Origin of the sequence: Micromonospora sp. NPDC000668 (assembly GCF_042897975.1) — a bacterium.
Lineage (GTDB): Bacteria > Actinomycetota > Actinomycetes > Mycobacteriales > Micromonosporaceae > Micromonospora.
The window spans coordinates 91782-205301 of sequence record NZ_JBIAYP010000002.1; the positions used below are offsets into that span (position 1 = coordinate 91782).

Here is a 113520-nt window from a genome sequence, read left to right on the forward strand (position 1 = left end):
GTCCCGGACCGGCGTGTCCTCGGCCCGTCGGTCCGGGACCGCCGGGTCCGGGACCGCCGGGTCCGGGACCGCCGGGTCCGGGACCGCCGGGTCCGGGACCGCCGGGTCCGGGACCGCGGCGATGCAGTCCCGGACCGCTTCAGTGCTCGCGGGGACCGGCAGTAGCGGTGCGGGGACCGGCTCGCGGGTGTCCGGGACCGCGGCGTCCGCGACCAGCGGCGGTCCTGGGGCGACCCGCGTGGGGCGGGCGGTGCGGTCGGGTGGGGCGGGGTCGGCGCGGCCGAGGGCGATCTTCACCATCGTCAGGAAGCCGAGCGCCGGCAGCGCGGCGGCGATCCAGCCGATCGCCGACGCTTCCGCCTCCACCACCTGGGCGGCGAGGGACAGGAACACCGCCACTGTCAGGACGGTCGCCGGGAAGGCGACGCTGGTACCAAGGCGCCGGTGGCGGCGCAGCTCCAGACCGGCAGCGATCGAGGCCAACTCCAGCACGACCGCGTCGGCCCAGGCGAGCCAGCCCGGCTGGCCGTGTGCCGCCGCGACGTCATGCACGTGCCGGAAGAGGCAGCGCCGGCAGCGCCGCCGATCAACAACATGATCAGCACCTGGACGCGGTTCTCCAGCCGCTCCCGCCCCGACCGCTGATCGGCGGCGACGTCGCGGGATCGCTGTTCAGTTGTCGCCAACGGCCCACCTCCCATGGTGAGGCAGCACGTGCGCAATCTTGACTACCGTCGTCGTACCGAGGCGGACCGACCTGGCAGTCGACTTCGTGTAATTGATGTTGGTTGATGCCATGTTCGTGCTCCAGTTGAATGATGTTCAAGGTGCTGGCGACATGGGGTGCAGTCCAGCCCGCTCGGATCAGGGATTGGGCAGACGCGACACTGCCGGCTGACGCCCGTCCGGACGGAACCCCTCCCGCCATGCGCAGGGGCAGGGACAGGGGCAGGGGCAGGGGCAGGGGCAGGGGCAGGGGCAGGCACCAGGGCAGCAGGCGTCGCCACAACCGGCACAGCAGGCTGCGGTCAACAGGCGGACACGGGGGCGGACGGCCAAGCCGAGCCACAAGGGGTCAGGACTCTCGCCACCGGCAGCGCTCGACAAGCGCCATGGTGGTGCGGCGGCTCAACTCGCCGACGAACGATCCTTCATGTGGGGCCTCCCTCTCTCGACGGTCCCAGCACCGTCGGCGCGAACAAGAGCAGGCAACCCGACTCTGGGAGTGCCTGCCCGCCTCTTTCTGGCCGACCGCGCCAGCCGGCAGTGCGGGAACGTGTATCCAGTACGCCCCGGGAACACCGTCGAGTCAACCCCAATTTCGCCCGGATCGGCCAAGGAGCCTTGACGTCAGTCCGGTGGAGTGTTATTCAGTCCGTTCCTGTTGCTCGCAGTCCGCCTGTGTCCGCCCAGTCATGGGCGAAAAACCTCCAGATCTGGCCACCTGGCAGGACGGGGATCTCATCGAATGGACGAGCGCCGCCGAGCGACCCGACCATCGACGGCGAACTCCTCGCCCGCCTGCTGTTCTACTCAGCCGCCGTCACCCGAACCGCCGAAGACAACCTCTGGTTCCGCGCCGCCCCCTCGGCCGGCAATCTCCACCCCCTCGAGATGTACGCGGTGGCCAGCGAGGTGGCCGGGCTCGACGCCGGGCTGTACCACTTCGCGCCGCAGGTGTTCGGCCTGGAGGCACTCGCGGCCGGGGACCACCGCCCGGCGCTGGCCGACGCCACCGCCGACCCGGACGTCGCGGCCAGCCCGCTCGCCCTCGTCGTCACCGGCCTACCGTGGCGAACCGCGTGGAAGTACGCCGAACGGGGCTGGCGGCACGTCTACTGGGACGCCGACAGGGTGAGGGCATGGACGGGTCAGGCGTACACGGGGCGTCGAGTGCCGCCGTGGTCGGCGCACGGCCCGCCTGGCACGCCGGTCATGCTGACCAGGCCGTCGTCGCACTGCACCACGTAGCCCTTGCCGTTCCAGAAGGTGGGCACGCAGTCGAACCAGTCGCAGACGTCCGCGGCCGGGTCGTTGATGTAGGAGCCGCCGCAGTAGTTGTAGCCGTACGGATTCTCCGGTGCGCCACAGAGGTCCACCGGGGTCGGGCTCGGCGAGCCGGTGGACGGGCTCGGGCTGCCGCCACCGGTGCTGCTGGCCGACGGCCACCCGGAGGGTCTGGTCGGTGAGGCACCATCGGTCGGGCCCGGTCCAGGCGAGGTGACCGGCCCGGAACCGGGCCCCGGCGCCGTAGCGGGGCCGGACGTGCCGGGCGCGGTGGTGGCGTCGCGCTGCGGACCAGCGGTGGGAGCGGTGGAGCTGAGCGGCGCGCCGACGGCGGTGGACGGCGAGGGGTCATCCGGGTCGGCCGAGGTCGCGCCGGGGCGGCCGTCGAAGTCCATTCCGACCACCGGGCGGTCCGTCGCGGACCAGCGGACCGCGCCCGCGACACCCGCCAGGGCGACCAGGACCGCGACGGCGGCGACCAGCGCCGGACGGGCGAGGCGGGCGGCGGCCGGGGCCTCGGCGGGCGTGGCCGGTGTCGGGGCCGCCGGCCGGGTACGCCAGTGCGCCACCACCGCCTCGTCGAGCCGGTCCAGGAGCGCGTCCCGCTCCCCGACGGCCTCGGCGTAGGCGACGGTGAGTCGCAGCCGGAAGGCGGACGCCGCCGTCGGCGGTACCCGTACTCCCCGGATCCTGCCCGGCCCGTGCTCGTGCAGCAGGGTGAACGGCTCCGCCGGGTGGTGTGCCACCCCGGTCAGCTGCCGGTACGGCCACTCCCGGACCCCGAGGCGCCCGATGAGGATCAGCCGCCGGTCGGTGACCACCGCCATGCCAGCGTCGACCACCGCGACGCCCTTCGTCAACCCGCGTACCCGGACCGAGTCCTCGAGGGGAACGGCGGCCAGCTCCGGTGCGGGCAGGCCGGCGGTGTGCCGAGCCGTCACCTCGAGGAGTTCCGCGCCGGACTGCACGGTGGCCACGACCTCGTCGTGGTCGAGGGCCACCGGCAACCCCACCGGCGTCTCCGCCCGCGGCTCCGGCTCCTCCGCCCGCGCGCAGAACTCCCGTAGCTCCATGTCGCGTCGTCGCCACGCCTCGACGGCGGTCTCGTACGCCGTGCGCCGCCGCTCGTTCTCTCGGTTAACCCACCGGGCCCGCCAGCCCACCGCCGTCCCGTCCGTCGCCACCGGGTCGCCTCTCATCGCGAAGGGGTTCCGCGTCCACCCGGTACAACCGCGCGCGGCGGCGCGGGACACGTCGTAGCCGTCGACCGGTTCGGCTGGTTCCGTGGATACCGTCGAGTACCCGTACCGGTTGGCCGGTGGGGCCGAACCGCCGATATCCACGGCTGTCCCCGACCGCCTCGCGGCGATACGGTGCACGCACCGCCTCGGGCCGCGCCCCGCCGACAGGTCGCGACGCCGCCTCACGCGTCCCCATCCGCACCACCGGATCGATCTCACGTCCGACGCCGGCGTAGTCGCCGGGAGAGAGGATCGAAGAGGATGCTCCCCACACCCACCACCTCCTGGCGAACGGCGAGAGTCACCCTCGCAGCCGCCATCGCCCTGGTCAGCCTCGGCATTTTCGGCGCACCCGTCCACGCCGAAGGAAAATCCAAGGTCACCGTGATGACCCGGAACCTCTATCTGGGCGGCGATCTGACGCCATCCATCGGCGCGCCGACACCAGGGGCGTTCCTGGCCGCGAACTCCGCGCTGTTAGGCCACGTCGACCTGGTCGACTTTCCCGCCCGGGCGAAGCTGCTCGCCCGGGAGATCACCGAGAACAAGCCGGACCTGGTCGGACTGCAGGAGGTCGCCCTGTGGCGCACCGGCACGTTCGGTGACCCCGCACCAGCCACCGAAATCCGGTACGACTACCTGGCACTGCTCATGGGCGAGCTGAGCCGCTCAGGTCACGCGTACGACGTCGCGGTCGTACAGGCCGAGGCCGATCTGGAGGCGCCGGCGGGCGCGCCGCACTTCCTCGACGTCCGGCTCACGATGCGCGACGTGATCCTGGTGCGCCACGGCGGCCGGATGAAGGTGACCGACTCCTCGTCCGGCACCTTCACCAACAACCTCACCTTCACGCTCGCGGCAACGAACGGGACCGTGACCAGCACCCGCGGTTGGACCGCGGTGGACGTGGTGCACGGGCAACGCCCGTTCCGGTTCGTGAACACCCACCTGGAGGCCTTCCACGCCGGTGTCCGGGTGCTGCAGGCTCGCGAACTGCTGGGCGGCCCCCTCGCCACGGCACCGGGTGACGTCATCCTCGCCGGGGACCTCAACACGGGCCCCGACCTGCCCGTCGCCGAGAACCGGCTCGCCTACGCGGCGCTGGTGGCCGGCGGGATGCGGGACACGTGGCAGATCCTGCATCCGGGTGAACCCGGCTACACCGCGGGTCTGGGCGACGACCTGAACCAACCCGCCGACGCCGTCGAACACCGCATCGACATGGTCCTGTTCCGGGGGGCGGTCGTTCCCGTCTCGAGCCTCATCTTCGGCACCAAGCGGCAAACCCCCGACGGCCGGTGGGCATCGGACCACCTCGGCTACCTGGCCGTGCTGGCCTTGAAGTAGCGCGAACGCTGCTCCGGGCTGGCGCCGACGCGCCAGCCCGGAGTTGCCACAGGCACAGAGGGCCATAGCGTGAGCGGCCCGCCGCGATGACCGCCGCCCCGACGCGTCCGGCCGGCCCGGCTGTCAGTAGGTCCCGCCCCGCGCCACCTGCGCGGCCACCCGCTCGTGCAGCGCGGCGAGGGCCGGGCTGACGGCGGCGGTGAGCGGCGCCGGGTCCACCAGCCGACGCGCCGGCTCCGGTAGCCAGGCGAGGTCCGCGTCGACCCGGCCGCGCGCGGCGCGTACCTCACCGGCCGGGTCGGCGACGGCCAGGCGACGGCCGCCGCGCATGACCGGCACGAGCAGCGGCTCGCGGTCGCCCGCTGGCGGTTCGTCGCGCAGCCCCACCACGTCGCCGTTGGCGCCAGTGGGATCGCGGAAGACCTGCTTGGGACCGGGCAGGGTGGCCTTGCCCGGCGACAGCTTGAGCACCGTCCGGTCGCCGACGGCCACCACCTTGTAGGCGCTGTCCAGGGACGGCGCGTCGAACGAGACGCCCATGCGGGTGCCGACGCCGTACGCGTCGATCGGTGCGCCCGCGGCGACGAGCGCCGCGATGACATCCTCGTCGAGGCTGCCGCTAGCCACGATCTGGGCCTGAGTCAGCCCGGCGTCGTCGAGGATCGCGCGGGCCTGCACGGCCAGCGCGGCGAGATCTCCGGAGTCGAGCCGCACGCCCATCGGACCGGTCAGTCCCAGCTCCGCGATGACCTCGACCGCGGCTCGCACTCCGGCGGGCGTGTCGTAGGTGTCGACGAGGAACACCGGGCTCGTCGGGAAGTCGGTCGCGAACGCGCGGAACGCGGCGCGCTCGTCCGGGAACGCCTCGACGTACGAGTGGGCCATGGTCCCGGACGGCGGCAGTCCGTACCGTCGAGCGGCCTCGACGTCGCTGGTCGCGGCGAAGCCGGCAATCGCGGACGCCCGCGCGACGCCCGCGCCGGCCTCGATGCCGTGCGTGCGGCGGAACGCGAAGTCGACCAGCTGCGCGTCGCCGGCCGCGAGGCGGCATCGGGCGGCCTTGCTGGTGACCGTGGTGTGGAAGGTGATCAGGTTCAGCACGCCGGTCTCCACCAGCTGCGCCTCGGCGATCGGCGCGGTGACCTCCAGCAGCGGTTCGTCGGCGAACACCACGCGGCCCTCCGGCACGGCCCAGACATCACCGGTGAACCGCAGCCCCGCGAGCGCCGCCAGCGTCGCTTCGTCGAGCCCGACGGTGTCGCGCAGGTAGCCGAGTTCGCCCTCGTCGAACGCGAAGCCTTCCAGGTACGCCAGCGCCTCGGCCAGCCCGGCGGCCACCAGGAAGCCACGCTGCGGCGGCAGGCGGCGGACGAACAGGCTGAACGTCGCGCGCTCCACCATGTCCCGGCGCAGGTAGCTGGCCGCCATCCGCAGCTCGTACAGGTCGGTGCGCAGCCCGGTCACGGTTCCTCCATCGGCACTGGGCACGGTCGGCGGGCCGGTGGCATCGTAGTGCGGCCACCCCGTCGGGTCCGGGGTGAAGGCCGGCTAGGGCGTCCGGCCCCCGGCTTCCGAGCCAGCACGCCACGAGCAGCAGTTGGGCGGGGATACCCCTTCCGGTCGCCGGTACACCTGACGGCGGTGAACACGCCGGCCGGCCGCCTCGCCGGAGTCGGGATGCCGCCGCCCGCCGCTTTGACGACCCGCGTTACCCCTTCGCCACGGTCGCCGGCTCGGGCGGGGCGTGCGGCCCGCCGGCCGGCCGCTCGTCGCCGTGGCCCGGCCACCACGCCTTGTGCCCGATCAGCGCGGTCAGCGCCGGAACGAAGAACATCGACATGACGAACGCCGACAGCACGATGCCGATCGCCACCGCGAAGCCCATCTGCTGCAGGAACGAGATCGGCGCAAGCAGCAGCACCGCAAACGTCCCGGCCAGGATCAGCCCTGCCGCCGCGACGGTCGGGCCCGCGTGTTCCACGCCGATGGCGGCAGCCTCGTGTGGCTCGTTGCCCTCCCGCGCCTCCTCGCGTAGTCGGGCGATCATCAGGATGTTGTAGTCCGTCCCGATCGCCACCACGAAGAGGTAGAGGATGATCGGCAGCTGGAAGGTGACACCGGGCTCGCCCTGCAGCCCTTGGAAGAGGTAGACCGTGGCACCCAGCGTGGCGGCGAAGTTGAGCAGCACCGCGATCACGAGGTAGATCGGCGCGACCAGACTGCGCAGCAGCAGCGCGAGGATGAGCGCGATCAGGCCGGCCGCGACCGGCAGGATCACCGACAGGTCGCGGTTGTTCGCCGAATTGATGTCCGCGAAGATCGCGGTGGTCCCGCCGACCAACGCCCGGGTGCCGGGCGGGGCCGCCGCGTGCACGGCACCGCGCAGGTCCTCGCGGACGAGGGTGATCGCCTCGTTGGAGACCGGGTTCTCGTTGAGCAGCAGGTTGACCCGGGCCACACTCGGGTCGGTGCTGCGCTCCGGGGGCTGCGCCTGGCCCACACCCGGGGCTTTCGCTACGGCCGCCGCGAAGTCGTTGACCTGCTGCTCGGTCAACGGCGACCCGTTACTGGTGGTCAGGTAGACCTCGGTAGGGGCGAGCGCACCGGCGGCGAACCCGCGCTGCAGGTCCTGCGCGGCCTTCGCCGACTCGGTGTCCTGCGGGAAGCCGGCGCTGAAGTCGTAGTCGGCCTTGTAGCCCAGTACGCCTGCGGCGAGCGCGACCAGGAGGACGCCAGAGGCCGCCGCGACGAGTGCCGGCCGGCGCCCGACGGCGGTGCCGAGCCGGTGCGAGATGGTGGCCTTGGGCGCACGCTGCCACGCCTTCGACGGCCAGAAGACGTACCGGCCGAGCAGCGAGACCACCGCCGGGACGAGAGTGAGCGAGGTGACCAGCATGACGCCGACCGCGATCGCGAGCGCCGGGCCGAGCGAGCCGAAGAAGCCCAGAGAGGCGAGGAGCAGCACGAGGAACGCGACGATGACCGCTCCGGCGGCCGACGTGATGACCTCACCGACCCGCTGGACGGAGACGATCATCGCGGTGCGCTTGTCGTCACCGGCGCGCAACCGCTCCCGGTAGCGGAAGAGCAGAAACAGGATGTAGTCGGTGCCGATGCCGAACAACACGATCAGCAGGATCGTCTGCAGATCCTGACTGACACTGAGATCGAATGCCTTGCCCGCGGCGGCGACGAGACCCGTCGTGATGCTCAGAACGACGCCGACGACCACCACGGGCAGCAGCGCGGCGATGGGGCTGCGGAAGATGATCAGGATCAGTCCGATGATCAGGATGATCGTCGCGACGCCGACCACGGCGAAGGCATTGTTGAAGGTGTCCTCGTTGTCGACGAAGCTCGCCACGTCGCCGGCCACGCCCGCGGTCAGCCCACTGTTCGCCAACTCCGGGCCGATGTCCGCGCGCAGATCGCGTACGGCGTCCAGCAGCGCCGGGTCGTCGGGGGTGGGGGCATCGAGCCCGACGTTGACGATCTGCACCGACTTGTCCGGCGCCACCGCAGGCGGTCCGGTCAGGTAGCCGGACGTGTGCGGGATGTTCTTGGCCTTGAGCGCCTGGGCGAGCTGGCCCACCTTCGCCTCGTCCGCCGGCGTGAGCTTCTGCCCGTCGGCGCGCTTGACCACGATGATCGCCGTCGCGGTGGCCTGCTGCGGAAACGCCTTCTGCCCGAGCTCGGTGGCCTGCACGGACTCGTACGAGCGGGGCAGGAAGCTTTCCTGATCGGCGGAGGTGATGTCGCTCAGCGATGGTGTGGTGAGGATGATGGCGGCTGCCGCGAGCACCCACCCGGCGATCACCCACCACGCCCTGCCCACCACGAATCTGCCCAGCCGCTCGAACATGGTTTCCCCCCATGTGTTCGGCACAACCGACGTCTGGTGGCCGCAGCGCCCGTGGCACCCGGCCGTCACCCTGCGCTACCGTTGTGCAGCGTACCGTCGCTTGGCAATCCTTTTCGGACGCTTGGGAGTGTCGACCGCGTGCTTTTCAGCCGTTGAGGTGCGCGAGCACCGCGAGCACCCGCCGGTTGTCGTCATCCGACGGCGGCATCCCCAGCTTGCTGAAGATGTTGTCGATGTGCTTGCTGACCGCCTTCTCGGTGACGGAGAGCCGCCCGGCGATCGCCGCGTTCGACCGCCCCTCGGCCATCAGCCCCAGCACCTCCCGCTCCCGGGCGGTGAGTTCCCCCAGCCGCTGCGCGCCGGTGTTGCGGGCCAGCAACTGCGAGACCACCTCGGGATCCATCACCATGCCACCGTCGGCCACCCGGCGCACCGCGTCGATGAACTGGCCGACGTTCGACACCCGGTCCTTGAGCAGGTAGCCCACTCCCCCAGCCCGGTCGGCGAGCAGTTCCCGGGCGTACAACTGCTCGACGTGCTGGGACAGCACGAGGATCGGCAGCCCGGGAAGCCGCGTCCGGGCCTCGAGCGCCGCCTGCAGGCCCTCATCGGTGAAGGTCGGCGGCAGGCGTACGTCGAGGACCGCGACGTCGGGACGGTGCCGGGTGAGCGCCGGCAGCACGGACGGCCCGTCGGCGACGGCCTCGACGACCTGATGTCCGTACGCGTCGAGGATGCGCGTCAGCCCGTCCCGGAGGAGGGCGAGGTCTTCCGCGATGACAACTCGCACGGCAGCTCCATGGTCACGACGGTGGGTCCGCCCGGCGGGCTCGTCACGGTCATCGTGCCATCGAAGGCTGCCAGACGGCGTCGCACACCCGCCAGACCGGTCCCTGCGTCGAAGGTCGCGCCGCCGCGACCGTCGTCGCCGACCACCATGCGCAGCAGGCCGTTGTCAAAGGACAGCCGAACCCACGCGCAGCGAGCGCCACTGTGTTTGCTGACGTTGGTCAACACCTCCGGCGAAGTAGGCGGCGGATTCGACCGCCGCCGGCGGGCTCCCGGGCAGCCGCACGTCGACGTCCACGGGCAACGGCACGGCCAGGGCGAGGGCTTGCACCGCCTCCGTCCAGGCCGCGTTCGGCGAGCACCGGCGGGTAGATGCCGCGGACGAGGTGGCGCAGCTCGGCGAGGGCGTGGCCGCTGGCCTCCTGCGCCTCGGTCAGCAGCCGCTGCGCCGCCGCCGGGTCGTCGGCCAGGAGCTGCTCGGCCAGGCCGATGCTCATCCGCAGCGCGACGAGCCGGGCCTGCGCCCCGTCGTGCAGGTCGCGTTCGATCCGGTGGCGAGCCGCTGCGAACACGGACCACGCGTCGTACCCCGCCGCTAGCGTGGCGTCAGCCTCGCCCGGAGACGCTTGGAGGAGCCCGCGATGATCGACCACCTGTCAGTCCAGGTCCGCGACGTGCCGAGCAGCGCCGCCTTCTACGACGCCGTGCTCGCCCCGCTCGGCGGCCGCCGGCTGCTGGAGTTCCCGAACGTCGTCGGTTACGGCCGGGACCGGCCCGACTTCTGGCTGGGCCCGACCGAAACCCGCGGCGAGGCCCGCGAGCTGCACCTGGCTTTCACCGCCGACGACCGCGCCACGGTCGAGGCGTTCCACGCTGCCGCCATCAAGGCCGGCGCAGAGGTCCTGCACGCACCCCGCGTATGGCCGGAGTACCACCCGACCTACTTCGCGGCGTTCGTCCGCGACCCGGACGGCAACAACATCGAAGCCGTCTGCCACGCCCCGGAGTGATTGGATCTACCGACATGGAACAGCGAATCAGCCTGATCACCCTCGGAGTCACAGACGTGGCGCGCGCAAAGGCGTTCTACGAACAACTCGGCTGGCACGGCCAGGAGGTCGAGGAGACGGTCTTCCTTCAGGCCGGTGGGTCGGCGTTGGTGCTGTGGGGGCGGGACAAGCTGGCCGAAGACGCGGGCGTCGCCGATCCGGGTGACGGCGGCTTCGGCGGGATGACCCTGGCGCAGAACGTCCGCTCTCGGGCTGAGGTCGACGAGGTGTTCGCGGCGGCGGTGGCCGCCGGTGCCGAGGTGACCAAACCGGCTCGGGAGACGTTCTACGGCGGCTACGCCGGCTACTTCACCGACCCCGACGGTCACGTGTGGGAGATCGCCTGGAACCCCGGCTTCCCCCTCGCCGAGGACGGCACCATCACCATCCCCGACTTCGGCGCGACGGGCTGAGTCAGGAAGGGTTCACGGCTCGGTTGGCGGGCAGAGCAGCCGGTCCACCAGTGGTAGCTGTAGGGGATCCAGGCAGAGCGTGATCAGGGCGGGGTCCGGCGACGGCGCGGCAGTAGTCGGGGCCGGCGCGGTGGGCGTGGCCGATGCGGTGGGCAGAGCCGGTCGGCCAGCCGGGGGCGGGTCCGTGGTCGGAACTGGGCCGGGCGTCGGCACCGAGCTGGCGGACGGGGCCGAAGCGGTGGACGGCGCCGAAGGCGACGCCGAAACCGCCAGCGGGACGGGCGTGCCGGTCGTCGACGGCCCGTGCGGCGTGGCGCCTGTGGTGGGGGCCCGCGTCGCACGGCCAACCGGCCCGGTCCTACTCCGCTCCGGTGCCACCGGTCCGATGGGGAGGACGGGGACGACAGCGTCGCCGTCCGCCGGAGCGTCCGTGGCGACAATGACGGCCGCTTCCGTCCGCTGCACAGGGTCGGCCCGCTCTGGCCCGAGAGCGCCCGGGCCCAATGTCGAGAACACCACGACCCCGACGGCGGCGACGGCGAGCGCCCGGCGATCGGGGCGCAGCGCTGTCAGCGGGGCCTCGTCCGGCTCGACAAGCGGCGGCGGCGTCGGTCGCGCGCCCTGGTGGGCGTCCAGCAGGGCGTCGAGTTGTGTGGCGACGGCGGCGCGTTCTCCGGCAAACGCAGCAATGGCGAGGGCCATGTAGAAGCGGGCGTTCACCGCTGCGCTGGCTGGCACCAGCAGCCCGGCGAGCGGGCCGCGGTCGGTGGTGTGCAGCAGGGTGAGGGGGACGTCGGGGTGGTGCGCGGGGGCCGACAGGTCCGCGTACCTCCACTCGCGCCGGTGGTCACGCCCGGCGAAGGCCACCCGGTGGTTGGTCACGACGGCCATGCCGGCGTCAAGGGCCCGCAGGCCCGCCGGCAGGTCGTCGCCGGGTGTGTCGGCGCAGGTGAGGGGCCCCGGCGTCGGCAGTCCGACGACGTGCCGTGCCTCGGCCTCGACCAGCTCCGCGTTGGGAAGTACCCGGAAGACGAGTTCGTCGTCGGCGAGGTCCACCGGCAGGCCGGTACGCGGCTGCGTAGACCCGAGGAACCCGACGGCCTCGATCCGCAGCCGGGTCAGGTGATCCTTGCGTCGGAGCCAGGCGTCGGCGGCGCTGCGGTACGCGTGTCGCCGCCGCCGGTTCTCGCGCTCGGCCCAGGCGATCCGCCAGTGCGGCTCCAAGGTGGTGGGGCGTGAGGTCACGGTCACACGCGGTACAACCGCTCACGTGCGTGACAGGGAACGCGGGTGGGATCGATGCTTCCCTTTGTTCCCGAAAGGAGAGAATTGGCTACCCGCGAGGGCTACCGACCTCGGACAGCTCGGCCCGGTCGCTCGCGGGGACGATCGCGAAGTGCACCGTCCGGCCGGTCCTGCGCCGCCCGAGGCGGTGCAGCAGCGGCACGAGCACGCCGTGCAGCAGCGGGTACTTGCGGCGCAGCGTGCGGGCAGCCATGTCGTACTCCGCGCCTTCCAGCCGCTGGGCGGTGGCCTGGACGGCCGAGCCGGTCGGCACGCCGCGCGCGGTAGACGCCGCCACCGTGACCATCGGGTTGTTGCCGATCCGCCGGGTCTTCCAGGCCCGTTCGAAGCTGCGCACGTACGCCCGGCCGCCGGCCACCGCGATGCTCACCGGCGTCCCGACCGGTCGGCCGTCCCGGCGGTACGTAGTCAGTACGACCGTCTTCTGCGGGCCGAACAGTGCCAACGCCGGCACACCGGTCGGTGAAACCACGCCGAGCACCCAACCCCGCTCGCGCCACCGGTACGCGAACGCCGCGCCGGCTACCACCACGGCACCGCCGATCGCGAGGGTCTGCCCGGTGGTGCCGCCGAGATTGCGGTCGGCGACGTGCACCACCGTGTGAGCGGTCCCGCCGACCATGTAGCCGGCGAAGGCCACAGTGAGCGCGTCGGCCCAGATGGTGGCGAGCAGCAGGGTCACGCCGATGCCGAGCTGGAAGGCACCGATGTCGTGCACGAAGTGCCGGTGCGGCGGGAAGTCGGCCCAGGTGCTGAACGAGGCCGGGGCGAGCATCGCCCACACCCCGACGACCACGCCGGCCAGCCCGAGCAGGGCGGCGGCGGTTCGCACGATTGTTCTCATACGCCCATGACGAGACCACGCACCTCGGCGTGACACCCGAACGACCCGGCTCCGCCAGTGGTCACTACGGGCGCAGCGAGGCGAAGAACTGCGGCGCCCGCTTCCACGGCAGCGCGGCAGGCGACCAGTCGCACGTTGCCGGCCTCGCGCCGCGGTTGAAAGACGCTCACCGGCGCCTGCCTGGACGCCGGGGCTATCGCGGTAATGCGGGCGTTCCCCTCGCGAGCGTGGACTAAAAATAGGGTGTTCTAAATATAGATCATGATGACAGACTGTGCCCCGTCATTGATCAATCACGGGGACGAGCGGCATGGCCGACAACAGACGTACTCGATATTTCAGTAGGTCCTTGCGCGCGACGGCACTCGCCGTCGCGCTCGTCCTACCGATCACCCTGATCAGCCCGCCGGCTGCCCAGGCGGCTACCGAGGCGGTGACCGAGGAGCAACTTCCGGCCTGCACCGACCCGTCCGTACCGGAGGACATCAACCACGCCTCCATCCGGCTCGAAGGAACCGATAGCCGGGTCGGAGGTCGCGGTCGACGCGAATGGCAAGATCGCCATCAACGGCTACCTGCACAAGCAGGCCACGATGGTGGACGTCTCAATCGAGGACACGACCTCGTCCAGCTTCACCTTCGGTCCGCCGCCGCCCGGCGTCACGAACTGGTCCGCCTCGTGGACCACCAGCATGCGCCCGCCGCACCTGGGCCCGGTCCAGGTCTGCTCCCGCGCCGAGCGTGAACCCGGCCGGTACGCGAAGATTCTGCGCGACATCACCGTGGTGGACCTGATCCCGCCGAGCAACGTCCCGAACCTAGCGGTCGGCACGATCACGGCGACCAGCGCCAAGGTGAGCTGGGGCGCGGCGACCGACAACGACGGCCTCGCGGGATACGAGGTAACCGTCGACGGCGGCACGACGCAGCGGACCACCATCGGTACCCGCTCGTACTCGATCACGGGGCTGCAACCGTTGAGCAACCACACCGTCTCCGTGGTCGCCATCGACCTGGCCGGCAATCGGTCGGCGACGCCCGCCACGACGTCCTTCACGACGGACGCGTTGCCGCCGCCGCCGGACGTTGACGCCGGTCTGATCCTGGACCCGGATGGGGGGCGCCACGGCCAGCTGGCACCCGCAGCCCGCCAACGAGGCGAGCTACCGCGCCTACCTGGACGGCGAGATCTACGACCAGTTCGCGCTGGAGCAGCTCTGCGTGGACGGCAACGGCCAAGTGGCCAACCCGTGCACGGCGGACAGCGTCATTAAGCTCCCGATCGAGCCGCTCGAGGAGTTCACGCCGTACGCGTTCCGGGTCGAGGCGCTGCGCGCCGACGGCACGGTGGCACGGCAGCTCGCCGGTGACTTCACCACGATGATCCATGTGGACGAGGTGTCGGCGGCGACCACGCAGACGACCGCCAGCGAAACGTCGCAGTGCGCCGGCGCCGGTGGTGACTTCTACATCGCGGCCAGCTCACGCGCCACGGTGCCGGTGCCCGCCGGCAGCACGCAGATCTTCCTCGGCTGCTACCGGGCGGCGAACAGCAGCTGTCTCGACGCCTTCCTGCCGCCGTCGGGCGAGAAACTGCTCGACTGCGCGGACAACATCACCGACATGCTCTTCGCGGTGGCCCCGTCCGGCCGCGGACCGGTGATCTCCTCGGTGGACGCCGCGCAGGCCCGCCTGCTGGTGCCGGGCCCGATGGCGCCGATCGCCTGGTGTGCGAGCGGAGCGTCTCTGGTTTCCTATGTGATCCTCAGCGAGGCGGACATCGTGCCGGTACCGCCGTCCCGGTTGGTGATGGGGGTGGCGTGTACGTGGCGGTGGAAGCCGCGGCCGAGGGTTGCCCTGCGGACCCGGTGTGGGTGTCGCGGGGCGGTGGTGGTGGAAGCCGTGTGCGGCACCTGGCGGACCGGCCCTGGCGGGTTGGTCTCCTGGGGTGTCCGTCCCGCCGGACGCTTGCCGCCAGTTCCCGGTGGGGGTTCTGTCGGGGCGGGAACCTGCCGTCGCGAGGGCAGCAGGCGTGAGGTTTTCGCAGTTGCAGGTCGGGTCTGCTTCGGGGTGGGTGCTGTTTTGCGTCGGTTCCGCACCGGCCTGGTTGTCACGGCTGGGGTTGGTCGACGCGCCCGGCGCCGCACGGGTGTGTCGGTGGCTGTGCGGATCGCGGCCTGGCCGCTACGGTCGCGGCGGGTTTTGGTCTGGTTGGCCAGGCCTCGGGCGGCGATGCGTTGCGCGGCGGCGTGGTCGCGGTCCAGTGACAGGCCACACGAGCAGGTGGCCCACCGGTACCCGGCCACGCACCGGTCCGGTGCCTTGACATGCGTGACCGCAGCGCCGCAGCGGGGACAGCCCGACGACGTACCACGCGCCGGCACAGTCACGACGGCGATACCGGCTTTCGCGGCGAGGTGGGCGACGGCGGTGAACACGGCTCCGCGTACCGCACCGGACAGTCGCCGGTTGAGGCTGCGTGACCGGCCACCGGCCTCGAGGGTGGCGAGGTTCTCGACGTAGACGACGGTGGCGCCGGCCGCGGTCGCGTGGTCGACGAGCCACCGCGCCGCCGACCAGGCAACCGCGTGGTTGAGGTGCCGGATCCGGGCGCACACCGCCGCATGTTCAGCCTCCAAGCAGGCAAGCTTGCCAGCCAGGGCCGAGTCGGCGGGGGCGTCGGCGGGCCGGCCGTCCCGCAGCCGAGTCAGGTGGTCGGCTTTGGTGCGCAGGCGTTCGCGGTGGCGGCGTAGTCGCACCAGTTTCGCCGACACGCCGGTCGCGTCGAACCGCAACGGACGCCCGTCCACGACGACGGAGCCGCCCTCGAGGTCGGCCACGGTGGCGGTCAGCAGGGTGTTCACCCCCCAGTCGACACCCAGCCCCCGCGTGTGCCCGTCTACCGGCGGCGGCGTGTGCGGGGCCCGCCACGGCAGGTCGACACGAACTCTGCCATCGCGGGGCCGCACCGTCGGAGTACACACCTTCACCCCGGCGGGCACGATCACCGGCAGCACCACGTCGAAGGCATGCCACACCCAGTCACGGTACGAGACCGGCCCCGCACATGTCGGAAGCTGCGAGCACACCCGCACCATGCGGTCGTCGACCCGGTCGACGACGACCTGTTGCCGGTCGGCCGCGGCCAGGCTCACCTGCCGCGCCACAACCGGCGGACCCTCCAACTCACACACGTCCGCGGGCAGCCGCCCATGCACGCCAAGGTATCCGGCGATCTGCCGGGTGCGGTTGCGGATCGTCGCGGTATCGCATCCTTCGGGTAGCGCCGCCCGCAACGCCGACCATTCGCCATCGGTCCGGGCGAATGGATCGGCCGGCCACGTCGCCAGCAGCGCGGCAACGACCGCGTGACGGTGACATCCCAGACGCAGAGCCCGGGCGGCTTCCTCCTCGGCGATGCGACGAACCCGGTCCGACACCACCACACCCGCCGCCGCCACCGCACCCCAGCCGAGCCGGCGCAACGCCATCCACCCACTGGCCGGCAGACGCCGCCCATCAACGCCGACCCCAGCCGCAAGCAACGCAAGATCCGCATCCGACCAATGCGCGGCGATCACCTGATCGGCCATGCCCCGCACCAGGTCCGCCAGCCACCCCACCCGCTCGGCAAACACCCGCCCCGCCACCGGCACCCGCACACCCGGCGCGTCGGGCGTACCGCCGCACACCGCCCGGTACGCCGTGCACGTCGCGGTCGACGTCAGCCAGGAGCCAGCCACTACCCCACGCCCTCACCCGCGGCTGCCAGCAGCCGGCGCTTGGCCTCACGCGACCGAATCCCGTACATCCGGCCAGCGAACGTTGCCACCAGGGACATAAAGTCGTCTAACAGTTCCTCGATCCCACCGGCCGAACCCTTCGAATACAGCACCTCGACGCTCACCCCGTCACGGGCAAGCAGAGCGCTCAACCAGGCGGTGCCGAACCGGGCCAGACGGTCGCTGTGGGTCACTCTCACCACCGTGAACTCGCCCGCCGCCGCTGCCTTCAACAGCCGCGTCAGACCCGGCCGGTTCTCCCGCAGCCCAGACGCCCTGTCCCTGAACATCGCCACCACCTCGCCGGCAGCCGTAGCCCTCAGCTCCGCCTCCTGGGCCACCAGCGACGACTCCTGACCCGTCGTACCCGACACCCGCACATACAACGCCTCACGCCGCGGCCGTTCCGCCTCACCACGACCCACGAACACGTCCAGCAACGCAGAGTCGAACCGACGTTCCCGACCCACCCACGTCACCGCCACACGACCCTCATCCGCCCACCGACGCAAAGTCACAGGATGCACACCGATGTACTCCGCAGCCGGACCCAGACGCAGCAACGACATGACCGAGAAAGTAACACATAGGATCGCTTAGCCAATCAACCATCAGCGGCACACCCTCTGCATGACCCCCGTGGCCCCCGTAGCCGAGGAGCTTCCTGATGCTCGACGACATGCGTGTGCTGGGCGACGCGGTGCGGGAGTACCGCGTCGCGGCGACGGCTGCCGGCCTCGACTGGCCCGACCAGGGCGAGTCGCCGGCCGGGCAGCCGCCGGACGTGGTCTACCGGATCTTCGGGGTGGATCACGTGGCGGAGCAGCTGACCTGGTTGCAGTCGCAGCGATGGCCCGACCGGCGGTTGCTGCCCAATGCCGGATGGCGGATGCCATGGCCGGAGGGCGGGGACGCGCTGGACTATCTGGGGCTGTCGATCGGCACGCCGTTCCCCTGGCGGCAGCAACTGCCCCTGTTCCACTTCGATTTCCTCCTCTACACGTTCGTCCTCGCGGGCGAGCACGAGGGTGAGATCTGGCGTTACGTGATCTCGGAAGACGCCTGGGAGTCCGTCCGTGCCGCCACCAGCCTGGCCGGGCTCTTCGACCAGTGGGCCAGGGGAATCGCCGCCGGGGTGGTCGGCTACGACGAGCACAACAAGTGGCTCCTGGTCGACGACGACGTGGCCGGGGCTCCCGGCCTCGACCCGCTGGCCTTCCCGGTGGCTCCGGTGGAGGAGACGCTGCTGCGGGCGCGGCAGCGCGAATGCGGAGTGAACATGGCCGTCGTCGAGGAGGGCTTCGAGTACCAGGAGGAGTTGCTCGACGCCATCGACGCCGCCAAGGCGTCGCTCGGCGCGTAGCCCGGGTGCCGGCGGCTGTTCCGGTGACAACCGAAACAGCCGCCGGCCACGCCGGGCGCTAGTCAGCCAGGGCGCCGGCCGGCCCGGCTCCCCTGCCGGTCAGTACGGGCGCAGCGAGGTGAAGAACTGCCTCATCTCACCGGCGAGCAGGTCCGGCTCCTCCAGCGGCATGAAGTGCCCGCCCCGGCCCGGTTCGCTCCAGTGCCGGATGTCGGTGCAGGCCCGCTCGGCGATCTCTCTGGGGAGGTTGGCCTGCGAGGGTTCGGTGCTCACCGTGAAGGCGGCGGGCACGGTGATGTCGGGCCGTGGGGTGTTGTGGTCGAAGTCGAAGTACTGCCGGAACGAGGAGCCGATCGTGTCGGTGGCCCAGTACAGCGTGATGATGGTGAGCAGGGTGTCCCGGTCGAAGCTGTTCGCCAGGTCACCGTGGTTGTCGCTCCAGTCCCGGTACTTGTCGACGAGCCAGGCGGCCAGCCCGGCCGGTGAGTCGGCGAGCGCCGCCGCGAGGGTGTCCGGCCGGGTGCCCATGATGGCGCTGTAGCCGCCGTCGGTCTCGTCGTACGCGGCTTCGGCGTCCAGGTACGCCTGCTCGGCCGGGGAGAGCGGACGGGCGTCGAAGCTGGCCGGGAACGGTGGGTGGATCATGTGGATGCCGGCGACCTGTTCCGGGTACAGGGCACCCAGCCAGCCGGTGACCACCCCGCCGACGTCGCCGCCGAAGGCGCCGTAACGCTCGTAGCCGAGCACGTCGGTCATCAACTCGTGCAGCGTCCGAGCGAGGACGGCCCGGGTCACCGGCTCGTCAGGCACCTCCGAGAAGCCGAAGCCGGGCAGCGAGGGCACCACTACGTCGAACGCGTCAGCGGGGTCGCCGCCGTACCGGGCGGGGTCGGTCAGCCGGTCGACCAGGGGCAGCATCTCGACGAAGCTGCTGGGCCAGCCGTGGCTGAGGATCAGGGGCAACGGCGCGGGCGTACCGGCCGGACGGGCCGCGCGGACGTGCAGGAAGTGCAGCTTCCGGCCGCCGACGAGGGCCAGGTGGTGTGGGTAGGCGTTGAGTTCAGCCTCGCGGGCCCGCCAGTCGAACCCGTCGCGCCAGTAGGACACCAGGTCCCGCAGGTAGTCGGGGTCGACGCCGCCCTGCCACGGCTGCTTGCCGCTGCGTTCGGTGAAGCGGGTACGGGCCAGTCGTGCCCGCAGGTCGTCGAGGACCGCATCGGATACGTCGATGCGGAACGGGGAGATAGACATTGGTCCTCCGATAAGGAGGGCGCTCCCCGACGCGAATGGTCAGCTGAGGGGGACGGCCGAGTGGAGCGCCCAGACGTGACAGTGGGTGTTCACCGGGCTCACCTCCTCTCGTGGCTGACGGACGTCACCCTACCCGTGGTCGTTGCCGGCCGCGCCATCCGGGTTGGCCGCCGATTCGAGCGGCTCGGTGAGGAAGTCGATGATGAGGCGGTTGCACAGGTCGGGCTTGTCGGCGAGCAGGCCGTGGCTGGTGCCCGGCACCACGGCGAGCTGCGACCGCGGCAGCCCGTCGCGCAGCGCCAGGGTGTGCTCGACGCGGACCTCGTCGTCGTCGGCGACCATCACCAGCGCCGGGCCGGGGTAGCCGGCCAGGTCGGCGACGGTCACCGTCGGCTCCTCGTGGTGCATCCGGTCCAGCTTGGCCTTGACGATCGGGAAGTGCTGCGGCCCGTCCGGTGACACCTCGCCGTGGTACCGCACGAAGAACGCGACGGTCTCCTCGTCGAGGTCGACGGCGCCGTCGATCCAGCCGTCGTGGTGGAACACCCCGGCGGCGAGCACCAGCCGGCGGACCAGGTCGGGGCGGCGCAGCGCCACCAGCAGCGCGACCGGGGTGCCGTCGCTGTGCCCGACCAGGTGCGCCGGCCCGCCGACCACCTTTTCCAGGAACGCGATGGTGTCCTCGGCCATCAGTTGGTAGCTGATCGGGCCGCCCACATCGGGGGTACGACCGTGCCCGCGCCGGTCCGGTCGGTAGACGGTGAACCGTTTCGCCAGCCCCGGCACGTTCTGCCCGAGGGCCCGGGAGTCGGCGAAGCCGGGGTGCAGCAGCACCAGCGGCTCCCCCGCGCCATCGCGCTCGTAGAACGTGTTGACCTCGCCGAGCTGCACGTAGCCGGGCATCCCGGGCTCCCTTCCGGGCGGAGGTGCCGCCCGAGCGTGATGACTCTGGAGTATCGATAAACCGCAGAGGTATCACGACCGTCCGACACTGTCGCGCGCCGAGCCGGGCAAAGCCGCCGCCGAGCCGCACGGGCGGCACGGCGGCGGCACGGCGTGGCCGGATCAGGTCGTATGGCCGGCCTCCGGCGCCTCGTAGACCCGGCGAATGTCCACCTCGACCTCGCCGATCGTCTCGGCGAAGACGTCGGCGAACCGCCGCCCCCACTGCACCGCCTCCTCCTGGGAGCGCACGTCCACCAGCGCGAATCCGGCGATCAGCTCCTTGGTCTCCGTGAACGGCCCGTCGGTGACGGTGGTCTTGCCGCCGGTCACGGTGATCCGGGTGGCGCCCTTGGAGGTCTCGCACAGCCCTTCGGCGGCGAGCAGTATCCCGGACTGTGCCACCTCCTTCATGAAGGCCTCCATCCGGGCGATGAACTCCGGGCTCGGGTCGAACGCCCCCGGCAGGTTCTCGTTGAGCTTGTGCATCAGCATGTAGCGCATCGGTTCGGTCCTCTCGTGATCGATGAAACGACGGTCAGCGGGCGAGCTGCCGGCCGCAGAGCGCGGTCAGCCAGGCGAAGATGACGGCGCAGGCGAGCGCCATCCGGACGCTGACGGTGTCCTGGTCGGGCCAGGCCAGCACCACGACGACGGGCAACGCGCAGCCGAGGGAGAACGCCGCCCAGCCGCGCTGCCCGGCCCGCCACCAGCCGCGGCCGAAGACCAGGCAGGCGATGGTCAGCGATCCGAAGGCCAGCGCAGCGCCGACGCCGTGGCCGACGGCGTGCCAGCTCAGCGTCTCCGGCGCACCCTCCGGCGCGCCGGTCGGCCAACCCATGCTCGGGTCGGAGACCAGCACCCCGCCGATGATCAGCCCGACACCGTGCACGGCAACCAGCGCCGGCCCCCACGTTCCGGCGGGCTCGCCGCGCAGCGTCCGCCGTAGCCCGACCGCGCCGGCCAGGGCGAGCAGTCCGGTCACCACGAAGTTGGTGATCTGGATCCAGCCCAGGTCGCCGAGGGCGAGCAGGCTCAGCGGTTGCCGGCTCAGGTCGAACCCGTCGCGGGTGAGCACCTGGGCCGCGGCCACCACCCCGAACAGCGGACCGGCGGCGGCCCCGCCGGCCAGCAGCGCCCTTGTCGTCGTACGCCGGGAGCCGACGCCCGCCACCGCGGACCCTGCGCCCATCGCGTTTGCCGTCGTCGTCATGCCGATCTCCTCATCTGTCCCGACCGGCCGGTGGCCGGTCTCGTGCGCCGGTGCGAGCCGGCTTCCACTGACGCGTCGAGCGGTTCGGTCGGGATACGACATGGCGGCTGACATTTCTTCCGGCGATTTTTCAGCGGGTCGGCGCGACGCCCCGGGCGCAGTCAGCGGCGCGGACGAGCAGCAACGCACGCTCGCGTTCGTTGCTGGTGAGCTGAGCGGCCCGGGCGAACTCAAACCGCGCCTCGTCGTAGCGGCCCAGCTTCGCCAACAGGTCCCCGAGCACGCTGGGCAGCAGGTGGTAGCCGGCCAGCGCCGGCTCGTCGGCCAGCGCCCGGGCCAGGTCCAGGCCGGCGGCCGGGCCGTCGGCGAAGGAGACCGCGACGGCCCGGTTCAGCTCCACGACCGGCGACGGCACGACCCGGGCCAGCTCCGCGTAGCCGGCCGCGATCCGCGCCCAGTCCGTCTCCTGCGGGGTACGCGCCCGCGCGTGGCAGGCCGCGATCTCCGCCTGGAGGGTGAACGGGCCGGGCGGTCCGTCGGCGGCGCGGGCCCGGTCCAGCGCGGCCAGGCCCCGGCGGATCAGCATCATGTCCCAGCGTCCCCGGTCCTGCTCCATGAGCAGGACCGGCTCGCCGGTGGGGTCGACCCGGGCCGCAGTGCGCGACGCCTGGATCTCCAGCAGCGCGGCGAGCCCGTGCACCTCCGGTTCGTCGGGCATCAGTCCCTGGAGGACCCGGGCCAGGCGCAGCGCGTCCGCGCAGAGGGCCGGGCGCATCCAGTTGTCGCCGGCGGTCGCCGAGTAGCCCTCGTTGAAGATCAGGTAGATCACCTCCAGCACGGAGGCAAGCCGTTCGCCGCGCTCCGCGACGCCGGGCACCTCGAACGGCACCTTCGCGTCGGCCAGGGCTTTTTTGGCCCGGGTGATCCGCTGCGCGACGGTCGTCTCGGGCACCAGGAACGCCCGGGCGATCTCCTCGGTCTTCAGGCCGCCGAGCATCCGCAGGGTCAGCGCCGCCCGCGCCTGCGGCGACAGCACCGGGTGGCAGGCGGTGAAGACCAGGCGCAGCAGGTCGTCGTCGATCCGTTCCTCGAAGGCGGCGTCGAAGTCCGGGGTGAACTGCTCGTCGCCGAGGTCGTGCCCGAGCTCGGCGACCCGGCGTTCCAGCAGGCTCCGGCGGCGTAGCGCGTCGATCGCCCGCCGCTTGCCGACTGTGGTCAGCCAGGCGCCCGGGTTGGCCGGTACGCCGTCGCGTGGCCACTGTTCCAGGGCTGCGACCAGGGCGTCCTGCGCCAACTCCTCGGCCCAGCCGACGTCGCGCACCAGTCCGGCCAGGGCGGCGATCACCCGCCCGGCCTCGATCCGCCACACCGTCTCGATGGTGCGGTGCACCTGCTCATCCCCCATGACCGCCCATCAGAGCAGCCCGGTACCGCCGAGACAAGGAACGACATCGGCGGCGGGCCGTGCCGCGACTGCGGGGAGGCGCGGCTGGCCGGTCAGCCGGCGCGTCGGCGGTGCGTCATAGGCCCGGGCAGCGGGCCTCGGGCCGGGAACCGCGACGGCGCGCGCGGCGGGTACGCCTCGCAGTGCCCGGCCCACTGCTCGGCGGCTACCGCCAGCGCGTCCGCGGAGACGGTGAGGATCAGCGGGTAGATCGCGGTGGTCGGGCGGCGCATCCACGGTGGCAGCGACTCGGCGGAGAACTCGACGGTCAACTCCAGCCGGCGGCGGCGGATCACCCGCGTTCGCAGGGTCAGGTTGGGTTCGGTGAAGCTGACCACCGCCGAGGGCGGGTTCGGGCCGACGGCGGCCTCCGCCTGCCCCCGCAGCCAACTGCCGAGCGCGCGGGCCTCCTCCACCAGGAGACTCGGGTAGTGATGCGACCAGGTCTGACCGTCAGCGGTACGGGCGTCGACCTCGATGAGCAGCCAGTCGCGCCAACCGGGTGCGGACCGGTCGGGGTCGTCGGGCGGGTCGATGCCGGGCTGGTAGCCCACCGGGCGGATCCTCAGCCGGGCACCGTCGTCGGACCGGATCTCCATCCGGCCAATTCTGACCGACCGAAGTCGACGAGCGGGCGGAAACCGGCATTAAACGGTCACTTCCAGATGGTTCGCCGCACACCCCGGTGCTCGGTGCAGGCGTTCGACCGGCCACCGTTCAGGCTGACCGAACCGTCGCGGCACTGCACCAGGTAACCCCGACCGGACCAGAACTGCGGCACGCAGTCGAACCAGTCGCAGACCTCAGTGGCCGGCCGACGGATCCGGGTTCCGCCGCAGAAGTCGTACCCCAGCGGGTTTTCCGGCGCGCCGCAGCGCTGGTCCCGGCTCGCCGTGGGCGACGGGCGCGGCGACTTCGTCGGCTTCGGTGTCGTGCGGGGCGAGGGCGGCGGGGCCGCCGGGTAGAGCAGCGCGGGGACTGCGCTGGCACTGGACGCCGGGGTGGCCGCGACGGCGACCTCCGCGCCGCCGTTCGGGTCGGACGGGTCCGACTCGAACAGCGCGGCCGGCACCAGCAGCGCCACGGCCGCGGCAACCGCGACGGTTCGCCGGCCGCCCGGCACCAGCGCGGAGAGCCGGGCCTGCCCGGGAGTGGCCGCGGCCGGCCGGAACGGCTTGAGCTGGGCGTGCTCGGCGATCAGCTCGTCGAGCTGGGCGAGCACCGCCGGACGCTGCTCGATCGCGTCGGCGAAGGCCAGGGTGAGCTTGAACCGGAAGTCCGCCGCCGCGTCGGTGGGCAGCATCAACCCGGAGGTCCGCCGCCGGTCCAGCACCTGGATCAGGGTCACCGGCGCCGCCGGGTCGTGGCCCAGGCCGGTCATCCGGCCGTACGCCCAGTCGCGCCGGCCGCGCCCGCCGAGCAGCACCAGTCGACGGCTGGTGATCACCGCCATGCCGGCGTCGGCGACCCGGACGCCGTCCGGGCGACGCTGGCGCAACGGCCCGGCCGGCGGGGCGACCGTGAGGTCCGGCGCGGGCAGCACCGTGGTGTGCCGCACCTCGACGAGCTGCGCGGCGGGCAGCGCCCAGAGCACCACCTCGTCGCCGGCCAGCTCCAACGGTAGGCCGGCGCCGGCCGCCGCGGAGCCCTGGAAGTCGGCGGCCAGGGCACGCAGCCGCCGCAACTCGTCGTCGCGTCGCCGCCACGCCGCCTCGGCGCCGCGGAACGTGCTGACCCGCCGAACGTTCTGCCGGCGCGCCCACCGGTACCGCCATGTGGAACCCGTCGAATCAGTCTTTGCCACGCCGACTCCTCCGCCGCGCTGGCCACCAACCGGGGTGTCACACCTTTTAACAGCGGCGGCGCGCCGCCCGGACACGCCAAAAAAGGGCGAAGTATCCGATCGGCGGAGCAAATTGCACGATAGGGCGATACTGCTGCCGACACTCATTCGGTCCGGAGCGCCGTCTCGCTCGGTAACGTCAGCCGCAGCCGGGTGGCGATGCCGCCGTACGGAGGGGGTGAGGGTCGTGCCGCAGGAAACCCGGCCCGGGGTGGTGATCGGGGTCGACATCGGCACCACCAGCACCAAGGTCGTCGCGTACGGCACCACTGGCCGAGAGCTCGCCAGCCACACGGCCGGCTACCCGCTGGACGACCCGCAGCCCGGGTACGCCGAGCAGGACCCGCAGGTCATCCTCGACGCGGTGCTGATATCGATCCGCGCGGTGGTGGCCGAACTGTCCGAGCCGGTGGCCGGGCTGTCGTTCGGCTCCGCCATGCACAGCCTGATCGGTCTGGACGCGGACGGCGTTCCGCTCACTCGGTCCGTGACCTGGGCCGACGCGCGATCCAGCCGGCAAGCCGAACGGCTACGGGCGGTGCCGTCCGGGCTGGCCCTGCACCGACGCACCGGGACGCCGATGCACCCGATGGCGCCGCTGCCCAAGCTGCTCTGGTTCGCCGAGCAGGAGCCGAAACTCTTCGAACGGGTCGCGCACTGGGTCGGCATCAAGGACTGGGTGCTGCTGCGGCTCTGCGAGGTGCTGGTCACCGACCACTCCGTCGCCTCGGGCACCGGCCTGATGGACATCCACAAGCTGGAGTGGGACAGCGAGGCACTGGCCATCGCCGGCATCACCGAGGAGCAGTTGCCCCAACTGGTCTCCACCACCGCCGTACTGCCCGGGCTCACCCCGCAGGCCGCGGCGGCGACCGGCCTGCCGCAGCGCACCCCGGTGGTGGTCGGCGCCGGCGACGGGCCATTGGCGAACCTGGGCCTGGGCGCGGTACGCCCCGGCATGGTGGCCTGCTCGATCGGCACCAGCGGCGCGATGCGGGTGATGGTCGAGCGGCCCGGCGTGGACCCGCTCGGCGGAGTGTTCTGCTACGCGCTGACCGAGGATCGCTGGACGGTCGGCGGCGCGATCAACAACGGCGGCATCGTGCTCCGCTGGGCCTCCGAAGCGCTCGCCCCGGACCTGGGCCCGCACTCCGAGGTGGAGTTGGTCGCACTGGCGGCCCGGGCACCGGTCGGCTCGGGCGGGCTCATCATGCTGCCGTACCTGCACAGCGAGCGGGCGCCGCACTGGAGCGCGCTGCCCCGCGGCGCGTACGTGGGGCTGACCCACGGGCACCGCCGCGAGCACCTGGTGCGCGCCGCGTTGGAGGGGGTCTGTCAGCAGCTCGCGCTGGTGCTCAGCTCGGTGCGCGCGGCCGGCAACGAGGTCCGTGAGGTCCGGGCTGGCGGCGGCTTCGCCCGCAGCGGCCTGTGGCGGCAGATGCTCGCCGACGTGCTCGGCCTGCCGGTGAGCTTCCCGACCGGGCCCGAGGGGTCGAGCTTCGGCGCGGCCATGCTCGGCATGCAGGCGTTGGGGCTGATCCCCAGCATCGACGTGGCCTGCGACCTCGTGCGGATCGAGGAGACGGTCCGCCCCGACCCGGCCGCCGCCGCCACGTACGCGGCGCTTCTGCCGCTCTTCGCCGAGCTGTACGAGGCGCTCGTGCCCACCTTCACCTCGATGCGCCGGCTGGCACCCGGCCTGCCCACGGGCCTCATCCAGGGTTGAGCGCTTGTCAGGACATGGCCGCCCGGACGGGTGACGCCAGTCCCGATGACCCCAACCGAGGGCACGCTCGCGGTGACCCGGCGGCACCACCCGCCGACCGAGCGGACCGGCGTGGTGGTCACCAGCCCGCAGCCGCCCACCGACCCGGTGGCGGGAGCCCGACTGTTCCCGCTCAGCGGGCAACTCGCCCGGGTGGTCGCCGACGCGAGCCTCAACCCGGCAGGGGTCACCGTCCGCGACCTGTCCGGCCGGTACGGCGATCAGCAGATCGCGGTCAACGGGGCACTCCGCCCCAAGGCCGCCAGCGTGATCAAGCTGTGGATCCTGGTCGAGCTGCTCCGCCGCGTCGACTGTGGACAGGTCTCCCTCGACGACGGCGTGCTGGTCACCCCGGCGGACGTGGTCGGCGGCACCGGCCAGCTGCAGTTCGAGACGTTCCCACAGGTGGTCACCCTGCACCGGCTCGCCCAGTACCTGATCAAGTACAGCGACAACATCGCCGCGAACGTGCTGATCACCTACCTGGGAGGGTTCGCCCCGGTCAACGCGCTGATCGACTCGATGAACCAGCGCTCGACCATCCTGGCCCGCCGGATGCTCGACAGCGCAGCCGCGCTGCGCGGCGAGGAGAACTACACCAGCCCGGACGACGTGGTCTCGCTGCTCGGCGCGGTCTGGGACGGCGAGATCCTCACTCCCGCCTCCCGCGACCTGATGATCGGTTTCATGCGGGAGCAGACCCTGAACACCAAGATCCCGGCGGCGCTGCCGCCCGGCGTGCCGGTGGCGCACAAGACCGGTGACCTGCCGGATGCCTCACACGACGTCGGCTACTACCTGATCCCCGGCTCGGAGACCGCCGTCGCGTTCCTCACCGCCGGGCCGATGGACACCGGCGACGAGACGGTCCGCCGGATGGCCCGCACCGTCTACGACTTCCTGGTCACCCCGGCGGGCGGGGCGTACGAGGAGTGAGCCGGGCGTCAGGCGCCGGGGATGTTCTCCGGCGGGTCCTCGCCGACCAGGTCGGCCGCCGGCGGGTCGGCCGCCACCGACAGCCCGAAGTCCGAGTACGTCAGGTCCAGCTGCGCGGTCTGCGACTGCTCGCTGGCCAGCTCGATCCGGTAGCGGACCAGCCGCCCCTGCTCGTCGACGGTGGCGGTGAACGGCACCGCCCCGGCCCGCTCGCCGAGCACCGTTCCGACCCCGCTGCCCAGCACCTCGCCACTCTCGCGCAGGTCCAGCGTGCCGGCGTACTCCCGGACGCCGGTCTGCCGGACCTGCGCCGGCGCGGTCAGCGTGCCGGCCAGCCGGGTGTTGTCCAGGCCCTGCTTGCCGGCCGGGGCACCCGGCGCGCCGACGTGCCACCAGGTGCTGCCGTCCCAGACCGGGATCCGGCGGTCCGGGGCGGTGACCCGCACGTAGACGTCCGGCCCGGTGGTCAGGCGTTCGATCTTCACCTCGCCGGTGGGCACCTTGAGCGAGGTGGTCTCCAGACCACGCCGCGCCTTCGGGTCCCACAGCAGCACCGTGCCGTCCCCGCCCGATGCCCCGCCGGTGCTCACGGTCAGCTTGTACGTCTGCTGGTCGACCTTCCCGGCGGCGGCGACCAGCACGCTGACCGGATCGGTCGCGGCCGGGGCGGGTGACGCGTCGGCCGCCGGACGGCCCGCGTCCGGCTCGTCGCCGGTGGCGACCAGGGCCCACGCCCCGGCGGCTACCGCCACGGCGAGAATGGCGCCAGCGGCGACCAGCTTCGGCTTCTTCACGGTCATCTCCCCCCGGGCGGCACGCCCGCCGGCCGGTGGCCGATCGACGCTGACCGCGGTGCGGTCCGGCCAGAGTAGCCGGACCGCACCGGCCGCTGTTCCGGGTCTGCGCCCCGCCCGATCAGGCGCGGCTGATCGCGTTGGCGTGGATCGCCTCGTTCAGGTACGCGGCCAGGCCCGGTGCGATGTTCTCGTAGTGCCTGGTGAACCGCTCGTCGGCCAGGTACATGTCGGCCAGTCCGGTGTGCACCTCGTACGAGCACTCGTAGAACCAGCGGCTGATGATCTGCCGGTGTTCCTCGGCCAGCTCCATCGCCTCCAGGCTGTCCGCTGGCGCGCCCGAGGCCAGCGCCGCGACGATCCGCCGGCCCCAGTCCTCGTTCTCCGCCTTGATCCGCAGCCAGTCGTCCTTGCTGTAGCGGGAGGCCCGCCGGTTCGACTCCCGGTACGCCTCGCTGTCGCCCCAGCGCTGTTCCGCCTCGGCCTCGTGCTCCTCCGGGTTGAAGTCGCCGAAGACCTCGAACCGCTCCTCCGGGGTGAGTTGGATGTTCAACTTGCTCGCCTCCATCGCGAACTCGATCGCCGTGACCATCTCCTGCAACCGCTTGATCCGCACCGTCAGCAGGTCGTGCTGGCGACGCAGGTGCGCGGCCGGGTCGGCCGCCGGGTCGTCGATGATCGCGGCGATCTCCTCAAGCGGGAAACCCAGCTCCCGGTAGTACAGGACGAGTTGCAAACGTTCCAGGTCCGCGTCGTCGTAGCGGCGGTAGCCGGCCGTGGTCCGTCCGCTCGGCGAGAGCAACCCGATCTCGTCGTAGTGGTGCAGCGTCCGTACCGTCACGCCGGCCACCTTCGCCACCTGACCCACCGTGTACGCCATGGTTCCCCTCCCTTCCGGAAACCAGGCTCTCGCCTGCCGCTACGTGAGGGTCAAGCCCGATTCTGACCCACCATGGCGGGGCCGTCCGGTCGCCCGTACAGATAGCCCTGGCCGCGCGGGCAGCCGATCGCGGCGACCGCCTCGTGCTGGCGCTCGGTCTCCACGCCCTCGGCCACCACCGCCAGGTCGAACGCGCCGGCCAGCCGGGTGACCATCTCCACCGTGGCGTACGCCCGGTCGTCCGCCCCCAACCGGGCCACGAACGAGCGGTCGATCTTCAGCTCGGTGGCCGGGATGCGGTGCAGATAGCTCAGCGAGGAGTAACCGGTGCCGAAGTCGTCGATGGCGATCTGGATGCCCAGTTCCCGGAGCTGGCGCAGCCGCTCCAGCACCGCGTCGGTCCCCTCGATCAGCGCCGACTCGGTCAGCTCCAGGGTCAACGCGCGCGGCGCCAGCCCCGCGCTGGCGGTGGCCGCGGTGACCGTGGCGATCAGGTCCGGCCGGCGCAGGTGCGCCGCGGCGATGTTCACCGCCACGGTCGCGTCCGGCGCCCGGTCCCGCCAGGTCGCCGCAGCCCGGCACGCCTCGTGGATCACCCAGCGGTCGATCGGCAGGATCAGCCCGGTCTCCTCGGCCAGCGGCAGGAACCGGGCCGGCGGCAGCATCCCGAGCCGGGGGTGCCGCCAGCGCACCAGCGCCTCGGCGCTGCGCACCGCGCCGGTGGCCAGGTCGACGATGGGCTGAAACTCCAGGTGCAGCTGCTGCTCGTCGACCGCCCGGCGCAGGTCGGCGATCAGCTCGGCCCGGGAGACGGCCGACTCGCGCAGCGCCGGGGTGCACGTCCGGTAGGCGGACTTGCCGGCCGCTTTGGCCGCGTACATGGCGATGTCGGCGTCGCGCAGGAGGTCGGAGTGGGAGGCGTGCTGCGGGCCGTACTCGGCGATGCCGATGCTCGCCGACGGGTGCACGCCGACGTCGTCGTCGCCGTCGGAGGGTTGCAGGGCATCCAGCAGCCGTTGGGCCAGCCGCTCGGGGGGCACGGGCCGGTCGCCGTCGACCAGCACCGCGAACTCGTCCCCGCCGAGCCGGGCGATGGTGCCGTCGCCATCCACCGCGGCTCGCATCCGGGCCGCCAGCCCGGTCAGCAGGGTGTCGCCGGTGGCGTGCCCGAACCGGTCGTTGACCTGCTTGAACCCGTCCAGGTCGAGCAGCAGTACGGCCACCGGCCGGCCGTCACGCAGGGCCAGGCGCAGCCTCCGGTTGAACAGCAGCCGGTTGGGCAGCCCGGTGAGCTGGTCGCCGTACGCGAGCCGGCGCAGCCGGGCCACCAGACGCAGGTTCTCGTTGGCGGCCAGCCCCTGGCGCAGGGCGAGGGCGGCCAGCAGCACCATCATGGTCACGAAGACCAGTTGTGGGGTCTGCCCGGTTGGGCGGCGGGCCAGCACCACCGCGATGATGGCCCCTCCGACCGGCAGGTACGGCAGCGCCACCCGCCACCACGGCGGCGGAGGTGACTCGGGGGTGTCGTCGGTGCCGTCGCAGTCCAGCGGCGGCGGGTTCCGGGTCGCCAGGCCGATCAGCAGGTAGCTCAGCGGCCAGCACAGGTCGATCGGGTGACCGGCGGCGTAGTCGCCGCGCGCGACCAGCGAGACGTAGACGACGTCGGCGACCACCCGGATGGTGAGGCTCGCCGCGAGCACGCTCATCGGCCGCCACACCTGTCGGGCCGGGCCGGAGACCGCGACCAGGATCGTGAGCTGCATCAGGTCGAACATCGGGTAGAGCAGCCCCAGGGTGCGCGCCGGATCGGCCAGCTCGGCGGCGGCGATGCCCCGGAACACCAGCACCCAGCCGATCGGCACCAGGGCCAGCGCGACGATCACCCCGTCCAGCAGCGTCCGGGCCCGCCCGACGGCGGTCCGTGGCGCGGAGGGCGAGCAGAGCAGCGCGGCGGTGCCGGTGAGGATGCCGGCCGTGAAGACCGCCCCGACCAGCGGGGTGTGCGGCAGGTCGCCGCCGCCGAGCCGCTGCACCGTCCAGATCGCCCGGCCGAATGCCGCGAGCGCCATGGTGACCGCCAGCAGCGTCCAGAACCGGCGCAGCGGGGCCGGATGACGGCGGACCACCCGGGCGCAGGCGACGGTGGCCCAGCCGGCGACCAGCAGCCCACCCAGGTCGCTGACCAGCGCGGCGCCGGGCAGTGCGGCAACCAGCCAGAACGCCTCCAGGAGAACGACCGCAGCCACAGCGGTCAGCCCAGCGCGTCCCGGCCGGGCCGGCGCGACGGCAGTGGCCGGCCCGGCGGCCGGCACCCGTGGGCCCGGCGTCAGCAGGGTCGGTTCGGTGAGGGTCGGCGGCACGCCGTTCGGCTCGGCAGGGGTGGACTCCCCCGCAGCCTGCTTCACGTCCTGTCGCGACACGGTCGCTCCGGCTCTTCGTCGTGCGTGCACCCTCGGCGGACCTGACCACGGCAAACCCCGAAAGCCTAGCCAGCGCCCGGGGTGCCCGCCAAGGTCCGGACGGCCGCGCAAATCGAGCTGGTCCGGCCACACAGGAGCGGCCGTGCGCTGATCTCGTCCCGGAGCGCGGTGAGAGTGTCGCTGGCCCGGACCCTCTGCCCTGGTACGCGCTCCTGTCGAGCTGCCCCATAAATGGGGCAGGCCGAGTGCCGCCAGGGCGGCGATAACCGGTGTGTGTGGCGGCGGAATCCGCCATGCAAGATCATCGGCATGGTCGAGTGGCGTCAATGACCGCCCTATCGGCGGCAGAAAGATAATGGCGAAGTCGGACGGGCATCGCGAACCTGGATCGGCGTCGCGGTGTGCGACGTGCGTACGGCAAGTACCTGGGCCTTTACTTGTTCCGGCCGTACTATCTCCCGGTGATCCTCACCCGCCGACGGCTGGTCGCCGCGTCCATCCTCCTGGTGTTGGAGGCGGTGGCGTTCGCGCTGCTCGTCACCGAGTCCGTGACGGGTGCGATCGCCGCCGTTGCCTTCACCTGCGTGTCGTTGTGGGTGCACGTCGTCCTGCACGAGTGCGGGCACCTCGTCGCGGCGAAGCTGCTGCGTCTGCCGGTCATCGCGGTCCGGATCGCACCCTTCACCGGGTGGCAGAGCGAAGTGGCGGTCCGCCCGCCGTCGACGGCGACCGCGTTACCGCTGCGGATGGTGCTGTTCTACCTCGGTGGCCCGATGGCGAACCTGTGCACTGCGGCGGTGCTCGGTGCCGCAACGGCGTTGACGAGCACGGCATTGACCCGCGTCGCACTGCTCGGCGCAGCACTTGTTGCGGTGCTGCTCGGGGTGGTCAATCTCATTCCCGGGATATCGCCCCACAGTGACGGCCGCAACCTGCTCCGCTGGCTCCTGGCGCCAACGGCCAGCGGCGCCGCGCTACGGGCGGGCTACTACCAGGAGGAGGTATACCGGACGTTGCGGGCGATTGCCCAAGGGGACGTTGACGACGATCTTCTCGGAGATCCGGTTCGCGACGGCAACGACCCTCGACTCGCGCTCGCTGCCTTCCAACGGCGCTGGAGCACGGGGCACGCGCAGTCGGCGGCGGACTTCATCGCCGACGCCGAGCGGCTCGCGGCGCTGGCTCGCGCCGACAGCACCGATCCCATGGCCGCCGCCGCAATCGGGCAGGCGCTTACCGTCCAGTTCGGGTTGTGGTACCTGCACGCCGCAGTGGTGAACAGATCGCCGGTCGAACACCGAGAGGTGTTGGAGATCTCGGAACTGGCCCAGATCGGCCTCCACGTGCAGCCGCACAGGTTGTCCGCTCGGGTCGCTATGAGCCTGGCCCACCTGCTCAACCAGCAGCCGGAGCACGCGCGGTCGCTGCTGCTCGACATTCGGCCGGGTGTTGACCCGCCGGACCTGTGCAGCGTCGCGTTTCTCCTGCGAGCCATCGCCGAGTGCTACCTCGGCAACCACGCCGATGCGGCCACCCTCATCAGGGCGGCCAGCGGCGACTACCAACAACTGACACAGGTCGTTGCCGCGATCCAGGCGGCCGATCCGGTGCCGCCCTTGTTCGCCCCGGCACCGATGGCTGACACCTGACCGGTGTGCCCGCGCCAGCTGGGCGGCGGAGGTGGGTGTGCGACGGATGTGGTCAGCGGCCGGCGGAGCGGTTCCACGGCGAGCGGGGCAACCTGGTGCCGGCCAGGGGACGGCGGGCGCGGCGGTGCTTCCGCCGGCCGGGGGTGCAGGGCGCGCGCGGAGCGGTGTGCACCGGAGGGCCGGGGGACGGCGGCGGCCGGCGGATCAGCCAGCAGAGGAAGCGGGCCATCTGCGGCTCAGCCGACCGGGAGACGCTCGGCGTCGGACTTGGAGATCTCATATTGCGCCCCGCAGAACGTGCACTGCTGCGCGTACCGGGTGCGCACCGGGATGAGGGGGACGAAGAAGAGGGTGAACTTGGTCGATCGGCGGGTGATCACCTGCGCGGCGTGGTTGCCGCAGTGGCGACAGACCTGCTGCACGACCCCGGAACGGTCGACCTTGGTACGCAGACCAAAGATGAAGAACATCGCCAGCCAGTACCCACTCCAGCCCGATAAATCACCAGCACCGCCGCCGGACGCGCGGCGAGCGCCGGCCCGTGGTGCGGTGGGCCGGCGCTCGCCAGGGGTGTCACGGCGTCAGCTGGCCGCTCCGGTCGGCGCGGGCTCCAGGCCGGGGATTTCGGCGGGGAGCCAGATCGGCTGCCAGTCCGGCACCTCGTGGAAGCGCCGCAGCTCGGCCAACCCGGACACCGACCCGGTCCAGGCCCCGTACGGGGGGTTGCCCTCGTCGAAGCCGCTCTGCACGAAGGTCAGCGTGGTCCGCCCACCGGACTCGGCCAACTCCCAGCTCGTGATGCCCGTCGGCCCCCAGTCGACGCTCATCCTCCGCCCCGGCTCCAGATCGATGACCTTGGCCGCGTAGCCGGCGTCGAAGCCGCCCATGGCGTATCGGCCGCCAACCCAGGGCTCGATGCCGATCGGGTAGCCGAACCAGGCGCTGGCCTGCTCGGAGTCGGTCAGCGACTGCCACACCTTGTCGGCGGGGGCGGCGATGACCAGCTCACCGCGCAGGTCTGCGGAGGTGAAGTCGGTCCGCGGCAGCAGTGACCGGCCCTCCAGGTGGGCGGCCAGGTTGGCGATGGCCAGCGACCAGTAGGTCTGCAGCACGCCGCGGATGCTGGAGCCGCTCATCGCCTCGGCGAAGTCGAAGTGGCTCTGCGTCAGCGTCAGCACGGTGCTGTCCGGGCCCTCGGCGGTCAACTGGAACTCGCTGGTGGTCTCCACGCCGTCGAGCAGCCAGCTGAAGCGCAGCGTGTCGTCGTCGGCGTGCAGCAGTCGCTGGTGCGGGGCGTCGCCCTCGGGCGTGTACCGGCCCCAGAACTCGTACCGCTCGGGCAGCTCGACCTCGGCGTGCTCGGCCAGCCAGAGTCGCAGCTCGGCCGGGTCGGTCAGTGCCTGGCGGACGCGCGCGACGGGCGCGGAGAGGCGGGCCTGCACCTTCATCGGTTCACTCATGGTCGTTCCCTTTCGGATAGCAGGCCACGGCGAGCTTGAAGGCATCCCCTTCGCTGCCGCCGTAGCGGGTGAACAGGTCCTGAAGTGCGGTTTGCAGGTCGTGCAGGAACTGCTGGCGCTGCTCGGCCGGCACCCGGATCTCGCCGGAGACCCCGATCGAGGGCAGCTCGGGCGCTGCCCGGTCCAGGCCGGCGATGTCGGCCTGGACCTCCTCCATCAGGTCGAGCAGGTAGCCCAGGCTCAGCTCGTCGCGGGCCCGGCGCAGCCCGATCCGGCCGACCAGCCGGGGGGAGAGCCAGTAGGACCGGGCGGCGGCCTGGTAGATGCCCTCGGTGATGCCGCGGACCTTGCGCTCGTTGACCAGGTCGACCAGGCCGGCCGCGACGAGCTGCTTGACGTGGTAGTAGACGCGCTGCGGCGTCTGGTCGAGTCGGGCCGCGATCTCGGTGCAGGTGCGCGGCTCGGCCAGTTGCCGCAGCACCGCGACGCGCTGCGGCTTGAGCAGGGCTTCGGCCTGCTCGATCTGCTCCAGGTACAGGACGTCTCTCATGGCAAAATCAGTTTGTACGTACAAAACTTGTTTGTCAATCGGTTCGCCAAAAGCCGCGCCGACTTTTCGGCGCGGCTTCAGGCGGTGACGGTCAGGGCAGCCAGTCGGGCCGCAGCGGGTAGCTGCTCTGGCCCTCCGGGCCGTTGTGGGTGGCCAGCACCTGGTGCAGCTGGATGCCGTTGCGCTCGAACGCCATCCGCGACCCGGCCATGTACAGCCCCCACACGCGGGCGGTGCCCGCGCCCACCTCGGAGACGCAGAAGTCCCAGTGCTCGACCAGGTTGCGACACCAGGCGGCCAGCGTCAGCGCGTAGTGCTGGCGCAGGTTCTCCTCGTGGTGCACCTCCAGCCCGGCGTCGTGCACCTCGCTGATCAGCCGACCCGGCCCGGCCAGCTCACCGTCCGGGAAGACGTACCGGTCGATGAACGCTCCGGAGCGGTGCGGCGCCCGATTGTCCGCCCGGGTGATGCAGTGGTTGAGCAGCCGCCCGCCCTGCCGCAGCCGATCGCGCAGCGCCCCGAAGTAGGCGGGGTAGTTGCGCACCCCGATGTGCTCGGTCAGCCCGATCGAGGAGATGGCGTCGAACTGCTCCGCAGGCGCGTCCCGGTAGTCCAGGTGCCGCACCTCGGCCAGCTCGGTCAGCCCCTCCCGCTCGATCGCGGCCTGCGCCCACTGGGCCTGCGCCTTCGACAGGGTCACCCCGAGCGCCTTGACGCCGTACTCGCGCGCGGCGTGCCGGACCATGCCACCCCAGCCGCAGCCCACATCGAGCAGCCGCATCCCCTGCTTGAGCGCCAGCTTGCCGGCGACCAGGTCGTACTTCGCCGCCTGGGCCTGCTCCAGGGAGTCGTCCGGGGACCGGTACACCGCGCAGGTGTACGTCATCGACGGGCCGAGCACCTTCTCGTAGAACGCGTTGGAGACGTCGTAGTGGTGCGAGATGGCGGTGCTGTCCCGGACGCGCGAGTGCCGCAGCCCGTTCATCACCCGCTTCCAGCGCGGCTGCGCCTCCTGCGGCGGGGCCGGCGGCGGCAGCAGCCGCTCCCAGCCCAGCCTGCGGGCCAACGCCAGCCCCTCCGTCAGCGACGGTGGGCGCAGCCGCAGCTCGTCCTTGAGCACCCGCAGCGCCTCGTACGGGTCGCCCTCGTGCACTCCCTGCAACGCCAGGTCGCCACTGACGTAGGCCCGGGCCATGCCCAGGTCACCGGGAGCGGTGAGCAGGTACGACAGGCCCCGCTCGGAGCGGATCGCCAGGGTGATCCCGGCGTCGGCCGGGCCGATGGCGCTGCCGTCGTACCCGGTGATCCGCACCGGCAGCGGCCCGGCGGTGACGGCACGGACCACATCCGCCACAGTCGGAACCGGTTGCCGGCCCCCCGCCGGCGGGGTGGCGGGGACGCTCGCCGCCCCCTGATCTCGGTCGGTCAGGCTCATGCTCGTGCTACCGCCTTTTCGTACAGTCCCGTCAGCCGGTGGTCCGGGTCGTAGCGGTCCTTCACCGCGCGCCAGGTCTCGCCGCCGTAGAGGCGATCGAAGGCGTCCCGGTCGTAGTACGCATCGGAGTAGAGCGACTTGTGCCCGCCCGACTCCGACACCCTGCGTTCGATCGTGCGGTTGACGTCGCCGTCGGCGGCGCCCGGCGCGATCGGCACGCTCCCCCAGAACCCAATGTTGACGTAGTCCTGCCCCGGCCGGAGTGGATACAGCGGCCAGGACCGCGCGGAACCTGGACCCTCCGGCTCGCGTAGGCGCAACGGACAGAGCCACACCGGGTTCATCCCCACCGCGCCGGCGAACCAGCGCAGGAAGTCAGCCGTACGTTCCAGCGGGATCTCCACGTCCTGCACCACCCGCTCCCGGACCGGCTGGCCGCGCAGCCGGTCGATCCGGGCCGCCACCTGGTGCCGGTGCTCGAGCCGGACGAGGCGGTGATAGACGTCACTGCGCCGGTAGCGGGCCGGCCAGAGCCGGCGCACCACCGGGTGCTGCGCGCCGAAGGCCGCCGAGCACCAGAACCAGTCGGTGTCCCAGCGCCAGAGATAGTCGTACGCGGTGAGCACGTCGCGGGTGCGCTGGCGCAGCGACCGGTAGTAAATCGCCTGGCCGGTGTAGTCGCTGGGCGGCTCGGCCTCGTCGGTGAACGTGGCCAGCACCAGGTACGCCTCGCCGGGGCTGAACATCACCCCGTCCATCGCGTCGACCGGCTCGCCGGCCCAGGACCGGGTCGCGGTCACCTCGGCGATCGCGTCGGTGAGCGCCTCCAACTGGGTGAACCGGATGTTGCGCAACGCCACGTACCGGCCGACCGGCTGCAGCTCGATGCGCAGCCGGGTGGCGTAGCCGAGGCTGCCCAGCGAGTTGGGGAACGCGGTGAACAGATCGGCGTGCTCGCCGTCCCGCCGGGCGGTGATGATCTCGCCGGAGCCGGTGAGCACGTCCAGCTCTCGTACCGACTCGTGCGGCAGGCCGTTGTGGAACGAGGTCGACTCGATCCCAAGGCCGGTCACCGCCCCGCCCAGGGTGATGGTGCGTAGCTGCGGCACCACCAGCGGCATCAGCCCGTGCGGCAGCGTCGCGTCGACCAGATCCTCGTAGGTGCACATGCCCTGCACGTCGGCGGTACGCCCGGTCGGGTCGACCGAGAGCACCCGGCCGAGGCCGCTCACGTCGAGCCCCGGAGTTCGGGGAGCGGACCGGGGGCGGAACAGGTTGGAGGTCCGTTTGGCAAGCCGGACAGGCTCGCCAGTGGGCACCGCGGCGTACGACCGCCGCAACGTGGCCACCGCTTGATCATGGTCAATCGAGGGATCCACACGCTCAGCGCGCATGTGATCACCTTACGCCCGTACTCAGGATTCGGTGGGATGTCGACGAGGGCCGTTTCCCGTCCAGTGGCTGGCCGGGCGGTTACCGTGGCGGGCATGCCGTCGCCCGCGATCACCGCCCTGGACGCCGCCGGCCTGCCCTACCGGCTGGTCAGCCACGGCCCGGTCGGCAGCCTGGCGGAGGCCGCCGCCGCCCGGGGCGTGGCCGTCCCGGACGTGGTCAAGACGATCGTGGTCCGCCGGGGCGCGGACGACCACCTGTTCGTGCTCACCCCCGGCGACCGGGTCGTCTCCTGGCCCAAGCTGCGCGCTCTGCTCGGGGTGCACCGTCTCTCCATGCCGGACGCGGCCGGCGCCCTCGCCGCCACCGGCTACGAGCGCGGCACCATCACCCCGTTCGGCGCGAGCACCGCCTGGCCGGTGATCGCCGACGAGCGGCTGCGCGGCCGGGAGATCACCCTGGGCGCCGGCGAGCGCGGACTCGCCATCGCGGTCGACGCCGACGCCACGATCGCCGCTCTCGCGGCCACAGTGGCGGATGTCACCGACCCACAGCCGACCCGGTGAGCCTCCCCGCACCGACCACTGTCATCGTCGGTGGCACGGCCTAGTGTTGGTCTCATGCCAAAAGCCATGTGGAACGACCTGGTCGTCGCCGAGAGCGACGACACCGTGCTGGTGGAGGGCAACCACTACTTCCCCCGCTCCGCCCTGCGCGACGACCTGATCCAAGAGTCCGCGACGCACACCGTCTGCCCGTGGAAGGGCACCGCCTCCTACTACACCCTCGAGCACGAGGGCAGCACCAGCGAGGACGCGGTCTGGTACTACCCGGAGCCGAAGCCCGACGCCGAGATGGTGCGCGACCGGGTGGCGTTCTGGAAGGACGTCCGGGTCGTCGACTGAACCGGCGGCCGGCCGCCGGTGTCCGACTGGCCCCGGCCCGCCGCGGTGGGTGAGGATGGCCCGTATGTCCGCGCCCGAGGAACGCCCCGACCCCGCTGGCACCGTCTACGGCGGTCGCCGGGCGCCCCGTCCCGGCCTGCTGAGCGACCCGCTGCTGCGGGTGGCGCTGGCGGTCGGGCTGGTCGGCGTACTCCTGGGAGTGGTCTTCGCCACCGGGCTGTTCAACGGTGACGACGAGCCGGTGGTGCCGGCGACGGTCGGCGCCCCGACCAGCGCGGCCGAGCCCACGACCCCGACGGCCGAGCCGAGCCCGACCGCTGCGGCCGAGCCGTCACCGACCCCGGCGGCCACCACCCCGGCCGCCCCGGCCACCGGCCCCAAAGTGCTGCGGGCCGCCTCCGGGCTCTGCCTCGGGCTGGACGGCGACGGAGAGAAGGCCGAGGCCGAGTTGGCCGCGTGCACCGGCGGCCCGGAGCAGCAGTGGGTGGTCAACCCGGCCGGAGCGGACGTGGTGACGCTGACGAACGCCGCCTACGGGCAGTGCCTCGACGTCGAGGGCGGCAGTACGGACGACGGCGCCCGGATGCAGCAGTTCCCCTGCCACGGCCAGGCCAACCAGCAGTGGCGGCTGACCGCCACCGGCACCGGCCCGGTGCTGCTGGTCGCGGTGCACAGCGGCAAGTGCGGGCAGGCCGACGACGACGGCACCGAGGCCGGGGACGAGGTCCGGCAGCGGTCCTGCGACGGTCGGCCCGCCCAGCAATGGACCCTCGGCTGACCGCCCGGCCTCAGCCCCGGAAGCTCCACGCCCGGGGCGCGGTGGCGGCGACCAGCACAGCCTCCGGCACCGGCCGGCCCGGCCGCCTGCGCAGCAGCAGCGACAGACCGGCCGCACCGATCGACAGGGCGCCGGCCACGTACCAGGCCATCGCGTAGTCGCCGAGCCGGTCCCGGACCAGCCCCGCGCCGGTCGCCGCGAACGCCGCGCCGAACTGGTGGGCGGCGAACACCCAGCCGAACACCACAGCACCGGCGCTGCCGAAGTACTCCCGGCACAGCGCCACGGTGGGCGGCACGGTGGCCACCCAGTCCAGGCCGTAGAAAATGATGAACACCAGCATGCTCGGCTTGGCGGTGCCGGCGAACAGGCTCGGCAGCACCAGCAGGGACGCCCCGCGCAGTGCGTAGTAGGCGCCGAGCAGCAGGCGGCTGTCCACCCGGTCGGTCAACCAACCGGAGGCAATCGTGCCGACGATGTCGAAGAGCCCGACCAGGGCGAGCAGCCCGGCGGCGGTGGTCTCGGTCATGCCGTGGTCGTGCGCGGCCGGCACGAAGTGCGTACCGACGAGGCCGTTGGTGGTCGCGCCGCAGATCGCGAACCCCCCGGCCAGCAGCCAGAACGGCCGGGTCCGGGCCGCGGCGGCCAGCGCACCCAGCGCCCGGCTCGCCGCACCGCCGGTCGCCGCCGGCGCCGCGACGACCTCGGTCGCGCCGTAGGCGGGCAGGTCGAGATCCGCCGGGTGCTCGCGCAGCAGCCACACCACCAGGGGTACGACCGCCAGCGCGGCTCCAGCCACGACGAGCGCCGCCGTGCGCCAGCCGTGGTCGCGCACCAGCACCGCGATCAGCGGCAGAAAGACCAGTTGCCCAGCCGCCCCACCAGCGGTCAGCACCCCGGTGACCAGGCCCCGCCGGCGGACGAACCAACGCCCGGTGACGGTGGCCACAAAGGCCAGCGCCATCGAGCCGGTGCCCAACCCGACCAGCACGCCCCAGCAGAGCAGCAGCTGCCAACTGGCGGTCATGAAGACCGTCAGCCCACTGCCGGCGGCGACCAGCAGCAACGCCACCGAGACCACCCGGCGGATGCCGAACCGGTCCATCAGCGCGGCGGCGAACGGCGCGGTGAGCCCGTAGAGCAGCAGGTTCACCGAGACGGCCGCGGAGATGGTGGCCAGTGGCCAGCCGAACTCCTCATGCAGGGGGTGCAGCAACACCGAGGGGGTGGCGCGGAACCCGGCCGCGCCGACCAGCGCCACGAAGGCGACGGCGGCGACCAGCCAGGCGGGATGCAGGCGGCGGTTCTTGGACACGCGACCAGTCTGGGCGGCGCCGTTAGCACCGACGAGTGGCCGGAAAGCCATCATGCGCAATAATCGGGCCATGACCGCACGCCCGCACCGGATCGCCGTACTCGCCCTGGACCAGGTGGTCGGCCTCGACCTCGGCACCCCGTCCCAGGTCTTCAGCACCGCCCGGAGCGCCGACGAGACGCGCTTCTACGACGTGCGGATCTGCACCCCGGATGGCGGGCCGGTCCGCAGCACCGCCGGCTTCCAGGTGCTCCCGGACCACGGGCTGGAACTGCTCGACACCGCCGACACGGTGATCGTCCCGGGCATCCACGGCGGCAGCGCGCTGACCTTGGGCACCCTCGAACCGGAGGTGACCGAGGCGCTGCGGTCCGCGTACCGACGGGGCGCCCGGGTGATGTCGATCTGCACCGGGGCGTTCGTGCTGGCCGCCGCCGGGCTGCTCGACGGGCGTCGAGCCACCACCCACTGGGCGTACGCGGAGCAGTTCCGCCGACTGCACGACCGGGTCGACCTCGACCCGGGCGTGCTCTTCATCGGCGACGACCGGGTGCTCACCTCGGCCGGAGTGGCCGCCGGCATCGACCTCTGCCTGCACGTCATCCGCCTCGACCACGGCAGCGAGGTGGCCAACCGGGCGGCCCGCCGCTGTGTGATGCCGCCCTGGCGGGACGGCGGCCAGGCGCAGTACATCGAGCAGCCGGTGCCGAAGGCCACCGACACCAGCACCGCCGGCGCGCGGGAGTGGGCCCGGCAGCGGCTGCACGAGTCGATCGCCCTGCGCGACCTGGCCGAGCAGGCCCGGATGAGCGTGCGCACCTTCACCCGGCGCTTCCGCTCGGAGACCGGGCTGAGCCCGGCACAGTGGCTGCTCCAACAGCGCACCGACCACGCCCGGCTGCTGCTGGAGACCACCGACCTCACCGTCGACCAGATCGCCCACCACTGCGGGTTCGGCACCACCGCCGCCCTGCGCCAGCGACTACATCAACGCGTCGGCGTAGCCCCCTCCACCTACCGCCGCACCTTCCACCCCCGCCCGGCGTTGATCGACACCTGATCCGCCACGCGCGGCCAGCCCCGGGCCGAGCCCGTCGCGCAACCCACGCCACGCCCGAACGGCTGCGCAGGGACCACACGTCTCAGGGGCTGCGCAGCATGTGGAGCTGGGCCTGGTGTTTGGGGAGATGGACCCGGGTGTGCAGGTCGAGGGTGCGAGACCAGGGCAGCGGCTCCTCGACGATCAGGTCGAAGCCCTCGCGCAGGTGGGTCTCGACCGGCGTCTCCGCCGCCAGGCCCAGTTGGTCGACCAGCGCGCACAGCCGGTCGCTGGTGCCGTGCAACAGCGCGGTCAGGCCGCGCAGGCCACCATGCTCGGCGACCAGCGCGTCGAGCTGCGGGCGGTGCATGTCATCCAGGTCGTAGTAGGCGAACGTCGAACCGGCCAGCAACGCCTCGGTGGCCTGGATCATCAGCTCGTCGTTGGCGACCAGGTGCGCGACGATCTGCTCGGCGCTGAGCTGACCCTCCGGCGGCGGACCGAACCCCGCCGCGTCGATCTCCGCGAACACCGCGTCATACGCCCGCCGCAGCCCCCCGCTCTCCACACCCCCAGTCAACCCCGCCTCGCGGGTGTTAGCGGCGGGATTGGCGGGAGCGGAGGTAGTCGCTCACCACGTACTCGCCCAGATCGTCGGCGTCCGGGGTGAACATCCGACCACGGCTGCGCCGGGCCACCGCGTCGACGAACCGGCGCAGACCGGGATCGTCGCCGAGCATGAACAGGTTGAGCGTGGCGCCGTAGCGGCTGAGCCGGTCCACCTCTCGGACAGTCGCCTCGATCGTCTCCGGCAACGGCGGCCAGTGGAACAGCGCCTCCCCGTCGTCCGGGTCCAGGTGGGCGGTCGGCTCCCCGTCCGTAACCACCAGCACCACCGGCTCGGCGTCGGGGTGCCGCCGCAGGTGCCGACCGGCCAGCCGCAGCGCGTGCTGGAGATTCGTGCCCTGTTCCCCGTCCGGCTCCACGGCGGCCAACTCCTGCTGGCTGAGCATCATCGCCTCCCGACCGAAACCCACGATCTGCAGAGCGTCCTGCGGGAACCGGGTCTCCATCAGGTGCGCCAGCGCCAGCGCCGTCTGTTTCATCGGCCCCCAACGACCCTGGGAGATCATCGAGTACGAGAGGTCGACGCAGAGCACCACCGCCGCAGAAGCCCGCTTCTCGGTCTCCACCACCTCGAAGTCGTCCACCGCGAGCTGCACCGGCACACTCGGCCCGCCCCGGCTGACCGCCCGGGTCAGCGTGCGAACCACGTCCAACGGCTGCTCGTCCCCGTACTGCCACGGACGGGACGCACCGCTCACCTCGCCGGCGGCGCCCGCCGACCGCAGGTCGTGCTGGCCGCGTGGCCCGGCGGTCAGCTCGGCGAAGACCCGCCGCAGCGCGGTCCCACCGAGTCGGCGCAGCGCCTTCGGGCTGAGCGTGAGCCCGTCCGCATCCCGGCTCACCCAGCCCTGCCGGCGTAGCTCCCGCTCCAACTCGCGCAGCCGGCGGACCTCGTCGGCGGCGTCCCGGCCCAGCGTCCGGGCCACGGCGTCGACGTCCACGTCGTCGAGGGTGGCCCCGGGGTGTTCCTGGTCGAGCTGGTCCAGCAGGTCGTCCAGCTCGCCGATCTCACCCAACGCGCCGGCCGCGTCGGCGTAGCCCAGCGGCTGCTCGCCCCGGACCCGCTCGCCGCGCCCCCACCGCAGATCCGGCCGCAGCGCCCGCAGGTTCGCGTCCAGCGCGGACAACTCCCCGGCCAGCCGGTCGCCGAGCGACTGCTGCATCAGCCCGGACAGCTCGGCGCGCTGCCGATCGGAGAGCGAGTTCATCAGCCGCTCGCCGGCCGCCGAACGGCGGGCCAGCACGTCGATCAGCTCGTCAACGGTCTCCGGCCGTTCCGGGAAGAAGTCGCCGTGCCGGCGCATGAACTCGGCGAACGCGTCCGTGGTGTCCTCCGCGCGGCCGTGCCGGGCCAGCAGGTCGTTCAGGTCCCGCATCATCTCGGCGAGCCGCTGCTGGGTGGCCGGGTCGGCGGACGCGCGCACCGCGTCCCGCAGCCCGGCGAAACGCTGGCCGAGCACGTCGTCGCGAAGCTGGTCGAGGATCTGCTGGTACGACCGGCGGGCGTCCTCGCTGGCCCACTGGTAACCAGCCAGGTCCTCCACGGCACGCGCCGTGGAGCGGGGCAGGTTGTCCAGCACGGACTCGGCGAACCGCGCCGCGTCGTCGTCGCGCCCCCGCAGCTCGTCCCGCTCGGCGGCGAGGGCCTGGTCGAGGAGTGCCTGCGCCCGGGTCACCGCGCCGTCCAGATCGCCCCGCCGCAGCGCCTCCCGGCGCAGCCGCCGGGCTCGGGCGGCCAGGTCGTCCAGCCCGCCACGCCCCTGCGGGCCACGCCGCAGCAGGTTACGCAGCGCCTCGCGCAGGCTGCCGCCGGCCAGCACCTCGGCGCCGACCGCGTCCACCGCCTCTTGCACGTCGTACGGGGGCGCGAGCGGGTCAGGCCCGCCGCGCCACTGCCCGTACCGGAACCGGTTACCGGCCACGGTCAGCCCCGGCCGCCGTAGACGGTGCGACCGGAGTCGGTCACGTCCTTGCCGAGCCGGCGGGTCAGGTGCAGCCCCTCCAACACGAACTCGACACCGGCGGCGGCCTCCTCGGGGGTGGGAGCGTCGCCCAGGCCCAGCCGGTCCAGCACCTTGGCCAGCCCGGGCACGGTGCCCACCTGGCGCAGCAGCTCGGCGGCACCGACCAGCTCGCCGGTCTCGATCGCCGCGCCGTCCTCGACCAGCCCGGTGAAGCCGGACAGGTCCAGCCCGGCCAGGTGTGCCCGGAACGTCTCGGCGGTCGCGGTCCGCAGCAGGTGGGCGAGGATCTCGATCTCCCGACCCTCCTCGCCGCTCTCGAACTCCACCTTGCCGCGCAACGTGCTGGTCACCGACACCGCGTCGCCGACCCGGGCCACGGCGGCCTCCGGCCGTCCCCCCGGGGTGCCACCGGCGGCGAGCAGGCCGGCACGGCGCAGCGCGGCACCGGCGACCGTCTCGGCGGCGGCGATGGCGAACCGGGCGGAGACACCGGAGCGCGGGTCCACCGACGGCGACTCGCGCACCGCGCGGGCGAACCGGGCCAGGACCTCCAGCACGTGCTCCGGCACCTCGGCGACCAGGTCGGCCTCCTGCCGGATCAGGTCCAGCTCCAGCTCCAGGTCGAGCGGGTAGTGGGTACGGATCTCCGCGCCGAACCGGTCCTTGAGCGGGGTGATGATCCGACCCCGGTTGGTGTAGTCCTCCGGGTTGGCGCTGGCCACCAGGAGCAGGTCCAGCGGCAGCCGCAGCTGGTAGCCGCGGACCTGGATGTCCCGCTCCTCCAGCACGTTGAGCAGCGCCACCTGGATCCGCTCGGCCAGGTCGGGCAGCTCGTTGACGGCGAAGATGCCCCGGTTGGTGCGGGGCACCAGCCCGAAGTGAATGGTCTCCGGGTCGCCGAGGGTGCGCCCCTGGGCGATCCGGATCGGGTCGACGTCACCGATCAGGTCGCCGACGCTGGTGTCCGGGGTGGCCAACTTCTCGCCGTAGCGCATCGAGCGGTGCAGCCAGGCGACCGGCTGGTCGTCGCCGGCCTCGGCGACCTGGGCGCGGGAGGCCGGGGTGAGCGGGTGCAACGGGTGCTCGTTGAGCACCGAGCCGGGAATGACCGGCGTCCACTCGTCGAGCAGCCCGCCGAGCGCGCGGATCAGGCGGGTCTTGCCCTGGCCGCGCTCGCCGAGCAGCACCATGTCGTGCCCGGCGAGCAGCGCCCGCTCGACCTCGGGCAGCACGCTGTCGTCGTAGCCGACGATGCCGGGAAAGCGGGTCTCGCCGTTGCGCATCCGGGCGAGGAGGTTGTCGCGGAGTTCCTGCTTGACGGTGCGGTACTGGTGACCGGCCGCCCGTAGCGCGCCGAGCGTGCCGGGCAGGTCGGCCGGTGGAACCGGAATTACCGGGGAGGGCGCAGTCACCCGACCCACGCTAGCTCACACTCGCGGGGGTGCCCCGTGCATCGGGGGGGCACCCCCACTCCCACCTTCAGCTCCGGTCGCAGCGCCGGCAGGCACCGCGGCGGCGCAGGTGGTACGCGTAGGTGGCCGCGCCGAGCGCCAGCCCCCAGAACGGCCAGAGCAGCATCGGCGCCCCCGCCAGGCTGAACCCGTGGGTGAGCTGCCAGAACTCCGGGTTGCTCAGCAGTCCCAGGGTGGCCGCGGTCACCGCGACGGCGACCAGGGTGGCCGGCACCACGGCCAGCTTCACCGGCACCCGGCGGCCGGCCAGTCCGAGCATCCAGCGCGGGAACCGCTCGCCCCAGCGCTGCACCAGCCCGAGGGTGAGGATCGCGCCGACGGTGGCGAACGCGCCCAGCCCGAACCCGGCCCACACCAGCCCGGTCTCGCGCATCTCGGTCAGGAACTCCCGGGAGATGCCCAGCGGGATGCCGGCCGCCCAGGCGAACCGGGTCAGCGCGTACGCCAGCGGGATGGCCGCGGCGATGCCGGCGGCCCACCGACCCCAGCGCGCGGCGGCGGCCGGGGTGGTCCAGCCCCGGCCGGTGTCGCCGCGGCCGCAGCCGACGCAGGCTCCGGCGGTGCGACGCTGCCAGGCGAGCACCGCCCCGGCCAGCAGCAGACCGCCGACGAGCGCGGCGAACCGGGCGAACAGCGCCCAGGTGAAGATCTCGGCATAGTCGACCGGCGGCCAGCCGAACGGCGCCCCGACGATCAGCATCGGCAGATAGCCGAGGATGACCAGAACCCGGGCGTCCGGGACGACCACGGCGAGCACGAACGCCACCGTCCAGCCGTAGCCGGCCAGCAGCACCCGCAGCGGGCCGGACGGGCGGACCGCCGGACGACTCATGGCCAGCGCCGCCACCGCGGTGGTCAGCAGCAGGCCGGCGAAGAGCGGGGTGGCCAACTCCACCGGCACCAGGCGCAGCAGGTTGGCGTCGCCGCCGTGCGGGTCGTTCGCGCCGAACGGGTAGCCGGCGCCGGTGATCGTGCCGAGCAGGGCGAGGACGCCCCACAGGCCGAGCCAACCGGCGGCCAGCGGGGCCAGCCGGTCCGGCCAGCGGGAGTCGGAACGGGGTCTGGAAGCAGTGATCGTCGTCATGCTCCCAGCGTCGGCCGTCGGCCGGCAGAACCCCTCCCGGGCGGCGGTGAACCCACTCCCCCTCAGGTGGGACGCGTCAGCCGGACGGGGTGACGAAGCCCGACTCGTAGGCGGCGATCACCGCCTGGGTGCGGTCGCGTACGCCCAGTTTGGCCAGCACGTTGCCGACGTGCGTCTTGACCGTCTCCACCCCGACCACCAGGTGCGCGGCGATCTCCGGGTTGGACCGGCCGCTGGTCATCAGCCGCAGCACCTCGGCCTCCCGCTCGGTGAGCCGGGCGGCAACCAGCCGGTCGCCCCCGGCCGGCCCGTACGCCCCGACCAGTCGACGGATCGCGGCCGGGAAGAGCAGCGACTCCCCCGCCGCGACCACCCGGACGGCCTCCACCACCTCGGCCGGCCGGGCCCGTTTGAGCAGGAAGCCGGCCGCTCCGGCACGCAACGCCTCGTAGACGTACTCGTCGTTGGCGAAGGTGGTGACCACCAGCACCCGGGGCGGGTCGGCGGAGGTGGCCAGCAGGTGCCGGGTGGCCTGGATCCCGTCGATGCCGGGCATCCGCACGTCCATCAGCACCACGGCCGGCCGGTGTCGGGCGACCAGCGGCGGCACCTCGGCGCCGTCGGCGGCTTCGGCGAGCACCCGCAGGTCGGGCTGGGCGTCGATGATGGCCCGCAGCCCGATGCGGATCAGCTCGTCGTCGTCGACGATCAGCACCCCGGTGGTCATCGCGTCCCCTCGTACGGAAGGCGGGCCTGGATCCGCCACCGGTCGCCGTCCGGCCCGACGGTGAGCTGGCCGCCGAGCAGCAGCACCCGCTCGCGCATGCCGTCCAGGCCCCGGCCGCCGCGGCCCGGGTCGGCGCGATCGGGCCGGCCCACCGCGTTCACCAGCTCCAGGTCCAGCGCGTCCGGGTGCAGGTTCAGCCGCAGCGTCACCGGCCCCTGCCCGTATCGGGCGGCGTTCGTCAGCCCTTCCTGGACGATCCGGTAGCCCTCCCGGGAGACCACCGCGGGCACCCGCGCCGGGTCGCCGCTGCGCTGCGCGTGCACCGCCAGCCCGGTCGTGCGGGCGTCGGTGAACAGCCGCTCCAGGTCGGCGAGGGTACGCTGCGGCGCCACCGAGGGCCGGTCGCCACCGGTCTCCCGGAGCAGCCCGAGCACGTGGTCGAGTTCGTCCATCGCGGTGCGCCCGGCGTCCTCGATGGCGCTCAGCGCGCGCCGGACGAACTCCGGGTCGGTGTCGAGCATCTCGCGGGCAGCCCCGGCCTGAAGGGTGGCCACGGTCAACGCGTGGCCGACCGAGTCGTGCAACTCCCGAGCCAACCGGTTGCGTTCGGCGAGCCGGGTGGCCTGCGCTTCCAGGGCGGCGATCCGCTCCGCCGGGGCCGGGCCGAGCAGCACCGGCGCCATGGACCCGGCGAGCGCGCCGAGCCCGGCGACGGCGTAGCCGAGGCCGACCAGCACGGCCACTCCGGTCAGCGTCAGCCAGCCGGTGTCCCGCCCGTCCAGCGGCCCGAACCGTTCCCGGCTCATCAGCTCGGCGCCGATGCCGAACTGCTGGGCGATGAAGGCCAACGCCATCGGCACGGCGGTGATCAACGCGACCATCACCGCGGCGCCGATGGTGAGGTGGGTGCCGATCCAGAGTGCGCTGCGCAGCCGGGTTTCCCGGTCGCTGCGGTGCCCCGGCACGGGGTCGGGCAGGTCGACGCCCAGCAGCGCCCGCACGGCCGCGACCTCCAGTGCCCGGCTGCCATCCAGCAGCAGCGGCACCACGGCGATCACCACCGCGATCACCAGCAGGGCGAACACCAGCGGGCGGGGGACCTCCGAGCCGGCGAGCAACTGCGCGAAGGTCACCGCCAGCAGCCCGTACGGGAGCGCCAGCACCCCGCCCAGCAGCAGGAACACGCCACGCCGCCAGGTGCTGCCGGCGACCAGCGGGGCCAGCATCGCTCGGGGGGTCACCCCGTCATTCTGCTGCCGTGGCCGCCCTTTGCGACTCCCCCGTGCCGGGGAGATCGAGCCGCGCTCAGCGGTGGTCGGCCACGTACGACTGCGGGTCCTTGTCGCGGAACGGCAGGTTGCGCCCGTTCTTGTGCTCGCCATAGAAGGTCAGCCACCGCTGGCCCAGCTCGGCACGCAGCTCGGTGCCGGCGTGCCGGCGGAAGTCGGGCAGCGCCTCGTCCTCCTCCTCGGCCAGGTGCTCGCTGTTCTCCCGGCGGGCCGTGCCGACGGCCGCCCACCAGCGTTCCGAGCCGACCGGGTGCAGCTTGGACTCGGCGATGGCGTCCCGGATCTTGTTGTGGTCGCCGATCGCGTCGGCGGTCTCGTCCTCGCCATCGTCGCCGTGCTTGACCAGGTGCGGGTAGAGGATCGCCTCCTCCGCCTCGGCGTGGATGTCCAGGTGCAGGGCGAGGGCGTCCCAGATGGCCAGCAGCTCCTGCTCGTCGCGGGCGTCGTCCAGGCGGGCGAAGCCGCGCCGGAAGGCGGCGTGGTCGTCCAGGATCAGTGCGGTGATGTCGTCCACTGTGCTCACTTCTCCGTCGGGCTGGCGAACCGGGCGCGCAGCATTTGAGGCATCGCGGCGAGGCCGGTGACCGGGCGGAACCGTTTGGCGGCCTCGGCCAGCGCGGCGTACTCGTCGTCGGCGAGATCGATGTCGGCGGCGGCCGCGTTGCGTTCCATCTGCTCCACGCCGGACGCGCCGGGGATGGCCAGCACGTTCGGGTGGCGCAGCAGGTAGGCCAGCGCGATCTGGCTCGGGGTGGCGTCGTGCGCGTCGGCGACCTGGCGCAGCGTGTCGATCAGGGTGGCGCCCCGCTCCAGGTTCTCCGGCAGGAAGTACGGGTTGGCCCGCCGGACCGCGCCGCTCGGCGGATTCTTCGCGTCGTATCGGCCGGAGAGGAAGCCCTGGGCCAGCGGGCTGTACGCGATGACGACCCGGCCGGCCTGCCGCGCGTACGGCAGCAGGTCCTGCTCGGGTTCCCGGTCCAGCATGCTGTAGCGGACCTGGTTGCTGAGCACCCGCCGGCCAAGCGCCGCCTCGGCGACCTGCCAGCGGCGCAGCCCGTAGTTGCTCACGCCGACCTCGTTGACCAGCCCGACGTCCTGCAACGCCCGCATCCCGCGCATGGTGCTGTGGTCGGCGACCAGCGGGTGCGGCTGGTGCACCTGGTAGAGGTCGAGGGCGGTGACGCCGAGCCGGGCCGCCGAGGCGACGGCCCGCTGCTGTACGACGGCAGCCACCGGCAGCACCGGGAAGATCTTGGTGGCGACCACCACCTTGGGCCGGTCATCGCCGAGCGCCGCGCCGAGAATCCGCTCGCTGCGCCCGAAGCCGTAGATCTCCGCGCTGTCGAAGACGGTCACGCCCAACTCGACGGCCCGCCGGACGATCTGCGTCGCCTGCGCCTCGAAGGCCGGGCCGTAGCCCCACTCGCGGGACCCGAACTGCCAGGTGCCCAGCCCGATCTTGGACAGCGGTTTGGGAGTGTCGAGCGCGATGAAACGCATGGCGTCGAAGCTACCCCGATGTCCTGGTTCACACGCCTGATCCCGCTTAACCTGGGCCAGAGCTAGGCTCATGATCGTGACTTACCTCGCCGCGGACGACCGCTACGACACCATGACCTACCGGCGCAGCGGACGCAGTGGCCTGCGGCTGCCCGCCGTCTCCCTCGGCCTGTGGCACAACTTCGGCCCGGACCGCCCGTTCGAACGGCAGCGCGACATCGTCCGGCGCGCCTTCGACCTGGGTGTCACCCACTTCGACCTGGCCAACAACTACGGCCCGCCGCCCGGCGCGGCGGAGGAGAACTTCGGCCGGATGCTCGCCACCGACCTGAGGCCGTACCGGGACGAGCTGGTCATCTCCAGCAAGGCCGGCTACCTCATGTGGCCCGGCCCGTACGGCGAGTGGGGCTCGCGCAAGAACCTGATCTCCTCCCTGGACCAGTCGCTGAGCCGGATGGGGCTGGACTACGTCGACATCTTCTACTCGCACCGGTTCGACCCGGACACCCCGCTGGAGGAGACGATGGGCGCGCTGGACGCCATCGTCCGCTCCGGCAAGGCGCAGTACGTGGGCATCTCGAACTACAACTCCGAGCAGACCGCTCGCGCCGCCGCGATCCTGCGCGAGCTGGGCACGCCGCTGCTGATCAACCAGCCGTCGTACTCGATGCTCAACCGGTGGACCGAGGCCGACGGCCTGCTCGACACGCTGGAGGAGGTCGGCGCCGGCTGCATCGCGTACAGCCCGCTGGCCCAGGGCCTGCTGACCGACCGCTACCTGGGCGGCATCCCCGCCGACTCGCGGGTGCGCACCAGCGTCTTCCTCAACGAGAGCGACCTCAGCGAGGAGAAGATGACCACCATCCGAGGGCTCGGCGCGGTCGCCGAGGGCCGTGGCCAGTCGCTGGCCCAGCTCGCGCTGGCCTGGGCGCTGCGCGACCCGCGGATGACCAGCCTGATCATCGGGGCGAGCAGCGTCGAGCAATTGGAGACGAACATCGCCGCGCTGGACAACCTCGACTTCACCGCCGAGGAGCTGGCTGAGATCGACCGGCACCTGGGCTGAGCGCCGCCGCGCCGGCGGGCCGGGTCACCAGATCCGGCGCCGCCCGGCCCGGTGGTTGCGCACCTCGCACGGCCGGCCGACCGGCGGGCCGCCGCTCCGCCGCCGCCGGCTCGCGCCGATCAGCAGCGCCAGGACCAGCACGATGGCGGCGCCGGCCAGCACCGGCCACCGGTCGCCGAGGTCGGTCACCGACGCCACGGGCACGCCCGGATCGGCCGCCGCCACCACCGCCGGGTCGGTGGCGGCCGGCCGGCTCGCGGCGGTACGCGGTGCGCTCTTCGTCGCGGCGGCCGGCTTGGGCGTGCCCGTCGCCGTGCCGGCGCGCGCCGAGCGGAACACCACGTCGGAGCAGGAGTAGTAGGTGTCCGGAGTGTTGGAGTTCTGCCAGATCGTGTAGATCAGGTGCCGGCCGTCGCGACCCGCCGGTAGCCGGCCCGGCAGCTGGTACGCCCCGCCCCGCACCGGCGGGTCGGTCAGCGTCAGAAACGGGCGGGCTTCCAGATCCGCCCAGGTCAGTGGTTCCCGGGGGTTGTAGTCGGGCCGGGTGACGTAGAGCCGGAACGTGCCCCGGTGCTCGATGGTGGTCCGGTACCGGAAGGTGAACCGGGCACCGGCGGTCAGCTCGGTGGCCGGCCAGTCGGTCCGGGGCAGGTCCAGCCCCCGGTACGCGGAGAGCCCGCCGCTGCACAGCTCCCCGTCCGGGATCCGCTCCCGGTCCCGGCCGTTGATCGCGGCCACCCGGACGGTGTCCCACTCGCGGACCGCCGCACCCGCCTCGACGGCCGCCCGGCAGGCGCTGGTGGCCGCGTGCCGGCCCTCGGGTCCGCAGGCCGCCGCTCGGCTGATCGGGTCGGTCGGCGCGCCGTGCGCCCCGGCCGGCGCGGCGCTGACCGGCACGGTCGCCGCAGCGACCAGCACGGCGGCGAGCACTCGACGCACGGTCATGGCTTGACCTCCCGCGCAGTGGTACGGACGCGGGGCGGCAAAGGTTCGATGTCGGGGTGGCCGGGAATCGCGGCGACGGCCAGTGCGTGCCCACCATCGGCGGTGCCGACGGCCTCATCCTGGTCGTCTTCCGTGCGGAACGGGCAGCCAGGGCCGGAGCTTCTCGGGGTTCAGTACGGCCCAGAGGCGCGTGATCCGGTCACCGACGAAGTCGAACGCGTACACCGCCACGGTGACGCCGTCCTGCAGGGCCACCAGACCGGGCTGGCCGTTGACCGTGCGCTCCAGGATCGTCACGTTGGTTGCCCTGCCGGCGAGGCCCACGAGGTAGCGCGCGATCTGCTCGCCTCCTTCGATCGGGCAGGGCGCGGCGTTGGCGAGGCCGCCACCGTCGCCGGTCGCCGTGGCGTGGGGGTCGAGGAGGTCGATGAGGGCATGGATGTCCTTGGCCTCCCATGCCCGCTTGAAGTCCCTGACGATGCCGGTCTGGCGGGCTGTCGGGGTTGCGGGAGCCTGCGTCGCGCGAACACGACGGCGGGCTGAGGAGGCCAGCTGCCGGCAGGCCGCCGGCGTACGGCCGACGATCTCGCCCACCTCGGCGAACGAGTAGCGGAAGACGTCGTGCAGGATGAACGCGACGCGCTCGGCCGGGGTCATCGATTCGAGCACGACGAGGAAGGCCATGTTGACCGACTCGTCGAGGGTGACCCGGTCAGCCGGGTCGACGGCGCTGCCGTCCGACCGCCCGCTGTTCCACTCCGTACGTTCGGGCAGCGGCTCCGGGATCCACTCGCCCACGTAGGTCTCCCGCCGGGCCCGTGCCGAGCCCAGCAGGTTGAGGCAGATGCGACTGGCGACCGTCGTCAGCCAGGCGCCGGGGGTTTCGACCGCCTCCTGCTGCTGTTGCGGCATGGCGTACCAGCGCGCGTAGGTCTCCTGGACGACATCCTCGGCGTCGGCCAGGGAGCCGAGGAGTCGGTACGCGAGGTTGATCAGTTGGCGCCGCTCGCTCATGATCGCGCTCAGGCCCGGATCGGGTCGGGCGTGCCCTGGTTCGGATCGGGTGGCCATGTGTCGCCGACTCCCTCGGTCGCAGCTGCCCTTACCAGTTCGACAAGACAGCGCACCGAATTGTGAGGTTGGCGTCGCCTCACAATCCGAGGGGCTGCGTTGTCGTACTGCTGAGACGAACACACCATCCAGCGGGCGTCATACGCCGGGCTCGATGTGACAGGGAGGCAAGAGGAGCCGATGAGTGACTTTCAGGCCATCGCGGATCGCGTCGAGATCGAGGCGCTGCGCGGCGAGTTCACCGACGCGGCGATGATGCGCGACCGCACCCGCCTCGCGTCGCTGTTCACGCCGGACGGCGCGCTGCGGATGCCCAACATCCCCGCCGAACTGGTCGGCCGGGAGGAGATCCGCGCCGGGGGCGAGCGGCTGCAGGCCCAGTGGGACTTCTTTGTGCAGACCACGCACTCGGGCACGATCCAACTCGACGGCGACACCGCGACGGGCCGTGCCTACATCCAGGAGCTCGCGCGCACCCTCGACGGTCGCCAGGGACTGAACTACGCCATCTACCACGACCGATACCAGCGCACCCAGTACGGCTGGCGGTTCACCGAGCGGGTCTACGAGGTCAGGTACCTCGACAGCACTCCACTGGCGGGCTCGGCACCCGAAGCCACCGTCACCGCGTCCAGCCCAGGAGGCACCACGACCACCCCGATTCCGGCAACGGTGTTCGCCGACCCGGCACCCGCGCAGATCCTGGAACGGGCTGCCGCTGCGCTGACAGCCCATGGTTTCACCGTCGAGATCCTCGACGACGCCGCCGCCGCCCGTACGCGCATCGAGGATCTGATCCCCGAGGGCGCCAGCGTCTTCACCGCGGCCAGCGAGACCCTCCGCCTGTCGGGCATCGACGAGGCCATCAACACCAGCGGGCGGTATCAGGCCGTCAAGCCACACGTACTGGCCATGGACCGCGTCACCGGCGCCGACGACATCCGGCGGCTGCTCGCCAGCCCCGACGTCGTGGTGGGAAGCGTCGCCGCGCTCACCGAAACCGGCTCCCTCGTGGTCGCCTCGGCCAGCGGAAGCCAACTACCCGCCTACGCCGGCGGCGCCGCCCGCGCGATCTGGATCGTCGGGGCGCAGAAGGTGGTGCCCGACCTGGACACCGCGCTGCGCCGCCTCGAAGACCACGCCCTCCCGCTGGAGAGCGCCCGCGCCCAGGTGGCCTACGGGCAGCCCAGCGCCGTCAACCGCCTTCTCGTCCTCAACGCAGAACCCCATCCCGGGCGCGGCACCGTCCTGCTGCTCCGCGAAGCCATCGGATTCTGAAAACGGACCCGCATCGCAGCTCGGCACGGAGTGGTACGAACCACCTGTCGACGAAAAGCCAATCGGCACCAGTCAATTGACTGGTGCCGATTGGCTTGCACAACCAAGGGTGGAGCCGAGGGGACTCGAACCCCTGACCCCCACACTGCCAGTGTGGTGCGCTACCAGCTGCGCCACGGCCCCTTGTTGTTTCCCGGTCGCCCGGGCACTGGGAAACTATACACATCCCGCCCGGCATGGTCATCTCGCGGGGTCCCACCGACCCGGGTCAGTTGAGCGCCACATCCGGTGGGAAGTGGGCGACGGCGGACATCATCCCGCCCTGCCGGCGCAGCACCATCGGCCACAGGTCGTCCGGCCGGTCGACGAAGGCGTCACCGGGCAGCGCGTCCAGCAGGAACCAGGAACCGTCGGCGATCTCCTGCTCCAGCTGCCCGGTCCCCCAGCCGGAGTAGCCGGCGAAGACCCGGATGCCGCCGATGCTCTCCCGCAGCCGCTCCGGGTCGATCGAGAGGTCGATCGTTCCGACCGCCCCGGAGACCTGGTGGAAGCCCTTGAGCCGCCGCAGCGGTTGCCGCATCCGGGCCAGGCAGATGGCCGAGTCGGGCTGCACCGGGCCGCCCTCGAAGAGCACCGCCGGGTGGCGGGCCAGGTCGCTCCAGTCGCCGAGCACCTCGGCGACCGGCACCTCGGTGGCCCGGTTCAGCACCACGCCGAGCGCGCCGCCCGGCTCGTGGGCGACCAGCAGCACCACCGTGCGGTCGAAGTTCGGGTCCTTGAGCGCCGGAGTCGCGACCAGCAGCCGCCCGGTCATCGACTCCATCGCCCGTCCGCCGATCGCCTGGCCCTCTCCCTGCATCCCACACACCCGTCAACCGTGAACCCGCGCCGGGGATCCGTCACTCACCGGACCCGCACGGTGCACCGGGATCAGCCGCGCTGTCAACGCCATGCCTGGCACCATAGCCTGCACTCCGGGTGCTGGCTAAGGTCTGACCGGCGGGTGATCGGACAGTTAAGACGGAGGGTCGATGGCACCGAAGGCGGACCTCGCGGTGATCGGCGGGTCGGGCCTGTACGCCCTCCTCGACGGCACCACCCATGAGCTGGAAACTCCGTACGGCCCGCCGTCGGACGTGGTGACCATCGCCGAGGTGGCCGGGCGGCGGGTCGCGTTCCTGCCTCGACACGGCCGCGACCACCGGTACCCGCCGCACCTGATCCCCTACCGGGCCAACCTCTGGGCGCTGCGCTCCCTCGGCGTACGCCAGGTGCTCGCCCCGTGTGCGGTCGGTGGGCTCCGCCCGGAGCTGGGCCCCGGCACGTTCGTGGTGCCCGACCAGTTGATCGACCGGACCAGCGGGCGGGCGCAGACCTACTACGACCAGGGCGCGGTGCACGTGCCGTTCGCCGACCCGTACTGCCCGAGCGGCCGGCGGGCGCTGCTCACCGCCGCCGCCGGCCGGGACGTCACCGCCGTGGACGGCGGGACGGTGGTGGTCGTGGAGGGCCCACGGTTCTCCACCCGGGCCGAGTCCCGCTGGTTCACCTCGATCGGCGGCATGGTGGTCAACATGACCAGCCACCCGGAGGCGGTGCTCGCCCGGGAGCTGGCCCTCTGCTACTCGTCGATCGCGTTGATCACCGACCTGGACGCCGGGTTGCAGGCCGGCGAGTCGGTGACCCAGGACGAGGTGTTCCGGGTCTTCGCGGCGAACACCGACCGGCTGCGGGGCGTGCTGCTGGACGCGCTGGCCGCGCTACCCGCCGCGCGGGACTGCGCCTGCGGCCGAGCACTGGACGGCATCACCCTGCCCTTCCCGCTGCCCTGAACCAGTGCGGGCGCATCCCGCTGCGGTGGGTCGGGTCACCGACGCCTGGAAAACGCCCGAAACGTCCGCGACATCCCGATAGATTCGGCTGATCGGGAGGGCGACCGCGGTCGTCCCTGCGCGCGACACGGAAGCAGGTGGCGATGGCAACGGTCCGGGACGCGACGTACGACGTACTCCGCGCCCTCGGCATGACCACCGTCTTCGGCAACCCCGGCTCCACCGAGGAGCCCTTCCTGCGGGACTTCCCGGCCGACTTCCACTACGTTCACGCGCTGCACGAGGCGACGGCGGTCGCAATGGCCGACGGGTACGCCCAGGCCACCGGCGCGCCCGCGCACGTCAACCTGCACACCGCCCCGGGCACCGGCAACGGCATGGGCAACCTCGTCACCGCCTGGCACAACAAGACTCCGCTGATCGTCACCGCCGGCCAGCAGACCCGGGAGATGCTGCTGCTCGAACCCCGGCTGACCAGCCGCCGAGCCGCCGAGCTTCCCCAGCCGTACGTCAAGTGGGGCTACGAGCCGGTCCGCGCCCAGGACATCCCCGCGGCGCTGATGCGGGCGTACGCGACCGCGGTGCAGCCCCCGGCCGGGCCGGTCTTCCTCTCCCTGCCGATGGACGACTGGGCCCAGCCGGCCGACCCTCCACCCGCACCGCGCTCGGTGGCCACCCGGTTCGCGCCGGACCCGCAGCGGTTGGACGAGTTCGTCCGGGTGCTGGCCGGCAGCCACAACCCGGCGCTGGTGTTCGGGCCGGGAGTGGACCGGGCCGGGAGTTGGACGGCCGCCGTGGCGTTGGCCGAGCGGCTGGCGGCACCGGTCTGGTCCGCCCCCGCCCCGGAGCGGAGCGTGTTCCCGGAGGACCACCCGCACTTCCGTGGGGTGTTGCCGTTCGCGATCGGGCCGCTGGCCGAGGCGCTGAGCGGGCACGACACCGTGCTGGTGATCGGTGCCCCGGTATTCCGCTACTACCCGCACGTGCCGGGCGACCATCTACCCGCCGGCACCCGCCTGCTGCACGTCACCGACGATCCGGACGAGGCCGCCCGCGCTCCGGTCGGGGACAGCCTGCTCGGCGATCCCGGGCTCACCCTGGCGGCGCTGGTCGACATGGTGCCGCCGGCCGACCGGACACCACCGGCACCCCGGGACTCGATGGCGCCGCCGGAGGTCACCGCGCCGCTGAGCGCCGACGCCCTGTTCGCCGCGCTGGCCGCGCACTGGCCGGCGGACGGGGTGCTGATCCAGGAGTCACCGTCCAATCTGTCCGCACTGCGCCGCCGGGTGCGCATCAACCGCCCGGCGTCGTACTTCACGATGGCCAGCGGCGGCCTCGGCTACGGCCTGCCGGCCGCGATCGGCGTGGCCCTGGCCGAGCGGGACACCGGACGCGGCCGGCCGGTGGTGGCGGTGGTCGGTGACGGCTCGTTCCACTACTCGGTGCAGGCGCTGTGGACGGCCGCCCGGCTGTCGCTGCCGGTGGTGGTGATCGTCCCGATCAACCAGCAGTACGCGATCCTCAAGGCGTTCGCCGAGTTGAAGGAGACGCCCGGGGTGCCCGGCCTGGACCTGCCGGGGCTGGACATCACCGCGATCGCGGCCGGCTACGGCTGCGCCACCGAGGTGGTGGAAACCCCGGACCAGCTCGGCGTGGCGCTCGCCGCCGGGCTGCGCGCCAACCGTCCCACCGTGCTGCCGGTACCGATCGCCACCGAGGTGCCCAGCATCCTCTGACCGCGCACCGCCACCAGCACCAGCGGCCCGTCCGAGACGGTCGTGCGCGGTCAGCGGGGGGCGATCGACAGCGGCGCGCCGGTGGAGACGTCCAGCACCGGCCGGGCACCCAGCGGCGCGGCCAGGGTGACGGTGACCGGCTCCAGCTTGAGCAGGTCAATGCACTCACCGGTGGACCGGGTGACCCCGCCGCCGACCACCACCACGTCCGGCCGTTCCTGTACCAGCGGGGTGATCCCGGTGTCGCAGGCGCCGACACCCAGCCGGACAGTCAGCCGAGCACCGTCGACGGCCGTCAGGTCCTGGGCTGCCACCAACCCGTCCGGCAGCGGCCGTACCGGCGCGGTGGGCTCGGGGACCGGGGTGACCGCCGTCGGCGCGACGGCGAGCCGGGCCACCGGGATGGCCAGCTCCTTGATGGTGAACAGCCAGGCCGGGACCTGCGCCTCGCCCCGGCTGGTGCGTACCGGCACGGTGCCGAGCGTGACCCCGGTGACGGTCAGCGGAAGGCAGGCGGTCTCTGGGCCACTGCTGACCCAGCCGTCCGGCCCGGGTTCGACGGTGGGGCCGGGGGTCGGTAGTCCGGGCCGCTTCGGCCGTCCCGGACAGGGCAGCGGATCGCCCTGGTCGAGCTGCCGGTACGCCTCGGCCGCGCTGACCAACGGCAGGGTCAGCCGTCCGTCCGGGAAGCGGATCTCCCCACCGACCCGGGTGTGCGGGATCGGGACCTGCGCGCGGTACCAGCCGGCCCGGAAGGCGGCCTCGGTGTCCGGCGTGAAGCCCGGGTCGCCGTTGAGGATGGTCGGTCCCTGCAACGGGACGTACCCGGTGCGCCAGTCGGCGCCGGGCCGCCACGCCTCTGCGACCTCGGTGGCTCGCTGCTCGAACGCCTCCGAACGGTGTTCCGGGGCGGTGGGCGCGTCGGCGTCGGTCGGAGCGCAGCCCGCCGCGAGCACCAGCAGGGGCAGAGTGAGCAGCAGGATCGATCGACGCATGCTGGTACGACGCACCCGCCGACGCTCCGGTTCCCCGACCACCGGCAGCCGGCTCAGGTCTCGCCGCCCAGATCCATCTGGTACGCCTGCCAGAGCAGGTCGGCGCCGCGCCGTCGATGCCGGGCCAGCGTCCGCACGAGGTGCCCAGCCCGGCCGCGCACCTCGTCGGGGCAGGTCTGGGGCTGCTCGGCGGCCCGCTGCACGGACAGGATCGCGGCGACGATCTCGGCGTGCTCCCGGGTCAGCAGCCGGACCCCGTGGTCCAGCCGGGGTGAGTGGGCGAGCAGTTCCCAGTAGAGGCCGGTGGGACCCTCGGTGACCCGGACGTGCTCGGCGAAGCCCTGCCCGACCGGGCGCAACCGGACCAGCACGCGCTCGCGCCAACAGGGCTCGGTCGCCGCGACGGCGACGGCCCGGGCGAGCGCGTGCAGGTCACCAGCGAGCCCGGCCGGGCGCGGGTCACCGGGCAGCCCGGTGGGGTGCGGACCGGCGGGGAGACCGGCCGAATGCGGATACGCGGCGGCACGTGACGGCTGCTGGACCGGACCGGTGGCCATGGGCACCTCCCGCGCTGCGTTGCTACCGCATACCGCGATGGTGAACCCGCTCGTCCGCCCTGTCCAGAGCCCTCGGACGCCTCATCTGCCCCATCCGCAGCAGCAGTCCCACAGACACCACAGGCACACCTTTTCGCGAGGCGGTGCAGCCGGTCAGCGCGCCGCCGGGTGCTCCGCCAGGCGGCGCAGGTGGCTGGCGGCGGCGTGCGCGTCGCCGTCGCGCCCGTCCACGGGACGCCCGGTGCTGATCGCGTCCGCCAGCGCCCGCAGCTCGGACGGAGGCAGGGTGTCCAGCCCCATGCCGCGCAGTGGGATGGTGACCCGCCGCCCGCTCTCGCCATCGGTGGCGACGACGGCCGGCACCCGGTGCCCGCGCGCCCGCACGTCGTCCCCCGCCTCGCGGTACGGCAGGGTCGCGGCGTCGATTCGGGCGGTGGCGAGGTCGACGGTTCGGCTGGCGAACGCCCCGCGCACCCGGACCCGGCTGCCGTCCAGCCAGGCGGCCGTGCGGAGCACCCGCAGCACCAGGTAGACACCGAGCAGGGCGAACGGCAGGCCGCACAGCCCGACGAGCGGGCCGGGGCCGGTCTGGTCCCCGCCACTGCCGGAATCCTGCAGCCCGGGCGGCAGCAGCCCTGGGGGCAGGTCGCGAGCCTCCTCGTAGGTGGCGAGCCCGTCGCCCGGGCCGGTCAGCCGGCGCAGCAGCCCGTCGGCGACCAGGGGCAGCACCACGAACGCCGCGCCGACGGCGGCAACGAAGACGCCGACCACCACCGAGACGGTGCGCTGAGCGGGTGACGCGCCGACCGACAGGCGCAGCTCCTCGTTCGTCACAGCCGGCAGCGTAGGCGAGCCACGCCGCAGCCGGCGTCCTGGCTCCCGGGAGTGCCGGAGCCGAGTGGGCCCGGATACGACGATGCGCCCCGGCCGGGGGGCCGGGGCGCATCGCTTCGAGGTGGTGGAGGTGCCGGGAATCGAACCCGGGTCCTTCGCCGGTTTGTCAGGGCTTCTCCGAGCGCAGCTCGCTGTGCCTCTACTCGGCCCCACCGCTCACGCGAGCAAGTTGGTGTGACGGGCCCAGTCGCTGATTAATCTCGCCGCACGGACCCCGCGACCGGGTCCGATTGGCCAGCCTCCTAGCTGATGCCGGCTACTGGGACGAAGGCGTTCCCAGGCCGACAGACTTAGCTACTCGCCTCAGGCGGCGAGAGCGAAGTCAGCGCGATTGTTCTTGGCGCTTATAAGTTTCCGACGACCGATTCTCGAGACGACGTCGGCTTCCTCGGCTCGCTTCCCCTGTCGCTGCGTACGAAGTCGAAACCAGTCACCCCCTCGACAGGCCGCCGATGTGGCGGCACTGACAAGACTAACGCCTGCCGCAACGGGTTTCATCCCGAGCCCCGGGCCGGCGCGCCGACCCGGACAAACAGGATTATTCAGTCGTCCATGCCCTTGCCACGCCGGCCGGAGACCCGGGCGATCTCCCGGTCCGCGTCCCGCTTGGCGAGGTCCTGACGCTTGTCGTACGACTTCTTGCCCTTGGCCAGGGCGATCTCCACCTTGGCCCAGCCGTCGGAGAAGTAGACCTGCAACGGGACGATGGTCAGACCGCCCTCACGGGTCTTACCGAGCAGCCGGTCGATCTCGCCCCGGTTGAGCAGCAGCTTGCGCGTACGCCGGGGCTCGTGGTTGGTCCAGGTGCCCTGGGTGTACTCCGGGATGTGCATCGAGTGCAGGTACAGCTCGCCGTTGCGCTCCTGGGCGAACGCGTCCACCAGCGACGCGCGCCCGGCCCGCAGCGACTTGACCTCGGTGCCGGTGAGCGCCATGCCCGCCTCGTACGTGTCGAGGATCGAGTAGTCGTGGCGCGCCTTCTTGTTGGAGGCGACGACCTTGCGCCCCTTTTCCCGTGGCATCGGTGCCACCCCCTCTCCCGGAAGGTCCATGGCCGGGATCACCCCGGCCGGACAACCGATCATGCTACCTGAATGACAAGGACCCTCCCGCGCCGTTTATTTCCGGCAGCGGGAGGGCCCTCGGGCGATGACGGGACGACCCGTACGGCGCCTAGACCCGCAGGTAGAAGCGGAGGGTGATCCAGGCGGTGCCGGCGCTGACCAGGCCACCGACGCCGGCCATCAGCGGGAAGATGAACAGGATGTCACCCCAGCTGATCGGCGAGAGCAGGCCCTGCAACGCGCTGAGTGACCCGTCGAAGAGCAGATACTTCGCCGCGACAAGGGCAACCAGGCCGAGCAGCGAGCCAATCAGGCCAGCCACCACCGCCTCCAGCACGAACGGCGCCTGGATGAACCAGTTGGAAGCGCCGACCAGTTTCATGACCGCCACCTCACGCCGCTTGCTGTAGGCGGCCACCTGGATGGTGTTCGCGACCAGCAGCAGGGCGGCGACGGCCATCACGATGGCGGCGGCCAGCGCGATGTTCTGGATCGAGGTGAGGATGTTGAAGATCTTGTCCAGTAGTCGGCTCTGGTCGACGATCTCGTCGACGCCCTCGGTTTCCTTGTACTGGTCGTAGATGTTCTTGTACTGCTCCGGGTTGTTCAGCTTCAGCCGGAACGACTCGGGCAGCTGGTCCGGCTTGACCGCGTTCACCAGGTCCGGCGCGTCCTGGTACATCTCCTTGAAGCGCTTGTACGCCTCGTCCTTGTTGACATAGAGGACCTCCTTCACCAGGGGGTCGCCGTCCAGCTTGGCGTTCAGGTCGGTGCGCTGCTGCTCGGTCACCTCCTGGCTCAAGAAGATCGAAACCTCGATGTTCTTGTAGTAGAGGTCCTTCATGTCGTCGACCTGGCGGTACATGAGACCGCTGGCGCCGAGCATGGTCAGCGAGACCGCCATCGTGATGATCATCGCGATGGACATGGTCACGTTGCGCCACAGTCCGACCAATACCTCGGACAGGACGTATTTCACGCGCATCGGGGTTTCCTCCGGGTCTCCGGCATCAGGTGTTCGTCGTCAGGCTGCGCAGGGGTGGAGCGCCGGCTCACCCGTAGACGCCGCGGGCCTGGTCACGCACGATGCGACCGCTCTCGATCTCGACGACGCGGCGGCGCATCTGGTTCACGATGTTGGAGTCGTGGGTGACCATCACGACGGTCGTGCCGGTGCGGTTGATCCGGTCCAGCAGACGCATGATCTCGATCGAGGTGTCCGGGTCCAGGTTTCCGGTCGGCTCGTCCGCCAGCAGGATCAGCGGACGGTTCACGAACGCCCGGGCAACGGCGACGCGCTGCTGCTCACCACCCGAGAGCTCGTGCGGGTAGCGGTGCTCCTTGCCGCCGAGCCCGACCAGCTCCAGCACCTCGGGCACAACCCGGCGGGCAACCGCCTTGGTCTTGCCGATCACCTCAAGGGCGAACGCCACGTTCTCGTAGGCGGTGCGGTTCGGAAGCAGCCGGAAGTCCTGGAAAACGCAACCGATCGAGCGCCGGAAGTGGGGTCGCTTCCAGGAGCGCATCGAGGTGACGTCCTTGCTGTTGACGATGACCCGCCCCTTGTTGGGGGCGACCTCGTGCAGCAGCATCTTGATGATTGTGGACTTGCCGGAGCCGGATGGACCGATGAAGAAGACGAACTCGCCCTTCTCGATCGAGACGGACACGTTGTCGAGCGAAGGCCGGGACGCCTTCGGGTACGTCTTCGTCACTTGCTCAAGCTGAATCACGGGTGGTGAGTCTACGCGGTGTAACGACAGTGCCAAGCCCCACGCCCCGTAGATACGCCGCGCGTCCTCGATTTAGGGGTCTACCAGGAGATCGACGACGCGCTCCGCCTGCGTGTCGTCACGCACCGTCGCCGGCGAGTTGGCGCTGCTTGCGCCAGCGGATGCCGGCTTCGATGAAACTGTCCAACTCGCCGTCGAAGACCGAGCTCGGATTGCCGGTCTCCTGCTCGGTTCGGAGATCCTTCACCATCTGATAAGGGTGCAGGACGTAGGACCGCATCTGGTCCCCCCACGAGCCGGCGGCGTTCTCCTTGAGCCCCTCCAGCTTGGCCTGCTCCTCCTGGCGCTTGCGCTCCAACAGCCGGGCCTGGAGGACCCGCATCGCGGAGGCCTTGTTCTGCAGCTGGGACTTCTCGTTCTGGCAGGTCACCACGATGCCGGTCGGGATGTGGGTGAGCCGCACCGCCGAGTCGGTGGTGTTGACGCTCTGCCCGCCCGGCCCGGAGGAGCGGTAGACGTCGACCCGCATCTCGTTCTCGGGGATGTCGATGTGGTCGGTCTGCTCGGTGACCGGCAGGACCTCGACGCCGGCGAAGCTGGTCTGCCGGCGGCCCTGGTTGTCGAACGGGCTGATCCGGACCAGCCGGTGGGTGCCCGACTCGACACTGAGCGTGCCGTACGCGTAGGGCACCTTGACCGCGAAGGTGGCCGACTTCAGGCCCGCCTCCTCGGCGTACGAGGTCTCGTAGACCTCGGTCGGGTAGCCGTGCCGCTCCGCCCAGCGCAGGTACATCCGCAGGAGCATCTCGGCGAAGTCCGCCGCATCCACGCCACCGGCGCCGGCCCGGATGGCGACCAGCGCCTCCCGGGAGTCGTACTCGCCGGAGAGCAGGGTGCGGACCTCCATCTCCTGGATGGCCTTGGTCAGCCCGGTGATCTCCGCTTCGACCTCGGTGAGCACGCCCGGGTCGGATTCGGCCTCGGCCAGCTCCAGCAGCACCTGGGCATCGTCGAGCTGCGAACGCAGGCTGCCCAGCTTGCTGATCTCGCCGTTGACGTACGACAGCTGCGAGGTCACCTGCTGAGCCTTGGCCTGGTCGTCCCACAGGTCGGGGGCGGACGCCTCCTGCTCAAGCCGGGCCTTGTCCTCGTGCAGACGGTCAAGGTTGAGGACGGCCTCGATGTTTCGCAGGGTCGCGTCGAGTTCCTTGAGCTGTTCGGCGTAATCGGCAGCGGTCACGACAGATAAGCGTACTGTGCCGCGAGCGAAGCAGCTCGTTCCCTATGGGCGAACCCGCCGGAGGTCACCCGACGGGGGCGGACTTCAGCCACGACAGGGCCGCCCGGTGGTAGGCGACGGCGAACTCCAGCGCGCTGGCGTCGTACGTCTCCCCGTCCCGTTTGGCGTTTTTCACCTGTTCCCGGACCTGCGCCAGGGCCTCGGTGTGGTACTCGTTGGCGGAGGCGTACAGCCCCTTCAGCTGGCTGGCGGAGTGCAGCTCGCCGAACGCCATCCGGAGCGCTATCGGGTTGCGGATGGTGTCCCGCCCCGGGTTCTCCGTCAGCCAGCGGGAAAATGTCCGTTTCCCGGCAGCGGTGAGCGAGTACGGCTGGCTCATCCGCGGCCCCGGCTTGCCGAGCCGCACGAACCCCCGCTCGGCCAGCACCGGCAACTCGCGGTAGACCTGGCTGCGGGTCATCGACCAGTACGGCGCCAGCCGGCGCTCAGCGGCGGCCATCAACTGACCGCCTGTCATCGGGCCCTCATGGAGCAGGCCGAGAAGGGCCGCCGCCGTAGGGTTGACTCCGGAATCCGCCATGCCCACTACGCTGCCACTTTGCGCTCGCGGCGTCCAGGATTTGACGGTTTGCCACCCGACAGGACTTCCTATGTGCACTGTCGGCGACAGACTGTCCGTTGAGGACCATCGATGGGTACGGCGATGGGGTGAACCCCGGCCGGGCCACCGCCGGCAGCGCACGTGCGCCGCCGGCGGTCGGCGCCGGTCAGCCCATGTGCGGGTACGTGTGGTCGGTCGGCGGCACGAAGGTCTCCTTGATCGTCCGCGGCGACACCCAGCGGACCAGGTTGAGCCAGGAACCCGCCTTGTCGTTGGTGCCGCTGGCCCGGGCGCCGCCGAAGGGCTGCTGCCCGACCACCGCGCCGGTCGGCTTGTCGTTGATGTAGAAGTTGCCGGCCGCGTACCGCATCCGCTCGCCGACCGCGTCGATCACCCGGCGGTCGGTGGCGAACACCGACCCGGTCAGCGCGTAGGGCGCGATCGACTCGGCCTGCGCGACCACCTCGTCGAAGCGGGCGTCGTCGAACACGTGCACGCCCAGGATCGGCCCGAAGTACTCGGTGGTGAAGGTCTCGTGGGCGGCGTCGCTGCACTCGAAGAGCGTCGGCCGGACGAAGTACCCGACCGAGTCGTCGGCGGTGCCGCCGGCCAGCACCCGGCAGGTGTCGTCGCCAGCGATCAGCTCCAGCGCGGCGGTGTGCCGGGCGAACGCCTTGTCGTCGATCACCGCGCCGCCGAAGTTACTGAAGTCGGCCACGTCGCCGTAGGTCAGCGAGTCGGTGGTAGCGGCCAGCCGGTCCCGCAGCCCACCCTCCCAGAGCGAGCGCGGCACGTACGCCCGGGAGGCCGCCGAGCACTTCTGGCCCTGGTACTCGTAGGCACCACGGATCAGCGCGGTGTGCAGGGCGTCCACGTCGGCGCTGGTGTGCGCGACCACGAAGTCCTTGCCACCGGTCTCGCCGACCAGCCGCGGGTAGCCCCGGTAGCGGGCGATGTTGTCGCCGACGGTCCGCCAGAGCTGCTGGAAGACCTTGGTCGAGCCGGTGAAGTGGATGCCGGCCAGGTCCGGGTCGGCGAGCACGACGTCGGAGACCTCCTCGCCCCGGCCGGTCACCATGTTGATCACGCCGGGCGGCAGGCCGGCGGCCTCGAACAGCCGCATGGTGAAGTGCGCGGCGAACTGCTGCGTCGGGCCCGGCTTCCAGATCACCGTGTTGCCCAGCAGGGCCGGCGCCGAGGGCAGGTTGCCGGCGATGGCGGTGAAGTTGAACGGGGTCACCGCGTAGACGAAGCCCTCCAGCGGGCGGTGGTCGAAGCGGTTCCAGACGCCGGGCGAGGAGGTCGGCTGCTCCTCCAGCAGGCGCCGGGCGAAGTGCACGTTGAACCGGAGGAAGTCGATGAACTCGCAGGCCGCGTCGATCTCCGCCTGGATCGCGGTCTTCGACTGGCCGAGCATGGTGGCGCCGTTGAGGGTGTCCCGCCATGGACCGGCGAGCAGCTCGGCGGCGCGCAGGAAGATCGCGGCGCGCTCCTCGAACGGCAGCGCCCGCCACATCGGAGCGGCATCCTTGGCCGCCTTGATCGCGGCACGGGCGTCGTCGTGGGTGGCGTGCGCGGTCACGCCCAGCACGTGCGCGTGCTGGTGCGGCTGCACCACGTTGATCGAATCACCGGCGGCCATCCGCTGCTCGCCGCCGATGGTCATCGGCAGGTCGATGCGCTCGGCGGCGAGCTCGCTCAGCCGCCGCTGGAGCCGCTCCCGGTCGGGGCTGCCCGGCTCGTAGTTGCGAACCGGCTCGTTGCGCGGCTCGGGTACGGAGAACACGGCGTCCATCAAGGCTCCTGGCGATCTCGACAGCAGTGGCGAAACCGGACCCGCGGGCACCGACCGGACGGCCGGACACCGGACGCCGCGCGAAAGGGCCGAGCAGCGGCGGGACCTCCCGCGATTGTTCCATGCGGGGGTGCCCGCCTCACCTGCACCACCACCCTCCCATCAAGGACCGCCCCACCCCTCCTCCCCTTACCGATGCGTCGCGGGCGGACGCCGGCACCCGTCCCGGGGGAGCCGGGCCGGGCCGTACCGGTCGCGGCCAGTCCCGGGCGGCGGGGGCGCCCAGCGGACCCGCGTACCCTGAGTGGTCGGTGACCTGCCGCCTCGAAGGGGAGACGATGACCAAGCAGCCCGGCCGCGTCCCGGCCGCGGAGTCGGACGAGCCGGCGGTCGACACGGCCACCCCCGGCGGCCGGCCGGTGCCCGCGCCCGGTGCCGCGGTGCTCGCGCTGCTGGCGCTGGGCTGGTTGGCCGCCATGCTCTGGTCGACCAGAGAGGCGATCATCTCGTCGGCGGCGGGGGTCACCGCGATCAGCCTCTCCGCGTTCGCCCTGCCCGGCGTGATCTCAGCCGCGCTGGTGGCCGGGGCGGCCGTCGCCCTGGCCTGCGGCAACGTGCTGTCCCGCCGGTACGGCGACTGGATCACCCTGCGCTTCGGCGGGGCGATCGGGGCGGGAATGCTGGTCGGGCTGGCCGCCGCGCTGGCGATCAACCTCACCTACTTCGACACGTCGACCACCAACGTGATCGCCGGCACCACCGCGGCCGCGGCGATCATCGGTGGCGCAATCGCCGGTGCGCGGACGGCCCCGGCGGTCGGTGCGGTGGTCACCGCCGCGCTGGGCACGCTGGTCTTCGTGGTCGCGTTCAGCCCCGCCCGGGACCCGCTGTTCGACCTCTTCGGCGCGGGCGACAGCCAGGAGTCGCTGGTCGACGCAGCGAAGTGGGTGTCGCGCACCGAGTCGCTCCTCGCCGGGCTGCTGGCCGGGCTCCTCGCCTTCGGCTACCTGACCTGGGCACGCCGACGGGCCGTCCGCCGCGACCCCGAGACGCCGACGCTGCGCTGGCCGGCCTACCTGCTCGCCGGTGCTGGGCCGGGGCTGCTCCTGCTGCTCGCCGAGGTGATCATCCGGATCGGTGGCCGGTCACTGCTCGACCTGGCCAGCGCGTTGAGCGAGGCGGACGCGGTGGCGCAGACCTCGCTGGGCACCTCGCGGGTGGACAACGGCATCTGGGTGCTCTTCGTGGGGGCGTTGACCGCGCTCATCGCGTTCGGCCGCACGCTCAGCCCAGCCCACTCCGACGACGACGAACCCGTCGCGGCGAGCGCCCCGGACCGGGCCGACCCGTTCGACTCGGATCCGGCCGACGCGGACAGTGTCGACGCGGACCAGGCCGAGGCCGACCCAGCCCGCTGACCGGGCGGCCGGCTCAGCCGGCAGCGCGCAGCAGCAGGTCCAACTCGGTCACGTCGTACCACTCCAACTCGTGGTCCTGGGCGCCGTCGACCGTGAACTGGGCGTCAGGGTCGCCAGCGGCGGCCTCGGCCACCACGTCGGCCGCGGCGGCGACCTCCTCGACAGCGTCGGCGCCGTCCACGTGGATCGCCGCGACGGCGCCCACCGGCACGGCGTCGGCCAACGTCACCATGCTGGAACCCAGCTCACCATCGCCCCGGCCGACCGCGGCCGGAGGCAGGTCGACCGAGACGACGACCCGACGGCGGGGCGCGGCCGGATCGGCCCGGAGCAGGTGCAGCGCGTCCTGGGCGGCGCGGGTGAACGCCACGTACTCCAACTCCTCCTCATCGCCCTCCGCGTACCACTCGCGCAGCGCCGGGGTCACCGCGTGCCCGCTGTCGGCGGTCAGCCCCTGTTCCCGCAGCCGGGCCAGCATCGGTACGGTCGCCGGCACATACACCCGGACAAGCTCGTCGGTCACCGGTCGTCTCCCCGCTCAGTCCTCCACCGGCGGCAGCCGGCACGGGCGCAGATCATGCCGCACGCCGTGACCGTCATACACCTCGCCTCCGGCCGGTGGAAGTTCCCCGCCGGTGTGTCTCGCCATGGTCGGTCCGCCGTCGGGCCCCGCGTGCTGGGCCGCCGGGGCTGTCAATGGCAAACTGAGGCAAACGACATCAACCCCGGGAGTTTCTGTGGAGCCGAGGTTCCTGCTGCTCTCCGACGTCGCCGCCGAGCTGAACGTGTCGGACTCGCAGGTCTACCACATGGTGCGCAGCGGGGAACTGCCGGCGATCAAGATCGGTGGACGAGGCCAGTGGCGGGTCGAGCGTGCCCGGCTGGAGGAGTACATCGAGCGCAAATACACCGAGACCGCTGACTGGGTCCAGGACAACCCACTCGTCGAGCGCGACCCGGAGTAGCCCCCTGCCTCCACTGCGCCATTGACCGCAGCCGTTCCATCACTCAGAATCGAGTCTGTCGGAGGCAAACGCAGGCAAACGCAAGATCAAAAGGGGGCAACGATGAGCGAGCCGCGACCCGGTCAGTCCCGACCACCCGTGCGGCTGCGCCCCGTCCCGCCCATCGACCCGCCGTACGCGGACGAGGCCGACGGGGCGTACTGGCCGGCGCCGACCCACGGCCAACTCGCCCTGGACCTGTTCGCCTCGACCCGTCCGGACCCGGTTCGGCCGCCGGACCGTCGCGCTGCCCTCCGACGGGTGCCCACCCGGCCCACCACCCACCCGGGCGCACCGCTGCCACCGGCGACCGCGCCCGAGGCGACCCGTGCCGCGCACCGTTTCGTCGGCACCTGCCTGGAGGTGGTCAACGGCTACCGGTCACCGGCGCAGGTGCGACCCCTGCTCGACCCGGGCCGGGCCGGTGAGCTGCTGACTGAGCTGGCCCGGGCGTCCGGGCGAGCCGGGTCGCCCCGCCGCCGCGCCGCGCGGCCGGTGGTCCGACTGCTCCGGTTGCGGCTCTGCGAGCCCCGCGAGTCCGCGGTGGAGGCAGCCGCCGTGGTCACCGGCGGCGGTGGTCGGAGCTGGGCGATGGCGCTCCGCCTAGAGCACCGACGAGGCCGCTGGCTCTGCACCGCCCTGCACATCCTCTGAGCGCGACCACCGCCCTTTGATCGACTCCATGTCGCCGACATTGGGGCATTCCGGCGCCAAGACACCGCGACATCGCCGACATGGAGTCGATCACTCCGACCCAAGCGACCCCACCCCGCGCCGGTCGGCGGCCCGGCCGGTCGGTCGGCGGCCCCCGGCGTCGGTGCTGGAGACACGGACGGGCCCCGGCCAAATCGGCCGGGGCCCGTCGCGCTGCTGTCGGTCAGTTGCCGCCGTTGGGGGCGCCGTGGCACCGCTTGTACTTGCGGCCCGAGCCACACGGGCACGGCGCGTTGCGGGACGGGCCGTTGCTGGCCTCGGCCTGGTTCGGTGCCGGCCGTCGGGAGGCGGCCGACGGCACCGCCGGGCCACGCAGCCCGGAGGCCGGCCGCTGCGGGGCGGACGGAGCGCTCGCCCCCGGCGACGCCGGGGCACCCGGGGCCGGTCGACCCACACCGAGCGCCGGAGCCTGCTGCTCGGCCTGCTCGACGGCCACCGCGCCGGGGCTGGCCTCACCGTCGATGGTGGGGGCGGAGTATTGCAGGCCCTGCCGCTGCGGCGCCCGGTTGAGACCCTTGGCCCGGATCTCTACCGGCTTGTCGAGCAGCGTGACCTCCTCGGCATCCGGCTCTGGCTCGGTCACCTGGACATCGACGTTGTAGAGGAAGCCGACCGTCTCCTCCTTGATGCCGTCCATCATGGTGGCGAACATGTCGAAGCCCTCGCGCTGGTACTCCACCACCGGGTCGCGCTGGGCGTACGCCCGAAGGTTGATGCCCTCCTGGAGGTAGTCCATCTCGTAGAGGTGCTCACGCCACTTGCGGTCGATCACCTGGAGCAGCACCATCCGCTCGAGCTGGCGCACCCCCTCGGTGCCGACCTGCTCCTCACGGCGGTCGTACGCGGCGTTCGCGTCCTCCTTGAGGCGGGCGACCAGGAAGTCGGCGTCCATGCCGGCCCGGGAGCCGCCGGCCTCCTCCTCCAACTCCTCGATCGTCACGCCGACCGGGTAGAGCTGCTTGAGGGAGGACCAGAGCTGCTCAAGGTCCCAGTCCTCGCCGTAACCCTCGGAGGTGGCACCCCGCACGTACGCCTCGACGGTGTCGTCGATCATGTTGCGGACCTGCTCAGAGAGGTCCTCGCCGTTGAGCACCCGGAGCCGCTCGGCGTAGACGACCTGGCGCTGCTTGTTGAGCACCTCGTCGTACTTGAGCACGTTCTTACGGATCTCGGCGTTCTGGCCCTCGATCTGGGCCTGGGCGCTCTTGATCTGCCGGGTGACCATCTTCGACTCGATGGGCACGTCCTCCGGGATGTTGAAGCGCTCCATCACCGCCTCGACCGCGCCGGCCCGGAAGCGCCGCATCAGCTCGTCCTGCAGCGACAGGTAGAAGCGGGACTCGCCCGGGTCACCCTGCCGGCCGGCGCGACCGCGCAGCTGGTTGTCGATCCGCCGCGACTCGTGCCGCTCGGTGCCCAGCACGTACAGGCCACCAGCGGCGGAAACCTCGTCCGCCTCGGCGTCGCAGGCCTGCTTCCACGTGGGCAGGACCTCCTCCATCGCCTTGGCGTACTCGTCCTCGTTCTCCAGCGGGTCGAGGCCGCGCTGGCGCAGGTCGTTCGCGGCGAGGAACTCGGCGTTGCCGCCGAGCAGGATGTCGGTGCCACGGCCGGCCATGTTGGTGGCCACGGTGACCGCGCCCTTACGCCCGGCCTGGGCGACGATCTCGGCCTCCCGCGCGTGGAACTTGGCGTTCAGCACGTTGTGCGGAATGCCCCGGCGGCGCAGCAACTGGGAAAGGATCTCGGAGTTTTCCACCGAAACGGTGCCGACCAGCACCGGCTGACCCATCTGGTGCCGCTCGGCGATGTCCTCGATGACCGCGTTGAACTTGGCCTTCTCCGTCTTGTAGATGACGTCCGGCCGGTCCTCGCGGACCATCGGGCGGTGCGTCGGGATCGTCACGACGCCGACCTTGTAGACCTTGTTGAACTCGCTCGCCTCGGTCTGCGCCGTACCGGTCATCCCGGACAGCTTGCTGTAGAGGCGGAAGTAGTTCTGGAGGGTGATGGTGGCCAGGGTCTGGTTCTCCTGCTTGATCTCCACCCCCTCCTTGGCCTCGATCGCCTGGTGCATGCCCTCGTTGTAGCGGCGGCCGTGCAGGATGCGACCGGTGAACTCGTCGACGATCAGGACCTCACCGTCGCTGACGATGTAGTCCTTGTCGCGCTTGTAGAGCTCCTTGGCCTTGATGGCGTTGTTGAGGTAGCCGACCAGCGGAGTGTTCACCGACTCGTACAGGTTGTCGATGCCGAGCCGGTCCTCGACCTTGGCGACACCGCGCTCGGTGACCGCGATGGTGCGCTTGGAGTGGTCGACCTCGTAGTCGCCCTCACCGTCGGTGCCGGGCTGGAGCCGGGCCACCACGCCGGCGAACTCGCCGTACCAGCGGGCCGAGTGCTCGGCCGGGCCGGAGATGATCAGCGGGGTACGTGCCTCGTCGATCAGGATCGAGTCGACCTCGTCGACCACCGCGAAGTTGTGCCCGCGCTGCACCAGTTCGTCCTTCGACCACGCCATGTTGTCGCGCAGGTAGTCGAAGCCGAACTCGTTGTTGGTGCCGTAGGTGATGTCGCACTCGTACGCGGCACGGTGCTCGGTGGCCGGCCGGTTGGGCAGCACCACGCCGACGGTCAGCCCGAGGAACTCGTGCACCCGGCCCATCCAGGCCGCGTCGCGCTGGGCGAGGTAGTCGTTGACCGTGATCACGTGCACGCCGTCGCCGGAGAGCGCGTTGAGGTAGACGGCCATGACCGAGGTCAGCGTCTTACCCTCACCGGTCTTCATCTCGGCGATGTTGCCGAAGTGCAGCGCCGCGCCGCCCATCACCTGGACGTCGTACGGCCGCTGGCCGAGCACCCGCGCGGCCGCCTCGCGGGACACCGCGAACGCCTCCGGCAGCAGGTCGTCGAGGGTCTCGCCGTCGGCGAGCCGCTCGCGGAACTGCTCGGTCATGCCCCGCAGTTCCTCGTCGGTGAGGTTGACGTAGTCGTCCTCGATCGAGCTGACGGCGGCGGCGATGGCCTTGAGCCGGCGCACCATGCGGCCCTCGCCCGCGTTAAGGACCTTTTCCAGAATCGACACGGATCAACGCTCCCCTAGACAGTCTCGAACCATCGTAGGCGCTCCATCGGCGCGATGGTCACTGGTGGCGGCGGTCCACCCCGCCGAACCCGACATAACTCGCGCACCGGGTGCGTACCGAAGGTTATCCGGTTACGCCGTCGGCGAACGTTCCGGCACGATGCACGGGTGGAGCCTGTGGAGATCATCGAGGACGGCCTGCTGTTGCGGCCCTGGCGGGACGCCGACGCCGACGCGGTGCACCGCGCGTGCCAGGACCCCGACATCCAGCGCTGGACCACCGTACCGCGCCCATACCTACCCGAACACGCGCACGGGTTCGTCACCGAAATGAGTGGGCGGGCCTGGGCGGAGGGCACCGGGGCACCGTTCGCGGTCTGCGACCCGACCACCGGCGAGCTGTTGGGTTCCTGCGGGCTGATCTCGATCAGCGATGCCGGCACCGGCGAGATCGGCTACTGGACGGCCCCGTGGGCGCGCGGCCGAGGGGTGACCGTCCGGGCCGCCCGCGCGGTGGCCCGCTGGTCCTTCGACACGCTCGGGCTGCGCCGGCTGATCTGGCAGGCCGAGGTGGGCAATCACGCCTCCCGGCTGGTCGCGCTCCGGGCCGGGTTCCGGATCGACGGCCGGCTGCGGCTGGCCGACCCGGCGCTCAAGGGCAGCGCGGACGGCTGGATCGGGTCTCTGCTGCCCGGCGAGGTGCCCGAGCCGGGGTCGACCGAGCCGGCCGGTCCGGGCACCCTGGCCGCCCTGCGGGCCGCCGTCTTCGGCCGCCCGCAACCCACCCTGTTCGCCACCGCCGGGGCCGGCGAGCTGCGGCTGCGTCCGATGGAGGAGCAGGACCTGGACGCCGTGGTGGAGACCTGCCGGGACCCGGAGACCATCCGCTGGACCACCGTGCCGGACCCGTACGAGCGCTCCGACGCGCAGTGGTACGAGAACTTCGGCCGAGAAGCCTGGGCGCGGGGGGAGGCAGCCTGCTTCGTCATCGCCGACCCGGATGACCGGTACGCCGGTTCGATCGACCTGCGGCTCTCCCCCGCCGATCCGCTGCTCGCCGACGTGGGCTTCATGACCGCCCCGGCGGCCCGTGGCCGCGGCTACATGCCGGCGGCGCTGGCCGCCCTGAGCGCCTGGGGCTTCACCACGCTGGGACTGGCCCGGATCGAGTGGAAGGCGCACGTGGGAAACACCGCCTCCCGCCGGGTGGCCGAGAAGGCGGGCTTCGCGTTCGAGGGGACGGCCCGGGGCGGCCTGCAGCACCGGGGTGAGCGGGTCGACGTCTGGGTGGCCGCGCTGCTCCCCAAGGACCTGACGTGACCCTGCAGCAGGTCGTCGAGGCGCACGGGGTGCGGCTGCGCCCGTTCCGGGCCGCCGACACCGCCGACGTCGTCGCCGCCTGCGCGGACCCGCTCACCCAGCGGTTCATTCCGGGCATGCCGGCCCCGTACACGGAGACCGACGCCCGCTGGTGGATCGACGCTGGCGCACCGGCGGTCTGGACCGGGGGTGGCGCGGTGTACGCCGTCGCCGACCCGGCCACCGACCGGCTGCTCGGCGGGGTCGGGCTGAGCAACCCGGTGCCCGCGCGAGGTCAGGCCGAGGTCGGCTACTGGGTGCGGCCGGCGGCGCGCGGGCGGGGGGTGGCCGCCGCGGCCACCCGCGCGCTGAGCGAGCACGCGTTCGACACCGGGACGGTCCGGCTGGAGCTGCTCACCGACCCGGAGAACGGGCCGAGCCAGCGTGTCGCGCTGGCTGCCGGCTTCCACCACGAGGGGGTACGCCGCTCGGCCGGCGCGCGCCGCGACGGCGTCCGGCACGACCTGCTGGCCTGGGTACGCCTCACCGACGACCCGCCCGGCCCGGCCGCCCGGCTGCTGCCCGACCTGCCGGGCGGGGTGCTCACCGATCAGGTGGTGGCCCTGCGCCGGCTCGCCCCGGACGACGCGGAGCTGATGTACCGACTGCACAGCCGGCCCGAGGTGGTGGCGAACCAGGCGCCGCCCGTGCCGCCGGAGCGGTCCGCGATCGAGCGGCGCTGCCGGCTCGCGGAGAGCGGGTGGCTGACCGGCGACATCGCCCGGCTGCTGATCACCGACGTGGCCAGCGGCGAGCCGGCGGGCAGTTGCGGGTTGTCGTACACCGACGTGTCCAGCGGCGAGGGGTCGATCGGCTACGCGTTGCTACCCGACTGGCGGGGCCGGGGGTACGCCACCCGGGCGGTCCGGCTGCTGGCCGGCTGGGCGTTCGGGCCGGCTGGCATCGCCCGGCTGACCGCCGGCACCGTGCCGGAGAACACCGCCTCGCACCGTGTGCTGGAGCGGGTCGGCTTCCACCGCGAGGCCCTGCAGCGCGCCCGGCTCCCCGGCCTGGCCGGCGTCCGCCTCGACGACCTGACCTTCGCCCTGCTACCCGCCGACCTCCGCTGACAAATCATGGAGTTGTGGTGGGCGGTCGGGGCCGCCCCACCACAACTCCATGATCGACGCGGGTCAGGCCCGGTCAGGTGGCGAGGGAGATGATGCCGTAGTCGTAGGCGTGGCGGCGGTAGACGACGCTCGGGCGGCCGGACTCCTTGTCCTGGAACAGGTAAAAGTCGTGGCCGACCAGTTCCATCTCGAACAGGGCGTCGTCGATGGTCATCGGTTCCGCCGGGTGCACCTTTTCCCGGGCGATGTGCCACGGCTGCTGGTCGTACTCCTCCTCCACCCGCTCGGCGACGGCCGTGCCGGAGCGGGCACCGTCACCGTTCGCGCTCAGCGGGGCAGCCACCAGGTCCGCGACCGGCAGGTCGGCGGTGGCGGCGGCGACGGAGATCGGCGCGTGCCGACCACGGTGTACGCGGCGACGATCGGCCGCGCGGCGCAGCCGCGTGTCGAGCTTCGCGATGGCCGCGTCGAGCGCGCTGTAGAAGTCATCCGTGCAGGCCTCGGCCCGGATCACCGGGCCCCGGGAAATGCAGGTGATCTCCACCCGCTGGCAGTGGTCGGCCTGGCGCGGATTGCGCTCATGGAACAGCTCGACATCGACACGAATAAGTTTGTGGTCGTAGCGTTCGACCTTTGCGAGTTTCTCGGCTACGTGCACCCGGTAATGGTCCGGCACTTCGACGTTACGGCCCTTGACCACGATGTCCACGTGACCTCCCTTGTTCGGACGGTCTTCGATCCGGTAACCCGGTCGCGCGCCCTGGGGAGCCCCGCTGGCGTCGACCGGTCAGTACGGCTACGCCTCCTCTCACCGCCGGAGGCGGGTGGAATGACCTCCTACCCCCGACAGCGAAACGCTAACTCTTGTTCGCCCGGTCGTCACCCCAAGTTGCCGAGACGGCCCAGTATTTTTCGCAGCTCATACACCAACGGGTGAAACGGAAACACGGTCGGTTACGAAAGGAGTCGTTTCTCGGTCGCCGCGAGCACCACGGCGACACTCGGTGCCCGACCGGTCCCGGCCAGCACCCGGGACGCGGCGGCCAGGGTGACCCCGGTGGTGACGATGTCGTCCAGCAGCACCACCACGGGTGCGCCGCCCCCGCTGGGCGCACCGGAACGGGGCCGGAACGCCGCCTCGGCCGCCGCCGCCCGGCCGGCGCTGTCCAGGGTCACCGAGTCGGGTCGGGGCAGCGCGCGCAGCGGCCGGTCCACCCGCACCGGCCAGCCGCCCCGGCTCAGCCGGGCCGCACAGTGCCGGGCCAGCCGATCGAGGTGGTCGCCGTAGCGTGCCCGGGCCGCTGCCGCGGTGTCCGGCACCGGCACCAGCGCCACCGGACAGGCCCGGCCGACCGCCGCCGCGACAACCTCGGCGAGCAGAGCGCCGAGTGGGCGGGCCAGCCCGTGCCGGCCGCGCTCCTTGTATGCCAGCAGGGCCTCGCGCAGCGGGCCGGCGTACGGGCCGAGGGCGACGCAGGGCGGCAGGCCGGGCGGGACGGGGGTGGGAAGGACGGCCCGGGGGCGGAGTGCGCCCAGCGCCGTCACACAGGTCGGGCAGACCCCGTGCCGCAGGCCGGGCCGGCGCTCCCGACAGCCCGCGCAGTCGGCGGGCACCACCAGATCGGCGAGATCCGCCCAGAGCCCGCGCACGACGTCAGTAGAGGAAGAACGGGGCCGACGGGTTGCTCGCGCGGACCCCGGCGGGCGGCGGGGCGATGTCCCGCACCCGTTGGGCCTCGATCCGTTCGAACGGGCTGCTGCGGTAGGCCACCCCGTTCGCCTCGTACATGTACGCCCCGCTGGGCAGCGGCACACTGCGATTGGTCGGGTACGCCGCCAAGTGGTTGACCTTGGCACCCACGTCGGTCCGCAGCGGCGTCTCCAGGGCACCGTCGACGCTGATCTCGTAGATCGCCGGCTGGCCGGCGGACCCGGCCACCACCAGCCGGTCCTCGCTGCCCCAGTCCACCGCGGTGAGGCCGGTCAGCGAGGTGACCAATGACCGGGGCGGGCCGATGGAGACTCCCCCGCCGTCCAGGTTGACCGCCGCGACGTAGAGCCGGCCGCCGGCGATCAACGCGACCCGCTGGCCGTCCAGCGCGGCCGCCACCGCGGTGACCTCGGTGGAGGGCAGGTTGAGCGGTACCGGGTACATCCGGGCGGCCTCGTCGAAGCGGTAGAGCCGGCCGTCGGCCACCACCAGGCCCCGAGCCGGGCGAGAGTCGATGGTGCGCAGCCAGACCGGGCGGCTGATCGAGGCGTACTCGGGCCCGCTCCGGTTGGGCACGCTGACCGGAACGCGGCCGGTGCCCACGGCGAGCCGGTGCCGGCCCTTGCCGCTGGTCACCACCATCGCGGCGAGGATCCTGCTGTCGTCCCGGGCCAGACTGGCAGAGACGATGTTGCGGTTGGCCTCGGCCGCCAACGGCACGGCGCCGCTGGGCTCACCGACGAAGTCGAGCGGGCGGATGGCGCCCTCGTACACGCCGAACCGCTGCGGGCTCTCCGTGATCGGGTAGAGCCCACGGGACAGTCGGCGCTCGTTCAGATCCTGTACGGGCTGCGAGTTGTTGCGGATCTTCAACTCCAGCTCGCCCGGCAGGTCGCCCAGCGACCAGGCGAGCTGCGTGATCAGCTGGTCGATGCGGGTCTTGTCGTCACCGGACATGTCCAGGTTGACCTCCCACCGGCCGTTCGCACCGGTGGCATTGTTGATCAGCTCGGTGCGGTCGGGTAGCCCGACGACACCGGGGCGCAGCCACTCGGAAGGGCCGCCGACCAGCCACTTCACCACCTCGTTGACCCGGCGCTCGTCCGGCACGGCCAGCGGCAGGTAACGCTGGTCGGGCACCAGCCGACTGCGGTCGGAGTTCCAGAAGTAGATCGACTCGTCCTGGTAGTACTGCTGGAGGGCCACGTCGCTCAGCAGCAGCACGTTCGGTGGGTTGAGGACGTACAGGCCGGCGCGCTCGTCGTTGCCGGCTCCGCCGAGTGCCCCGCTGCGCAGCCCGAACTCGTATTCCGTCTCGGTCGCCACCGGCGGAGCCAGGGTGCCGTTGGTCCCCAGCACGCCGATCTGCTGCACCGTGATCTTCACGGTGGTGGTCGAGTCGCTGTTGAGGGTGAAGACCGTCTCCCGCAGGCGGACCACGGTCAGCGCGACCTCACTGCCCTTCTTCTCCTGCAACCGGGACCGGTGCTCCGGGGCAACGAACTGCTTGACCCGCTCGTAGGCCCGGTCCGACTCGCCTGCGGCGGCGGACAGGAAGTTGCGCACGAACGCATCGTTGGCGCTGCCGCTGGCCGTCCGCGACGGCGGTTCACTGCCCCGGCCGTTGACCGAAGCGGCCTCCGCCGCGGTGCCACCCTTGCCGTCCACCCGCACGTCGGACGCCTCCGGGATGCCGCATCCGGCACCCAGCAGCAACACCACGCCCACTGCCCCGAGCAGACCCTGACGCCTCACGAGCTCACCTCCGCCCGCTGCCCGTCCCCGGCCGGTGCCGGGTTGATCGCCAGCGCCCCGCCGGTGCCCGGCCCGATGGCCAGCGGGCCACCGTCCCGGGGGCCACCGAACGGCAGCGCGGCGTCGGCGGGCACCAGCCGCAGCGGTGAGGTGGTCAGCCGGTCACCGGCGCGGGCCGGCAGGGTGAGCCGGAACTGGGCGCCCTGCCCGGGCGCACCCCACGCCTCCAGCCAGCCGCCGTGCAGCCGGGCGTCCTCCAGGCTGATCGACAGGCCCAGCCCGGTACCCCCGGTCTGCCGGGCCCGGGACGGGTCCGCCCGCCAGAACCGGTTGAAGACCAACTTCTCCTCGCCCACCTTGAGCCCCACCCCGTGGTCCCGAACGGTGATCGCCACGGCGGTCTCGTCGATGCCGAGGGTGATCAGCACCGGCCGGCCCTCACCGTGCTCGACGGCGTTGCCGACCAGGTTGCGCAACACGCGCTCGACCCGGCGCGGGTCGACCTCGGCGATCACCGGCGTGCCCGGGAGATCAAGCTCGATCGGTACGCCCACCCGCTCGGCCAGGCCGGCCAACCGGTCGACCACTCGGTAGACCACCGGCACCAGGTCGGTCGGCTCGGCGTCCAGCATGGCGAAGCCCGCGTCGAACCGGCTGATCTCCAACAGGTCGGTGAGCAGCTCCTCGAAACGGTCCAGCTCGGCCTGGAGCAGCTCGGCGCTGCGGGCCACCGCCGGATCGAACTCGTCGCGCTCGGCGAAGATCAGGTCGGCGGCCATCCGGACCGTGGTCAACGGGGTACGCAGCTCGTGCGAGACGTCGGAGGTGAACCGGCGCTGCAACCGGGACATCTCCTCCAGGCGCAGGATCTGCCGTTGCAGGTTGGTAGCCATCTGGTTGAACGAGGCGGCGAGCAGAGCGAGGTCGTCCTCCCCGTTGACCACCATCCGCTGGTCGAGCAGGCCGGCGGACAGCCGCTGGGCGGTCCGCGCGGCGACCCGGACCGGGTTTACCACCAGGCGGGTGACCAGGGCCGCGAGCAGCCCGAGCAGGATCACCAGGGCACCCCCGGTGGCCACCACGGTGGCTCGGGCATCGGCGGCGGTGGCGTCCTGCCGGGTCAACGGCACGAGGTAGTACAACTCGATCTGGCCGAACCGGGTGGGCACCGGCGAGCCGTACACCAGATATTTGGTCGGCTCCCCGGTGAGCCGTCCGGTGCGGATCTGGCTGGCCACCTTGCCGTCGGCGACCGCGGCCCGCAGCTCCGGGCTGATCAGTGGCTGGACGTTCACCGCGGGCGCCGTGCGGGTCTGGATGATGTTGGGGTAGCCGTCGGCGGTGATCGCCACCACCACACCACCGGTCTGCTGGGGGTCGCCGCCGGCCAGGTAATTGACCGTGTCCTCGATGGTCTCCTGGAGCTGCGCCTCCTGCGGCTGGCCGTAGAGGGAGACCTGCTTGACCGCGTAGCCGGCGCCGCTGTTCACCCGAATCCGGACATCGGTGCGGGCGTTGTCGAGCAGGATCGTGGTGATCTTGTCAGCGATCAGGTACGCGAAACCGCCGACCAGCAGGCTGGAGGCGACCAACGTGATGGTCACCACCCGGACCTGGAGCGAGCGACGCCAGGTCTGGTGCACCCGGGCGACCATCCGGGTGGCCCGCCCGCTCAGCGCACGCCACAGCTCCCAGCCGGCGCCGGGCCGGCGGGGAACCGTGGTTGGGGGGTGCGGGGGCGGGGAGGTCGACACAGTGCGACCAGGCTATCCGGTCCCCGCCTTATAGCCCACGCCCCGCACGGTGAGGATGATTTCCGGCCGCTCCGGGTCCGGCTCGATCTTGGCGCGCAGCCGCTGCACGTGCACGTTGACCAGCCGGGTGTCGGCAGCGTGCCGGTAGCCCCAGACCTGCTCCAGCAGCACCTCGCGGGTGAAGACCTGACGCGGCTTGCGGGCGAGCGCGACCAGCAGGTCGAACTCCAGCGGAGTCAGCTTCACCTCCTCGTCGTTGCGGCTGACCGTGTGCGCGGGCACGTCGATGGTGATCTGGTTGCTGGGCGGCCCGATGGTCAGCATCTCCGGCGCCACATCCTCGCCCCGGCGCAGCCGGGCCCGCATCCGGGCCACCAGCTCCTTGGGCTTGAACGGCTTGACCACGTAGTCGTCGGCCCCGGACTCCAAGCCGAGCACCACATCGACGGTGTCGCTTTTGGCGGTCAGCATGACGATCGGCACGCCGGACTCGGCCCGGATCGAGCGGGCCACGTCTATACCACTCATTCCGGGCAGCATCAGGTCGAGCAGCACGATATCCGGACGACTGTCGCGAAATGCCGCCAACGCCCGCTCGCCGTCGGCCACGAACGAGGGCAGGAAGCCCTCGCTACGCAGCACAATGCCGAGCATCTCGGCGAGTGCGGGGTCGTCGTCGACCACCAGTACCCGGGCTCTCATGGGATTAATATTGCATCCCCATTCAGTTCGGTGGGACCGGCGTCACCCGGCACGGATAGCGCCGCCGGCAAGTGTGGCATCCCGACCTGCGGCGGCGGCGCCACGTGGTGCGGGGGCTCGGCGCGCGGAAAGTTCCGGAGCCGAGCCATCACCATGATCCCCCTTCTGCGCCGCCTGGCGCCACCGCTACCTCCGGCCGGTCGCACTGTCACGATCACGACCGAGGTCAGCCGAAGAGTGCCCGCCCCCAGTGGTCCCCGCCGTCGCGCACTCCGGGCGGGCAGGCGAACAGGCCGCTGGAGACGTGCCGAAGGTATTCGTTCATCACGTCGTGCCGGGCCAACTGGGTCTGGATCGGCACGAACTGCCGGCGTGGATCCCGCTGGTAGGCGATGAAGAAGAGGCCCGCGTCGAGCCGACCGAGGCCGTCCGAGCCGTCGACGAAGTTGTAGCCCCGGCGCAGCAGGTGCGCGCCGGCGTTGCGGCTGGGGTGCGCCAGCGTGACGTGGGCGTGCTCGGCGATCACCGGCTGCCCGTCGTCACCACGGGCGGCGAAATCCGGCTCGTCGAACTCGTCGGTCCTGCCCAGCGGGGCACCGCTGCCCTTGGTCCGGCCGACGATCTCCTCCTGCTCGGCCAGCGAGGTCCGGTCCCAGGTCTCCACGAGCATCCGGATCTTGCGAGTGACCAGGTACGAGCCGCCGGCCATCCAGTCCGGCCCGTCGCCCGGCTGCACCCACAACTGGTCGCGCAGCAGGTCGGTGTCCTCGGCCTTGAGGTTGGCCGTGCCGTCCTTGAAGCCGAACAGGTTGCGCGCGGTGGCCTGGTCGCGGGAGGTCGACGAGGTACGACCGAAGCCGAGCTGCGACCAGCGAACACTGACCACACCCATACCGAGCCGGGCCAGGTTGCGGATCGCGTGCACCGCCACCTGCGGATCGTTGGCGCACGCCTGCACGCAGAGGTCTCCGCCGGAGAGTTGCGGCTGCAACGCGTCGCCGGGGAACTTCGGCAGCTCGGCCAGGGCGGCCGGGCGCCGGTCGGCGATGCCGAACCGGTCCCGGCCATCGGCGTCGCGGAACAGCGTCGGCCCGAAGCCGATCGTCAGGGTGAGCTGCGACGGGGGCAGGCCGAGCGCCTCGCCGGTGTCGTCCGGCGGGGCCTCCGGCATCCCGCCGACCGCGCCGAGCACCCCGGCGTCGCGCCCGGCGGTCATCCGCACGGCGGCAGCCGTCCACTCCTCGAGCAGCTCGACCAGCCGGGCCCGGTCCTTGGTGATCACGTCGAAGGCGACGAAATGCAGCCGGTCCTGAGCCGGGGTGACGATGCCGGCCTGGTGTTCGCCATGGAACGGCACCGCCCCCGCCGGGTGGTCGCTGGCCGCGGCCGGGTCACGAGAGTCGCTGATCAGCGCGCCCGCGCCCGCCGCCACCCCGGCGACTCCGGCCACTCCGACACCGGCGAGCGTGATCGCCCGCCGCCGGCTCAACCTGCTTCCGCTCATCGACTCGACTCCCCCTGACGTCCGGTCACCGGGCGACGACCGCAGCGACCTTGCTGATCGGCTCGGCGAGCGCGTTGATGCCGTCGGAAAGCTCCTTGAGCTCGGCCTTGCTCAGCGCGGTGTGCAGCTTCCAGCCGTCGCCGTCGCGGTGCTTGCCGAGCAGCGCCTCGACGTTGGTGAACTCGGTGTCCAGCTGCGTGACCAGCTCCGGCGAGCGCTGCTCCAGCGCCGGCCGCAGGGCGGACACGGCGGCCTTGGAACCTTCCAGGTTGGCGGCGAAGTCCCACAGGTCGGTGTGCGAGTAGCGGTCCTCCTCGCCGGTGATCTTGCCGCTGGCCACCTCGTCGAGCAGTTCCTTGGCGCCATTGGCGAGCTGGAGCGGAGAGAGCTTCTCGGCGTTGGCCTTGGCCACGATCTCCTTGACGTCGGCCAGCAGCCGGTCGGCGATCGGGCCGTCCTTGCTGATGTCGCCGGACTGCCAGAGGTCCTTCTCGATCCGGTGGAAGCCGGTGAACTCCATCCCCTCCTCGATGACCTCCTCCCGGCCGTCGATCTTGGGGTCGAGGTCGCCGAAGATCTCGGCCACCGGCTCGATCCGCTCCCAGTAGGTACGGGCCACCGGGAACAGCGCCTTGGACTTCGCCACGTCGCCGGCCTTGACCGCGGCCACGAACTCCTCGGTCTTCTCCAGCAGCGCGCCGGTCTGGCTCTTGACGTACCGCTGGTAGTTGTCCGTGGCGCCCGCCAGCGCGGCGTCGGCGGTCAGCGGCTGCGCCGACCCGCTGACCTTGAGCGCGCCCCGGATGCCCTTGCCGCTCATCCCCGGCTTGCAGGCCGTCTCGTACGTGCCGGCCGGCAGCTCCACGTGCAGCTCACGGCTCAGCCCGGGGGCGATGTTCTCGACCTCGCCCATCACCCGGTCGCCGGAGGCGTACACGTAGAACTCGGTCACCTTCGCACCGGAATTAGTGATCTTGAAGGTGGCGGTGCCGGCGCCGAGGTCGGTGGTGCCGACGTCGCAGGCGGTGTCGCTGGCCTTGACAACGATCGGGCCGCCGGCCGTGGCTGAGTCACCCTTCTCCGAGTCGGAGCAGGCGGCAACACCGGTCGTCGCCAGCACGCCGGCGGCGGCCAGCGCGAAAAATCGGGCGGTACGCATCTGAGCTGTCTCTCCTCGTGGGGTCAGGCACGCTGCGGCGTGGTCGCCGCGTCGGCCCCGGGGTCGGCCCCGCGCTCGGTGCCGGTAGCGGTGGTGGGGGTGGGGGTGGGGGTGTTCGCGGTGTCGCTCGCGCCGGTCGTCGGGGCCGCCTCGCTCGCGGTCCCGCCCGGTGCCGCGACGGGTGCCGACTTGCGGCGGGTCGGGCGCAGGAAGAGCAGGAGGACCGGCACGGCGTACCCGACCCAGGCGATCGTCTCCAGCACGGTGGGCGCGGGAGTCACGTTGAACATGCCGGCGAGCAGCGCGGCGTACCAGGTGCTCGGGTCGAGCACGGTGGTGATGTCGAAGGCCAGGTCGTTCAGGCCGGGCAGGACGCCGGCCTCCTGGAAGTCGTGCACGCCGTACTTGAGGATGCCGGCGGCGACCAGGATCAGCAGCGCGCCGGTCCAGGTGAAGAACTTGCTGAGGTTGATCCGCAGGGCACTGGCGTAGAGCAGCCCGCCGATCACCACGGCGGTGGCGATGCCGCCGATCAGCGCGAGCAGCGGCCCGCTGTCGCCGGCCGCGCCCTGGGCTGCGGAGTAGAAGATCAGCGCGGTCTCCAGGCCCTCGCGGATCACCGCGAGGAAGGCCATCGCGGCGACCGCCAGAGAGCCGACGGCCAGCGCCTCGGTGAGTTTGCCCCGCAGCTCGCCAGCGATACTCCGGGCAGCCCGACGCATCCAGAAGATCATCCAGGTGACGAAGACGACGGCGGCGACGGAGGTGACCGCCTCGAACAACTCGCGGTCCTCGGAGCGGGCCAGCAGGGAGGTCGAGGTGTACTCGATCAGCCAGCCGAAGAGCACCGAGAGCGCAACGGCCAGGCCGACCCCTGCCCAGACCTGCGGCAACCGGTCCCGCCGCTGCGACTTCACCAGGAAGGCCACGAGGATGCTGACCACCAGGGTCGCTTCCAGGCCTTCCCGCAGGCCGATCAGATAGGTGGCGAACATCGGGACTCCGAGATCCTCAGGCACTTCTCAGCTAACTTAGGGCAGCCATACCTTCCTCCTGATCAGAGGCCTCGTCAAGCCGTTCTCGACAAGCTCACCTGGGTCGCGACCCAGCCTCGGCCGAGCGACGATCAGCCAGTGTCGTCCGGGCTGTGAAAGGATCCCGCCGTGAAGGGATTCCTGCCGTGGCTGACGGTGCTGGCCGTGGTGCTGCTGCTCAGCGCGTTGCGCATGCGGGCGCTGGCCACCGTCGTGTCGCTCGGATGGCTGGCCTGGTGTCTGTGGACGTGGTTCCGCCCCGCCCGCCGTCGTTCCCACCCGGACTGACCAGGGTCCGAACCGGCCGGGAACGACGAACCGGGCCGGCTGCGGACAGCCGACCCGGTACGAAAGTGTCGATCAGTAGCGGTAGTGGTCCGGCTTGAACGGACCCTCGGTGGAGACGCCCAGGTAGGCGGCCTGCTCCTTGGTCAGCGTGCTCAGCTTGGCGCCGAGCGCGCCCAGGTGCAGCCGGGCGACCTTCTCGTCCAGGTGCTTGGGCAGCACGTAGACGCCGATCGGGTAGTCCTCGGTCTTGGTGAACAGCTCGATCTGGGCGATCGTCTGGTTGGCGAACGAGTTCGACATCACGAAGCTCGGGTGCCCCGTGGCGTTGCCCAGGTTCAGCAGGCGGCCCTCGGAGAGCACGAGGATGGCGTGCCCGTCGGCGAAGCGCCACAGGTCGACCTGCGGCTTGATGTTGACCCGCTCGACGTCGGAGCGCTTGGCCAGGCCGGCCATGTCGATCTCGTTGTCGAAGTGGCCGATGTTGCCGACGATGGCCTGGTGCTTCATCCGGGCCATGTGCTCGTTGGTGATGACGTCGTAGCAGCCGGTGGCGGTGATGAAGATGTCACCCTGCTCGACCACGTCGTCCAGGGTGGCGACCTGGTAGCCGTCCATCGCGGCCTGCAACGCGCAGATCGGGTCGATTTCGGTCACCACGACCCGGGCGCCCTGGCCACGCAGCGACTCGGCGCAGCCCTTGCCCACGTCGCCGTAGCCCATCACGACGGCCATCTTGCCGCCGATCAGCACGTCGGTGGCCCGGTTGATGCCGTCGATCAGCGAGTGCCGGCAGCCGTACTTGTTGTCGAACTTGCTCTTGGTCACCGAGTCGTTGACGTTGATGGCCGGGAAGAGCAGGGTGCCGGCGCGGTGCATCTCGTAGAGCCGGTGCACGCCCGTGGTGGTCTCCTCGGTCACGCCCTTGATGCCGGCGGCGATCCGGGTCCAGCGCTGACCGTCCTCAGGGAGCGAGCGGTGCAGCAGCTCGAGGATGACCGCGTACTCCTCGGAGTCGGCGGACTCGACCGGCGGCACGACCCCGGCCTGCTCGAACTCGGCGCCCTTGTGCACCAGCAGGGTGGCGTCGCCGCCATCGTCGAGGATCATGTTCGGGCCCTGCCCGTCCGGCCAGGCGAGCACCTGCTCGGTGCACCACCAGTACTCCGGCAGGGTCTCGCCCTTCCAGGCGTAGACCGGAACGCCGGCGGGGGCCTCGGGGGTGCCGTCCGGGCCGACGACGATCGCCGCGGCGGCGTGATCCTGAGTGGAGAAGATGTTGCAGGACGCCCAGCGCACCTGCGCGCCGAGGGCCACCAGCGTCTCGATCAGGACGGCAGTCTGGATGGTCATGTGCAGCGAGCCAGTGATCCGCGCGCCGGCGAGCGGCTGCGCCTCGGCGAACTCCCGGCGGATCGACATCAGGCCGGGCATCTCGTGCTCGGCGAGTTGGATCTCCTTGCGCCCGTATTCGGCAAGCGACAGATCCGCCACCTTGAAGTCGCCCTCGGCGAGGGTGCTCGGCCGGGCCTCGGACGGCGTACCGCTGGGGAACGCCGGGAGGGTGCTGGTCATGAAAGCTCCTGTCGAACGATGTCTGCGCCGACCCTCCACCTTACGCGCGTCGGCGACGGGCGCCAGGGACGGTCCGCGGACAGCGCACGGGGCGGTCGGTGATGGACAGAAATTCCGCCCACTCCCGCCCGCCCCGCGCATCCCCCCGGTTTGGTTCCCCGCACGTTGCCGGACCGTCGTCGCGATAACGCTGCGTACTCATAGAGTCACACCCGAGCAGCACAGCGTCAAGCTATTCCGGGAAAGTCGGACTTGTGTCGTCGCGGTGAGTCAGCGTCAACGCAGTCCGGCGGTCGCCACGTACGCCTCACCGCTGCCACTGACACGCAACTGCTCACCGGCCGCGGTGCCGATCGCCGCCTGACCGGACCCCAGCGTCAACGCGCCAGCCCCGTCGTCCACGGTGATCGGGCCGACACCGCAGAGCACCACCCGGGGACCGGGCAGCGACAGCGTGACCGAGGGCACCGCCGCCCCGACCCGAACCCGGTGCAGCGCGAAGTCGTCCACCGGCACCGGCCACCAGTCCACCCCCGGGGCGACCGGCTGCGCGGTCCGTACCGGATCGTCGAGCACCTCGAAGCGCAGCACCCGCAGCAACTCGTCGACGTCCACCCGCTTCGGGGTCAGCCCGCCGCGCAGCACGTTGTCGCTGGCCGCCATGATCTCCACTCCACAGCCGCTCAGGTAGGCGTGCAGGTTGCCGGCGGGCATCCAGATCGCCTCCCCGGGCACCAGCCGCACGTGGTGCAGCAGCAGCGCGACCAGCACGCCCGGGTCCCCCGGGTAGGCAAGAGCCAGCCGTCGGGCCAGTTCCGCGTCCGGGCTGTCGGTCGAGGCCACCACCACGGAGCCCAGCAACTCGCCGCGCTCCGCCGCCGGCCAGGCGAGCAGCGTCTGCACCGCCGCCCGCAGCCCCGCCGGCCCGGTTCGCAACGCGGCGACCACCGGCGCCAACGCCGGTACGCCGAACGCGGCGAGCGCCTCGGCCGACTCCGCCGGGTCCCGGAAACCGCACAGCGCCTCGAACGGCGTCAGCGCCACCAGCAGCTCCGGCTTGTGGTGCGGGTCGGAGTAGTTGCGCTCCTCCAGCGGGCGCCCCGTGTCCGCCGCGAAGCCCGCCCGAGCCTGCTCGGCGTCCGGATGGGCCTGCAGGCTCAGCGGGGCGTCGGCGGCGAGCACCTTGAGCAGGAACGGCAGCCTGCTGCCGAACCGATCCGAGACCCGCTGGCCGAGCCACTGCCCCGGCTCGTCGCGCACCAGGTCGCAGAGGCTGACCCGGAGGCCGGCCCGCTCAACGCTGGCCGGGGCGCCCGGGTGGGCGCCCAGCCACAGCTCCGCCTCCGGGCCGGCGCTGGGCACCGGTCGCCCCTGCAACATGGCGATCGCCGAGCGGGACCCCCAGGCGTAGTCCCGGATCGGTCCGTACAGCAGCTCCACCTGTCAGCCCCCGGGCCGCCCGGCCGCCTCGCCCGATCCATCCCCGGGTTGCGTCACGGCGGTGTCGGCGGCCGCACCGGTGCCGGCCTCAGCGGCGGCGGCGCTGTAGATGTCCGGCTCCAGGTAGATCACCCGGGCGGTCGGAACGGCGGCACGGATCCGCAGTTCCACGGCGTTGATGCCCCGGGCCAGATCGTGGGCGTTCTCGCAGGCCTGCACCCCGATCTTCGCGGCCACCATCAGCTCTTCCGGCCCCAGGTAGAGCGTCTTCATGTGGATGATCCGCTCCACCTCGGGGCCTTCGGTGATCGCCCGCTCGATGGCGGCCACGTCCTGCTGCTCGGCGCCTTCACCGAGCAACAGGCTCTTGGTCTCGATGGCCAGCACGACGGCGATCGTCACCAGCAGGATGCCGATCATCGCGGTGCCGGCGGCGTCCCACTCGCCGTTGCCGGTGATCAGCGTCATGGTGACGCCGAACAGCGCGAAGACCAGACCGACCAGCGCGCCGAGGTCCTCCAGCAGCACCACCGGCAGCTCGGGCGCCTTGGCCCGGCGGATGAAGTGCACCCAGGACTGGTTGCCCCGGACGAGGTTGGACTCCTTGATGGCGGTTCGGAAGGAGAACGACTCCATGATGATCGCCGCCACCAGCACGACGACCGGCACCCAGTGCCAGGACTCGATTCCCCCCTTGTGCTCCCACTTGTGGTACGCCTCGTACAGGGCGAACAGGCCACCGACGCTGAACAGCACGATCGACACGATGAACGCGTAGACGTAGCGCTCCCGGCCGTACCCGAACGGGTGCTCCGGGGTGGCCGCCCGCTTCGCCCGCTTGCCGCCGAGCAGCAACAGGGCCTGGTTGCCGGAGTCGGCGACCGAGTGGATCGCCTCGGCCAGCATCGACGACGAGCTGGTCAGCAGGAACGCGACGAACTTGGTGACGGCGATGCCGACGTTGGCCAGCAGGGCGGCGACGATCGCTTTGGTTCCGCCGTTGGCGCTCATGCGAGCGCCCCGCTCTGCCGCACTGCGCTGCCCGGTGCGCGCGTGCCGCGCCGCCCCCTACATTCGTTCACTGGTTCGACAGCTCCTTCATTTCGGTGATGGCTGGTACCGCCATCGGGTCCAGTCCGTGGGCCAGGGCAAGGTAGACCGAGGCGAAGTCCGGGACGGCGATCAGCGAGGCCAGCCGCTCCAGCGCGGAGCCGCCCTCGGCGGTCACCACGTCGCACCGCACCCCGCGACGCTCGGCGAGGGTCTGCACCGCGTCCGCGCGGCGCTCCTCGACCGCCAGCGGCTCGTCCGTGTCGTCCTCGGCGTTGAGCCCGCCATCGCGCAGCAGCACGAGCCGCAGTCGGGTCCCCTCGCCGTCGTCCTCGGCCGGGTCGGCGAAGATGTCCCGCTCCCCCTCGGCCAGGCCACCGAAGACCCCGTCCAACAGGCCGACCCGGCCCCGACCGGCCTCACCGAGCGCCCCGGTGACCACCGGGTAGCGGGCGTTGGCCGACAGGGTGTCGCCGAACCGGCGGGCCGCCACGGTGGCCAGCGGGGACGAGCCCCAGACGATCGGGATCGAGCCGGCCAGGCCCAGGGCCAGTGACTTCGCTGGGTTGACGAAGGACTCCGCTGCGGACCGGCAGCGGTCGGCGTCCGCGTCGAGCCGGGCCGCGGTCTCCGCCAGGTCCGCCTCGTTGACCTTCACCAGCCCGAGGGAACGGGCGGCGAGCAGGACCGGCACGGTGAGCGCCCAGAGGCTGGCCCGCGCCGGTGCGCGCCGGGGCACCGGGATGAACGGCGCTCGGGCCCGCTCGGCGACCGACTGCAACTGCGAGTCGGGGGCACCCACCGCGACCAGCCGGGCGCCCCGCCGGTGCGCCGCCTCGGCGGCGCCCAGCGCCTCCGGGCTGCGACCGGACGCGCTCACGGCGATCACCACGTCGGCCGCACCCACCCAACCGGGTACGCCGGCGCTACGGTGCGCGATGACCGGGACCGGGCAGCGCGGCCCGGCGACCGTGGCGAGTATGTCCCCGGTCCGCCCCGCGGTGCCGATGCCGGCGATCACCACGGCCCGGGGCCGCCCGTCGTCGGCGAGCACCGCAAGGTTCGCCTCGGCGGCCAGTGCGGCCGTCTCGCGGACCTGCGCGCCGGCCGAGGCGGTGTGCCGGAGCATGCCGCCCGGGTCCTGCTCGGCCAGGGCATCCGGGTTGTCGAGCAGTGCCTCGTCGGCGTCACGACGTCCGCTGACCCCGGCCGTACCGTCGATCATGAGGGCTGCCCGGGGCCGCCGCGCGCCTCGTCGAGCAGCAGCACCGGCACGTCGTCGCGGACCTCGAAGATCCGGGCGCACTGCGTGCAGGTCAGCGTCTGCGCCTCGGCGTCGTAGGCGAGCGGGGCGTGGTGCGTGTCCGGACAGGCGAGAATCTCGAGCAACTGCGGATCCAGGGCCATGGCACGGCTCCTTCCACGTGTGCGGCTTCACCGGCGGCGGTGCCGACCGGCGCAGGCGATCTTATCGGCGAACGCGGCCGAGCACCTCGTCCCGCAGCGAGACCATCCGCTCGCGGGTGGGCGCCTCGACGTTGAGGCGCAGCAACGGCTCCGTGTTGGAGGCGCGCAGGTTGAACCAGGCGCCATCGGGGAAACGCAGCGTGAGCCCGTCCATCTCGTCGGGCACCGCATCGGGGTACGCGGCCCGCACCTCGGCCACCGCCGCCGCCTGGTCGAGCACCGTCGAGTTGATCTCACCGGAGGCGATGTAGCGCTCGTACTCGCCGGCCAGCACGGACAGCGGCAGTGACTGCTCGCCGAGCGCGGCCAGGGTGTGCATCGCGGCGAGCATCCCGGTGTCGGCGAACCAGAAGTCCCGGAAGTAGTAGTGCGCGGAGTGTTCACCGCCGAAGACAGCGTTGGTCCGGGCCATCTCCGCCTTGATGAAGGAGTGCCCGACCCGGGCGACCACCGGCTCCCCACCGTGCTCACGGATGATCTCCGGCACCGCGCTGGAGGTGATCAGACCGTGGATCACCGTGGAACCCGGGTGCTTGGCCAGCTCGCGCGCGGCGACCAGGGCGGTGATCGCCGACGGCGAGACCGGCTCACCGCGCTCGTCCACCACGAAGCACCGGTCGGCGTCGCCGTCGAAGGCCAGCCCGATGTCGGCCCCGTGCTCGACCACGGCGCGCTGGAGGTCGACCAGGTTCGCCGGGTCCAGTGGGTTGGCCTCGTGGTTGGGGAAGGTGCCGTCCAGTTCGAAGTAGAGCGGGACGATCTCCAGCGGCAGGGCCGACAGGGCGGCGTCGCCCAGCACGGTGGGGACGGTGAAGCCGCCCATCCCGTTGCCGGCGTCGACCACCACCTTCAGTGGCCGGCTGCCGGAGAGGTCGACCAGCTTGCGCAGGTACGCGGCGTAGTCGGGGAGCAGGTCCCGCCGCTCGGCGGGCCGGGTCGGCTCGCCGGCCGGCCGGGACTCGCCCGAGTCGAGCAGCGCCTGAGCCCGCTCACGGATCTCTGCCAGCCCGCTGTCCTGGCCGATCGGACGCGCACCGGAGCGGCACATCTTGATGCCGTTGTACTGCGCCGGGTTGTGACTGGCGGTGAACATCGCACCGGGCAGGTCGAGCGAACCGGAGGCGAAGTAGAGCAGGTCGGTGGAGGCGAGCCCGATCTCGATCACCGAGCGTCCCTCGGCCCGGACGCCAGCGGCGAAGGCGGCGGCCAACCCGGGCGAACTGGCCCGCATGTCGTACCCGACGACGACCGCGTCGCCCGGCTCCTCAGTGGTGTTGAGCAGTTGGGTGAATGCTGCTCCGAGTGCCTCGGCGACCCGCTCGTCCCACTGGTCCGGCACCGTCCCTCGGACGTCGTACGCCTTCACGATCTGGGACAGATCCGACACTAGTTCCGCTCCTCGGGCCGCAGTTTCCACCGAACCTGAGCGTATCGGAGGGTCGACGCCGGTCCCCGCTCAGCCGGGGAGCCGGGGCATGAACACGGTGTGATCGCCGCCGTCGGCGGGCGGATCGCCGGGCAGCGGGCGGGCCGGAGGATTGCCCGGCATCGGCTGCGTCGCGTCCGGCGTCGGCGCGGGATCGGCCGGCCGTGCCCCGTAGACCCCACCAGTGGCGGGCCGGGGGGAGGGCACCGTGCCGTAGCCGTCGGCCGGCTGCGGCTGGCCGTACACCGGGCCGGGGTGACCGGGCGCGGTCGGCGACCCCCCGCCGGAGCGGTAGGTGGTGCCACCGGGGTTGCCCGGCAGCGGTCCCAGCGCCCCGTCGGTCGGTGTCCGATCCTGCCGCGAGCGACGGAACAGCAGCCCGATGAGCAGCAGCCCAACCGCCACCATCGCGATGCCGAAGAACATCACCGGCGAGCCGCCCCCGGACGATTCGGCCGCGGTAGCCGTGGTGTCGGGCGCGCCGTCCAGCGCGGCCGGATTCACCGCGTCGACCGGCGCGGCCTCGGTCGTGGCCACGCTCGGGGTGGGCGACGGCTTCTTCGACGGGGTCGGCGACGCGGAGGCCCGGCCGCCGGTCACCTTCGCCGAGTCGGAACCCCGACCCAGCTCCTGCCCTGCCGCGCTGGCGGCCGCGCCGGTCACCACGAGCCGACCAGCCGGAGCACCGGCGGCGAACGCCACCCGGTAGCGCACGGTGATGCCCTTGCCCTTGCACAGGGTCGGCTTCGCCGGCGAGGTCTGCCCGGTCACCACGCTGCCGTCACCGCCGGAAACGGCCACCGGGAACCAGGTCCCGCCCGCGTTGACCTGCACCGTCACCTGGTCCGGCTGGAGACCCTCAAGGCGCAGACCCAGGGCGGTACGCAGCAGGACGCACCCGTCGGAGCGCTTGCGCACCGCGACGTTCACCCCCTGCGCGGAGCCGCCGGCGGCGAAGCTGCTGGCCGAACCCACCCGGACCGAGTCGTCGTCGGCCAGCGCCGGCGACGCACCGAGCATCACCAGGCCGCCCACCAGACCGCAGACCGTCCCGAGCCGCGCCACGCGCCGACGTACCGTCATGATCACCTCACCGTTCCTCCCCGGGTGGGGTCCGCGGTCAGGCTACTACCGGCCCACCCCCACCCCTGGTCATTGAGCGGGCCGTATGTGTGCGGCGTTACGGTTTGAGGGCCCGGCCCGCCGACCTGCTGCGGGCTCTGCCGGACTGCTGGCTAGGGATGCCCAGCTAGCGCGCGAGCGAGGGCGTCCCGGCAGAGCCGGTCGGCGGTACGGGTGGTCTCCGGGAGCCGGTAACGCGGGGTCAGTGCGAGCACCTGCGCGGCGGCGTTGTCCAGGCTCATCCGGTGCCCGACGCTCACGAAGACCGGCTTCACCCCGTCCTGGGTCCGCAGGACCCGGCCGACGACCTCGTCGCCGTCGCGCAGCGGCGACCAGGCACCCCGCTCGGCGGGCGGTGGATCCCACTGACCGACCAGGGGCGTCTTCCCCACCCCGATCGCAGGCAGCCCGGTGACCACGCCGAGGTGACAGGCGAGCCCGAATCGGCGCGGATGGGCCAGCCCGTGCCCGTCACAGACCATCAGGTCCGGGCGGGTGCTCAGCCGGTCCAGTGCGTCGAGCAACGCGGGCAGCTCACGGAAGGCGAACAGCCCCGGAACGTAGCTGAACGCGGGCCGGCCCACGCTGACCGCGGACTCCACCACGGCCAGCGTCCGGGCGTCCAGCACGGTCACGGCCGCCGCGAGGAGGTCACCGCTCTGCGCGTACGCGACGTCCAGGCCAGCCACCGTCGCTGGCGCGGTCGGCCCCGGCCCGACCAGGTCCACCAGCGGCCGCAACTCCTCCTGCACAGCCACCGCCTCCCCCACACTGCCCGGCACCGCCCCGCGCGCCGGCCTCGCCCCCGGCGCAGGTGCCGACGCGGACGCGGGCCCCGACGCGGGCCTTGACCCGGACGCGCGTCCCGGCACGGACGTGTGTCCCCGCAAGGGCGCTGCCGCGGACGCGGGGGTTGATCCACTCGGTATCGGCGATGTCGGGGCATCCAAGCCCGCCGGATACCCCGACATCGGCGAAACGGAGTCGATCACGGCCGACGAGGTCCGTCGGCGGGGCCACCGCTGGCCACGCCGACCGATTCGTCCTGGTTAGAAGGTCCGATCGGGAGGCCATCGACGGTGGAGCTGGCAGCCACTTGCGGCTCGCCGCCGAGACTGTCCCGTTCGGCCCGATTTGTGGTGGCGCCCAAGGCGATCGCGAAGGCAACACCGATGGCGACGCCGAAGGCGACACCGCCTGTCGAGCCGAACAAGGGAATGCCGATCGCCAGACCGACCAGGATGCCAGCCGGCCACGCCCAGGCATTGGACTTGCCGCTCTTCGTGTCGGACTTCGCCATGCACCGATGTTATTCGGCGCTGCGAACCCCTCCGGAGCCCTGAGGTAGCGGCCCAGCGTCGCGCCGCCGCCCGTGCCTCCCGCCGCCCACGTTGGCCGACGACCAGTGATCAGGCGAGGCTGAGCTCGTCGCGAGCCTCCTCGACCCACTGGCCCACGCCGTACGCGCCGCTGCCGGCCGCGAGTTCCGCTGCCTCGTCGAGGAGCTGCCGGGCGGCATCCCGATCGCCGCCGCTCGCCGCCAGATCCGCCAGGCCGATTAGGTTCGCCGCGACACCCGGGGTGAAGGACAAATTCCGGCGCAGCCGGGTCGACTCCGTCAGCAGCTCCCGCGCCGCGTCGACACGACCGGCGGCCTGCTCACCGAAGCAGAGGTGCCGAAGCACGTACGACAGAGTCAGTTCGTCGCCCGCCTCGGTGGCCAGCTCGCGCGCCCGGGCGAAGGCCGGGTCAGCGGCCGCCTGGTCCTGGCGGATCACCTGGTGGACCGTGCCGACCCAGAAGAGCGACTCGCCCTCGCCGCGAGCGTCGCCCAACTCGCGGTAAAGCTGCGCCGCCCGCTCGAAGAGCGGCAGCTCTGCCGCATCCTCCGAACCCGAGCCCAGGAAGCGGGCGTGCAGGAGCCGGCCCCGGGCCAGAGCAGCGTCCGCATCCAGCGCCGTGAGGTCCCGCTCCGCCTCGTCCAAGTGCTTCGCGTCGCCGCCGAAGACCGCCTGCTCGTAGCGCTCCTGCGCCCGCGTCAACCGAGCATCCACACCTTCGGTCATCACTGACCCACCCTTCCATCGATCCGCTCGCGTAACAGATCGGCGTGGCCATTGTGTCGCGCGTACTCCTCGATCATGTGCACCAGCAGCTCGCGCAGCACGATGACGTTGCCCTTGCGTTGCCGCCCCTGCACCCCGAGGTCGGACGCCTCGACCACGAACCGCTCGGAGAACTCGACCTCCGCCCGCCAGGCGCGCCGCGCCTCGTCGACCACCGAAGGGTCGGCGAGCGCGCCATCGAAGTCGCCATCGGGATCGTCTTTTGAGCAGTAGATCTGGGGCGCATCCTGACCGGCCATGGTCCGCCGGAACCAGCCCCGCTCCACTTCGGCCATGTGCCGGATCAGGCCGAGCAGCGACATCGTCGACGGCGGGACCGAACGCCGCGCCAGCTGCTCGGCGTCCAGGCCGGCACATTTGAGCTCTAGAGTGAGCCGCTGGTTGCGCAGGAATTCGACGAGGATGCTCCGCTCGTCGACGAAGTTGCCGCCCGAACGCGGGTCGTCGTCGCGATGAACGAACATGTCCGACCAGCCGAAGACCCGGATGGGCTCGCTGTCGGAGGTCTTCGCCTCGGCGCTGTGGTCGGCGTCTGAGTCGTCCATGCGCGTCACCTCGGCTGCCCGGCCAGCAACTCGGGATCGGCGCCTGGATCGCCGTCGGCGCGTAGCTGCTCCTCGAACATCACGAACGTCCGCTGGCGAATCCCCCGGATAACAGCCTGCTCTTTCAGCGTGAGGTGACGTCCTTCGGCCTTCGCCGCATCCTTGAGCGCTTGCACCGTCTCGTAGAGGGCGAAGATTGGTCCGTCGCCCTCGAGATAGTGAGCTCTAAAACGCTCCACCTCCTGCACGAAGTCTTCGGGCGTGCGCCGGAAAATCTCGCCCCCGACACCGAGCGTGATTTCCACAAAAATGTCGTTCTTCTCCTGCCAGCCACCTGTATCGATGGAGACTCGCCATACCCGCGCGCCACCGTCCGGGGTCTCCACGATCTTTACTGGGGATTGGTAATAGAGATAGTAGGAGGGAAGCGAAAGACCTTCGGACACTAGGCGTTCTCCTCGAAGGTTGACTGCAGCGCCTGCCAGAACAATTGTTGCTCGCGACGGCGGACGCCTCCTGTGATCGATCGCTCTCGCAGCGTCAAGGCTCGACCCTCCGCTTGAGCGAGGGCTTCAATGTCGCGTCGCACCTCATAGAGCACATGCTCCCAAACTGCGACCTCGTCGAGCGCCGCCAGGTGCAGCCGGAATTCAGCCAAGTGGCCATTCCCCATCTGCAACACGAGCTGCACGTCCCGGTAGCCGCTGTCCATGGGGGATACGAAGCGGTCATCGCAACTCACGATCACGACGCCGGGATGGTCGCGTATCCGCGTGAGCGCCGCGTAGAGGTCATCGAGGCAGCGAAACTCGACCTTCGCGGCGGCCAGATCGCGCAACTTGGACGCGTCGCCCTGGTACTTGTCCAACTTGTCCTCGGTCCGACGACGATCCTTGGGCTGAAGACGCCAGCCGGGCTCACCAACACGAAGATCACCGACCTGAGCAAGGGACACAGCCAACTGATTCAGCTCCGCCTGGGCAACAGCCGCCGCCACGTAGAGGTCGTCGAGGTAGTGCTGCCGGTAAGACCGGTCGGCTTGACGACGCTTGTCGAATCCTGGCTGGATCGCCGGGTCATCTGGCAACTGGATACTCGCGCTGACCTGCCGCTGCTGATCCTTGAGAGGAGTCGCTTCGGGTTGGCCCACCCCCCTGTTGGCGGCGGACGGCAATCCCACCGCCTCCTGCTGGGCGACGTCGTCGAGCACTTCACCGAGGACGTCGAGAGCCTGTTGATGGCTCGCCAGGTGATGCAGTGTCAACGGACGGGCCGTCAGGGAGTTCGCGAGCTCCGGCGTGGTCAGGATCATCCGCGCCAGATCCGGCTGCTGTGCCAGCTGCCGGACCAGTGACTCGGCCAGGTCCGGTTCGTTCCGGGGCGGCTCCCGCTCCGCGCTGTCCAGCATGTCGCGGACCCGGGCGTCGGCGAACAGCCGCGCCACATCCTGCGCCGCCGCCTCGTCGAGCTCGGGCACGAGGCGGCGAAGGGTCGGGGCATCCACCGCCGACGCGAACTCGCCCGGGCTGACCCCGGCCGCGAAGACCTGATCCAACCCGGCGCTACTCAGCAGGACGGCCCGGGTCGGGTCCGGTTCCGTCGGCGCAGCCCCGGGTGCCTGGCTCCCATCCGCCGGTCGAGGCGGTGGCGCGGCTCCCGACGATGCGGCCGAGTCCGCTGAGCCTGGGCCGTCCAGTAGCAGGTACATCCGGTTGATGTACGGGTCGCCGTGGCCGCCGTCGTCGAGCGTCGGCGGGTGGTCCGGCAGGTCGGGACGCTCGCTGAACCGCCCGCGGGGTAGCCCACCGAGGGGCATCGGCCGGCCGCTCCCATCCAGCACCAGCGCGTCGATGCCGACCACGTGGGGGTACAACGGCCGGTCCCGGACGAGGCCGGTCTGCGGGTCGACGTAGAGCACCGTGCCGTTCTGGTTGAGCGCCACCCAGGCGTGCGAGCCACCGTTCGGCCAGTCGGTGACCAGGAACGCGTAGCTGCCGTGGCCTCCCAGCAGCAGTTGGTCGTGCAGGTTGGCGTAGCCCCGGTCGGCGGCCCGCCGTGCCTGCGCGGGGTGCGACCGCTGGCCGCCGGGCGGGGCGAGAAGCTGCTGGAAGCGTCCGCCCGTCGCGTCCTCCACCCGGCCCGGGCCGCCCGCCTCGCCCCGGATCGGGCGCCGGATGTCACCGTCCAGGTAGCCGTCGAACGTACGCGGCGCCGACACCCGTGGTCGGCCGTGCACCCACGTCTCGAACAACGACAGGGTGCAGTCCAGGCAGTTGATGCCGCGGGTGGCGTCGGCCTCGGGACCACCGTCGTTGAGGAGCCGGAACCAGCCGCCGCGCCGGGGGTCGGCGGTGCGGACGACCGTGCCGTCCGGCTCGCGGGGCATCTGCCGCTCGACGTCGACCTGATGCAGGGCCAGCGGCGGACGCAGCCCACCGGGCTGCCCGTACGGCCGGGAGTCGTCGATCGGCGGGGGAACATCATCGCCGGTGAGCCGGGACCGACCAGCGGTCTCCACCGCGCCGAGGGCGAGCGCGCCCATGTCCTTGTTGGCCTGCCGGAACGCCACGTCGCCGATGTCCACGACCGGGGGCGCCGTGGTGCCGGCCAGCACAGCGTCGGCCAGGTCACGGCATTCGGCGTACGCCCGCATTTCCTCGTTCGCGGTCCGTTGCCAGCCGTCGGCCCACCGTGGGTGATCGGTTTGGCGGAGCTGCCGGGCGTAGTTGGCGTACTCCGCGGCCCTGCGGTCGTGCTCGGCGGCCAGAGCGCGCAGTCGGCCAGCCTCCGCCTGCCGGCGGCTGTTCTCGAACTCGCTCCGTCGCGACTCGTAGTAGCCCTGGTAGCGCCGCCGCTCGGCGGCTTCCGCCTCGGCCGTCCACCGGGCCGCGTACCAGTCGCTGCTCTCGAAATCGGGCAGCGGCGAGTCGTCGAGTGCCGCCACGTCCGCAGGAACCGATGCCCTACCGCGAGCCGGATGGTCAGGCGGCGCGAGGGCCTGCCGGGTCGCGAAGCGGGGTGGCAGGCCGGCTCGACCCACCGAGGGCCTGACCGACGAACCGGTGGTCGTTCCGCCCCACGCGCTACCCGCCGCCGCACCGGGCGTGGTCACGACGCTGGGCGCCGGGCCGGTGAACGTGGCGGGCGGCGCCAAAGCGGTGACGGTGGGGGCGACCGTGCTCGGGGTGGTGACGGGCAGCCCCGGAGCGGTGACGGTCGGGGCGACCGCGTTCGGGGTGGTGGCGTGCGGCGCGCTGACCGGGTTGCCTGCCGCGACACCGGCTGCCGGCCCGGTGGCGGGATCGAGAGGACCGGCCACGGGCGCAGCGACCGAGGAGAGCGTGGGATCAGCGACGGCCGGGGAGAGCGTCGGATCGGCCGCGACCGCCCGCGATGCAGCCGACCACTCCGTCGAAGGCACCCTCGTCCCGTCACCCGGCCTGTCTGACGACGGCACGCCATCGAGTGAGGACCCCGGAGGGCTGTCGTCAACCTCGGACACGCCGACGACGGCCAGCGACGAAGAACCGTTCACGTCCAAGGACGTGGATTGCGGCGGTTCGGCCCCGTGCGACAAACCCGAGCCCGAATACGTCGGCAGCTCACCGCGCAGGGGCGCCGCGTGGTCGGGCGACACCGGCGACGCGATGACGTCCGCCCCGGCCACCGCCGACGCCTGCGCGGGTATCCCCGGAACCACCGCAGGCGAGGCCATCCCGGACGAGGTCACCGGGGAGGAACCGACCGATGGGATCGAAGGGCCGACGAGCGAAGCTCCGGCGAGGGCGTTGGCCTGCGCGTCGAGCCGGGCTTGCAACGCGTGGTCGGCCTGCCCGGTCGCCGAACCGGTGGCACCGGACGCGGCGGCCCGGACGGCGTCCTCCACCGAGGTCAGGCCCTGGCCGGTGGCCAGACTGGCGGCGCTCTCGGCGAGCACCTCGCCGGTCATCTCCCGGCCCAGGTGCTCTCCGACCCGTGCCGCGCGCCCGGTCGCGTGCCGGCCCAGGCCGGCAAGCGGCGCAACGGCCCCGCCGGCGAGCCCGCCGACCGCCGACGCGCCCAGATCGGTCAGGTCCACGCCGTGCGCCCGTCCGGTGGAGTTCTGGTACGCCTGGATCGCCAGGCTGATGCCGGCCTCCTCCGCCGCTTCCTCCAGCCCTCCACGGGTGGCTCGCTTGGCGAGCCCGCGCGCGCCACCCCGTGCGACCTCCTTGGCTGCCCGCTCGCCGGCCTCCTTGAGGCCATGCCTGAGGGACTTGCTGGCCAGTTGGCCCATCAGCCGTTTGAAGATCTGCTGGATCAGCAGCCGGGTCACGGTGATCGCCGCGCCAGCCGCCGGGGATGCGGCACCGGCGGTGAGCACCGCGGCAACCGCGAGCGCGAGCAGCTCGACGACCAGGATGCCCAGCTCGATCCAGACTTCCAGTTTGGCGCCCTCGATGTCGCAGCCACACTCCTCGACCAACCGGCCGAGGTCGGCGGTGACCGCGAGCAGCACCGGCAGCGGCGCGTCGTCGCCCTCGGCGATCCCCCGCCAGGCCGCCTCGAACGCGGCGTCGACCGACCCGACGCCGCCGTATCCGCTGCGGACCTCGGCGGCGGCCGCTGCGGCGTCGGTGTGCGGGCCGGCGAGTACGGCGGCGACGGAGTACCACTGGTCGGCGAGGTCCCAGACGGCCCGCTCGTTTCCCTCCGGCCACTGCACGCCGACCACCAGGTCGAGGGCCTCGTAGATCCAGCCGGGCACATCCCAGGGTGCGTAGTCCAGCGGGTGCGGAATCGGGCTCGGCAGCACGCTCATCGGAATGGACCCGCCCGTCAGCGCTGGTCGGCGGCCCGGTCGAACCGGGCGGCGCTGGTCCCGTCGGTCTGCACGCTCGCGTCGACCGCGCGGACCACGTCGCTGCCGAGCTCGGTGAGCCGGTGCCCGACGCCTGCCCAGGCCCGCAACACGGTCTGCTCGAACCCGCGATAGCTCCGCTCGAATGCGGCGCCGATGTCGTCACGGCCCCACGGTCGGGCACGGCTGGCGGCCTCGATCTCACCGCCTTCCGCCGCGCGGCGGGCCGTCACCGCCTCACCGGCGAGGGCCAGGTCGGCGCCGCCTCGGCGGGCCCGGGACGGATCGAGCCAGAGCTGCCCGTCGGTCATGCCGACCCCTCGCCCCGGCCGAGTACGGCGTCGGCCCTGCCGAGCAGCGCGCCGTAGTCGCCGGTGCGCAGGAACTCCACCGAGCCGGAGCCGGCCGGCATGGTTTCGGCGACCATCTCACGGGTGGCGGCGGTGGCGGCGACCGTGGCGGCGCGGACCGTGGCGGTGATCTTCCGGCTCAGCGCCTCGGCGTCCCGGTCCCGGTAGACGGCCGGGTCCAGCTCGACCGCAACCAGCTCGCCCCGGGCCCCCACGGTGGCGCTCACCTGCCCGTCGGCCGACCGCCGGGTCACCCGCAGCTCGGCGAGCCGTACCTGCAGACTGTCCAAACCGGACCTGAGCTGCTGGTACTGGCCGTACACGTCGTCGAATCGGGCCCGTAGCTCGCGATTGGCGTCCCGGTCCACGCGTTCGCTCACCGCCGCTCCTCCCGTCACCGTCGGTAGGCCGAACCATACCGGGTGCCACCGATCCGTGTAGTCCGGTAGTTTCGGTGCGTGATCGACCGTCAACAGGCCGAGCAGCTCGCAGCCATCTGGGCCCACCGGGATTCGCTGCGCCTCGGCTACCAGTGCACGCCGACGGTCGACGAGTTCGATCTCGGCTACGTCATCACCTCCGTCGTGCCGGCCGAGGTACGCACAGTGCCCGGTGACCTGCCGACCACCGTCATCGACAAACAGACCGGGAAGGTCACCACCTGGCCCCGGGTGCCGAGCACCGTTGTGGCGGACATGTACCGGCGCAGCCAGCCCACCGGGTCCACCGCTGCACGCACCGTCGATCAGTCAAGCCTGTTGGTCCGGGAAATCCATCGGGCTGCCACCCCGAACACCACCGCGCACCTGACCATTGACGGTCGAATTTGGACGGCCCAGGGCACGAAGGGCGACGTTCCGCTGAACCACCACCCGCTCATCCGCACCTACCTGGACCAGCTCCCAGCTGGCGAGTTGGTCCGCGGCGGCGAGGGTCATGCCGAGCTGATCGTCGTCTCCGACGTGCTGCACGAGTACGACCACCGGCGAGCCGCCGACGGCATCGCCCCGATGGGTCGGGCCGAGGCTGCGGCACTGCTGGAGGACGCCCGGTTCGAAATCTTCCGGATCCGTGAGCCGGGTGATCCAGCAGGTGGTCCCGCCGAGCGGCCCTGCGATTCGTGCATCAACTTCCTGGTGCGCGCCAACGTTCTGCCCGAGTCAACTCGGGCGTACACCGAAGCCTGGTACCCGCCGGCGGAGACCGACCCCGACCCGGGCCGCTTCCCGCCGGAGGTGGCCAACGCGCTGGTGGCGGCCGGCTGGCGGCCACACCTCGGCGACCAACTCATGGCCGCCGCGGCTGTGCGGGACGTGACCGCCGTGCCGGGGCAGGCCCACCGGCACGCTGTCTTTCCCGCCGTCATGGAGACGCTGACCGCGTTCCCCAGCCTGGTCGGTGCCCGGCGTGGCCCGGGCGAGCAGGTGTGGATCTCCCGCTTCGACATCCGCCCGCACACCATCGCGCACACCGCCGACACGCTCGCCGACTTCGGTGCGGTGCTCGGCGCACGGGTCTTCCCAATCGGCACCGAGCAGCAGGACAGCATCCTGGCGGTGGACGAGCGCGGCCGGGTCTTCGCGCTCGATCAGGCCGGCGAGTGGTTCCTCGGTGACTCCATCGACGCCGCGCTGACCACCCTCCTGCTCGGGCGTGCACCCGCCCGGGTCGGCGACGACGGCACCTGGCAGGCCGGCTAGAGCGCCAGGCCGGTCAGCACCATGACCCGCGGCTCGGTGTAGTCGTCCATCGCGCTGCGCAGTCCTTCCCGGCCGACGCCGCTGCCCTTGACCCCGCCGTACGGCATCTGGTCGGCCCGGTACGACGGCACGTCGCCGACGATCAGCCCGCCCACCTCCAGGGACCGCGCGGCGGCGAAGGCCACGTCCAGCCGCCGGGTGAACACGCCCGCCTGCAACCCGTACGCCGAATCGTTGACCGCGGTGAACGCGGCCTGGTCGTCGGTGACCGGGGCGACCACCAGCACCGGCCCGAACACCTCCTCGGCGACGACCTTGGCGTCCGCCGGCACGCCGGTCAGCACGGTCGGCGGGTAGGTGGCGCCGTCACGGGCCCCGCCCACCTCGACGGTGGCGCCGGCCGCGACCGCCTCGGCCACCCACGTCTCGACCCGGCGGGCCGCGTCCTCGGACACCATCGGCCCCACGTCCGTCAGCTCCGAGGAGGGGTCACCGGTGCGCAGCGCGCGTACCGCCGCCACCAGCCGGGGCAGGAAGTCGGCGAAGAGCGCGTGGTGCACGTACACCCGCTGGACGGCGATGCACGACTGGCCGGCCTGGTAGTTGGCGAACGTGGCGATGCGCTGCGCGGCGAAGGCCAGGTCCTCGTCCGACGTCCAGTCCGCGCAGATCACCGCCGCCGCGTTGCCGCCCAGCTCCAGCGTCACGTGCTTCTCCGGCACCTGGCGACGGATGACCGCGCCGACCGGCCCGGATCCGGTGAACGACACCACCGGCAGCCGGGGGTCGGTGACCAGTTCGGCGGCACGGGAGTTCGGCAGCGGCAGGACCGAGAACATCCCGGCGGGCAGCTCTGTCTCGGCCAGCAACTCGCCGAGCAGCAGCGCGGACAGCGGGGTCGCCGGGGCCGGCTTGACGATGATCGGCGCGCCGACCGCGATGGCTGGTGCCACCTTGTGCGCGACCAGGTTGAGCGGGAAGTTGAACGGCGCGATGCCCAGCACCGGCCCCTTCGGCACCCGCCGGACCAGCGCGATCCGCCCGCTGGCGGCCGGGTCGGTGTCGAGTCGTTGCAGTTCCCCGGAGAAGCGTCGGGCCTCCTCGGCGGCCCACCGGAAGGTGGACACCGCCCGTCCGACCTCGGCTCGGGCCCATTTCACCGGCTTGCCGTTCTCGGCGGTGATCAGCGCCGCGACCTCCTCGGCGCGTTCGGCGAGCCGCCGGGACACGTGGTCCAGGGCCGCCGCGCGGGCGTGCGCGGGCAGGGCCGCGGCCTGCGCGGCCACTCCGGCCGCCGCGGCGACGGCGGCCTCGACCTGGTCGGCGGTGGCCAGCGTGGTACGCCCCACCGGGCGACCGTCGTACGGGTGGTGGACGGTCAGCTCCCCCTCGCCGTGGGCGGGGCGGGAGGCGACGAAGAAGGCTGCGGACTCCACGCCGAGCAGCGTAGACGAGGAAGGAGCCGACGGAAACAGTCGCCGGAACCCTTGTCTGCCGCGAATTCAGTAGCCAAGATGGCAGACGGATTGCGATAACCGCCGCAGAAGCGCACCCCCGGCCCCCTCGGAGAGATCCAGTCATGAGTGACCAGCAGCAGCTGCGCAACTTCGTCAACGGCTCCTACGTCGAACCGGCCGACGGTGGCTACGCCGACCTGATCGACCCCTGCACCGGTGAGGTGTTCGCCCAGGCCCCGGTCTCCGGCGCCGCCGACGTGGACGCGGCCATGACCGCCGCCGCCACCGCGTTCGAGAGTTGGCGGGAGGTCACCCCGGCCGAGCGGCAGAGGGCCATGCTCAAGCTCGCCGACGCGGTGGAGGCCCGAGCGGCCGAGTTGGTCGACGCCGAGGTCCGCAACACCGGCAAGCCGCGCCAGCTCACCGCCGAGGAGGAGCTGCCGCCGGCGGTGGACCAGTTCCGCTTCTTCGCCGGCGCCGCCCGGCTGCTGGAGGGGCGGTCCGCCGGGGAGTACCTGGCAGGGCACACCTCGTACGTGCGGCGCGAGCCGATCGGCGTCTGCGCCCAGGTCACCCCGTGGAACTACCCGCTCATGATGGCCGTCTGGAAGATCGCCCCGGCGCTCGCCGCCGGCAACACGGTGGTGCTCAAGCCGTCGGACACCACACCGGTGTCGACGCTGCTGCTCGCGGAGATCGCCGCCGAGTTCTTCCCGCCGGGCGTCTTCAACGTGGTCTGCGGCGACCGGGACACCGGTCGTACCCTCGTCTCGCACCCGACCCCGCAGCTGGTCTCGATCACCGGCTCGACCCGTGCGGGCATGGAGGTCGCCGCCGCAGCGGCCCCCGACCTGAAGCGGACCCACCTGGAGTTGGGCGGCAAGGCCCCGGTAGTGATCTTCGATGACGCGGACGTGGCGGCGGCAGCCGAGGCCATCGCGATGGGCGGCTACTTCAACGCCGGGCAGGACTGCACGGCCGCCACCCGCGTGCTGGCCGGCCCGGGCATCCACGACGACTTCGTGGCGGCGCTCGCCGAGCAGGCGCGCAACACGAAGACCGGTGCCCCGGACGACGCCGACGTGCTCTACGGCCCGCTGAACAACGCCAACCAGCTCGCCCGGGTCAGCGGTTTCGTCGACCGGCTGCCGGACCACGCGGCGATCCAGAGCGGCGGGTCCCGGCAGGGCGAGCGCGGCTACTTCTACGCGCCGACCGTGGTCTCCGGGCTGCGCCAGGCCGACGAGATCATCCAGGACGAGGTGTTCGGGCCGGTCATCACCGTGCAGCGCTTCTCCGACGAGGACGAGGCGGTGCGCTGGGCCAACGGCGTCGACTACGGCCTGTCCGCCTCGGTCTGGACGAAGGACCACGGGCGGGCGATGCGGATGACCCGGCGGCTGGACTTCGGCTGCGTCTGGGTGAACACGCACATCCCGTTCGTCTCCGAGATGCCGCACGGCGGCTTCAAGCACTCCGGGCACGGCAAGGACCTGTCGGTCTACAGCCTGGAGGACTACACCCGGATCAAGCACGTCATGCACAACATCGAAGGCTGACACCGGTGACCACATCTGACGAGTTGCACAAGCGACGCGGCGCGGCGGTCGCCCGGGGCGTCAGCAGTGTCGTGCCGTCCTACGTGGACAGAGCCGCCGGCGGAACGATCACCGACGTCGACGGCCGGGAGTGGATCGACTTCGCCGCAGGCATCGCGGTGACCAGCGTCGGCAACTCCGCACCGAAGGTCGTCGAGGCGGTACGGGCGCAGGTCGAGCGGTTCACCCACACCTGCTTCATGGTCGCACCGTACGAGTCGTACGTGGCGGTGTGCGAGCAGCTCAACGCGCTGACGCCGGGCGGGTTCGAGAAGCGCTCGGCGCTGTTCAACTCCGGCGCCGAGGCGGTGGAGAACGCCGTGAAGATCGCCCGGCACGCCACCGGCCGACCGGCGGTGGTGGTCTTCGACCACGCGTACCACGGCCGGACGAACCTGACCATGGCGTTGACCGCGAAGAACATGCCGTACAAGCACCGGTTCGGGCCGTTCGCCGGGGAGATCTACCGGGTGCCGATGTCGTACCCGCTGCGCGACGGCGGGCTGTCCGGCGCGGAGGCTGCTGCCCGGGCGGTCGAGATGATCGAGAAGCAGGTCGGCGCGGAGAACGTCGCCGCACTGCTGATCGAGCCGATCCAGGGTGAGGGCGGTTTCGTGGTGCCCGCGCCGGGTTTCCTGCCGGCGCTGCGGGCCTGGGCCACAGCGGCCGGGGTGGTCTTCGTGGCCGACGAGATCCAGACCGGCTTCTGTCGCACCGGGGACTGGTTCGCCTGCCAGCACGAGGGCGTCGAACCCGACCTGGTCACCCTGGCCAAGGGCATCGCCGGCGGCCTGCCGCTGGCGGCGGTCACCGGTAGGGCCGAGCTGATGGACGCCGTGCACGTCGGCGGGCTCGGCGGCACCTACGGCGGCAACCCGATCGCCTGCGCCGCCGCGCTGGCCACCATCGAGACCATGCACGAGCTGGACCTGGCCGGCGCGGCCCGCCGGATCGAGGCGGTGCTGACCCCCCGGCTACGGGCCATCGCCGAGCGGGACCCCCGGATCGCCGAGGTACGCGGGCGGGGCGCGATGCTCGCCGTGGAACTGGTGCAGCCCGGCACGCTCATCCCCGACCCGGCCAGCACGGCGGCGGTCTCGGCCGCCTGTCACGCCGCCGGCCTGCTCACCCTGACCTGCGGCACGTACGGCAACGTGCTGCGTTTCCTGCCACCGCTGGTGATCTCCGACGCGCACCTCACCCGGGGCGCCGACATCCTCGACGCCGCCTTCGGCTGAGTGCAGGAAGGGCACCTTCCCAAGAAGGTGCCCTTCCGAACCCGGCAACGTCAGCGCAGCACCTCGACGGTGTTGCGGCGGACCAGGTTCTTGCCCGGCTCGCGGATCTGATCCATGGCGGCGGAGTTGAGCAGCACGCAACTGCCCGACGGGCCGGTCACCGTCACCGTGGTCACCCGGTTGTTGTCCAGGTTGGTGACCCGCAGCCGGGTGCCCATCGGGAACTGGCCACTGGTCGCCGCGGGAGCCCCGCCCTCGGCGAAGAAGGTGATCGAGCCCTGGCAGGCCGAGCGGGGCGCCGGACCGGGCGCGCCGGGCGATGCGGCGCCGGGACGTACCGCGCCGGCGGCCGGCTGCCCGGCGGGCGGCGCGGCGGCGCCGTCCAGGCGTTCCACCACGTTGCGGCGGATCACGTTCTTCCCCGGCTCCCGGACCAGCTCCATGGCTGCGGCGTTGAGCAGCACACAACTGCCCGACGGGCCGGTCACCGTCACCGTGGCCGCCCGGTTGTTGTCCAGATTGGTCACCCGCAGCCGGGTACCCACTGGGAACCGGTCGCTGGTCGCCGCCGGTGCACCGCCCTCCGCCGAGAAGGTGACCGAGCCCGAGCAGGCGGACTGTCCCGTCGGGGCGGTGCCGGCGAACCCGAAGCCAGTCCCCACCGCCACTCCCGCCGCGGCGAGCACCGCCACGGTCGCCGCCAGCACGTGCCTGCGCTGCACCCTCATCGCCGTCACTCCCGTCCTCGGTGTGTCCTTCACCGCCTGGTACGGACGGGAGCGCCCTACCGTTCAGCCGGCACGCGCACCGATCCCCGAAACGGCCAGGTTCGTCGGCCCTTTCCACCCTCGGGGTCCCGGTGGTTGGCGATCAGGGGTGAGCTGCGTCACGATGGGGGCCGAGGAGGTCGCCCGATGGCTGACCCGTGGCTCGCCCTGGAGTTCGGCGTCGATCCGGCAGAGCGGATCGCGCAGGTCGGCGCCGCCCACGAGGCGTTCCTCACCGCCGGCGCCGCACCGCACCGGGTGCGGGAGGTGGTACGCCGCTCGTGGGAACGCTCGGCGCGACTCGACCCGGAGGCCACCCCGCCGGTCGACCTGGTCGACGACGCACTGGCCGCCTACCGGGCCGCCCACCCGCTGGCCCGGGTGCTGCCACTCTTCCGGGACCTGCTCGGCGGCATCGCGCAGGACGGCGCGCACCTGATGGCGGTGTGCGACGCGTACGGGCGGCTGCTCTGGGTGGAGGGACATCCGGGGGTGCTCCGGCACGCCGAGCGGATGAACTTCGTGCCCGGCGCCCGCTGGGACGAGACGCACGCCGGGACCAACGCCCCCGGCACCGCGCTGGCCGTCGACCACAGCGTGCAGATCTTCGCCACCGAGCACTTCAGCCGGCCGGTGCAGCGCTGGACCTGCGCCGCCGCGCCGATCCACGACCCGGTCACCGGGCGGCTGCTCGGCGCGGTCGACATCACCGGCGGCGACCACCTGGCCAACCCGCACAGCCTGGCGCTGGTCCGGGCCACCGCCCGGGCCGCCGAGGCACAGCTGGCCGCCGACCGTCCGGTGGAGCCCGGCGTCGCCATCGTGACCGCACTCGGCCGAGACGAAGCGGAGCTGCGGGTCGACGGACGGCGCATCCGGCTCGGCCGGCGGCACAGCGAGCTGCTGGTACTGCTGCTCCACCATCCCGAGGGGCGCACCGGCGAACAGCTCGGCCTCGACCTGTACGGCGACGACCGGCTGCACCCGGTGACTCTGCGCGCTGAGCTGTCCCGGCTGCGCCGGGTGCTCGGCCCCGAACTGCTCGATTCGCGCCCGTACCGGCTGCGCGGCACCGTCCGGGCCGACTTCACCACCGTCGCCGACCGGCTGGAGCAGGGCGATCCGGCGGGCGCGCTCGACGCGTACCCCGGGCCGTTGCTGCCCGGCTCGGACGCACCGGGAGTGACCCGACTGCGCCGGCTGATCGACGGCCAGCTCCGCGCGGCCGTGCTGGCCGCCACGGACCCGTCGCTGCTCGCGGCCTGGACCGCGACGCCCGCCGGCGCCGACGACCTGACCGCCTGGCAGGCCCTGGCGCGGGCGTTGCCGGTGGGCGCGCCGCGCCGGCCGCTCGCCCTCGCCCGCATCGACCAGCTCGCCGGGGAGTACGACCTACCGCGCGCAACGTGGCTGCAACGTTCCTGAAACTAACGTCGCCGTCGGCACACCCGCACAACGACGGCGGAGGTAACCATGACGCGCTACGACGCGCCCACCCACTGGCAGTCCCGGTACGACCACTTCATCGGCGGCGAGTACGTCAAGCCGCACGGCGGCGCCTACTTCGAGAACCCCACCCCGGTCACCGGGCAGACCTTTACCGAGGTGGCCCGAGGCACCGCCCCGGACGTGGAGAAGGCCCTGGACGCCGCGCACGGCGCGGCCGACGCCTGGGGCCGCACCTCGGTGGCTGAGCGGGCACTGATCCTCAACCGGATCGCCGACCGGATGCAGGAGAACCTGGAATCGCTGGCCATCGCCGAGAGCTGGGAGAACGGCAAGCCGGTCCGGGAGACGCTGGCGGCCGACATCCCGCTCGCCATCGACCACTTCCGCTACTTCGCCGGGGCCATCCGGGCCCAGGAGGGCTCGCTCGGCGAGCTCGACGACGACACGGTGGCCTACCACTTCCACGAGCCGCTCGGCGTGGTCGGGCAGATCATCCCGTGGAACTTCCCGATCCTGATGGCGACCTGGAAACTGGCACCCGCGCTGGCCGCCGGCAACGCCGTGGTGCTCAAGCCAGCCGAGCAGACCCCGGCGTCCATCCACTACTGGCTGTCGCTGGTGGCGGACCTGCTGCCGCCGGGCGTGCTCAACATCGTCAACGGCTTCGGCGTGGAGGCCGGCAAGCCGCTGGCGTCCTCGTCCCGGGTGGCCAAGGTGGCGTTCACCGGCGAGACCACCACCGGGCGGCTGATCATGCAGTACGCCAGTGAGAACATCAAGCCGGTCACCCTGGAGCTGGGTGGCAAGAGCCCGAACATCTTCTTCGACGACGTCAGCGCGTCCCGCGACGACTTCTTCGACAAGGCGCTCGAAGGCTTCACCATGTTCGCGCTCAACCAGGGTGAGGTCTGCACCTGCCCGTCGCGGGCGCTGATCCAGCAGGGCCACTACAGCGACTTCCTCGCCGCGGCCGTCGAGCGCACGCAGGCGATCGTCGCCGGGCACCCGCTGGACACCGACACGATGATCGGGGCGCAGGCATCCAACGACCAGTTGGAGAAGATCCTGTCCTACCTGGACATCGGTCGGCAGGAGGGCGCCAAGGTGCTCACCGGCGGGTCCCGCGCGGACCTGGGCGGCGAGTTGTCCGGTGGGTACTACGTCGAGCCGACCATCTTCGAGGGCGACAACTCGATGCGGATCTTCCAGGAGGAGATCTTCGGCCCGGTGGTATCGGTGACCTCCTTCGCCGACCTCGACGACGCCGTCAAGACCGCCAACGACACCCTGTACGGGCTGGGCGCGGGCGTCTGGACCCGGGACATGAACACCGCGTACCGGGCTGGGCGGGCCATCCAGGCCGGCCGGGTGTGGACCAACTGCTACCACGCGTACCCGGCGCACGCCGCGTTCGGCGGGTACAAGCAGTCCGGCATCGGCCGGGAGAACCACAAGATGATGCTGGAGCACTACCAGCAGACCAAGAACCTGCTGGTCAGCTACTCCACCCAGAAGCTCGGCTTCTTCTGATGAACCTCGTCTCCGTGACTCCCGCAGCGGCCGACCTGATCCGGTCGCTGCGGGAGCGGCACGGACCACTGATGTTCCACCAGTCCGGCGGCTGCTGCGACGGCAGCGCCCCGATGTGCTACCCGGCGGGCGAGTTCCGCACCGGCTCGTCCGACGTGCTGCTCGCCTCGCTCGCGGTCGACGGAGTGTCCGAGCCGGTCGAGTTCTGGATGTCGAAGTCCCAATGGGAGCTGTGGAAGCACACCCGCCTGACCGTCGACGTGGTCCCCGGCCGAGGCAGCGGCTTCTCCCTGGAGGCCCCCGACGGCCTCCGCTTCCTCATCCGCTCCCACCTAGCCGCCTGACACCGACGCCGGCACGGCTGGGGCGTGGGCGCCGGGGGGCATTCAGGCTGGAGAGCGTGATACCTCTGAGGCATAAATATGACTCAGAGGTATCACGCTCTAAACCCAGTCATCCACTCCGCGGGTGACGTGACCGCCGCGCGGGATCAGTCGCAGCCGTAGCCGTCGTTGTCGCGGTCCAGGTCGTAGATGTCGGTGCCGATGACCTTGACAGTGCCACGGACGTAGGCGGGGCCGTTGCCACTGCCGGGCAAACAGTCGACGTCGCTGGCGATCGGGACGCAGGGGCTGTAGTTCGGGTCGCAATTCGCCTGCGGCTTCTTGGTGCCGACGGCGACGACCTCGGTCACCGGCTGCTTCGTCACGACGGACTTGACCAGCTTCTTGCCCGTCTGCACACCGTCCGTGGTGGTCCCCTGGTAGGTCAGCGTCTTTACGCCGTCCACACCCTTGGTCCGGACCACCCGCTTGCCCTCGGCCAGGGACGAGTCCTTCACGGTGCGAACACGTCAGCGGGCGTCGAGGAGGGGTTGGTTCGGGTTCCATGGTGGACCACCGGCGGCATCGCGGCGGCGGCGGGCAATTGCCGAGAGCGCCTCCAGGACCACCCGGTTCCCCAGGTACGCGGTGATGTCGGCGTGGTCGTACGGCGGGGCGACCTCGACCACGTCCACCCCGACCACGGGCAGCTCGTAACAGACCCGGCGGACGGCGTCGAGCAACTGCCGGGAGGTCAGGCCGCCTGGTTCCGGGGTGCCGGTGCCGGGTGCCATCCCGGGGTCGACCACGTCCACGTCGACGGAGAGGAACACTCCCTCGCACTCGTCGACGGCGATCGTGAACGCCTCGGTGAGGCACGTGTCGAGTCCGCGGGCGACCAGCTCGGTCATCTCGTACGACCGCATCCGCTGCTCAGCCATCCAGGACAGGATGTCCGGGCCCGGCCAGTAGCCGCGCAGCCCGATCTGGAGGAAGCGGTCTCCGCGTACCGCGCCGGACTCGATGAGCCGGCGCATCGGCTGGCCGTGCCCGTGCAGCGAGCCGAACTCGATCTCGCCGGTGTCGGCGTGCGCGTCGAAGTGCACCAGCGACACCCGGCCGTGCCCGTGCTGCCGGGCCACGCCGGTGGCATCGGGCAGCGCGATGGAGTGGTCCCCGCCGAGCACCACCGGGATGGCACCGGCGGATGAGGCGGCGTACACCGCTGCTTCCAGGGCGGCCAGCGAGCGTTCGATGTCGCCGGAGAACATCTCGACGTCGCCGGCGTCGTACACCCGCAGGTCGCGGAGCGCGTCGACGCGCAGCGCGAGCGACGGGCGGGAGCCGTCGTGGGCCAGGTAGCACGCCTGGCGGATCGCCGATGGCCCGAACCGGGTGCCGGGCCGGTGCGAGGTGCCACCGTCGAAGGGCGCCCCGATGATCACCACGTCGGCGTCGGCGTACGACGCGGGGTCGT

Annotated in this window: 104 protein-coding genes, 1 tRNA gene, 1 other RNA gene and 1 pseudogene (1 of these 107 cut by a window edge); 29 read left to right on the top strand and 78 right to left on the bottom strand. The window is 71.9% G+C overall.

Annotated features, from left to right (window positions below):
* Positions 1 to 596: pseudogene (locus tag ACFY29_RS09830) on the bottom strand (DUF2637 domain-containing protein); the annotation flags it as partial.
* An 805-nt stretch (positions 597 to 1401) separates the two neighbouring features.
* Here ACFY29_RS09830 and ACFY29_RS09835 point away from each other — a divergent pair.
* Entirely contained in the window at positions 1402 to 1971 is a 570-nt protein-coding gene (locus tag ACFY29_RS09835) for a SagB/ThcOx family dehydrogenase (RefSeq protein ID WP_386984856.1), read from the top strand.
* Here the strand turns inward: ACFY29_RS09835 and ACFY29_RS09840 are convergent.
* Positions 1872 to 3206 (bottom strand): hypothetical protein, encoded by a 1335-nt coding sequence (locus ACFY29_RS09840; RefSeq protein ID WP_386984858.1) that lies wholly within the window; start codon positions 3204 to 3206, stop codon positions 1872 to 1874. The genes ACFY29_RS09835 and ACFY29_RS09840 overlap by 100 nt on opposite strands.
* Before the next feature lie 303 nt (positions 3207 to 3509).
* Here ACFY29_RS09840 and ACFY29_RS09845 point away from each other — a divergent pair, with 303 nt between their 5' ends.
* Entirely contained in the window at positions 3510 to 4595 is a 1086-nt protein-coding gene (locus ACFY29_RS09845) for an endonuclease/exonuclease/phosphatase family protein (RefSeq protein ID WP_386984860.1), read from the top strand.
* Between the two features lie 123 nt (positions 4596 to 4718).
* Here the strand turns inward: ACFY29_RS09845 and ACFY29_RS09850 are convergent, their stop codons facing one another.
* From ACFY29_RS09850 to ACFY29_RS09870, 5 genes are all read right to left on the bottom strand, one after another.
* A complete protein-coding gene (locus ACFY29_RS09850; protein ID WP_386984862.1) occupies positions 4719 to 6059 on the bottom strand; it encodes a nicotinate phosphoribosyltransferase in 1341 nt (446 codons plus the stop codon).
* Positions 6060 to 6303: 244 nt separating this feature from the next.
* On the bottom strand, positions 6304 to 8457 hold the full coding sequence (locus ACFY29_RS09855; protein WP_386984863.1) for an MMPL family transporter: 2154 nt from the start codon (positions 8455 to 8457) through the stop codon (positions 6304 to 6306).
* Positions 8458 to 8602: 145 nt separating this feature from the next.
* Positions 8603 to 9247 carry a response regulator gene (locus tag ACFY29_RS09860; protein ID WP_386984865.1) on the bottom strand — a complete coding sequence of 215 codons (645 nt, stop codon included), beginning with the start codon at positions 9245 to 9247 and terminating at the stop codon, positions 8603 to 8605.
* Positions 9199 to 9474 carry a sensor histidine kinase gene (locus ACFY29_RS09865; RefSeq protein WP_386984867.1) on the bottom strand — a complete coding sequence of 92 codons (276 nt, stop codon included), beginning with the start codon at positions 9472 to 9474 and terminating at the stop codon, positions 9199 to 9201. The genes ACFY29_RS09860 and ACFY29_RS09865 overlap by 49 nt, the downstream gene beginning before the upstream one ends.
* On the bottom strand, positions 9468 to 9818 hold the full coding sequence (locus ACFY29_RS09870) for a histidine kinase (protein ID WP_386984869.1): 351 nt from the start codon (positions 9816 to 9818) through the stop codon (positions 9468 to 9470). Before ACFY29_RS09870 ends, ACFY29_RS09865 begins: the two co-directional genes overlap by 7 nt.
* A 69-nt stretch (positions 9819 to 9887) precedes the next feature.
* Between ACFY29_RS09870 and ACFY29_RS09875 the strand changes: the two genes are divergently transcribed.
* Positions 9888 to 10256, top strand: coding sequence for a VOC family protein (locus ACFY29_RS09875; RefSeq protein WP_386984871.1), 369 nt, complete (start codon positions 9888 to 9890; stop codon positions 10254 to 10256).
* A 14-nt stretch (positions 10257 to 10270) separates the two neighbouring features.
* Positions 10271 to 10708: a VOC family protein gene (locus ACFY29_RS09880; protein WP_386984873.1), complete on the top strand. Its 438-nt coding sequence runs from the start codon at positions 10271 to 10273 to the stop codon at positions 10706 to 10708.
* Positions 10709 to 10720: 12 nt separating this feature from the next.
* Here the strand turns inward: ACFY29_RS09880 and ACFY29_RS09885 are convergent, their stop codons facing one another.
* On the bottom strand, positions 10721 to 11953 hold the full coding sequence (locus ACFY29_RS09885) for a hypothetical protein (protein WP_386984874.1): 1233 nt from the start codon (positions 11951 to 11953) through the stop codon (positions 10721 to 10723).
* Positions 11954 to 12041: 88 nt separating this feature from the next.
* Positions 12042 to 12845: a PPOX class F420-dependent oxidoreductase gene (locus tag ACFY29_RS09890; RefSeq protein ID WP_386984876.1), complete on the bottom strand. Its 804-nt coding sequence runs from the start codon at positions 12843 to 12845 to the stop codon at positions 12042 to 12044.
* A gap of 605 nt (positions 12846 to 13450) precedes the next feature.
* Between ACFY29_RS09890 and ACFY29_RS09895 the strand changes: the two genes are divergently transcribed.
* Positions 13451 to 14131, top strand: a complete 681-nt coding sequence (locus ACFY29_RS09895; RefSeq protein WP_386984878.1) for a fibronectin type III domain-containing protein — start codon at positions 13451 to 13453, stop codon at positions 14129 to 14131.
* A gap of 480 nt (positions 14132 to 14611) precedes the next feature.
* Here ACFY29_RS09895 and ACFY29_RS09900 read toward each other — a convergent pair whose 3' ends face one another.
* Complete coding sequence (locus ACFY29_RS09900; protein WP_386984879.1) at positions 14612 to 16600, bottom strand: zinc ribbon domain-containing protein; 1989 nt, start codon at positions 16598 to 16600, stop codon at positions 14612 to 14614.
* Positions 16600 to 17208 (bottom strand): IS607 family transposase, encoded by a 609-nt coding sequence (locus ACFY29_RS09905; RefSeq protein ID WP_386984880.1) that lies wholly within the window; start codon positions 17206 to 17208, stop codon positions 16600 to 16602. The genes ACFY29_RS09900 and ACFY29_RS09905 overlap by 1 nt, the downstream gene beginning before the upstream one ends.
* A 98-nt stretch (positions 17209 to 17306) precedes the next feature.
* Between ACFY29_RS09905 and ACFY29_RS09910 the strand changes: the two genes are divergently transcribed.
* Positions 17307 to 18002, top strand: a complete 696-nt coding sequence (locus tag ACFY29_RS09910; protein ID WP_386984882.1) for a hypothetical protein — start codon at positions 17307 to 17309, stop codon at positions 18000 to 18002.
* Between the two features lie 99 nt (positions 18003 to 18101).
* Here the strand turns inward: ACFY29_RS09910 and ACFY29_RS09915 are convergent, their stop codons facing one another.
* The 7 genes from ACFY29_RS09915 to ACFY29_RS09945 form a co-directional block, all read right to left on the bottom strand.
* Entirely contained in the window at positions 18102 to 19253 is a 1152-nt protein-coding gene (locus ACFY29_RS09915) for an epoxide hydrolase family protein (RefSeq protein ID WP_386984884.1), read from the bottom strand.
* 129 nt (positions 19254 to 19382) lie between these two features.
* A complete protein-coding gene (locus ACFY29_RS09920; RefSeq protein WP_386984886.1) occupies positions 19383 to 20156 on the bottom strand; it encodes an alpha/beta fold hydrolase in 774 nt (257 codons plus the stop codon).
* Positions 20157 to 20318: 162 nt separating this feature from the next.
* The gene (locus tag ACFY29_RS09925) at positions 20319 to 20699 is read right to left on the bottom strand and encodes a YciI family protein (protein WP_386984888.1); all 381 of its coding nucleotides are present in this window, start codon (positions 20697 to 20699) and stop codon (positions 20319 to 20321) included.
* Positions 20700 to 20733: 34 nt separating this feature from the next.
* On the bottom strand, positions 20734 to 21408 hold the full coding sequence (locus tag ACFY29_RS09930) for a DUF998 domain-containing protein (RefSeq protein WP_386984890.1): 675 nt from the start codon (positions 21406 to 21408) through the stop codon (positions 20734 to 20736).
* 130 nt (positions 21409 to 21538) lie between these two features.
* Entirely contained in the window at positions 21539 to 22813 is a 1275-nt protein-coding gene (locus ACFY29_RS09935) for an RNA polymerase sigma factor (RefSeq protein WP_386984892.1), read from the bottom strand.
* Positions 22814 to 22905: 92 nt separating this feature from the next.
* Positions 22906 to 23451 (bottom strand): hypothetical protein, encoded by a 546-nt coding sequence (locus ACFY29_RS09940; protein ID WP_386984894.1) that lies wholly within the window; start codon positions 23449 to 23451, stop codon positions 22906 to 22908.
* A 56-nt stretch (positions 23452 to 23507) separates the two neighbouring features.
* Entirely contained in the window at positions 23508 to 24656 is a 1149-nt protein-coding gene (locus ACFY29_RS09945) for a hypothetical protein (protein WP_386984895.1), read from the bottom strand.
* 226 nt (positions 24657 to 24882) lie between these two features.
* On the opposite strand from ACFY29_RS09945, the gene ACFY29_RS09950 reads away from it, so the two are divergent.
* Positions 24883 to 26421, top strand: coding sequence for a gluconokinase (locus ACFY29_RS09950; protein ID WP_386984897.1), 1539 nt, complete (start codon positions 24883 to 24885; stop codon positions 26419 to 26421).
* Positions 26422 to 26466: 45 nt separating this feature from the next.
* On the top strand, positions 26467 to 27396 hold the full coding sequence (locus ACFY29_RS09955) for a serine hydrolase (RefSeq protein WP_386984899.1): 930 nt from the start codon (positions 26467 to 26469) through the stop codon (positions 27394 to 27396).
* Between the two features lie 8 nt (positions 27397 to 27404).
* Here ACFY29_RS09955 and ACFY29_RS09960 read toward each other — a convergent pair whose 3' ends face one another.
* From ACFY29_RS09960 to ACFY29_RS09970, 3 genes are all read right to left on the bottom strand, one after another.
* Positions 27405 to 28190, bottom strand: coding sequence for a hypothetical protein (locus tag ACFY29_RS09960; protein WP_386984901.1), 786 nt, complete (start codon positions 28188 to 28190; stop codon positions 27405 to 27407).
* Between the two features lie 121 nt (positions 28191 to 28311).
* Positions 28312 to 29070, bottom strand: coding sequence for a MerR family transcriptional regulator (locus tag ACFY29_RS09965; protein WP_386984903.1), 759 nt, complete (start codon positions 29068 to 29070; stop codon positions 28312 to 28314).
* 50 nt (positions 29071 to 29120) lie between these two features.
* Positions 29121 to 31490 carry a putative bifunctional diguanylate cyclase/phosphodiesterase gene (locus ACFY29_RS09970; protein WP_386984905.1) on the bottom strand — a complete coding sequence of 790 codons (2370 nt, stop codon included), beginning with the start codon at positions 31488 to 31490 and terminating at the stop codon, positions 29121 to 29123.
* Between the two features lie 461 nt (positions 31491 to 31951).
* On the opposite strand from ACFY29_RS09970, the gene ACFY29_RS09975 reads away from it, so the two are divergent.
* Positions 31952 to 33139 carry a hypothetical protein gene (locus tag ACFY29_RS09975; protein ID WP_386984907.1) on the top strand — a complete coding sequence of 396 codons (1188 nt, stop codon included), beginning with the start codon at positions 31952 to 31954 and terminating at the stop codon, positions 33137 to 33139.
* A gap of 236 nt (positions 33140 to 33375) precedes the next feature.
* Here the strand turns inward: ACFY29_RS09975 and ACFY29_RS09980 are convergent, their stop codons facing one another.
* The 5 genes from ACFY29_RS09980 to ACFY29_RS10000 form a co-directional block, all read right to left on the bottom strand.
* Positions 33376 to 33609 (bottom strand): zinc-ribbon domain-containing protein, encoded by a 234-nt coding sequence (locus ACFY29_RS09980; RefSeq protein WP_355606696.1) that lies wholly within the window; start codon positions 33607 to 33609, stop codon positions 33376 to 33378.
* A 111-nt stretch (positions 33610 to 33720) separates the two neighbouring features.
* Positions 33721 to 34599, bottom strand: a complete 879-nt coding sequence (locus ACFY29_RS09985; protein WP_386984910.1) for an SRPBCC family protein — start codon at positions 34597 to 34599, stop codon at positions 33721 to 33723.
* Positions 34592 to 35149, bottom strand: coding sequence for a helix-turn-helix domain-containing protein (locus ACFY29_RS09990; protein ID WP_355606691.1), 558 nt, complete (start codon positions 35147 to 35149; stop codon positions 34592 to 34594). Before ACFY29_RS09990 ends, ACFY29_RS09985 begins: the two co-directional genes overlap by 8 nt.
* A 91-nt stretch (positions 35150 to 35240) precedes the next feature.
* Complete coding sequence (locus ACFY29_RS09995) at positions 35241 to 36584, bottom strand: class I SAM-dependent methyltransferase (protein ID WP_386984912.1); 1344 nt, start codon at positions 36582 to 36584, stop codon at positions 35241 to 35243.
* Positions 36581 to 37978: an FAD-binding oxidoreductase gene (locus tag ACFY29_RS10000; RefSeq protein ID WP_386984914.1), complete on the bottom strand. Its 1398-nt coding sequence runs from the start codon at positions 37976 to 37978 to the stop codon at positions 36581 to 36583. The genes ACFY29_RS09995 and ACFY29_RS10000 overlap by 4 nt, the downstream gene beginning before the upstream one ends.
* A gap of 93 nt (positions 37979 to 38071) precedes the next feature.
* Between ACFY29_RS10000 and ACFY29_RS10005 the strand changes: the two genes are divergently transcribed.
* The 3 genes from ACFY29_RS10005 to ACFY29_RS10015 all read left to right on the top strand — a co-directional run bounded on the left by ACFY29_RS10005 (position 38072) and on the right by ACFY29_RS10015 (position 39659).
* A complete protein-coding gene (locus ACFY29_RS10005) occupies positions 38072 to 38542 on the top strand; it encodes a YbaK/EbsC family protein (RefSeq protein WP_328423846.1) in 471 nt (156 codons plus the stop codon).
* Between the two features lie 54 nt (positions 38543 to 38596).
* Positions 38597 to 38881, top strand: coding sequence for a DUF427 domain-containing protein (locus ACFY29_RS10010; RefSeq protein WP_386984916.1), 285 nt, complete (start codon positions 38597 to 38599; stop codon positions 38879 to 38881).
* 64 nt (positions 38882 to 38945) lie between these two features.
* On the top strand, positions 38946 to 39659 hold the full coding sequence (locus tag ACFY29_RS10015) for an RICIN domain-containing protein (protein WP_386984918.1): 714 nt from the start codon (positions 38946 to 38948) through the stop codon (positions 39657 to 39659).
* Positions 39660 to 39669: 10 nt separating this feature from the next.
* Here the strand turns inward: ACFY29_RS10015 and ACFY29_RS10020 are convergent, their stop codons facing one another.
* Entirely contained in the window at positions 39670 to 41025 is a 1356-nt protein-coding gene (locus tag ACFY29_RS10020; RefSeq protein ID WP_386984920.1) for an MFS transporter, read from the bottom strand.
* Position 41026: 1 nt separating this feature from the next.
* On the opposite strand from ACFY29_RS10020, the gene ACFY29_RS10025 reads away from it, so the two are divergent.
* The gene (locus ACFY29_RS10025; RefSeq protein WP_386984922.1) at positions 41027 to 42034 is read left to right on the top strand and encodes a GlxA family transcriptional regulator; all 1008 of its coding nucleotides are present in this window, start codon (positions 41027 to 41029) and stop codon (positions 42032 to 42034) included.
* Between the two features lie 82 nt (positions 42035 to 42116).
* Here ACFY29_RS10025 and ACFY29_RS10030 read toward each other — a convergent pair whose 3' ends face one another.
* The 8 genes from ACFY29_RS10030 to ACFY29_RS10065 form a co-directional block, all read right to left on the bottom strand.
* The gene (locus tag ACFY29_RS10030) at positions 42117 to 42581 is read right to left on the bottom strand and encodes a hypothetical protein (RefSeq protein ID WP_386984924.1); all 465 of its coding nucleotides are present in this window, start codon (positions 42579 to 42581) and stop codon (positions 42117 to 42119) included.
* A gap of 28 nt (positions 42582 to 42609) precedes the next feature.
* Positions 42610 to 44562 (bottom strand): VWA domain-containing protein, encoded by a 1953-nt coding sequence (locus ACFY29_RS10035; RefSeq protein WP_386984926.1) that lies wholly within the window; start codon positions 44560 to 44562, stop codon positions 42610 to 42612.
* Positions 44563 to 44564: 2 nt separating this feature from the next.
* Entirely contained in the window at positions 44565 to 46025 is a 1461-nt protein-coding gene (locus ACFY29_RS10040; protein ID WP_386984928.1) for a magnesium chelatase, read from the bottom strand.
* Between the two features lie 58 nt (positions 46026 to 46083).
* Positions 46084 to 47160 carry a hypothetical protein gene (locus ACFY29_RS10045; RefSeq protein ID WP_386984930.1) on the bottom strand — a complete coding sequence of 359 codons (1077 nt, stop codon included), beginning with the start codon at positions 47158 to 47160 and terminating at the stop codon, positions 46084 to 46086.
* 76 nt (positions 47161 to 47236) lie between these two features.
* Positions 47237 to 47887: a response regulator transcription factor gene (locus tag ACFY29_RS10050; protein ID WP_386984932.1), complete on the bottom strand. Its 651-nt coding sequence runs from the start codon at positions 47885 to 47887 to the stop codon at positions 47237 to 47239.
* Positions 47884 to 49128, bottom strand: coding sequence for a sensor histidine kinase (locus tag ACFY29_RS10055; RefSeq protein ID WP_386984934.1), 1245 nt, complete (start codon positions 49126 to 49128; stop codon positions 47884 to 47886). The genes ACFY29_RS10050 and ACFY29_RS10055 overlap by 4 nt, the downstream gene beginning before the upstream one ends.
* A gap of 64 nt (positions 49129 to 49192) precedes the next feature.
* Positions 49193 to 49699 (bottom strand): hemerythrin domain-containing protein, encoded by a 507-nt coding sequence (locus ACFY29_RS10060; protein ID WP_355606653.1) that lies wholly within the window; start codon positions 49697 to 49699, stop codon positions 49193 to 49195.
* A complete protein-coding gene (locus ACFY29_RS10065; RefSeq protein ID WP_386984935.1) occupies positions 49696 to 50676 on the bottom strand; it encodes an aldo/keto reductase in 981 nt (326 codons plus the stop codon). The genes ACFY29_RS10060 and ACFY29_RS10065 overlap by 4 nt, the downstream gene beginning before the upstream one ends.
* 70 nt (positions 50677 to 50746) lie before the next feature.
* Here ACFY29_RS10065 and mgrA point away from each other — a divergent pair, with 70 nt between their 5' ends.
* The gene (gene mgrA, locus ACFY29_RS10070) at positions 50747 to 51742 is read left to right on the top strand and encodes an L-glyceraldehyde 3-phosphate reductase (RefSeq protein WP_386984936.1); all 996 of its coding nucleotides are present in this window, start codon (positions 50747 to 50749) and stop codon (positions 51740 to 51742) included.
* Positions 51743 to 51766: 24 nt separating this feature from the next.
* Here mgrA and ACFY29_RS10075 read toward each other — a convergent pair whose 3' ends face one another.
* Together ACFY29_RS10075 and sigJ are read right to left on the bottom strand one after the other, a co-directional pair.
* Positions 51767 to 52687, bottom strand: coding sequence for a lytic polysaccharide monooxygenase (locus ACFY29_RS10075; protein WP_386984938.1), 921 nt, complete (start codon positions 52685 to 52687; stop codon positions 51767 to 51769).
* A gap of 114 nt (positions 52688 to 52801) precedes the next feature.
* Entirely contained in the window at positions 52802 to 53758 is a 957-nt protein-coding gene (gene sigJ / locus ACFY29_RS10080; RefSeq protein ID WP_386984940.1) for an RNA polymerase sigma factor SigJ, read from the bottom strand.
* Positions 53759 to 53938: 180 nt separating this feature from the next.
* Here sigJ and ACFY29_RS10085 point away from each other — a divergent pair, with 180 nt between their 5' ends.
* Positions 53939 to 55036: an LUD domain-containing protein gene (locus ACFY29_RS10085; RefSeq protein WP_386984942.1), complete on the top strand. Its 1098-nt coding sequence runs from the start codon at positions 53939 to 53941 to the stop codon at positions 55034 to 55036.
* A 110-nt stretch (positions 55037 to 55146) separates the two neighbouring features.
* On the opposite strand, the gene ACFY29_RS10090 is transcribed toward ACFY29_RS10085, so the two are convergent.
* A tRNA-Ala gene (locus tag ACFY29_RS10090) sits at positions 55147 to 55219 on the bottom strand.
* A gap of 85 nt (positions 55220 to 55304) precedes the next feature.
* On the bottom strand, positions 55305 to 55895 hold the full coding sequence (locus ACFY29_RS10095) for a YqgE/AlgH family protein (protein ID WP_355606635.1): 591 nt from the start codon (positions 55893 to 55895) through the stop codon (positions 55305 to 55307).
* A 172-nt stretch (positions 55896 to 56067) separates the two neighbouring features.
* On the opposite strand from ACFY29_RS10095, the gene ACFY29_RS10100 reads away from it, so the two are divergent.
* Together ACFY29_RS10100 and mdlC are read left to right on the top strand one after the other, a co-directional pair.
* Positions 56068 to 56868 carry an S-methyl-5'-thioadenosine phosphorylase gene (locus ACFY29_RS10100; RefSeq protein WP_386984944.1) on the top strand — a complete coding sequence of 267 codons (801 nt, stop codon included), beginning with the start codon at positions 56068 to 56070 and terminating at the stop codon, positions 56866 to 56868.
* A 143-nt stretch (positions 56869 to 57011) separates the two neighbouring features.
* Entirely contained in the window at positions 57012 to 58607 is a 1596-nt protein-coding gene (gene mdlC, locus ACFY29_RS10105; protein ID WP_386984946.1) for a benzoylformate decarboxylase, read from the top strand.
* A gap of 50 nt (positions 58608 to 58657) precedes the next feature.
* Here mdlC and ACFY29_RS10110 read toward each other — a convergent pair whose 3' ends face one another.
* The 10 genes from ACFY29_RS10110 to pruA form a co-directional block, all read right to left on the bottom strand.
* Positions 58658 to 59602 carry a hypothetical protein gene (locus ACFY29_RS10110; protein ID WP_386984948.1) on the bottom strand — a complete coding sequence of 315 codons (945 nt, stop codon included), beginning with the start codon at positions 59600 to 59602 and terminating at the stop codon, positions 58658 to 58660.
* 53 nt (positions 59603 to 59655) lie between these two features.
* A complete protein-coding gene (locus ACFY29_RS10115; protein WP_386984950.1) occupies positions 59656 to 60159 on the bottom strand; it encodes a hypothetical protein in 504 nt (167 codons plus the stop codon).
* Between the two features lie 153 nt (positions 60160 to 60312).
* A complete protein-coding gene (locus tag ACFY29_RS10120; protein ID WP_386984952.1) occupies positions 60313 to 60993 on the bottom strand; it encodes a hypothetical protein in 681 nt (226 codons plus the stop codon).
* A gap of 122 nt (positions 60994 to 61115) precedes the next feature.
* Positions 61116 to 61491, bottom strand: a transfer-messenger RNA (tmRNA) gene (gene ssrA, locus ACFY29_RS10125).
* A gap of 104 nt (positions 61492 to 61595) precedes the next feature.
* Positions 61596 to 62075: an SsrA-binding protein SmpB gene (smpB, locus tag ACFY29_RS10130; RefSeq protein ID WP_328423795.1), complete on the bottom strand. Its 480-nt coding sequence runs from the start codon at positions 62073 to 62075 to the stop codon at positions 61596 to 61598.
* A 151-nt stretch (positions 62076 to 62226) separates the two neighbouring features.
* Positions 62227 to 63102, bottom strand: a complete 876-nt coding sequence (gene ftsX, locus ACFY29_RS10135) for a permease-like cell division protein FtsX (protein ID WP_355606617.1) — start codon at positions 63100 to 63102, stop codon at positions 62227 to 62229.
* Positions 63103 to 63169: 67 nt separating this feature from the next.
* Positions 63170 to 63850 carry a cell division ATP-binding protein FtsE gene (ftsE, locus tag ACFY29_RS10140; RefSeq protein WP_328423791.1) on the bottom strand — a complete coding sequence of 227 codons (681 nt, stop codon included), beginning with the start codon at positions 63848 to 63850 and terminating at the stop codon, positions 63170 to 63172.
* A gap of 118 nt (positions 63851 to 63968) precedes the next feature.
* A complete protein-coding gene (gene prfB, locus ACFY29_RS10145; RefSeq protein WP_328423789.1) occupies positions 63969 to 65090 on the bottom strand; it encodes a peptide chain release factor 2 in 1122 nt (373 codons plus the stop codon).
* Positions 65091 to 65154: 64 nt separating this feature from the next.
* Positions 65155 to 65670, bottom strand: coding sequence for a PadR family transcriptional regulator (locus ACFY29_RS10150; protein ID WP_328423787.1), 516 nt, complete (start codon positions 65668 to 65670; stop codon positions 65155 to 65157).
* 187 nt (positions 65671 to 65857) lie between these two features.
* The gene (gene pruA / locus ACFY29_RS10155; RefSeq protein ID WP_386984956.1) at positions 65858 to 67486 is read right to left on the bottom strand and encodes an L-glutamate gamma-semialdehyde dehydrogenase; all 1629 of its coding nucleotides are present in this window, start codon (positions 67484 to 67486) and stop codon (positions 65858 to 65860) included.
* A gap of 338 nt (positions 67487 to 67824) precedes the next feature.
* Here pruA and ACFY29_RS10160 point away from each other — a divergent pair, with 338 nt between their 5' ends.
* A complete protein-coding gene (locus tag ACFY29_RS10160) occupies positions 67825 to 68904 on the top strand; it encodes a hypothetical protein (RefSeq protein WP_386984958.1) in 1080 nt (359 codons plus the stop codon).
* Positions 68905 to 68917: 13 nt separating this feature from the next.
* Here ACFY29_RS10160 and ACFY29_RS10165 read toward each other — a convergent pair whose 3' ends face one another.
* Complete coding sequence (locus tag ACFY29_RS10165) at positions 68918 to 69427, bottom strand: DUF6912 family protein (RefSeq protein ID WP_386984960.1); 510 nt, start codon at positions 69425 to 69427, stop codon at positions 68918 to 68920.
* Positions 69428 to 69641: 214 nt separating this feature from the next.
* Here ACFY29_RS10165 and ACFY29_RS10170 point away from each other — a divergent pair, with 214 nt between their 5' ends.
* Together ACFY29_RS10170 and ACFY29_RS10175 are read left to right on the top strand one after the other, a co-directional pair.
* The gene (locus ACFY29_RS10170) at positions 69642 to 69869 is read left to right on the top strand and encodes a helix-turn-helix domain-containing protein (protein ID WP_328423779.1); all 228 of its coding nucleotides are present in this window, start codon (positions 69642 to 69644) and stop codon (positions 69867 to 69869) included.
* A gap of 102 nt (positions 69870 to 69971) precedes the next feature.
* On the top strand, positions 69972 to 70562 hold the full coding sequence (locus tag ACFY29_RS10175) for an Rv3235 family protein (RefSeq protein ID WP_386984962.1): 591 nt from the start codon (positions 69972 to 69974) through the stop codon (positions 70560 to 70562).
* Between the two features lie 223 nt (positions 70563 to 70785).
* On the opposite strand, the gene secA is transcribed toward ACFY29_RS10175, so the two are convergent.
* Complete coding sequence (gene secA / locus ACFY29_RS10180) at positions 70786 to 73707, bottom strand: preprotein translocase subunit SecA (RefSeq protein WP_386984963.1); 2922 nt, start codon at positions 73705 to 73707, stop codon at positions 70786 to 70788.
* 168 nt (positions 73708 to 73875) lie between these two features.
* Between secA and ACFY29_RS10185 the strand changes: the two genes are divergently transcribed.
* A complete protein-coding gene (locus tag ACFY29_RS10185) occupies positions 73876 to 75027 on the top strand; it encodes a GNAT family N-acetyltransferase (RefSeq protein ID WP_386984965.1) in 1152 nt (383 codons plus the stop codon).
* Positions 75024 to 76136, top strand: coding sequence for a GNAT family N-acetyltransferase (locus ACFY29_RS10190; RefSeq protein WP_386984967.1), 1113 nt, complete (start codon positions 75024 to 75026; stop codon positions 76134 to 76136). Before ACFY29_RS10185 ends, ACFY29_RS10190 begins: the two co-directional genes overlap by 4 nt.
* Positions 76137 to 76209: 73 nt before the next feature.
* On the opposite strand, the gene hpf is transcribed toward ACFY29_RS10190, so the two are convergent.
* The 8 genes from hpf to efeU form a co-directional block, all read right to left on the bottom strand.
* Positions 76210 to 76845, bottom strand: coding sequence for a ribosome hibernation-promoting factor, HPF/YfiA family (gene hpf, locus ACFY29_RS10195; protein ID WP_328423771.1), 636 nt, complete (start codon positions 76843 to 76845; stop codon positions 76210 to 76212).
* A 245-nt stretch (positions 76846 to 77090) separates the two neighbouring features.
* The gene (locus tag ACFY29_RS10200) at positions 77091 to 77786 is read right to left on the bottom strand and encodes a ComF family protein (RefSeq protein ID WP_386984970.1); all 696 of its coding nucleotides are present in this window, start codon (positions 77784 to 77786) and stop codon (positions 77091 to 77093) included.
* 4 nt (positions 77787 to 77790) lie between these two features.
* Entirely contained in the window at positions 77791 to 79602 is a 1812-nt protein-coding gene (locus tag ACFY29_RS10205) for an LpqB family beta-propeller domain-containing protein (RefSeq protein WP_386984972.1), read from the bottom strand.
* Positions 79599 to 81356, bottom strand: coding sequence for an MtrAB system histidine kinase MtrB (gene mtrB / locus ACFY29_RS10210; protein ID WP_386984974.1), 1758 nt, complete (start codon positions 81354 to 81356; stop codon positions 79599 to 79601). Before mtrB ends, ACFY29_RS10205 begins: the two co-directional genes overlap by 4 nt.
* 12 nt (positions 81357 to 81368) lie before the next feature.
* Complete coding sequence (mtrA, locus tag ACFY29_RS10215) at positions 81369 to 82058, bottom strand: MtrAB system response regulator MtrA (RefSeq protein ID WP_355606592.1); 690 nt, start codon at positions 82056 to 82058, stop codon at positions 81369 to 81371.
* Positions 82059 to 82284: 226 nt separating this feature from the next.
* The gene (gene efeB, locus ACFY29_RS10220; protein ID WP_386984976.1) at positions 82285 to 83562 is read right to left on the bottom strand and encodes an iron uptake transporter deferrochelatase/peroxidase subunit; all 1278 of its coding nucleotides are present in this window, start codon (positions 83560 to 83562) and stop codon (positions 82285 to 82287) included.
* Positions 83563 to 83587: 25 nt separating this feature from the next.
* Positions 83588 to 84721, bottom strand: coding sequence for an iron uptake system protein EfeO (gene efeO / locus ACFY29_RS10225; RefSeq protein WP_386984979.1), 1134 nt, complete (start codon positions 84719 to 84721; stop codon positions 83588 to 83590).
* A 23-nt stretch (positions 84722 to 84744) separates the two neighbouring features.
* Positions 84745 to 85716, bottom strand: a complete 972-nt coding sequence (gene efeU / locus ACFY29_RS10230; RefSeq protein ID WP_386986619.1) for an iron uptake transporter permease EfeU — start codon at positions 85714 to 85716, stop codon at positions 84745 to 84747.
* Positions 85717 to 85884: 168 nt separating this feature from the next.
* Between efeU and ACFY29_RS10235 the strand changes: the two genes are divergently transcribed.
* Positions 85885 to 86043: a hypothetical protein gene (locus ACFY29_RS10235; RefSeq protein ID WP_328423755.1), complete on the top strand. Its 159-nt coding sequence runs from the start codon at positions 85885 to 85887 to the stop codon at positions 86041 to 86043.
* A gap of 72 nt (positions 86044 to 86115) precedes the next feature.
* Here the strand turns inward: ACFY29_RS10235 and ahcY are convergent, their stop codons facing one another.
* From ahcY to ACFY29_RS10310, 15 genes are all read right to left on the bottom strand, one after another.
* Positions 86116 to 87615, bottom strand: coding sequence for an adenosylhomocysteinase (gene ahcY, locus ACFY29_RS10240; protein WP_328423753.1), 1500 nt, complete (start codon positions 87613 to 87615; stop codon positions 86116 to 86118).
* A gap of 276 nt (positions 87616 to 87891) precedes the next feature.
* A complete protein-coding gene (gene manA, locus ACFY29_RS10245; RefSeq protein ID WP_386984981.1) occupies positions 87892 to 89055 on the bottom strand; it encodes a mannose-6-phosphate isomerase, class I in 1164 nt (387 codons plus the stop codon).
* A gap of 3 nt (positions 89056 to 89058) precedes the next feature.
* A complete protein-coding gene (locus ACFY29_RS10250) occupies positions 89059 to 90066 on the bottom strand; it encodes a cation diffusion facilitator family transporter (RefSeq protein ID WP_328423749.1) in 1008 nt (335 codons plus the stop codon).
* A 67-nt stretch (positions 90067 to 90133) separates the two neighbouring features.
* Positions 90134 to 91330, bottom strand: a complete 1197-nt coding sequence (locus ACFY29_RS10255) for an SIS domain-containing protein (protein ID WP_355606575.1) — start codon at positions 91328 to 91330, stop codon at positions 90134 to 90136.
* Entirely contained in the window at positions 91327 to 91512 is a 186-nt protein-coding gene (locus tag ACFY29_RS10260; protein ID WP_328423745.1) for a Trm112 family protein, read from the bottom strand. The genes ACFY29_RS10255 and ACFY29_RS10260 overlap by 4 nt, the downstream gene beginning before the upstream one ends.
* Positions 91513 to 91573: 61 nt before the next feature.
* Positions 91574 to 92959 carry a phosphomannomutase/phosphoglucomutase gene (locus tag ACFY29_RS10265; protein WP_328423743.1) on the bottom strand — a complete coding sequence of 462 codons (1386 nt, stop codon included), beginning with the start codon at positions 92957 to 92959 and terminating at the stop codon, positions 91574 to 91576.
* Positions 92960 to 93028: 69 nt separating this feature from the next.
* Positions 93029 to 94081: a hypothetical protein gene (locus ACFY29_RS10270; protein ID WP_386984984.1), complete on the bottom strand. Its 1053-nt coding sequence runs from the start codon at positions 94079 to 94081 to the stop codon at positions 93029 to 93031.
* Positions 94082 to 94233: 152 nt separating this feature from the next.
* The gene (nfi, locus tag ACFY29_RS10275; RefSeq protein ID WP_386984986.1) at positions 94234 to 94902 is read right to left on the bottom strand and encodes a deoxyribonuclease V; all 669 of its coding nucleotides are present in this window, start codon (positions 94900 to 94902) and stop codon (positions 94234 to 94236) included.
* Between the two features lie 206 nt (positions 94903 to 95108).
* The gene (locus ACFY29_RS10280) at positions 95109 to 95420 is read right to left on the bottom strand and encodes a hypothetical protein (protein ID WP_386984988.1); all 312 of its coding nucleotides are present in this window, start codon (positions 95418 to 95420) and stop codon (positions 95109 to 95111) included.
* A gap of 109 nt (positions 95421 to 95529) precedes the next feature.
* A complete protein-coding gene (locus tag ACFY29_RS10285; protein WP_386984990.1) occupies positions 95530 to 96186 on the bottom strand; it encodes a tetratricopeptide repeat protein in 657 nt (218 codons plus the stop codon).
* Positions 96186 to 96791: a DinB family protein gene (locus ACFY29_RS10290; RefSeq protein ID WP_386984992.1), complete on the bottom strand. Its 606-nt coding sequence runs from the start codon at positions 96789 to 96791 to the stop codon at positions 96186 to 96188. Before ACFY29_RS10290 ends, ACFY29_RS10285 begins: the two co-directional genes overlap by 1 nt.
* A gap of 5 nt (positions 96792 to 96796) precedes the next feature.
* Entirely contained in the window at positions 96797 to 97237 is a 441-nt protein-coding gene (locus tag ACFY29_RS10295; protein WP_386984994.1) for a hypothetical protein, read from the bottom strand.
* Positions 97237 to 101592: a toxin glutamine deamidase domain-containing protein gene (locus ACFY29_RS10300; RefSeq protein ID WP_386984996.1), complete on the bottom strand. Its 4356-nt coding sequence runs from the start codon at positions 101590 to 101592 to the stop codon at positions 97237 to 97239. Before ACFY29_RS10300 ends, ACFY29_RS10295 begins: the two co-directional genes overlap by 1 nt.
* 17 nt (positions 101593 to 101609) lie before the next feature.
* A complete protein-coding gene (locus tag ACFY29_RS10305; RefSeq protein ID WP_386984998.1) occupies positions 101610 to 101942 on the bottom strand; it encodes a hypothetical protein in 333 nt (110 codons plus the stop codon).
* Positions 101939 to 102361 (bottom strand): YbaB/EbfC family nucleoid-associated protein, encoded by a 423-nt coding sequence (locus ACFY29_RS10310; RefSeq protein ID WP_386985000.1) that lies wholly within the window; start codon positions 102359 to 102361, stop codon positions 101939 to 101941. Before ACFY29_RS10310 ends, ACFY29_RS10305 begins: the two co-directional genes overlap by 4 nt.
* 78 nt (positions 102362 to 102439) lie before the next feature.
* Between ACFY29_RS10310 and ACFY29_RS10315 the strand changes: the two genes are divergently transcribed.
* Positions 102440 to 103681, top strand: coding sequence for an SUKH-3 domain-containing protein (locus ACFY29_RS10315; protein ID WP_386985002.1), 1242 nt, complete (start codon positions 102440 to 102442; stop codon positions 103679 to 103681).
* Here ACFY29_RS10315 and ACFY29_RS10320 read toward each other — a convergent pair.
* Positions 103678 to 105117, bottom strand: coding sequence for an aldehyde dehydrogenase family protein (locus ACFY29_RS10320; RefSeq protein WP_386985004.1), 1440 nt, complete (start codon positions 105115 to 105117; stop codon positions 103678 to 103680). The two genes, ACFY29_RS10315 and ACFY29_RS10320, sit on opposite strands and share 4 nt — an antisense overlap.
* Before the next feature lie 143 nt (positions 105118 to 105260).
* Here ACFY29_RS10320 and ACFY29_RS10325 point away from each other — a divergent pair, with 143 nt between their 5' ends.
* Together ACFY29_RS10325 and gabT are read left to right on the top strand one after the other, a co-directional pair.
* Positions 105261 to 106697, top strand: a complete 1437-nt coding sequence (locus ACFY29_RS10325; RefSeq protein WP_386985006.1) for a gamma-aminobutyraldehyde dehydrogenase — start codon at positions 105261 to 105263, stop codon at positions 106695 to 106697.
* 5 nt (positions 106698 to 106702) lie between these two features.
* Entirely contained in the window at positions 106703 to 107974 is a 1272-nt protein-coding gene (gene gabT / locus ACFY29_RS10330) for a 4-aminobutyrate--2-oxoglutarate transaminase (protein ID WP_386985008.1), read from the top strand.
* 50 nt (positions 107975 to 108024) lie between these two features.
* Here gabT and ACFY29_RS10335 read toward each other — a convergent pair whose 3' ends face one another.
* A complete protein-coding gene (locus ACFY29_RS10335) occupies positions 108025 to 108702 on the bottom strand; it encodes a hypothetical protein (RefSeq protein WP_386985010.1) in 678 nt (225 codons plus the stop codon).
* A gap of 186 nt (positions 108703 to 108888) precedes the next feature.
* Here ACFY29_RS10335 and ACFY29_RS10340 point away from each other — a divergent pair, with 186 nt between their 5' ends.
* From ACFY29_RS10340 to ACFY29_RS10350, 3 genes are read left to right on the top strand one after another with little or no spacing between them, the layout of a single operon-like run.
* Complete coding sequence (locus ACFY29_RS10340) at positions 108889 to 110166, top strand: GAF domain-containing protein (RefSeq protein WP_386985012.1); 1278 nt, start codon at positions 108889 to 108891, stop codon at positions 110164 to 110166.
* 48 nt (positions 110167 to 110214) lie between these two features.
* Positions 110215 to 111720, top strand: a complete 1506-nt coding sequence (adh, locus tag ACFY29_RS10345) for an aldehyde dehydrogenase (protein ID WP_355606522.1) — start codon at positions 110215 to 110217, stop codon at positions 111718 to 111720.
* The gene (locus tag ACFY29_RS10350; RefSeq protein WP_355606798.1) at positions 111717 to 112064 is read left to right on the top strand and encodes a DUF779 domain-containing protein; all 348 of its coding nucleotides are present in this window, start codon (positions 111717 to 111719) and stop codon (positions 112062 to 112064) included. The genes adh and ACFY29_RS10350 overlap by 4 nt, the downstream gene beginning before the upstream one ends.
* A gap of 146 nt (positions 112065 to 112210) precedes the next feature.
* Here ACFY29_RS10350 and ACFY29_RS10355 read toward each other — a convergent pair whose 3' ends face one another.
* Both ACFY29_RS10355 and speB read right to left on the bottom strand, forming a co-directional pair.
* A complete protein-coding gene (locus ACFY29_RS10355) occupies positions 112211 to 112561 on the bottom strand; it encodes a G5 domain-containing protein (RefSeq protein WP_386985014.1) in 351 nt (116 codons plus the stop codon).
* Between the two features lie 12 nt (positions 112562 to 112573).
* Positions 112574 to 113520, bottom strand: partial view of an agmatinase gene (speB, locus tag ACFY29_RS10360; RefSeq protein ID WP_386985016.1) — the 3' portion only. 67 nt of this gene lie beyond the right edge of the window; only the last 947 of its 1014 coding nucleotides appear in the window; its start codon lies beyond the right edge, outside the window — the gene reads right to left on this strand; the stop codon is at positions 112574 to 112576.

What these genes read in the sequence shown, in the direction of transcription:
- ACFY29_RS09840 (WP_386984858.1), bottom strand. Translation starts at nt 3,206, where the DNA reads ATGAGAGGCGACCCGGTGGCGACGGACGGGACGGCGGTGGGCTGGCGG.
- ACFY29_RS09845 (WP_386984860.1), top strand. Translation starts at nt 3,510, where the DNA reads ATGCTCCCCACACCCACCACCTCCTGGCGAACGGCGAGAGTCACCCTC.
- ACFY29_RS09855 (WP_386984863.1), bottom strand. Translation starts at nt 8,457, where the DNA reads ATGTTCGAGCGGCTGGGCAGATTCGTGGTGGGCAGGGCGTGGTGGGTG.
- ACFY29_RS09875 (WP_386984871.1), top strand. Translation starts at nt 9,888, where the DNA reads ATGATCGACCACCTGTCAGTCCAGGTCCGCGACGTGCCGAGCAGCGCC.
- ACFY29_RS09880 (WP_386984873.1), top strand. Translation starts at nt 10,271, where the DNA reads ATGGAACAGCGAATCAGCCTGATCACCCTCGGAGTCACAGACGTGGCG.
- ACFY29_RS09895 (WP_386984878.1), top strand. Translation starts at nt 13,451, where the DNA reads ATGGTGGACGTCTCAATCGAGGACACGACCTCGTCCAGCTTCACCTTC.
- ACFY29_RS09905 (WP_386984880.1), bottom strand. Translation starts at nt 17,208, where the DNA reads ATGTCGTTGCTGCGTCTGGGTCCGGCTGCGGAGTACATCGGTGTGCAT.
- ACFY29_RS09910 (WP_386984882.1), top strand. Translation starts at nt 17,307, where the DNA reads ATGCTCGACGACATGCGTGTGCTGGGCGACGCGGTGCGGGAGTACCGC.
- ACFY29_RS09915 (WP_386984884.1), bottom strand. Translation starts at nt 19,253, where the DNA reads ATGTCTATCTCCCCGTTCCGCATCGACGTATCCGATGCGGTCCTCGAC.
- ACFY29_RS09920 (WP_386984886.1), bottom strand. Translation starts at nt 20,156, where the DNA reads ATGCCCGGCTACGTGCAGCTCGGCGAGGTCAACACGTTCTACGAGCGC.
- ACFY29_RS09925 (WP_386984888.1), bottom strand. Translation starts at nt 20,699, where the DNA reads ATGCGCTACATGCTGATGCACAAGCTCAACGAGAACCTGCCGGGGGCG.
- ACFY29_RS09930 (WP_386984890.1), bottom strand. Translation starts at nt 21,408, where the DNA reads ATGACGACGACGGCAAACGCGATGGGCGCAGGGTCCGCGGTGGCGGGC.
- ACFY29_RS09935 (WP_386984892.1), bottom strand. Translation starts at nt 22,813, where the DNA reads ATGGGGGATGAGCAGGTGCACCGCACCATCGAGACGGTGTGGCGGATC.
- ACFY29_RS09940 (WP_386984894.1), bottom strand. Translation starts at nt 23,451, where the DNA reads ATGGAGATCCGGTCCGACGACGGTGCCCGGCTGAGGATCCGCCCGGTG.
- ACFY29_RS09955 (WP_386984899.1), top strand. Translation starts at nt 26,467, where the DNA reads ATGACCCCAACCGAGGGCACGCTCGCGGTGACCCGGCGGCACCACCCG.
- ACFY29_RS09965 (WP_386984903.1), bottom strand. Translation starts at nt 29,070, where the DNA reads ATGGCGTACACGGTGGGTCAGGTGGCGAAGGTGGCCGGCGTGACGGTA.
- ACFY29_RS09980 (WP_355606696.1), bottom strand. Translation starts at nt 33,609, where the DNA reads ATGTTCTTCATCTTTGGTCTGCGTACCAAGGTCGACCGTTCCGGGGTC.
- ACFY29_RS09985 (WP_386984910.1), bottom strand. Translation starts at nt 34,599, where the DNA reads ATGAGTGAACCGATGAAGGTGCAGGCCCGCCTCTCCGCGCCCGTCGCG.
- ACFY29_RS09990 (WP_355606691.1), bottom strand. Translation starts at nt 35,149, where the DNA reads ATGAGAGACGTCCTGTACCTGGAGCAGATCGAGCAGGCCGAAGCCCTG.
- ACFY29_RS09995 (WP_386984912.1), bottom strand. Translation starts at nt 36,584, where the DNA reads ATGAGCCTGACCGACCGAGATCAGGGGGCGGCGAGCGTCCCCGCCACC.
- ACFY29_RS10000 (WP_386984914.1), bottom strand. Translation starts at nt 37,978, where the DNA reads ATGCGCGCTGAGCGTGTGGATCCCTCGATTGACCATGATCAAGCGGTG.
- ACFY29_RS10005 (WP_328423846.1), top strand. Translation starts at nt 38,072, where the DNA reads ATGCCGTCGCCCGCGATCACCGCCCTGGACGCCGCCGGCCTGCCCTAC.
- ACFY29_RS10010 (WP_386984916.1), top strand. Translation starts at nt 38,597, where the DNA reads ATGCCAAAAGCCATGTGGAACGACCTGGTCGTCGCCGAGAGCGACGAC.
- ACFY29_RS10015 (WP_386984918.1), top strand. Translation starts at nt 38,946, where the DNA reads ATGTCCGCGCCCGAGGAACGCCCCGACCCCGCTGGCACCGTCTACGGC.
- ACFY29_RS10020 (WP_386984920.1), bottom strand. Translation starts at nt 41,025, where the DNA reads ATGGCTTTCCGGCCACTCGTCGGTGCTAACGGCGCCGCCCAGACTGGT.
- ACFY29_RS10025 (WP_386984922.1), top strand. Translation starts at nt 41,027, where the DNA reads ATGCGCAATAATCGGGCCATGACCGCACGCCCGCACCGGATCGCCGTA.
- ACFY29_RS10045 (WP_386984930.1), bottom strand. Translation starts at nt 47,160, where the DNA reads ATGACGACGATCACTGCTTCCAGACCCCGTTCCGACTCCCGCTGGCCG.
- ACFY29_RS10050 (WP_386984932.1), bottom strand. Translation starts at nt 47,887, where the DNA reads ATGACCACCGGGGTGCTGATCGTCGACGACGACGAGCTGATCCGCATC.
- ACFY29_RS10065 (WP_386984935.1), bottom strand. Translation starts at nt 50,676, where the DNA reads ATGCGTTTCATCGCGCTCGACACTCCCAAACCGCTGTCCAAGATCGGG.
- mgrA (WP_386984936.1), top strand. Translation starts at nt 50,747, where the DNA reads ATGATCGTGACTTACCTCGCCGCGGACGACCGCTACGACACCATGACC.
- ACFY29_RS10075 (WP_386984938.1), bottom strand. Translation starts at nt 52,687, where the DNA reads ATGACCGTGCGTCGAGTGCTCGCCGCCGTGCTGGTCGCTGCGGCGACC.
- sigJ (WP_386984940.1), bottom strand. Translation starts at nt 53,758, where the DNA reads ATGGCCACCCGATCCGAACCAGGGCACGCCCGACCCGATCCGGGCCTG.
- ACFY29_RS10085 (WP_386984942.1), top strand. Translation starts at nt 53,939, where the DNA reads ATGAGTGACTTTCAGGCCATCGCGGATCGCGTCGAGATCGAGGCGCTG.
- ACFY29_RS10095 (WP_355606635.1), bottom strand. Translation starts at nt 55,895, where the DNA reads ATGCAGGGAGAGGGCCAGGCGATCGGCGGACGGGCGATGGAGTCGATG.
- ACFY29_RS10100 (WP_386984944.1), top strand. Translation starts at nt 56,068, where the DNA reads ATGGCACCGAAGGCGGACCTCGCGGTGATCGGCGGGTCGGGCCTGTAC.
- mdlC (WP_386984946.1), top strand. Translation starts at nt 57,012, where the DNA reads ATGGCAACGGTCCGGGACGCGACGTACGACGTACTCCGCGCCCTCGGC.
- ACFY29_RS10110 (WP_386984948.1), bottom strand. Translation starts at nt 59,602, where the DNA reads ATGCGTCGATCGATCCTGCTGCTCACTCTGCCCCTGCTGGTGCTCGCG.
- ACFY29_RS10115 (WP_386984950.1), bottom strand. Translation starts at nt 60,159, where the DNA reads ATGGCCACCGGTCCGGTCCAGCAGCCGTCACGTGCCGCCGCGTATCCG.
- smpB (WP_328423795.1), bottom strand. Translation starts at nt 62,075, where the DNA reads ATGCCACGGGAAAAGGGGCGCAAGGTCGTCGCCTCCAACAAGAAGGCG.
- ftsX (WP_355606617.1), bottom strand. Translation starts at nt 63,102, where the DNA reads ATGCGCGTGAAATACGTCCTGTCCGAGGTATTGGTCGGACTGTGGCGC.
- ACFY29_RS10150 (WP_328423787.1), bottom strand. Translation starts at nt 65,670, where the DNA reads ATGGCGGATTCCGGAGTCAACCCTACGGCGGCGGCCCTTCTCGGCCTG.
- pruA (WP_386984956.1), bottom strand. Translation starts at nt 67,486, where the DNA reads ATGGACGCCGTGTTCTCCGTACCCGAGCCGCGCAACGAGCCGGTTCGC.
- ACFY29_RS10160 (WP_386984958.1), top strand. Translation starts at nt 67,825, where the DNA reads ATGACCAAGCAGCCCGGCCGCGTCCCGGCCGCGGAGTCGGACGAGCCG.
- ACFY29_RS10175 (WP_386984962.1), top strand. Translation starts at nt 69,972, where the DNA reads ATGAGCGAGCCGCGACCCGGTCAGTCCCGACCACCCGTGCGGCTGCGC.
- mtrA (WP_355606592.1), bottom strand. Translation starts at nt 82,058, where the DNA reads ATGAGAGCCCGGGTACTGGTGGTCGACGACGACCCCGCACTCGCCGAG.
- efeB (WP_386984976.1), bottom strand. Translation starts at nt 83,562, where the DNA reads ATGAGCGGAAGCAGGTTGAGCCGGCGGCGGGCGATCACGCTCGCCGGT.
- efeO (WP_386984979.1), bottom strand. Translation starts at nt 84,721, where the DNA reads ATGCGTACCGCCCGATTTTTCGCGCTGGCCGCCGCCGGCGTGCTGGCG.
- efeU (WP_386986619.1), bottom strand. Translation starts at nt 85,716, where the DNA reads ATGTTCGCCACCTATCTGATCGGCCTGCGGGAAGGCCTGGAAGCGACC.
- ahcY (WP_328423753.1), bottom strand. Translation starts at nt 87,615, where the DNA reads ATGACCAGCACCCTCCCGGCGTTCCCCAGCGGTACGCCGTCCGAGGCC.
- ACFY29_RS10250 (WP_328423749.1), bottom strand. Translation starts at nt 90,066, where the DNA reads ATGAGCGCCAACGGCGGAACCAAAGCGATCGTCGCCGCCCTGCTGGCC.
- ACFY29_RS10255 (WP_355606575.1), bottom strand. Translation starts at nt 91,330, where the DNA reads ATGATCGACGGTACGGCCGGGGTCAGCGGACGTCGTGACGCCGACGAG.
- ACFY29_RS10260 (WP_328423745.1), bottom strand. Translation starts at nt 91,512, where the DNA reads ATGGCCCTGGATCCGCAGTTGCTCGAGATTCTCGCCTGTCCGGACACG.
- ACFY29_RS10270 (WP_386984984.1), bottom strand. Translation starts at nt 94,081, where the DNA reads ATGACGGTACGTCGGCGCGTGGCGCGGCTCGGGACGGTCTGCGGTCTG.
- ACFY29_RS10280 (WP_386984988.1), bottom strand. Translation starts at nt 95,420, where the DNA reads ATGGCGAAGTCCGACACGAAGAGCGGCAAGTCCAATGCCTGGGCGTGG.
- ACFY29_RS10285 (WP_386984990.1), bottom strand. Translation starts at nt 96,186, where the DNA reads ATGACCGAAGGTGTGGATGCTCGGTTGACGCGGGCGCAGGAGCGCTAC.
- ACFY29_RS10290 (WP_386984992.1), bottom strand. Translation starts at nt 96,791, where the DNA reads ATGGACGACTCAGACGCCGACCACAGCGCCGAGGCGAAGACCTCCGAC.
- ACFY29_RS10300 (WP_386984996.1), bottom strand. Translation starts at nt 101,592, where the DNA reads ATGAGCGTGCTGCCGAGCCCGATTCCGCACCCGCTGGACTACGCACCC.
- ACFY29_RS10305 (WP_386984998.1), bottom strand. Translation starts at nt 101,942, where the DNA reads ATGACCGACGGGCAGCTCTGGCTCGATCCGTCCCGGGCCCGCCGAGGC.
- ACFY29_RS10325 (WP_386985006.1), top strand. Translation starts at nt 105,261, where the DNA reads ATGAGTGACCAGCAGCAGCTGCGCAACTTCGTCAACGGCTCCTACGTC.
- ACFY29_RS10335 (WP_386985010.1), bottom strand. Translation starts at nt 108,702, where the DNA reads ATGAGGGTGCAGCGCAGGCACGTGCTGGCGGCGACCGTGGCGGTGCTC.
- ACFY29_RS10340 (WP_386985012.1), top strand. Translation starts at nt 108,889, where the DNA reads ATGGCTGACCCGTGGCTCGCCCTGGAGTTCGGCGTCGATCCGGCAGAG.
- adh (WP_355606522.1), top strand. Translation starts at nt 110,215, where the DNA reads ATGACGCGCTACGACGCGCCCACCCACTGGCAGTCCCGGTACGACCAC.